The following is a 115,343-nucleotide window of genomic DNA, read 5'->3' as shown; positions in this document are numbered from 1 at the left end:
GTCACTTTTGGCGAGCTATCAAAAAATAAATTAGTTATCACTTCAGGGTTGAAACCTGGTGAGCAATTAGTGAGTAGCGATACGCAAAAATACACTAAGTACCCGCAACTTTTAATTATTCAATAATAACGAAGAAAAGCGAGTACGCAAATCGTCGCCATACAATAAAAAATTCAACTAAACATACGTGCATAAAAATAAAAACTAAGCACATTGCAACAGCTAAACACATTAAGGAAAACCTCATGAAAAATATAGTTACCATGTCAAACATCCACAAACGTTACGATGGTCAGCAAATAGAAACCCATGCACTACAAGGTGTTAGTTTAGAAATAAATCAAGGGGAGTTTGTTGCAATTACCGGCCCTTCTGGTTGTGGTAAATCGACATTGCTTTCTATTATGGGTTTAATGGACTCAGCTACAGAAGGAGCATATCAACTCGCCAATATTTCGACCGCGGGCCTAAAAGTAGATCAACGCACCCAAATTCGTAATGAGCATATTGGCTATGTTTTTCAATCATTCAACCTAATAGATAATTTGACTGTATTTGAAAACGTGGCACTGCCACTTGAGCACAGGGGCTGCTCTAAAAGCGAAATAAAAATGCGTGTTGAAATGGTATTAACGCAAGTTGATATGTTACATCGCCAGCATTATCGTCCAAACCAATTATCTGGTGGTCAGCAACAGCGTATTGCCATTGCACGTGCCCTTGTTGGTAAACCCGATCTGATTTTAGTTGATGAGCCAACGGGTAACTTGGACAGTAAGAATGGTGACCAAGTAATGTCACTATTAGAGCAACTCAATAAAGATGGATCGACCATCGTAATGGTAACCCATGACAGCCGCTATTCACGCTGTGCTAGTCGCCAAATTCAACTGCTCGATGGTCAGATTGTTTCAGAGATAAATACTGAACTAACGCCACAGCCAAGCTCAATTGAGACCAATGAAAAGCCATTGCAGGGGGTTGCATGAGTTTATTCAAAAAATCCTTATATCAAGGCATAACACGGGTGTTTTCACTGCCTCGCCTAAGCGTTCCGCTAATTTTAACACTTGGTTTAACGTTAGGTGCGGTATTAAGTGTTATTTCAATTTCATCGACCTTGTTGTATCAACCACTGCAAGGCATCAACAATGAGGATTCGTTACAAACCTTTGATTATCGTTTTAAAATGTCAGATACCTTAAGTGTTTCCTATTGGAACATGAATCGCTTAGTCGACTTTAGTGAGCAATTTAGCGATTTAGGTGAATGGGCTGGTGTTGCGCCTTCAGAACAAGATGTGGTGGTAAATAACACCACGTTTGCAACGACGCGTTATGATGCTTCAAGTAACATTCTTTCGGTGTTAGGCAGTCAGTTGTTACTAGGCGATGATGTCACTATTGAGTCAACAGAAAAGTATGTATGGATTTCTCAAAGCCTTTGGAAAAATGCTTTTGCCGGCGTTAAATCAGTGATTGGTAAACAAGTAACAATTACCAATCAAAATTATATTATTGCCGGTGTCATTGAAGACGTAATGGCGATAAAAAGTAACCGTGCAATTTTACCTCAGCAAGTCTGGTTTATCGCCAATTTAGCCAAGGTTAAGGCGCAAACGGATGCAGTGGGTAATATTAGTAACGATATTGATACCCTTATTCTCAAGTCAGCTAATGGCCAAGCAAAACTACCATCACAAGCGCAAGTCGATGCATGGTTAGAAGATTACGTCACCCGAAATGTCGATGGCGAGCAAGTACAAATGTTTTTGGATTTCATGGCTAATACCACGAAAGAAGCTAAGGGCAGCAGTTACCGTAGCAATATGTTAGGTGAAACTGAAAGTCTACTTATCGCATTATTTACTGCGGTTATCGGGCTACTATTAATGGCGACGCTAAATTTGCTAAATTTATTCATCGCTCATTATCAAGGAAGAACTAAAGAATTTGCCATTCAAATAAGCTTAGGTGCAAGCTTAACAAAAGTTAGATTATTGGTGTTACTTGAGAACCTACCGAGTTTTGTTTTAGCGGCAGTAACAGGCTTATTAGTTACTGGTTGGGCAATAAAAAGTTTACCGCTAATCGCTGGTGACAGTTTACCTATGATAGACGCCATTGCTATTGATAGCACTACCATACTTGCCTCAGTGGCCATTATATTAGCGCTAAGCGTACTGTTTAGTTCCCTCGCACTGGTTGATATTGACAAGCATGCACTAGGCAATAACTTAAATAGTAGTGGTAAAGGAATACAGGCACAAAGTAATCAATGGCTGAGCCGAGTTTTAATGGTATTGCAACTGTCAATTGCCTCAATATTACTGACCGCTTCAGTGATGATAGCGATGCAAAGCTATCAAGCTGTATACCAAGATACCGGCTATGACATTGGCAATAGCTATGAAATTGGCGTGACGGTTAGTGATGAAGAATATATTACTCAATTAAATACCTTTGACTCTTATGGGAAAAGCGAAGCTAAACAATTACTTGATGGTATATCAAACTTGATAGAGCAAGAAGTAAGCAATAGCCAAGTGGTTATACCTAACTATGGCCCTTTGTCTGATTCTTTACGAGTAAACGCCTTTCGTGATGAAGACTCAGGAGAGCGAGTTATTCACCAAATAAAGACCTTAGGATCAAGATATTTTTCAACCTTTAATATTCCTATGTTAGCTGGAGCGAATGTAAGCCAAGCACAAATTGATAATGATGAAGACAGAATTGTTATCGATGAAAATATGGCAAAAACCTTATTTTCAGACTTAAGCTACCAAGAAGTTATTGGTAAAACTATTCAAATGAGTCCTGATAGTTCCACACCACCGTCAATTGTTACAGGGATAGTTGCCAATACTTTAAGTCAAACAGGTATTGCCGACTCATTAGGTTTACCTTCAGTATATTCTCATCGCGTAAGACCCGGCTATACCATGCAATTTACTGTGATGTTACCAGTAGGAAAAACGATTACACCAGCGATGTTAGAAAGCGAACTTAAACGTCAATTCCCACGTTTAACTAACTTGACCATACAATCATTAGCAGATATTTGGCAGAGACAAACATTGAATCAACGCCTTAGTTTATGGATAGTACTGGCCATGACTGGCTTAACACTTTTTCTTGCTGCTATTGGTGTTGCTGGTTTAACACAAATGACCACAAACCATCGTAAATATGAACTTGCTGTGCGCATGGCAACAGGCGCCAAACAAGCTAAATTGGTTAACTTTATCCTAAAGGATGCTTTGTCGATGTTAGTGGTAGGTTTAGGTCTAGGCTTTATTATCTCTGTTTTTGGTTATCAACAAATATCACAAAATTTAGAAATGTTACCTGACTTTAACTGGTTAGCCATGGCTTCATTAGATGCCGCTTTAGCGATTATTGTTATCTTATCGGTAATTATGCCTGCATGGAGATTGATTAGTAATGATCCTATGCAAGCGTTACGGGAAGAGTAAATGTAGCAGTATGACTTTAACACTAGCCAAGTCACTAAAGTAATTGGCATACTAATACTCGTTACCAGTCAAAGTGCAGGATTTCAGTGGGAATTTAAATGACTTTAGCTAAGATAAATAGTTTACGCATAGTTGTTCTATGGTTTAATTATTTAACGCTGGATAATTTCATTTAAAACCCATCGCAGAAGTTTGTGAGCCATCCCATTTTGTTGTTGCAGCAATGAAATAGGGTATACCATTATTTAATTACTACGTCTAAAACTGAAATGGCTCACAAACTCTGAAACATACATATTGACTGGTATCGAGTATTTACCAACAGTATTATACCTACAAGAATAGTAACCACTGCAAGAGCAAAGGAAACGATTTACCTCGTTTCTTTTTCTTTACTTTACAGTGCTTTTGTTTATATTTTTTATTAGCCAAAAAACCGCTTAATTTATGGAAAACCCTATGTCAAACGCCACCATTTTAATTGCAGATGATGATGAAGATATTCGTTTAGCATTAAACTTATTACTCAGCGCACAGGGGTATCAGATTATTGAGGCGGCTAACGCTAAAGAAATCATCATACAAAGTAATCAACAACAGCCAGATTTAGTGTTGTTGGATATGAATTTTTCTCGAGATACCACTAGCGGTCAAGAAGGCTTAGCCATTTTAGAGCAGTTACAGCCATTAAATATCCCGGTGATTTTAATGACAGCGTGGGGCTCAATTGAGCTAGCGGTAGAAGGCTTACAAAAAGGCGCCAATGATTTTATAGAAAAGCCATGGAACAAGCTTAAGCTACTAAATAGTATTAAACAGCAATTAAGCTTTTCTCGGGTAAAAGAACAAAACCAAGGTTACCGACAATTGCTCGCCGGCGAAAATAAAAAAGCTTGGGTCTGTCAATCACCCAGTATGCAAGCCATTGAAACCTTGGTAGCACAAATAGCACCAACTGATGCCAATATATTAATATTAGGTGAAAATGGTACCGGTAAATCACTGCTTGCCGAACGAATTCATCAATTATCATCACGCCAGCAGGCACCACTAATCGCGGTGAACATGGCAGCAATTCCTGATAATTTGTTTGAGAGTGAACTCTTTGGCCATCAAAAAGGTGCCTTTACTGATGCTAAACAGAATCGAGTTGGTCGATTTCAACTCGCAGAGAAAGGGACTTTATTTTTTGATGAGATCGGATCTTTACCACTAACACTTCAGCCTAAATTATTGCGTGTGTTAGAAACAGGTCACTATGAGATTTTAGGTTCGAGCCAAACACAAGTTGCTGATGTTCGTTTGATTAGTGCAACCAATGCTAACCTCAATCAACTGATAAGTGAACAAGCGTTTCGCCAAGATTTATTGTACCGTTTAAATACTATTGTTATTACTATTCCACCATTGCGAGAAAGACTCGAAGATATTTCAGACTTGGCCAATTGCTTTATCACTAAATTCAGTGAAAAGTATCGTAAACAAGCATTAAGCATCAGCCCTTGTGCGCTCAGTAAATTAAAACAGCACAGTTGGCCGGGCAACATTCGTGAGTTTAGTCATGTGATTGAACGTGCTGTTTTACTAACCAGCGGAGATAAAATAACAGCACAGCAATTATTACTGGAAAATGCCGATAGCACCGATGATTCTGTAATGTTACAACCGCTTGAACAAGCAGAGAAACAGTTGATTGAAAAAGCGATGACAGTCACAGGTGGTCAAGTGATAGAAGCAGCAAAATTACTCGATATATCTCGTAATGCACTTTATCGACGTTTAGAAAAGTTTGCCATTCATCATGTCGAATAACACCAATAAACCTGCAAAACCGTTAAATATGAAATTCAGTCATGAACAGTGGCTGATCTTTGGCTTAGCAACGACATTAATGGTTATATTGGCCTTAATCATTGCGCTCACTTATACCCTTGCCTGGAGTAAATTGGCGACAGCCACGTTAGTGTTTTTTTTATCTTATCCGCTCATTTGGCTTGCTTGGCGTAGTTATAACTTTTGGAAACAAGCCATCATGCAACTTACTACGTATACGCAAGTTGTCCGTGAAGGTGAAACAAATTTACGGTTCAAAGAGCAACATCAAGACAATTTACTAGCTGAGTTACAGCAGGAAATATCAGCCCTAGCCATAGGTAACGCCCATAAGTTGCAACAAAACCAAACCCTGGAAAATGTACTGAGTCATATACTCGATTCTTGGCCAATCCCCGTGTGTTTATTTGATGAGAATAATCAATTAAGCTATCGTAATATCGCCATGAAAGAGAAAATTCAACAACCTATGCTTATTGGCACAGCCGCAAAAGATTTAGGCTTTGTCATCGACAATGGTAACTTAACCCACAGCCAGTTTAATCAACAATGGCAATGTCAGAGTATCAGCTACCTCTTTCAACAAAAAAAATGCCATATTTTTTCTGCTTTAGATATCTCTCAACCATTACACCAACAACAAAGTACTACTCAGCAAAACCTTATTAGGGTATTAGCTCATGAGCTACGTAATTCTTTAACACCCATGGCATCAATGGCTGATACGTTGTTATGTAATGACAGTTTTAATGAAGATCAAGTACGCTTAGTCTTAAGTCGGATCAGACAGCGAAGTAATCGCTTACTTAGTTTTATTGAACAGTACAGTCAGTTGAGTCAATTACCTACTCCAAAATCAACTTGGTTTGAATTTAATGATTTACTTGAAGAAGCTAAGTCCATGATCACAGAGCCTTGTATAATAAACTACCAAGGCAGTAACCAATGTTTTGCTGACGAGCAGCAAATGGCACAAATACTCATTAATATTTTCAAGAACGCCCAAGAAGCTTGTGATGAAGAGCGTTGCAAAATTGACGTTAGCTTGTACTACCGACAAGAAAATTCACAAGGTTACCAACAGACCAAGCAAGTAATTGATATTACAGATAATGGCCCTGGTTTTGCCAACCTTGATAATGCTTTGACACCTTTTTACACCACTAAGAGTCATGGCTCAGGTATTGGATTGTCACTGTGCGCTGAAATCACCCGTAACCATGGTGGTGAATTCACCTTAGAAAATACTGAGCATGGCGCAAGAATTAGGATGACCTGGCCGGTGGACAATAAAGCTCACTCGTAAGGTCAGGTTTAACAGAGGAGTGGAAAGAAGTAAGCCCTAACAAACATCGCGTAGGAGAATTCATTAATAAAGTAAATTATGGTGAGTTACTCATTGATTGGCAGCAAGTCGATCCTCAAATCACACTGAATTTAAAAGATGTTAATGGCAAGGTATTCAGTCAGCAAAAAATGCCGCTATCTTCGATTAGCCCATACGATAAAAAATAAGCTACAGCTAATATGAGTCTGAAATTATAATAAAGAGTTAAAATTAATATTGAGATAATGTGACTAACCGTCAATTAATTCTTGAATTTATAGGCTTGAAGATAAAAATTTGAAGTTAATGTTATTCTTTTGAAAGATTTTAGAAAACCGCTTGTTTTGTAAAATAAAAACAAGCGGTTTTACCAAAATAAGTGAGTTGACCGTTATAAGCCGGGTTTTGTAGCTCATTCACTAAAAGTAAACAAGATGACAATCATTCGTCTAGGCTATAAATCGCTCTATAGCTCAAGCAACCTACCCGGTTTCCACGCGAGCCACGCTTATATTATCGAAACTTGCGTTTTAATAATCATGAAACCCTATTTGGTCTTGCTCCAGGTGGAGTTTACCCTGCAATTACTGTTACCAGCAATCCGGTGCGCTCTTACCGCACCCTTTCAGCCTTACCTGTTCCGCAAGCGGTCATCGGCGGTCTTCTCTCTGCTGCACTTGTCGTCGGCTCACGCCGCCCAGGCGTTACCTGGCACCCTGCTCATTGGAGCCCGGACTTTCCTCCCCCCTATCTGTCTAGATCAAACCGAAATTTGAAATACAACGATAAAGCAGCGATTGTCTGGTCAACTCGGCGCGCATTTTACCTTATTCAGTGGAAATGTCTATAACCTTTACTAATACCAATTGAAATAAAACATTGCTCACTTATTTAATTCAATTGGTATAAATGACCTTACTTAAGTCCTAAAGCAACCTCATATAGCGCATTTTTCTTAACGCCATAAATTTCAGCAGCAATAGCACAGGCCTTTTTAGGCTTCATCTCTGCTAGTAGTAATTTTAGCGTATTAATGACCTCTGCTGATATTTCATTTTCAGTCGCTTTATAACCTTCGATGATTAACACCATTTCGCCCTTTAACTGATTAGCATCTTGTTCCAGCCAAGCAAGTAGGTTTTCAGCAGTGTCGCTGTGAATAGTTTCAAACGTTTTAGTCAACTCTCGAGCAATAACAATATAGCGTTCACCACCTAAAGTAGCGACAATATCTTGAACCGTGTCGATAGCCCTACGTGGTGCATCATAAAAAACCATGGTGCGTGATTCATCAGCTAAAGCTGTTAATGTTGCTTGTCTGGCACCTGATTTAGAAGGTAAAAAACCCTCAAAGGTAAACCTATCGGTAGGTAAGCCCGCAACCGATAGAGCGGAAATAGCGGCACAGGCACCTGGGATAGGTGAAACTTGTAAACCAAGGCTTCGACAATGGCGAACAAGATGAAAGCCAGGATCACTGATTAAGGGGGTTCCTGCATCAGAGACAAGCGCAATTGTTTTGCCTTCTTGTAACATGCTAGCCACTTGGTCCTGCCGTTGACGTTCATTATGGTCATGTAATGACATGGTTTTGTTTTTAATGGAAAATGCAGACAGCAGTTTTCCTGTATGACGAGTATCTTCACAAGCAATAACATCAACTTGCGTTAATATATCAATTGCCCTTTGGCTGATATCTCCTAAATTACCAATTGGGGTTGCGACAATATAAAGAGTAGCTGGGGTTAGGGTTGTTTCACTCATGTAAACTTACTTCACTTGATTAGGCATATACCCATGATACCTCAAAATACGTGTTTCAGGATACCTGAGCAATTCATGATCAAGGCGCCTCTTTTTATTAAGGGTTGTTCCCTTAAAAAGAGAGGCAACGATGAGCATGATTTCCTCAGGAATCCCCACAGGGCTGGTTTAGAAACGCTTTATGTTGCGTTATTAATTTCGACAATAGAATAACTATTCTCTTCAATCAATGCCTTACCTAAAGGCGTTTCTAATTCCAGCTGAACCCCGCATTCTGAAGTAACATGGGTATTTATTAGTTGTGACTCACTTCGTAGGCGTTTATTATAACCCCATACTGATAGCAATATGCACGGATTTATTTATTGTGTTAAAAACAGCATCTTTACGTGTAAGATTAAAGCCAACAAAGGTAGATTACTTTTCAATGCATTTTCAACATTTCAAATCTCAAATATTACCTATCCTGTTGCTTACTTTCCTTGCGAGTTGTAGTACTAAGCAAGTTCCTGATGCTAAAACACAGACTCAAGCACTCACTGAAATTGAAGAGGTTACTGACAATGCAGGAGCATTATCTGCTGAACAACATATTGAACTTGCTAAAACGTTAGATACCAATGCTGCTGTAGGTGAATTACTTATTGCGACCAAACTGTTTTATCAGCAAGAAGATTACTCCAAAGCGCTTTGGCTTGCAGATAAAACGTTGCCACTGATCGATAAAAATATAATTAATGATAATCATGAGAAAGTACAGCTGGTTCTAATTAAAGCGAGTAGTTTACAGCAACTTGGTTATTACGCAGAGAGTCATTTACAACTCAATCAACTTGAGCAGTATGCCGCAGAAAATAGAATACTACTTACCGCTACCTATTACCGATTATTAAGTGCTGCATTTCATGAAGAAAAACAACCTATCTCCGCTTTAAATGCCCAGTTGTTCGAATTTTCAGTCACTCCGGCTAACACACAAAGCCAGCAGCAAATAACCAATATTTGGAATAACTTGCAGACCCTATCTCAATGGCAACTGAACTTGCTTGCGTTGGATAAAGCACCTGACAGTAAAGGTTGGTTAATGTTAACTAACTTAGCGAATAAGTTTGGTGGCAATCAAGCGCAAATGAAATATCATCTGAGCATATGGCAAAAAAAATTCAAACTACACCCTGCTAATGTCATCGCAAAACAGCTTTCAACTCATGTTATCGCCCCAAAAAAAATTAAAAATATTGCGGTGATCCTGCCATTAAGTGGAAAACAACAGTCTGCTGGACGAGCAATTCAGCAAGGTGTTTTAGCCAGTTTTGCTAACGACGAAACTAAAAGTCTACACTTTGTCGATAGTAATACCGTCAACTGGTACGGATTAACTAATGATTTTACAACATTAAAAGTAGATTATGTGATTGGGCCATTACTTAAGTCCAATGTAGATAAATACATCAGCCACACAAGTGCACAAACACAATCGCAAAATGATGGCTTGCTAAATGCCAGTTCGGGTTTATTTGATATCAATAAAGCCGAGGACATTTTAAACACATCATCAATCAATCAAGGTAAATCAGCAGATTATATCACTGCCATCGACAGCGATTCTGCAATAAAGAGCTATTTACAACCAACGCAGAATAATAAAGCTATAGATACTTTGCTGTTAAATATTCCAGCAAAGGCTTCGTTAACACGTCATCATACCGTACTTTCTATGCGCCCTGAAGATGAAGCCAAGCAAGCAGCAACAACGCTGAGTCGCCAAAATTTTATGCACCCGGTTGTATTAAGCCAAAAGAACATTGTTAGTAAGCGAATTGCCCAAGCGTTTGTCAAACAGTGGCAGCGGATAACAGGTAACTCAATTGAGGTGGTGTATTATGATACGGGCGCTCAAATGCAAGAGAATATTAAAACCAGTTTATCGGTAGATAAGAGTAAGGCTCGTATTACTAAGCTCAAAAGCCGCTTGAACCAGAGTATCAAAACTAAAACCCGTAATCGACGCGATATTGATATGATTTATCTCGTTGGTACCCCTGAGCAAACGCGCTTAGTAAAGCCGTATATTGAAGTCAACATAAGTGAATTTGCTGAAATAATTCCTGTTTATGCTAGCTCCCGAAGCCACAGTACTCAAACAGATTACAGTAGTAATAGTGACTTACAAGGGTTAACGTTTACAGAAATCCCTTGGTTGCTAGCTAGCGAGCAAAACTCAGAGTTGGCGACTATGAGTCAAGAACTTTGGCCAAAGCGTAGTGATGGCTTATCTCGACTTTTCGCTATGGGATATGACATCTACCAACTCATCAATAAAATTCCGTTAATGCAACAAGCGCCTTATCTCCATCACTGGGGACAAACAGGAGTACTCAAGTTAAATGAAAATAGCATTTTGACACGAAGCTTACTTTGGGGTGTTTACAAGAAAAACAGGGTAATTTCTATTGCTATGGAATAACAAAGCCTCAGCTAAAGATACAAGCAGTACCGATAAAGGACAAGTTACGGAAAGCTATGCTGAACAGTATTTGTCTAAACAAGGGTTAAGACTTATTGAAAAAAATTTCCATTCTCGCCAAGGAGAAATTGATCTCATTATGCTTGAGGGTGATACTTATGTTTTTGTTGAAGTAAAATATCGTAAAAATAAAGGGTTTGGTGGTGCAATTGCCGCTATTTCAGCGAGTAAACAGAAAAAGGTTAAACATTGCATAACATTTTATCTACATCAAAGCGGCTTAAATGAATATAATACTTCCTGCCGTGTTGATGTGGTAGCGCTTGAAGGCGATATTAATCAGCCACAAGTTACTTGGTTAAAAAATGCCTTTTAGCTTTTCATAATTAACTCATTACTCATTTTAAATAGTCGCGGAGTCCGTTTTCCATGCTAGAACAGATCAAAAACAATTTTACCGAAAGCATTCAAACACAAATAGCTGCTAGCGAGTTGTTAGGACCATCTATTGAACATGCTGGTATGATGATGGTTCAATGCCTGCTAGGCGGCAATAAAATTATCTCTTGTGGCAATGGTGGCTCTGCTGGTCATGCTCAACATTTTTGTGCACAATTACTCAATAAATATGAAACTGAACGCCCTAGCCTGCCGGCAATATCTCTAAATAGTGATATTTCTACCATTACTTCAATCGCTAATGACTATCAATATGATGAAGTTTTTTCCAAACAGATAAGAGCCCTTGGTCATAATGGCGATGTATTGTTAGCTATTTCTACCAGTGGTAACTCGCGAAATGTAGTGAAAGCTATTGAGAGTGCAGTATCACGTGATATTCCAATTATTGCCTTAACGGGCTTCGATGGTGGTGATATTTCAGGATTATTAGGTGAAGGCGATGTTGAAATCCGCGTGCCTTCTGCAAGAACATCCAGAATTCAGGAAGTTCATTTAGTTGTTTTGCATAGTTTATGCGAGATTATTGATACTACCCTGTTCCCGGAAGGTGACTCATAAATGGTTGTTCTAAAAAGTGGCTTGTCTGCATTGGCTAAAAGAAAAATGGCACGAATTGCAGGGCTTCTCATGCTCGTTTCTGCCGTGCAAGGTTGTGCCGTAGCCACGGTAGTTGCCGTTACCGCGGGAGCTACTATGGTGGCAGATAGACGAACTTTTAGTAAACAAATTGATGATCAAAGTATTGAGTTTATCGCTCATAATGAATTGAACAAGCAAAAGGCACTATCTGATAATACTAACTTACATGTGATTAGTATGAACGGCACTGTTTTAGTTATTGGTCAGGCTCCTAATAGCTACCTGAGAGACCTCGCGATAAAAACCATCCAAGATGTTCCTGACATTGTCACCATACATAATCAAGTCCGTATTGGCTCTACAACAGCCATATCAACGCAGAGTAATGATATTTGGCTAACGTCTAAAGTCAAATCTGCTTTGCTTGCCAATGGCGATGTTAATGCGAAAGATATTAAAGTTGTCACTGAAAATTCTGAAGTATTTCTCTTGGGCTTAGTAACGAAGCAAGAAGCTAATATTGTGGTAGAAATCACGCGTAACATTAACGGTGTAAGCCGTGTATTTAAGGCCTTTGAGTATATCTAACGCTTATTTAGATTACTGAATATCAAGACAAAAAAAACCTGTAAATATCAACGATATTTACAGGTTTTTATATTAATGACACTAACAAGATTAAAATTATTTAATAATTTTCAGGCTAGCTTTACTTTTTCCTTTGGGTTTGTTCGACTTTTCTGTCTCACTACCCGTTGAAGCAACACTACTTAAAGTAGACTTTGGTTTTTCAGGGATCACATCAACCACCTCATCTTCATCCACAATAGGATGTTCGATTGGTAATGAAGTCCCAGCGCCGTTTTCTTTGGCATATATAGCACCTACAGCACCATAAGGTACAGTAATGTGCTCTAATTTACCGCCAAAACGGGCACTAAACTCAATAGCTTTATCACCCAATGCGATAGTACCAACAGCTGAACTGGCAACATTCAAAACAATCTGCCCATCAGCGACATAACTCATTGGTACTAATACACCATAAACATTGACGTCCACCATGATGTATGGCGTTAAGTCATTGTCTGAAATCCACTCATAGAAAGCTTTAACTAAGTAAGGCTTATTCGAGCTCATTGAGTTTGGTGTTGCGTCATCCATTAGGCTGGATGACCAAAGCGTAATTCACGTTCTTCTTCAGTCAATGAAGCTTGAAATGATTCACGTTCAAACACGCGTAACATATACGTTTTAAGTTCTTTTGAACCTTGACCAGTCAATTCAATACCAAATACAGGCAAACGCCATAATAATGGTGCTAAATAACAATCAACCAAACTATATTCTTCGCTCATAAAGTATGGCGCTTCATTCAAAATTGGTGCAATACTTAACAAGCTCTCTGTTAACTCTTGACGTGCTTTTGCTGCTTCTGCTGCAGTTCCAGACATAATCACTTTAGTAAGGCTATACCAATCTTGCTCCATGCGATGCATCAACAAGCGGCTACGACCACGCGCCACCGGATATACTGGCATCAATGGTGGATGAGGAAAACGTTCATCTAAATATTCAACAATGATTTTAGCTTCATATAGTGCTAATTCACGATCAATTAAAGTCGGTACTGTACCATATGGATTCAAGTCCAATAGGTCTTCAGGCAAGTTAGCTAAATCAACTAAGTTGATGTCTACACCAACACCTTTTTCTGCTAGAACAATGCGTGTCTGATGACTGTACATATCATCGGCATGAGAGAACAACGTCATCACAGAGCGTTTATTTGCTGCTACGGCCATAGAGCCTCCTAAAATCGTTTACTTTAAAAACTAACAAAGGGGAATTCGATATTTAACTATCGAATTCCCCTGAAATTTATTGCAATAATAACTTAGTGTACGTCTTTCCAATATTCTTTCTTAAGGAAATAAGAAATAATAAAGAAGAAGAATAAGAAAGCTAATACCCAATAACCAATCGCTTTACGCTCAAGTTTATTCGGTTCACCAACATATTCTAAGAAGTTTGTTAAGTCACGTACTACTACATCATACTCTTCAGCAGTTAAACTACCACCCATTGCTGGTGATAAGCTAGAGACTTCGTGCTCTTCGCCATGTTCGTCAAGCTCTTTATGTACAACTAAAGTACTTACACCTTGCAAACTTTGTAAAACGTGCGGCATACCTACATCTTTAAATACTGTATTGTTTACGCCAAATGGACGTGATTCATCAATATAAAAAGAACGTAAATAAGTATAGATCCAATCAGGACTACGTAAACGTGCTTCCAATGTTAAATCTGGTGGCGCACTACCAAACCATTTTGCCGCTTCATTTTCCGGCATGGTATTTAGAATATGACCACCAATTTTGTCACCTGTGGGCATGAAGTTAGCAACACCATCATCTTTATCAATACCTAAATCGTTAAAAGTACGATTGTAACGCTGGTATTGTAACTGATGACAGCCTAAACAATAGTTAAGATATGTTGTAAAACCTTTTTTCAAAGACTCTTTATCCGATAAATCATTATTAGCTTTATCTAGATGAATACTAGGGCCTGAGGCAACAGCGGTGAACGACAAAAGTGTCGTTACGCTGAAAAGTATGCCGAAAGTAGCGGCTATAATTAATTTTTTCATTAGTCTGCAATCCTCTCAGGTACTGGTTTAGTATTTTCATTTTTGCTGTAGAACCACAAAGCAATAAAGAAACCAAAATAACCAAAACTTGCAATCACACCAATTAAGTTAGCCGTTGGTGTTGCAGGCATAGTACCTAAAGCGCCAAGAACAACAAAACATATAGCGAATTGAATTAAGTTAACTAAGTGTAATTTTGAACGATAGCGAACAGATTTTACTACACCACGATCGAACCATGGTAAGGCAAATAACATCACGATAGCGCCAAACATAGCAACCGCGCCTAATAACTTATCAGGAACAACACGTAAAATTGTGTAGAACGGACCAAAATACCATACTGGTGCAATATGCTCAGGTGTTTTCAAACCATTCGCAGGAGTAAAGTTTGGTGCTTCCATAAAGTAACCACCGCCCTCTGGTGCAAAGAACATCACCCAACAGAATAAAAATAAGAAACCAGCAACGCCCATAATATCTTTAACAGAGTAATAAGGATGAAATGGAACAGCATCAACAATGTCGTATTTTTCACTATATTGTTTATGGAAAGTAAACTTACTTAGTTCTTCAGGTTTAACACTGCCTTTAGGCTTTTTAATGTCAACACCTTCAGGGTTATTTGAACCCACTTCATGCAAAGCAAGAATATGTAAGAACACTAGAACAACCAATACCAATGGCATAGCAATAACGTGTAAAGCGAAGAAGCGGTTTAATGTAGCACCCGAGATTACGTAATCACCACGTATCCAAAGCGTTAAATCATCACCAATAATTGGTACAGCGCCAAACAAAGAAATAATTACCTGTGCACCCCAATATGACATATTACCCCAAGGTAATAAGTAGCCCATAAAGGCTTCAGCCATTAACACTAAGAAGATCAACATGCCGAAGATCCATAGTAATTCACGAGGTTTTTGGTATGAACCGTACATAAGACCACGCATCATATGCATGTATACGACTACGAAAAAGGCAGACGCTCCAGTAGAATGCATATAACGCAATAACCAACCGAAATCGACATCACGCATAATATATTCAACAGAGGCAAATGCACCATCGCCAGATGGTTCATAGTTCATTGTTAACCAAATACCAGTAACAATTTGGTTAACTAGTACTAACATGGCTAAAGAGCCAAAAAAGTACCAAAAGTTAAAGTTTTTTGGTGCTGGATACTGAGCTAAATGTTTATTCCAAGCATCAGTCACAGGTAAACGTTTATCAATCCAGCCCATGAAGTCAGTCGCTAATTTCATTAACATTATACGTCTCCTTGACTAACACCGATCAACAACGTGTCATCATTGATATAAGAATGATCTGGAACCACTAAATTTAATGGTGCTGGAACGCCTTGAAATACACGACCAGCCATATCAAATTTACTACCATGACATGGACAGAAGAAGCCATTTGGAACGCCTTCAACAAACTGGTCGAAATCACCAGCATGGTGAGTAGGAGCACAACCTAAGTGAGTACAAACACCTAAGGCAACTAAGAATTCAGGTTTAATTGAACGATAGGCATTAGTTGCATAAACAGGTTGCTGGGCTTTTTCAGAATTAGGATCACGCAACTGGTCATCGTGTTTAGCTAAATTACTAACTGTTTTTTCCGTTCTACGTACTATATAAACGGGTTTACCACGCCATTCAGCGCGGATTAATTGACCAGGCTGTATTTTACCTATATTAACTTCAACTGGAGCACCCGCAGCTTTCGCGCGAGCACTTGGATTCCAGGAAGCAATAAAAGGTACAGCAGCCCCAGCCACACCAACACCACCAACAACTGCAGTAGCAGCGGTTAGGAAGCGTCTGCGGCCGTTATTTACAGGCACATTGCTCATTCATACTCTCCAACTAAGACACTAACAAAACAATTATTTTTATGACTAACTAAGCGATAAATTTATAACAACCAGCAAGCACAGCGTTTGTTTTTGTTAGATCAAATTCATACCAAGTGGTATATCGACAAAAAATTTTTACGATCATAAAGAAGTAGCGTGTTTTTTACAAGATAAAAAGGGGCTTAGGCACTGTAAAAACAGAAATAATTTGAAATACTTTGAAATAGAATAAATAAAGGATATTTATGTCAAGTTAATAGGAATTATTAACAAAAAGGATAGGTTTGTTTTGGGCATAAAAAAACCGACACAAGGTCGGTTCTTTAAATGCATATATTCTAAATATTCTGGATTTAGACAAAGCGGTCAAGTTGTGAGCCCCAACTTATTTTAGCTAACCATAGGTTAACTAAGTGACTGGGGCAAACAGCGCAGACAATGCTGTATAAATCCTGAATATGACGAATATTAACGTTTTGAGAATTGTGGCTTCTTACGTGCTTTATGAAGACCAACTTTCTTACGTTCAACTTTACGAGCATCACGAGTAACGAATCCAGCTTTACGTAGTTCACCACGTAGAGTTTCATCAAAAACCATTAATGCACGAGTAATACCGTGACGAATCGCGCCAGCTTGACCTGAAATACCACCACCTACTACAGAGATGTTGAAGTCAAACTTTTCTAACATTTCAACTAACTCTAATGGTTGACGAACAACCATACGAGCAGTTTCACGACCGAAGTACTCAGAAATGTCACGTTTGTTAATTGTGATTGCACCGTTACCAGCTTTCATAAACACACGAGCAGTTGAGCTCTTGCGACGACCAGTACCGTAATATTGATTATCAGCCATTGCTTAAAGCTCCAAAAGTTGTGGTTGTTGTGCTGTATGTGCATGCTCAGGGCCTGCATATACTTTTAATTTGCGGAACATTTCGCGACCTAAAGGACCTTTAGGTAGCATGCCTTTCACTGCAAATTCAAGAACGCGTGTTGGTGCTTTTTCAATTAACTTTTCAAAGCTAATTTGCTTAAGTCCACCAGGGAATTCAGTATGCGAGTAGTAAATTTTACCTTTCGCTTTGTTACCTGTTACACGTACTTTCTCAGCATTGATAACAACGATATAATCGCCAGTATCTACGTGAGGTGTATATTCTGCTTTATGCTTACCGCGTAAACGGGTTGCAATTTCAGTAGCGATACGACCTAAAGTTTTATCTTCGGCGTCCACTAAGAACCATTCGCGTTGTACGCTTGCTGGTTTTGCTACAAAAGTTTTCATTAAAAAACCCAATCTTAAAAATGTTACTTAAATGATAATCTAAAAATTTAAATTACCGGTTAAATGGACTACGCCATTGCCCCTTCGAGCATCGAGCCCAGCGCCACTATTTATAGGGACTTTACTTTAAAGTAAAACTTAAAAGTAAAAACAAACCACAAAACAATAGGCTTTTGTAACGTAGGGAGCGCGGATTATACAGAAAGAATTAGCTAAAATCACCTATATTTGTTGAATAAATAGTTAATTTTTTGAATTCAGTGCCATTTTACTATTTATTACCCATAATCTATTTATTTTTATCGTGGTATCCATAAGAGCTTAACTGATGTTAACCACACTTCGGTCTTATTAAAGGTGCAAGATATAATACAGTACAAAAGCAGCTATTTATTTAGCTATAAATCAACACCTTTTAACGGCCTTTAGTGCTTATTAAGTAGTGATGCTATTGCTGATAAACGAGGAGCTGGCATTGATATTAGAAAATCTTAGCGTGATTTGTGGTAACAGAGGCCAATACTTCAAAAAAAGTTAATATTCAGTTAACAATAGATTATAAAACAACCACCTAGTGGTTGACCAGAAATAAAAATAAAAAAAGTCGCAACAAAGTTTTACATTTATTAAATTTTGTCGCAGTATGAAGCCAGCCCCCGTAAAAACTAAATGGAAGTATAAATATGAAAAACTTACAAAATATGAAAAAAAGTGCACAGAAAGGTTTTACGTTAATTGAATTAATGATCGTGGTAGCGATTATCGGTATTTTGGCAGCAGTTGCGTTGCCTGCTTATCAGACCTATACAGAGAAAGCTAAATTTTCTGAAGTAGTGATTGCTACTTCTTCGGCTAAGTCAGCCGTGGTTATCTGTATCCAATCAGGTACTGGCTGTGCTGTATTAACTGATGTTAACTCAAGCATTGTAACTGGTTGGGCAAACGGTCGATATGTTGATAGTGTTATAGTAACATTAGAGACCGAAGATCTTGATAATGATGTCAATACCCCTGAAACAGTTGTACCTAACGGTGATGTTATCGTTACAGGTAAATCTTCTGCTGAATTTGCAGGAGCTCAAGCCCTAACCTACATCCTAACAGCTGAGCAAGCCGCCGGCGGCGCTGCAAAGTGGACCGTATCAGGTACATGTGTAGCTGAAGCTCTTTGTTAATAAATACTAAGACATAGGGTCAGAATATTTGCTAACACTCAATATTTGACCCACTAATATAAAGCTCCTTCGGGAGCTTTTTTATTGTCTAAACATTCTGTAAGCATGTTAACTGCTGCTTAGTTTTTAGCTAGAATAAAGCGATAATTGCTTTACATAAATTATTTTTTTACTTCAACCATACTTTTGTGAATGAAATTATTACTTTGCTTTAAATCTCTTTATGCAATTACACCGTTATAAGTTACACTGAAATTATTAAGCCTATTTTTTTCTCAAAAGGTAACCGCTAAAAGTATGAAAGGAAATCACCAGCAAGCTAGTCTGCTATCTGCACTATCAAAACAGAACCTTATTCCTTTAGAATCAATAGATGATATTTCGACTGACTTCGTCGGCCAAAATATACCTTTCATTCGTTTTTTGGTTGAAAGCAAAAGTATTGATGGTAATAGTATAGCGAAAGTACTTTCTAAAAGTTTTGGCTACCCTCAGATTCAGTTATCCAACTTTGATACTAGCCTAGTACCTGATGGTGTTCGTAATGAAAAGCTGATCATTAAACATAATGCCTTACCCCTTTATTTACGTGGCAAAGTACTTTTTGTTGCTATGTCAGATCCCACTAATTTAGATGCTTTAGAAGAAATACAGTTTAATACCGGTTACAGCACAGAGCTAGTATTGTGTGACGAAAAAAGCCTGCAAACTTGTATTGAAAAAGTACTTGAAGATGAAAGTAGTGCACTAGATATAAGTGATATCGATGCAGATGAGTTAGCAGGTATCGATGTTCAAGAGTCAAAAAAAGAAGAAGATAATGCTAACGGTGAAGATGATGCACCTATTGTTGTTTTCATCAATAAAATATTACTTGATGCTATAAAAAAAGGTGCTTCTGATTTACATTTTGAGCCTTATGAAAAGTCATTTCGTATTCGCTTTCGTATTGATGGCATTTTATCTGAAATAGCTAGGCCGCCGGTAAGCCTCTCTTCAAGAATGGCAGCCCGTTTTAAGGTGATGTCTAAATTGGATATTGCCGAACGTCGCGTGCCACAAGATGGTCGAATTAAATTGGCACTATCCAAGAAGAAGTCGATTGATTTTCGTGTCAGTACTTTACCCACAATGTGGGGTGAAAAAGTCGTAATGCGTATACTGGATTCTTCCAGTGCTATGCTCGGTATTGATATGCTCGGTTACGAGGCAGAGCAGAAAAAAATATATATGGAAGCATTAGAACAGCCGCAAGGTATGATTTTAGTTACCGGTCCGACCGGCTCAGGTAAAACAGTATCCTTGTATACTGGTTTAAACATTCTTAATACCCAAGAAAGAAATATATCTACTGCGGAAGACCCGGTCGAAATAAACCTTGAAGGCATTAACCAAGTACAAATTAATAATCGCGCAGGATTAACGTTTCCTAGTGCATTGCGTTCGTTCTTACGACAAGATCCCGATATAGTCATGGTAGGTGAAATTCGTGATTTAGAAACGGCTGAAATATCAATAAAAGCCGCGCAAACTGGCCATCTGGTGTTATCAACTCTACATACTAACTCAGCTGCAGAGACACTGACCCGTTTACTCAATATGGGTGTGCCTTCTTATAACGTCGCTAGCTCTGTTTCGATTATTATTGCACAGCGACTTGCCAGACGTTTATGTCCACAGTGTAAAGAAGAAGAGCCTTTATCAGAAATGCAATTAGCCGAGCAAGGTTTTCCTGCCGATAAATTAGCTGAAATTAAATTATTTAAACCAGTAGGCTGTACTCATTGCACAGGAGGGTATAAAGGTCGTGTTGGCATTTACGAAGTTATCAAAATTAGCCCTACTATTGCTTCTATTATCATGGAAGGTGGCAACTCTCTTGATATAGCAAAGCAATGTCAAAAGGAGGGGTATAACAACTTGCGTCAATCAGGTTTATTAAAAGCAATGAGCGGTATGACAAGTTTAAAAGAAATTAACCGAGTAACTAGCGCATAAAGTGACTTTCGGGTAACTTGTTTATACTTAAAGAAATAATTCACCTATTTAATAGATAATACTTTACCTGCTTCAATGTTAAGGCGAGAGTAAAGTGATTCATGGACCAAGGTTAACTATGGCTATCACAACAAAAAAGAAATCAGCTAAAGATAAATCTAAAATTAAAGAGCAAGATATCTTTGTTTGGCACGGAGTTAACCGTAAAGGAAAAAAAATTAATGGTGAACTCCCTGCTAATAATGTTATTGAACTAAAATCACAATTACGGAAGCAAGGTATAACACCAAGTCGAGTTAAGAAAAAACCTAAAGCTTTGTTTGGTTTAGGTGGCGACAAACCAATAACCCCTGCCGACATTGCTAATATTACTCGTCAAATTTCTACCATGTTAGGTGCAGGTGTTCCCTTAGTACAAACAATCCAAATGATTGGCTCTGGTCATGATAACGGTAAAATGCGTAAGCTTCTTGGAGATATTGGTAACAAACTTTCTTCAGGTATCCCTTTATCAGACTGCTTACGTGATCACCCGCTGTATTTTGACGATCTGTATTGCGATTTGGTGGCCTCCGGTGAACAGTCAGGTGCTTTAGAAACCATTTATGCCCGAATTGCTACCTACAAAGAAAAAGCAGAAGCATTAAAGAGTAAAATAAAAAAAGCGATGACCTACCCTATAGCAGTATTAGTTATTGCCTTTATCGTAACATCAATACTACTTATCTTTGTTGTACCTGTTTTCCAGGAGATATTTGCAAGTTTTGGCGCTGAACTCCCTGGATTTACTTTAATGGTAATTGCACTATCTGAGTTTATGCAGGCCTATTGGTATTTTGGTTTAGCTGGCATTTATTTGGCATTTTTCTTATTTAAAAGAGCCCATAGAAACAGTATTAAGTTTCGTGACAATGTAGATAAAAATATATTAAAGATACCTGTTATTGGTGATTTATTAGAAAAAGCAGCAGTTGCTCGCTACGCAAGAACATTATCTACAACTTTTGCCGCCGGTGTTCCGCTAATTGATGCTTTAGATTCTGCCGCAGGAGCCTCTGGTAATGCTGTATTTCGTGATGCTATATTAGAAGTAAAAGCTGAGGTATCTTCTGGTATGCAGATGAATTTAGCTATGCGTAACTGTAACATATTTCCTGATATGGTTATTCAAATGGTGGCTATTGGAGAGGAGTCTGGTGCTGTTGATGATATGTTATCGAAAGTGGCCAATGTCTATGAGCAACAAGTTGATGATGCGGTAGATGGTTTAACCGCTCTTTTAGAGCCTATGATTATGGCTGTATTAGGTGTTGTTATTGGTGGCCTTATCATCGCAATGTACTTACCAATATTTGAGATAGGGAAAATTGTATAAACCGATACATATTTGTATATACAAATGGAGCAGTACTATCTTTATGCTGCTCCATTTTAATGTTACTAAATTTATTCATCTATCTCTTCAGTTTTAAACATGGAAGCCACTTTGTTATATACTAATTTTGTATCTTTTTTCGACCACTTATCCCAGTTATTCATTCAATCCCCTACCTTCTTCTATATTGCGGTTGCCCTAATTTCATTGATCATAGGTAGCTTTCTTAATGTTGTCATTTATCGTACCCCTAAAATGATGGAATATGTCTGGTATCATGACTGTCGAGAGTTTCTAGCTGAAGAAGTTGCTAATGTTAAAGCAAAAAAACTTACTAAAATCACCTTATCTAAACCTGACTCTACCTGCCCCAACTGTGATCATAAAATTCGCTTTTATGAAAATGTCCCTGTATTAAGTTGGTTATTTCTAAAGGGAAAATGTAGTCAGTGTACTAATAAAATTTCGGCTCGTTATCCCATAATTGAACTTTCTACCATGTTACTAAGTCTTATTGTTGCTCAGCATTTTGGGGCAACAATATCTACACTGTGGGTTTTGTTACTCACTTGGTGTTTGATTACACTTACCATGATAGATTTTGATCACATGTTATTACCTGATCAAATTACACTGCCACTTTTATGGTTAGGTTTACTGATAAATATAAACGCGACTTTTGTCCCATTAACCGATGCTGTTATTGGCGCAGTTGTTGGTTATATGAGCCTATTTTCTGTCTTTTGGCTGTTTAAAGTAATAACAGGTAAAGAGGGCATGGGTTATGGCGACTTTAAATTGTTCGCTGTTTTTGGTGCCTGGATTGGTTGGCAATTACTACCTGTTCTTATTTTAATGGCATCAGTTGTTGGCGCAATTGTTGGTATTACTTTAATGCTATTCAAAAACCATCAAAGAGAACAAGGCATCCCTTTTGGCCCATATTTAGCGGTGGCTGGTTGGATCACTTTATTATGGGGTGATGGTATTTGGTCATGGTACTTACAGAAGCTTCTTTAATTCACAAGTTGAGTGAAAACTTACTCTCAATATCTCTGAGCTATTTTAATTATGTCTAAACTAGTTATTGGTCTTACTGGCGGAATAGGTAGTGGTAAAACCACAATTACCAATTACTTTCTAGCATTGGGTGTTGAAATTATTGATGCTGATATTATTGCTAGAGAAGTTGTTGCGGTTAACAGCCCTGCATTGAAAGCAATTGCCAAGCACTTCGGTGATGACTATATTCAAGCTGATGGTCACCTCAATAGAGCCTTATTACGAAGTCGAATTTTTAGCAATAAAGCTGATAAGCTTTGGTTGAATAAGTTATTACACCCCTTAATACGCATTAATATTGTGATGCAGACTAAGGAAGCTAAAAGCCCATATTGTATTTTAGTTGCCCCTTTACTCATTGAAAATGACCTACTTGAATTAGTTGATCGTGTATTAATCGTTGATGTGAGTGAAACAACTCAAATAACACGCACCCTAGTACGAGATAGCAGTTCAGCACAAGAAATCAAAGCAATAATAGCAAGTCAAACAAACCGTACTACCAGAGTAAACGCCGCCGATGATATTATTAACAATGATGATTCCCCTTTATCAGAAATCAAAGAAGCCGTTCTATCACTTGATAGAAAGTATTTAACCTTGACAAAAATGGTTTAAAAATCAACAATGAAATAGTTCTTTATTTACATTTTTGGTTAACTGGTTACAAAACTTTGTATGTCTACGGTCTTATATGAACATCCGCTCAATGAGCGAATACGAAACTACCTAAAACTTGAGCAATTCTTCGCTCAGGCATACTCATGCCTTAGTGGTGATATCAGTATACTCACTAGCCACCAAGTTTTTTTTAATGCGCTATTTTCCATATTAGATACCTTAGAGCGGAACGATACCCGTGGTGATTTAATTAAAGATTTAGAGAAACTAGAGCAGAACCTTGTTGTTTGGTCAAAAATTCCTGACGTAGACACCAGTGCACTTCAAAAGAATTTATCTGAAACGGTTAAATTAGTTAGTCACCTGAGAATACCACGACCCACTTGGTGGCTATTAAAAGAAGATAAATTACTTTCTTGTTTAAAACAACGTTTTGCCATTCAAGGTGGAAGTTCTAGTTTTGATTTACCACAGTTGCATTTTTGGCTTCATCAAGATCAAGTACAAATAAAACAAGAAGTTCAGCAATGGCTCAATCTATTAAGTGATATATCATCTGCTCTTGCAATAGTGCTTAAGTTTATTAGACTTCGTGCTGAGTTTGAATCTATAGAAGTGGATAGTGGCTTTTATCAAGACAACGGTGAAGGGCTTTTATTATTACGAATAAAGTTAGCTAAAGATGCTGCATATTATCCAACAGTCAGCGGCAACAAGTTCCGCTACTCCATCCGCTTTATGTTACCTTGTCAACATACTGGTCGCAGATACGCTAACCAAGCTACTGTCTTTCAATTAGCTCGCTGCTAGCTGATTACTTTTTACAGCTCTATATACCCAAACCACTTGAAGATGCGTGTTTCAGGACACTTGAGCGATTCATGATCAAGGCGCCTCCTTTTTATAAGGATTATTCCCTTAAAAAAGGAGGCAACGAAGAACATGGTTTGCTCAGGTGTCCCCGCAGGGCTGTTTTATAAACGCTTTATACTGCGTTATTGATTTCGACAATAGAATAACTATTCTCTTCAATCAATGCCTTGCCTAAAGGCATTTATAATTCCAGCTGAAACTTGCATCATCAGGTAGCTTGGGTATATACACTGCCAACCTACAAATGATTCCATGCAACTAGCTTTCGTGTATAATTAGCAATACTTTAAAATTTAAATAATATACAAACATGACCTTAAAAGTTCCTTGCCCACAATGTAAAAAAACTGTTGTATGGCAAGCAAGTAGCGAATTTAGACCTTTCTGTAGCAAACGCTGTCAGCTTATTGATCTCGGAGAATGGGCAGAAGAAAGTCATAAGATCAGCCAAAACATTCAAGTTGACACTGTTTTATCTGAAGAAATGCTGGATGCAATGGAAGATGAGTTTTTACTGAACAACAAATTTTTTGTTGAGCCAGAATAAACTATACCCACATTAGAAAGCCCTTCATTAGAGAGGCTTTTCTAAGAGCTTATCAATAATGGTTTTATTGGCTTTAGGAAAGTCTAACGTCTCAAGTTCATTCAAAGTATACCAGCCCTGCCCCTGTCCCTCTTGTGCACTTGGTTCACCGGTAAAGTTATCAACGATAAAAACGTCTAAACAAACACTCTTATCTCCTTTTCCGTCTCCCTCTTTACTTCGGTATGTATGCTCAATTTTAATGAATGGTTGACAAGATAACACCTCAATCGCCACCTCCTCTTTAAGCTCCCTAGCAAGTGCTTGAGCAACTGTTTCGTTGTTTTCCACCTTACCACCTGGAAACTCCCATTTTCCGCCTTGATGGGCCTTTTCTAGTCGTTTAGTTAAGAAATATCGACAACCTACATCATCACTTGGCCTAGTAATGACTCCTACCGCAACGTGCACAACTTTATTCATAACTTCACTTCTCTAAAATCTCTCTAAAATAAAAAAAGCCAGTCATTCGACTGGCTTTCTGTATTGACAACGAACCTAGTTACTAGGCAAGCTTGCCATGACATTGTTTATATTTTTTACCTGAACCACATGGACAAGGTTCATTGCGACCTACACGAGGAGTTTGCGCTTGCTCACTAGGATTTGATGCTGATTGGTGTTGGAAGTCCATTGGTAATTCTTCAGACTTTCTATGCTGCTCTTCTACCGCTTCCACATCAGACTCAGCACGAATTTGTACTTTAGATAAAATACCTACAACGTCATACTTTAAGTTATCTAACATTTCAGTAAATAACTCAAAAGATTCACGTTTGAATTCTTGTTTAGGATTCTTTTGCGCATGAGCACGCAACCCGATACCTTGACGTAGGTGATCCATGGCTGATAAATGTTCTTTCCAATGTGAATCTAAGCTTTGCAACATCACTGCTTTTTCAAACTGTCGTAAAACATCAACGCCAACAGCTTCTTCTTTATCTTTATAAGCTTGTTCAAATTCAGTAATGATCTTTTCGCGTAAACTTTCTTCATGAAGTTTACTATCGTCTTCAAGCCATTTAGCGATAGTTAACTCAGTTGAATACTCACCTTTCAATTGTTCTTCAAGGCCTTGTATATCCCACATTTCGTCTAATGATTGACGTGGAATGTGCTGTTCAATTACACCATTAATGACATCACTGCGAATTGCTTCAACGACTGAACCAATTTCTTCATTATCAAGTAATTCATTACGTTGTTCATAGATAACACCACGTTGATCATTGGCAACATCATCATATTCTAATAGTTGCTTACGCATATCAAAGTTACGACCTTCAACTTTACGCTGTGCATTTTCAATACTACGAGTAACCCAAGGGTGTTCAATAGCCTCACCCTTTTCCATACCTAACTTACGCATCATGTTTGAAATACGTTCTGAGGCAAATATACGCATCAATGAATCTTCCATTGATAGGTAAAAACGTGTTGAACCTTCATCACCTTGTCGACCTGAACGTCCACGAAGCTGATTATCAATTCTTCTAGACTCATGACGTTCTGTCGCGACTATATGTAAACCACCCAACTCAAGCACACGATCATGGTCAATTTTCCACTGTTCTTTAGCTTTAGCAATATCATCTTCACTAGGATCAGTTAACTTCGCGATGGTGGCATCTAAATTACCTCCTAAAACGATATCGGTACCACGACCAGCCATGTTAGTCGCTATTGTTACTGCATTTTCTTTACCTGCATCAGCGACAATTTCAGCTTCTTGCTGATGAAACTTAGCATTAAGTACTTTGTGCTTAATTTTTGCTTTTTTCAAGAAATCAGATAAGAATTCTGACGTTTCAATCGCAATAGTACCGACAAGCACCGGTTGTCCGCGTTTCACACAATCTTGTATATCAGCTAAAATTGCTTCAAATTTTTCGTCTGTCGTTAAGTAAATTAAATCAGACAAATCCTTACGAACCATTGGCTGGTTGGTAGGAATAATAACAGTCTCTAGACCATAGATATGATTGAATTCGAAAGCTTCAGTATCCGCAGTTCCGGTCATACCTGACAATTTTTCATAAATTCTGAAATAGTTTTGAAAGGTGATAGAAGCTAGCGTCTGATTTTCATTTTGAATATTAACGCCTTCTTTTGCTTCAACTGCCTGATGAAGACCTTCAGACCAACGACGACCTTCCATCGTTCGACCTGTATGCTCATCGACAATGACTATCTCGTCATCTTTTACGATATAATCGACATCTTTTTGAAACAGTTTATGAGCGCGAAGTGCTGCCATAACATGGTGTAATAACGTTATATTAGCTGCTGAAAATAAAGTGTCACCTGCAGTGAGTAACTCTTTTTCAACCATAATCTCTTCAATATGAATTTGGCCACGCTCTGTTAAATAAACTTGCTTGGCTTTTTCATCAATAGTGAAATCACCCGTGCTTTCTTCACCTTCTTTATCTTCTTCTTCTTGCTGTTCAAGCGTAGGTACTAAAGTATTAATTATCTTATAAAGTGCAGAGCTATCTTCAGCTTGACCTGAAATAATCAGTGGCGTTCTAGCTTCGTCAATTAGGATTGAATCAACTTCATCTATAATGGCAAAGTGTAGTGGCTTTTGAGAACGCTCTTGCGGTGAGAACACCATATTGTCACGTAAATAGTCAAAACCAAATTCGTTATTTGTGCCGTAAGTGATATCAGATTGATATGCAGCTTGTTTATCTTGAGTTGTCATTCCTGCAACATTACAGCCAACAGTTAATCCAAGAAATTCAAATAAAGGACGACTCCAATCTGCATCACGAGTAGCAAGGTAATCATTGACAGTAATAACGTGAACACCTTTATCAGTCAACGCATTAAGGTATGACGGCAAAGTTGCCGTTAATGTTTTACCTTCACCAGTACGCATTTCGGCAATTTTGCCTTCATTTAGTACCATGCCACCAATCATTTGCACATCAAAATGACGCATACCAAACACTCGTTTACTGGCTTCTCTTACTACAGCAAAAGCTTCAGCTAACAATTGTTCTACTGTTTCACCTTGAGAAAATCGCTCTTTAAACTCAGTGGTTTTGGCTTTTAATTCTTCATCACTTAACGCTTCTAATACGGGTTCAAGTGCATTTATTTTAGTTACTTCTTTGCTCATTTGTTTTAGTAATCTATCATTTCGACTACCAAACATTTTTGTTAACAAATTTCCAAACATCTTATTTAAACCATTTAGTGAGAATTATTGATGGCTACGTTCGCCACCTTTCGTGAATGTATTATGATAACCGCTTACTGCTTTTGTCGGTTATTTCCCTTTGCGATAAACAAATTTAATTGGATTAATTTGTTTATTATTTCGTAATATTTCATAGTGAACATGCGGCCCTGTTGAGCGGCCAGTACTGCCCATACGCGCAATATTTTGCCCTTTATTTACAACATCACCAACATTTACCAGTAAATCTTTATTATGACCATAGCGAGTCGTTAATCCCCCACCGTGGTTTATTTCAATGAGTTGCCCATAGCCGTAGCGTTTACTCGCCCAAGTAACAACTCCTGAAGCAGTAGCAATAATGGCGGTGTTTTCTTTTCCAGCAAAATCAACGCCTTTGTGCATTGTAGGCTTACCATTAAATGGGTCTTTACGAACACCATAATATGAAGATAACCAACCTTTGGTTATCGGCCTACCAGATAAGTAACCATTATTTTGTATATGGTGACCAAAGGTTAAAGATTCAAGCATTTGTAGCTGTTTTTCTTCATAATTTAACTCACTTTCAAAGCCCTCTATTTCAATAAAGAGTTGTTTCAGTGTTTTATCATTCACTAACAAAGTCTTCGATGCTGGCCCGCCACTCGCAGGGAGTTTGTTGAAGTTAAATTCTTTCTCAGGAATGTTAGCATCATCAGCCAAACGATCACCTAGGGCATTTAAACGTAATACCTGGCTTTGCAATTCAGCTAATTTAATTGTCAGTGCAGTAATTTGTTGATTTTTAACCTGAATCGGAGCTAGGTGATTTTGAGATAAAACTTGGTACTTATCGCCATTAGGTTGTGATTTATTACTGGCAATTAGATGAACAATTAACCCGGAAATTAGTGCAAAGGCACACACCGCTGATAACCAATGCAATTTAGTAAGGCGCATTGAAAATCTGACGTTCTTTCCTCGGTATAGTAGTGTTAAACTCATAGGCATCTATTTCGGTTAATTTATTCAGTAAGCATTATTACTGAGTTTTGCTAATTTTTGGTGACAACAATGGCTAGAAAATCAAAAGTCCCTATTAATATGTCAGCGCTATTGCAAACAACGACAGGCACTTTGGCACATATTCAGACAAAAACCAACTCTTTGACCATCTTGGCGGACATTGTACGGCAAATTTGCCCTGATTTGCCAGTAGATGCTTGGCATATTGCAAATTGCCGAAAAGATACTCTAATTATAGAAGTGAAGTCTCCTGTTTGGGGACAACGACTACAGTTTGAACGCAACACTATTTGTAATGCATTAATGAGTAGCACTGATGGTAACTTTCAAAAAATAGAAATTAAAGTCAACCCACAGGGTTTTCGCCAGCAACTACATGAAGTTACCGAAAAAACACGCGCTGATCTTTTGCAATCAGTACCCGTAAAGTCCACCCAAAGTAATTATGTTGTGAACGAGAAAACCGCCAAGCAGTTTTTGGAAATCGCAAAAAACGCACCGAAAGGCTTGAAAGAAAAACTAGAGAAATTAGCACTTGTTGCGGGAAGAAAGTAAGCTGTGCAACGAATTAAACTATGCGAACACTGACCTTAAATAGTTATAGAGTAATGTCCGCATTTTGAGAAGCGTGGATATACCCGTTACCAATCAAGATGCAGCTTTCAGAGTGCTTGAGCTATTTCAATTCAAGGCGCTTTGAAGAAATAATGGTTGTTCCATTATAATTCACAACAACGATGAAGTAATGTTGCTCAAGCGCTTCTTCGATGGGTTTAAAATGACTTTATACGGCGTTAAATAATCAAACCATAGAGTGACTATGCTTAAATAATTTCCCTTGCCTAAAGTCCATTTTAATTCCCACTGAAATCCTGCACTTTGAATAGTAATGGGTATAAACTAAAATGCAGTGGCGTTAATTTCCTGATATTCTATCGGTGAAGCTTTATCACCTTCATACGTTACCCATTCCCATGAATCAGTCCGTTTAAAGACTTCTCTAAGCAATAGGTTATTTAAACCATGTCCTGATTTAAAAGCGTTTAATTCACCTAAAATACTCGCACTGCCCATATAAAGGTCGCCAATAGCATCAAGTATTTTATGCTTTACAAATTCGTCATCATAACGTAATTCATTTTTATTAAGCATTCTATAATTATCAAGCACTATGGCATTTTCTAAACTGCCACCCAACGCCAAATTATGAGAGCGTAAGAACTCAATATCTTTCATAAAACCAAAGGTTCTAGCACGACTAATTTCTTTAATAAAAGAGCAACTAGAAAAGTCCATACTCATGGTTTGACAAGTTTTCTCAATAACGGGATGTTCAAATTCAATAGAAAAATTGACCCTAAAACCTTCATAAGGCAATAACTCTGCCCATTTATCGCCTTCTTCAACGCGAATAGGTTTCTTAATACGCAAAAAGCGTTTTGGCGCATTTAATGTCTCAATGCCTACTGATTGAATTAAGTAAACAAAAGGTAAAGCACTGCCATCCATAATAGGAATTTCAGCTGAATCAACATCAATAATTAAATTATCGATACCTAAGCCTGCAACAGCTGAGAGTAAATGTTCAACTGTTGAAACCTTAACTTGCTGCTCATTAACTAAACAGGTACATAACGTTGTTTCGCCCACAGCTTCTGGTGACGCTTTGATATCAACCACAGGGTCAAGATCAACTCGACGGAAAACAATACCGGTGTTTGCTGGCGCAGGACGGAGAGTAACCTGCACTTTTTCACCTTTATGTAAACCAACACCTACTGTTGAAACACTCGTTTTTAATGTACGTTGCTTAATCATATCAGCCTCGCTTACTTTGCTTTTTATTGGTTAATAAATGCAATTGCTTTTATAAATTTTTTACTTAGCACTGAGCCATATAAAAACATCTACATGCAGCATTTTACCCCATTATTAAAATGAACTACCTACCGACTCCCTATTAAATCTAAGCAAAGATTTAGGAGTAAAAGTAGCTAAGCTCTTTTCAGGGCGCATAATATATCAAAAAAAAGCGCTAAAATCAAAAATACCAATGACAGTTGAACTTAGTTAGATCTAATAACTAGATAGTTAATCCGCTTGCTTACGTAAAAAGGCAGGAATATCTAAATAGGTATCTAAGTCCGTTGCTGCTGCTTTTTGCGCATTGCTATCAGTCATAGCTATTGCTTCAGTCGCTAAATTTGCCTGTGGTGCAGCTGGTGTATAATCGCCACCTACAACTTTTGCTTCGGCCATTGGCATAGGGTTTACTAACGTAATATCAGGCTTACTTTCAGCGCCAATACCCGTAGCAACAACGGTTACACGAAGCTCATCTGTCATATCCATATCAATAACAGCACCAACAACAACAGTTGCATTTTCAGAAGCAAAAGCTTTGACGGCGTTACCGACAGTCTCAAACTCATCGATACTAATATCCATGCCTGCAGTAATATTAACTAAGATACCGCGTGCACCAGCTAAATCCACATCCTCTAGTAAAGGACTTGAAATAGCAGCATCTGCAGCTTCTTGTGCTCTATCATCGCCAGAAGCAGTACCAGAACCCATCATAGCAGTACCCATTTCAGACATAACAGTACGTACATCGGCAAAATCGACATTTATCAAACCAGGACGAGTAATTAATTCTGCAATACCTTGCACTGCGCCAAGTAACACGTTATTTGCTGCTTTAAAGGCATCTAATAAACTAGTTCCTGGACCAAGTACTTTCAGTAACTTTTCGTTAGGAATAGTAATAAGTGAATCAACGCTTTTAGATAAAAACTCAATGCCTTGGTCGGCATAGTTCATTCGCTTTTTACCTTCAAATGGGAACGGTTTTGTTACGACAGCAACCGTTAAAATCCCCATTTCTTTAGCAATTTCAGCAACTACAGGTGCCGCGCCAGTACCTGTACCACCACCCATACCAGCTGCGATAAATATCATATCGGCACCTTGCAAGGCTTGCTTAATAGTTTCTCTATCTTCTTCAGCTGCACAACGGCCAATTTCAGGGTTTGCGCCAGCGCCCAACCCTTTAGTGACATCAGCGCCAAGTTGTAAAGTGACATCTGCAGAAGAATTACGTAACGCTTGCGAGTCTGTGTTTGCTGTAACAAACTCGACACCTTCAATCGTTTGTGAAACCATGTGTTCAACGGCATTACCACCACCGCCACCAACGCCGATAACTTTAATTATCGCTTCTTCGCTATGGTCTTCCATTAATTCAAACATTTTTCTCTCTCCGTTTTACTTACAATAACTTAAAATATTTAATAAACTGTTGTTATTTGTTACTTAAATTAACAACAATTCGAGATAACTGTTATTTCCATCTAACAGCTCACAACACAAATTTTTAGAACTCGCCCTTAAACCAGGCATGTATTCTTGACCAAAAGTCACCAACACTTTCTCGTTTTTTCGCCGTACTATTCACTTCACTCGTCGCCTGCATACCATAATGTAGAAGGCCAACTACTGTGGAGTAAGTAGGATCGTTTACATACTCTTTTAATCCTTGCACTGATAATGGATTAGCAATACGAACCGGCATTTGGAAAATCTCTTCGGCAAACTCAAGTACACCTTCCATTTTCGCCGTACCACCTGTTAGTACATAACCGGCAGCAATTTGATCTTCTAAACCAGATTCTCTAATTTCGTCTTGTATTAACTCGAATAACTCTTGATATCTAGGTTCAACCACTTCAGATAATGTATGACGCGACATTGAACGAGCAGGACGACCACCAACACTTGGCACATCAATACTTTCTTCCATGCTAACCAATTGTTTTAAAGCACAGGCGTACTGCACCTTAATATCTTCAGCATGACTTAGTGGTGTTCTAAATATTTTAGAAATATCACTAGTGACCTGATTGCCTGCTACAGGGATTACCGCTGTATGTCGTAAAGTTCCACCAGTAAAGACTGAAATATCCATTGTGCCTGCGCCCATATCAACAACACACACACCTAATTCTTTTTCATCATCGGTTAACACCGCATAGCTTGAAGCTAATGCTGAAAAAATCAATTGATCTGCTGTCAAATCACAGCGTTCAACACATTTCACTAAGTTTTTAGCCATGTCGTTGGCGCAAGTAACGATATGAACTTTAGCTTCCATACGTACACCAGACATGCCTATTGGACTTTTAATACCGTCTTGACAATCAATGCTGTATTCCTGCGGAAGGACATGCAGCATACGGCGTTCTGCTGAAATAGGAACTGAACGCGCGGTATGAATTACATTATCGACATCTTCTTGAATAACTTCTTTGTCATTAATTGGCACCATGCCATTTTCATTTTGGCAACTAATATGCTTCCCTGAAATACCTAAATATATTGAGCTTATTTGACAGTCTGCCATCAATTCAGCTTCATTAATGGCGCGTTGAATCGCTTGAATAACTAAATTCAAGTCGTTAACTCCGCCTTTATCCATACCGCGAGCAGGTTGATTACCAACACCAATAATACTCAATTGGTTGTCTGGCGTAATCTCTCCTACTGCGACAGATATTTTGGAGGTGCCTATATCAAGGCCAACCACTAATTTTCTTTCTGCTGCTTTAGACATTTAACTTAAACTCTTAACTAATAGTGTTGATTTAAGGTGATTATTATTGCTATTTTTATGCAATTTAATTCGTGTAATTTTATCTACTGTTTTCCAACCAACAGCCAATCCCGTATCATACCGCAAATCGATGTAATCAACCGCCTGATTTTGCTGTTTTTCTGTAATTTTTTTCGCCTTTAGCTGTGCTTTAATTATTGGATAAACATCCATAAAACGTTGAATACGCTCAACTCGCTCTTCACGACCTAAATTTAAGGTCACGCCATCATCCAAGGTTAGCTGCCAAGAAAAACGTTCACTCAGTACTAACTCATCAATTTTTAGTGCTTTATAGTCAAGTAATGCATTGAGATCTCTATAGTTTTCTAACGCTAACAACTCACTTCCTTCAGGACCAAAAAAGTTAGGAAGGTAATGATTAATACGTTCAATATCAGCCTGAAAAACTTGACCAAGCTGATTGATCAAAAAATTGCCATTCCATAATGCTATCGGGTTTTGGTCAACTACATATATTTTCAATTCATTCGGCCACTGCTTTCTTACAGCTACTGAGTATACCCAAGGTAAAGTCAGTACATAACTTTGTACTTCATTAACATCGACTTGAAAGAAATTCCCCATATCAACCTGATCTATCGCATTGATAATATCGCTACGTTGGCTATAAGGCATTTCTCCGGAAACCACAATTGAGGTTACCGGTGCACTTTCTTGACCAATGAAATGCTGAGTAAGCCAATAACTGATCGTTATTAGGCTAAACAGCACGACAATAAAAAACACCAAACCCAAACCAAAAGACAACGTGCTGTCTTGGCCTAGTTGTGTTGCTGTTTTGCTATTGCCTTGCTGTTTTTTCGTCATAGTCGTTTATTACTCTTTGACACTAAGCTGTAAAATTTGAGTCACTAACTCACTAAAGTTCAAACCGAATACCTTTGCTGCTTTTGGTACGAGCGACGTTTCTGTCATCCCAGGTACAGTATTAACTTCTAATATCTGCCATTCGCCAGCCCTATTACGCATTATATCAACCCGTCCCCATCCTTGAGCACCTGTTGCATTAAACGCTTTAATAGACAAAGATTTCACTTCATCTTCATCACGTTCATTTAATCCACATGGGCAGTGATATTGTGTACTTGTCGATTGATACTTTGCCTCATAATCATAAAATTCACGTGGCGTTTCCATATGAATAGCAGGTAAAGCCTTATCACCTAAAATGGTGACGGTATATTCTGGGCCATCAATCCAAGCTTCGAGTAATACTTGGGTGTCAAAACCAAACGCTTCAATTAACGCGTTACGCAATTGCACAATGTTTTTCGCCTGTGCCATACCAATACTTGAACCTTCATTCGCTGGTTTCACCATCACTCGACCACCTAAGTCAGCGAGAATATTTTCTAATGATAATGTTGCAAAATCAGCTTTATTAACGACGGTAAAAGGTGCTGTTGGTATGTCGCACGCTTTAAAAATTTGTTTACTTCGTACTTTATCCATTGAAAGCGAGGAACCTAAAACATTCGAGCCTGTATAGGGAATATCTAAATACTCAAGTGCACCTTGCAAACAACCATCCTCACCACCTCTACCATGTAAGGCAATGAAAACCCGGTCTATTTTTTTACTCACTAAATCAGTTAACGGCACTATTTGAGTATCGATTAAAACAACATTAAAACCCGCGTCTTCCAGGCCTTTGGCAATCGCTTTCCCGGAATTCAGTGAGACATCACGTTCTGCTGAGTTACCACCATAAAGCACAGCAATCTTCTCTTGCTTGAGCAATGCTAGTGATTTATCCATTGAAGGTTCCAAAGTATTGCCCATTACTTGTCACCCTTAGCTGTAGAGTTAACATGCAACAAACTATGATCAGCTAAGTTACGAGCTACCGCGCCAATACTTCCGGCTCCCTGTGTAATAACCATATCGTTATCTTGTAACTGAGCCGCTAATAATTGGGGCAATTTATCTACATCACTGACGTAAACAGGTTCTATTTGACCACGTAGACGAATTGACCGTGCTAAGCTTTTGCTATCAGCAGACGAGATCGGTGTTTCTCCCGCAGCATAAACATCAAGCAAGAATAAACAGTCAACTTCTGACAACACTTCAACAAAGTCTTCATATAAATCGCGAGTTCGAGAATAACGATGCGGTTGAAAAACCATGACTAAACGTTTATCTGGCCAACCTTGGCGCATAGCTAAAATAGTGGCTTTTACTTCACTCGGATGATGACCGTAATCATCAACCAAAACCATATTACCCGCAGCTGTAGTAACATCAGCTAGTTTTTCAAAGCGTCTACCAATACCTTCAAACTCGGTTAATGCCTGACAAATCGCTTCATCATTAACTCCCTCGTCTTTCGCTACTGCTACACCAGCCAAAGCATTTAATACATTATGCTGACCAGGCAAGTTTACGCTCATATCTAACGGTTCCTGCCCTGCGACCTCAACGGTGAAATGACTAACGGCACCATTTTGCTGATAATTTACTGCTCTTACATCGGCGTCTTCGGAGAAACCATAAGTGATCACTTGACGGCTAATGCGTGGTAATAATTCACGCACTACTGGGTTATCAATACATACAACGGCTAAACCATAAAATGGCAAGTTATGTAAAAATTCTATGTAGGTATCTTTAAGTTTTTCAAAATCACCTTGGTAAGTTTCCATATGATCTTCATCGATATTAGTAATGACCGCGACCATAGGCTGTAAATGTAAAAAAGAGGCATCACTTTCATCAGCTTCCGCAACCAAGTAACGACTACTACCTAATCGGGCATTGGTACCTGCACTATTTAGTAAGCCACCAATAACAAACGTAGGATCTAATTTTCCTTGAGCAAAAATGCTGGCAATTAAACTCGTAGTGGTTGTTTTTCCGTGCGTACCTGCAATAGCAATCCCGTGTCTAAAACGCATTAATTCAGCTAGCATTTCTGCTCGTCTAACCACAGGAATACGTAATTCTTTTGCTTTAACTAGTTCAGGGTTTTCACTGTTTATCGCAGTAGATACTACTATTACGCTGGCTTGAACCACATTTTCTGCATTGTGACCAATGACAATGGTCGCACCTAGGGCTTTTAAGCGTTTAACCACTTGGTTTTCACCAATATCTGAACCTGAAATTTGATAACCTTCATTAAGCAACACCTCAGCAATACCGCCCATACCAGCGCCACCTATGCCAACAAAATGGATACGTTTTACCCGGCGCATTTCAGGTACCTGAGCTACAGTTGAGTTGGTACCTTTAATTGAATTAGTATTTGAGCTGCTACTATTACTTGGGTTAACTTGCTTAATCATATTTTCTCTTCATTATTTCTAAGTTCTGCGCCATTCGATTTTGAAAGCTGTTGGCACAATTTTGCTACTTTCTGACTTGCATCACTGTTTGCAGCACTCAAACAAGCTTTAGCCATATCAGCTAAAGTTCGAGGCTGATCAAATAGCTCGATTATTAACGACGTGATACTCTCATTATTCAATTTTTTCTGTGGCAATAACTTTCCTGCCTCACGCTTGACGAGATATAGCGCATTTTTTGTTTGATGATCATCTACGGCATGCGGTAGTGGTACAAAAATAGCTGGTGTTCCCGCCATGGCTAATTCTGACACGGTTAGCGCTCCTGCACGACAAATGACAATATCAGCCCACTGATACGCTTCAGCGATATCAGTAATGAATTCAGTAACTTTTACTCTGCCTGTCTCGATATTCTCTTGACTATAAGATGCAGTGACTTGTGCTTGGTTATTGTCGCCCGTTTGGTGCCATATACAATATTTCTCATCACTTTCTGATAGGATCTTAAAACTACTCGGCATCACGTTATTTAAGACTTGAGCGCCTAAACTACCACCCACCACGAGAATATTTTTACTACCTCGATTACTTTGCTTTGCATTTTCAACAACCTCTGCTTGTTGACCAATGGATGCTCGTAGTGGGTTACCAACTACTTCAACATCAATTTCGCTAACAAAAGCATTAGGAAAAGCGCAGCATACTTTATCGGCAATACGGGCTAACAAACGATTACTTAATCCAGCAGCAGCATTTTGTTCATGAATAATTAGCGGTATTTTACTAAGCCATGCTGCTAAACCACCCGGTGCACTAGCATAGCCACCCATGCCTAAAACAACATCAGGTTTCACTGTTTTAATCACACGTCTTGCTTGTATCAAGGATCGTAACAATTTAAAAGGCATAACAAGCGTTGCTAATAGATTTTTACCACGCAGACCACTTATATTGATAAACGATATATCATAACCATGCTCAGGAACAATTTTAGCTTCCATACGATCGGCAGTTCCTAGCCAATGGATTTTCCACCCTTGCGCTTTAAGTTCATCGGCAACCGCAATGCCGGGGAATATATGTCCGCCGGTGCCACCAGCCATGACTAACAAAGTTTTTGTTAAACCTTTATTACCTTGGCCATGATTAGCGCTCATTATTTATCACCATTTTGCTTAATTTTACTCTTAGACTCTTTCTTAGTCGTTCTTTTCGAGCTAGTCGCCTGAATACTTTGTAGACGAATTTCATGGTCGATGCGTATTAAAAGAACTAACGCTAGAGTCATAATTATCATCGAGCTACCACCGTAACTAATCAGTGGCATTGTTAATCCTTTCGTAGGTACAATTCCTGCACTTGCACCAATGTTTACCGCTGCTTGAAAACACATCCAAATACCGATCGAATACGCTAAAAAACCTTCAAAATATTTTTCTTTAGCCAGTGCATAACGTCCTAAAATAAGTGCTTTGTAAACCAAGGTCATACTCAGTAGTAGCACCACACTTATCCCGACAAAGCCGAATTCTTCAGCCAAAACAGCCATAACAAAATCGGTATGCGCTTCTGGCAAATACTCTAATTTTTGTATGCTATTACCTAACCCCTGACCTAATACTTCACCACGACCATAAGCCATTAATGATTGGGTTAGCTGATAACCACTGCCAAATGGGTCTTGCCACGGGTCTAAAAAGCTAGTCACTCGTCGCCAGCGATAGGGTTCAAAATAAGCAAGCATTCCCAATGACGTGGCTCCAACTAATGCCATGGCGATAAATTGCCATAACTTAGCGCCAGCTAAAAATAACAAACCGAACGTGGTAACAAACATCACAATAACAGTACCTAAATCAGGCTGTAATAATAACAATGCAGCCATAACGCCAAAAACAATCAACGGCTTGATAAAACCTTTTAGGTTTTCCATTACTTGTTCACGACGACGTACTAGGTAGGCAGATAAATAACAAAAGAAGAACAACTTGGCTGGCTCTGCTGCTTGCACCGTAATCGGGCCAAGCACAATCCAACGAGTCGAGCCATTTACTGAGCGACCTATTAGCAACACAGTTACAAGTAATACAATGGCAAAGCCTAATAAGTAACTACTGTTTTTATGCCACCAAGACATAGGGATTTGTAAAGCAACACCGGCTACAGCAAGGCTTAATCCAATATAAATACCGTGGCGAATTACAAAATGAAATGGATTGTTGAATAGGCGTTCTGCTACCGGTATAGATGAAGATGCGACCATGACGAGCCCGACCATATACATAGTAAGTCCCAACACGATAAAGCTTCGGTCGAAAGCATTTGCGCCATATTGATTTGAACCCGCCATAAGGCGATTAATCCACTCAGGTAATGGCGGTACTGGCACTTGTGATAACGTCTTTGATATTGCTTGAGTCGTTTCTAAAGACATTGTTCTGGCTAAGGTCATGGTTTTTTCTAACGACATGAGTCCTCCTTAGCTTGTACTGCAGCAATAAATTGCTCACCGCGTACTTGATAATTTTTGAACATATCAATACTAGCGCAAGCTGGTGATAGTAAGACCATGTCACCTGGTTTAGCTATTTTCTTAGCTTGTTCTACGGCTTCACTAAGCGTATTTACTTGAATAGCATCACTCACTAAATTAGCAATTTCAGCGCCATCCTTACCTAAAGTAATCAGCTGATTTACATCGCAATTTACTATAGTGGTCAGCGGTGAAAAATCAGCCCCTTTGCCATCACCGCCAGCAATAAGAATTAACTTGTTTTTACCGGTAATCGTCGGGGCTAAACCAGTAATAGCGGCGAGTGTTGCACCAACATTTGTCGCCTTAGAATCATTAATCCATTGAATATAATCTTCACTCGCCACACGTTGACAACGATGAGCTAAGCCCATAAATCCTGCGAGGTTCTCTGTCATGGCTGATAACGGCCAACCAGCGCTATAACCGAGCGCTAAAGCGGCCATATAATTGAGTGCATTATGCATACCGGCAAGTGGTAATTCATCAATTGAAATTAATGCTTGTTCACCAAACATCAATACCTGCTTATTATCGATGACTTGCAGACCAAAACAGTCTTGCTCTGGTTTATTTAAACCAAAGGAAATTGTTTCTTGAATTTCAATTAAAGTATTGGTTGCTTGGTCTTCTCTACTAACTACGGCAATTTTTGCTTGTGGATAAATGCTTTGTTTAATGGCCTGATAATTCGCTAAGGTCTTATGTCTATCTAGGTGATCATCACTTAAATTAAGCACACTCGCGGCAATAGCATGCATGCTAGATAACGTTTCTAGTTGGAAACTCGAAAGCTCGACAACGACAATGTCTGGTTGATTAGCACGCCGAGAGTCGCCCAGATGTTCTCGTTGAAGCAGATCAAGTATTGGCTCTCCGATGTTACCTGCCAATGCAGCATTAACCCCGATAGCTTTTGCTAGATAAGTTAACAGTGACACTACGGTAGATTTACCATTTGAGCCAGTGACTGCCAACATTTCCATGGGGCAGGTGCGGCTATTGTTAACTAAGCAAAATAATTCAACATCTCCTATAACCTGACAGTTTTCTGAAATAAGTGCAGTAAGACCTTCACTGACTAAATCAATACCTGGACTGGCAATAATTATATCAGCATTGGAAATTAAACTTTGTTGCCATTGACCGAGCACAAATTTAGCATTTGGATAATTATGCTCGTATTGAGTTTGTTCTTCAGTATTTATAAAAGGCATAGATCGTGAATCATTAACAGCAAATGACAAATCTTGTGCGTGCAAAAAACGTAGGCATGACAAACCTGTCATTCCTGCTCCTAGCACGACAATATTTTTATCTTTAAACGCTGTTAACCAAGTCATAACTTATTTAAATTTACCTTATTTTGTTTAACTATCTTTTTTTAAACATTATATATTTAACGGTTTTATTTAGCGTAACTTCAAGGTCGCTAAACCTATCAATACTAATATCAATGAAATAATCCAGAAACGAACAATGACTCGCGGCTCTGGCCAGCCTTTTAATTCGTAGTGGTGATGAATTGGCGCCATACGGAAAATACGCTGACCGCGCATTTTATATGAACCAACCTGTAAAATAACTGAGACGGTCTCCATAACGAAAACACCGCCCATAATAAATAAAACTAATTCTTGGCGAACAAGTATCGCAATAACACCAAGTGCTGCGCCTAACGAAAGAGAACCGACATCACCCATAAAGACTTGTGCTGGATAAGTGTTAAACCATAAGAAGCCTAACCCTGCACCTACAATTGCGGTACAAACGACGACTAATTCACTTGTTAAAGCTATATGTGGAATATTTAAGTAACTTGAAAAATTTACATTACCCGTGACATAAGCAAATAATGCAAAAGCCCCTGCGACCATAATGGTAGGCACAATAGCTAGACCATCAAGACCATCAGTTAAGTTAACCGCATTTGATGTACCGACAATAACGAAATAGCTCATCACTACATAAAAGATGCCTAACTGCGGTAATAACTCTTTCACAAAAGGTATTAATAACGCTGTTTCATTCGGGCTTTGTGCAATAAAATATAAAAATAGCGCGGTGCTTAAACCGATGACAGTTTGCCAAAAGTATTTCCAACGAGCTATTAGACCATTCGCGTCTTTACGAATGACCTTACGATAATCATCCACAAAACCAACAATGCCAAAGCTCACTATTACGAATAACACCACCCAAACATAAATATTGCTTAAATCAGCCCAGAGTAAAACACTGACCACAATGGAAGCGAGTATTAACAGGCCGCCCATAGTGGGTGTACCTGATTTAGATAAATGACTTTCAGGACCATCATCTCTTACCGTTTGACCAATTTGCATTTTTTGCAAATAACGAATAAGTTTAGGACCAAAATACAATGATATAAATAACGCGGTTAGCGTACTGATAATGGCGCGAAATGTTAAATAGGAGAAAACATTAAACGCTGAATAAAATTGAGTTAAATACTCACCTAACCACAATAACATTAAGCCATACCTTCTTTACTTTGATTATCACTAGCAACATTTTCTGGGCTAGTACTTTGTTCTTGATTTATAGCTTGCTGGGTATTCATTTGTTCAAACCAATCAATAATTTTTGTCACTACATGCTCCATATGTGCACTTCGAGAGCCTTTAACTAAAATAGCAATATCTTGCTGACCAACAGACAATTGTTGACTCAACATGGTAAATAAATGGGTCATCAAATCAGCTCTTTGATTGAAATGCTGACTTTGATCATTTTTGTGATTGTCTTTGGCAAAAGCATCACTGGCACTTTGACTTAACACACCTAACGACAATAGAGTATTTAACTGTAAGTGCTTAGCAAACTCGCCAACCTCTTGATGATAACTTCGTGCTTCACTACCTAGCTCGCCCATGTCACCTAGAATAAGTAATTGCTTACCTGGATAGCTTGATAATAATTGCGCGGCCGCTTTTGCTGATTCAAGGTTAGCGTTATAGCTATCATCAATCAGTTTTATGTTGCAGCCCGTTTTTTTATTTTCTAATTGGTGTAAATTTAATCGACCTTTGACTGGCTGCATTTGAGCTAAACCTAACTGAATGTCTTCAAGGCTGGCACCAAATTCTAACGCAATAGAAGCCGCAGCAACCGCATTACAAACATTATGCTGGCCAGGTATAGTTAACGTGACAACACAAGAGCCCTGCTCGCTTTGCAAGGTAAAACTGGCGCAACCATTGTTGTCTAAACTGACCTTTTCGCTATAACAATTGGCTTTATTAACACAAGAAAAGGTACGAACCGTTTTATCCGTTAAACGCCATTGCCATTTACTGGTGTACTTGGTGTCTTGGTTATATAGGGCAACACCATTTTCGCCAAGACCTGAAAATATTTCACCTTTTGCCCGAGCTACGCCACATAAATCGCCAAAACCTTCTAGGTGCGCTGCGGCAATATTATTAATCACGGCAACATCTGGCTGAGTTAACCCTGTGGTATAGGCAATTTCACCCATATGATTAGCCCCCATTTCAATAACAGCAAAATCATGGCTGTTATCTAAGCGAAGTAACGTTAATGGCACGCCAATATCATTATTAAAATTACCATCAGTTGCTAAGACTTTACCTAAACGAGATAAGATAGCCGCAACCATTTCTTTAACGGTTGTTTTTCCACTACTACCAGTAATACCGACAGTTTTTGGGGCTACTTCTTTTTTAACAAACGCGGCAATTTTACCTAAGGCAATACGCGTATCGCTAACGATTAATTGCGCGGTATCAGTCACTGAGTTCAAATGATGATCAACGATGAGTAATTGACACCCTTGTTTGATGACTTGCTCTGCAAAACGGTGACCATCAAAACTAGGACCTTTGAGCGCTAAAAAAGCAATGTCTTTATCAGAATTTTCATCAATGGCGCGGCTATCAATGACTAAATCGTTTATAGCTAAATCATCGAAACTTAGCGCAGCCTGTTTTTCTGGAACAATGAGTTCGCCATCAGTAACTTTAGCTAAAGTAGTCAGTGAAATTGTAATCATAAGTTTGCCTCATTAGATAATGTGGCTAAGCCTGCATGCTTTTGATAAAAGTTTTTCACTACTAAGCGTTCGTTATAAGCTAATTTCTGGGTGCCAATGATTGCACCATGTTCATCATGCTTAGCAACAATGACGTAATCTTCGTGACCTTTACCTGCCAACAGTACAATATCGCCAGGCTTTGCTTTATTCAGGGTTTTCAATACCGCGTGTTCTCTTTCTAAAATAATCGTTATTTGCTTTGCATCTGGATTGGTAAAACCGGCAACAATATCATTTGCTATCAATTGGGCATCTTCACTACGCGGGTTATCATTGGTAACGACCAAATGATCAGCATACTTTTCTGCCGCTTGTGCCATTAAAGGCCTTTTGCCTTTATCTCTATCACCGCCACAACCAAACACAACATAAAGCTCACCTGCACAATGTTGACGACAAGCTTGCAACGCTTTTTCTAACGCATCAGGCGTGTGAGCATAATCGACTACGGCGGTTGCTAAATATTTAGCACTGGTTGCTTCCATTCGACCAGCTATTGCATTCACTTGAGTAACTAAATAGGGAAGTTCGCTTAATGGTATGCCTTGGATAAGCAGCACACTGATGGCCGCCAATAAATTATCAATGTTGAAATCGCCCAATAATGGACTGGTAATATCGATATCACCTAAATGGCTCGTTAAGGTAAATGAGACACCATGACTATGGTGATTAATACCTTTAGCTGTTACAAAGTGCTTATGGGTGTTTATAGTTTTTTCACGGCCATATAACCAAAGCGTTTGTTGTTCAGGCCAGTTTTTTAGCCACTTTTTCGCTTGTTTATCATCAAAGTTCACGACCGCAACTTGGTTACTATCCGCACTAAATATCTGCTTTTTCGCCTCACCATAACTTGCCATTGAACCATGGTAATCAAGATGATCTCGGCTTAAATTGGTAAAAATGGCTATATCAAATAAGTCTGCTTGCACGCGTTTTTGTGATAAAGCATGAGAAGACACTTCCATCGCTACATAGCTAAACTTGCCATGGACAGAGTGATCATCATTAAAACGCTTGAATATGTGGTGTAATTCACAAGCACCAGGGGTAGTATTTTCTATAGGCTGTAAATTCTCTAAAGGTCCAGCACCATTTGTACCAATAACGGCACAAGGTTTATCATAGGCACTAAGCATCTGAGCTAACAATTGACTGGTGGTGGTTTTACCATTGGTACCGGTAATACCCACTAGGGTCATATTATCTTGGGGCGCTTGATAGTAATTTTTTGCCAGGGTAAATAAATGCTGGTTAAGTTGATAGAACTTAACAATCGCTACCTTGTTTTGGCTTGACGCAAAAGTAACATCACCATGTTCGGTAATATTCTCACACTCAGCAAGCACTAACTTAGCACCCTGTTTTATTGCTTGCTCAATGTATTGGCGACCATCTTGATCATGACCAATAATAGCGCAAAAAATGTCACCCTCAACAATAGCTCGACTATCGTTGTGAAGATCACCACAAAAGCCCATTAAATTAATTGAGCTTGGTAGTTCAATGGAAAATCCCGTCAAACAAGTCACTATATTTTGGCTAGCAGGTTTAGGCATGATGTTCTCCTGCTACTTGTTTTTGTGCTGGATGCGTAAACTTAATATGCTCACTGGCTGTTCGTGATTTTTGTGCATCTGGAGCAACATTAAGAACACGTAAAGCACCTTTCATCACTCGTGAAAATACCGGTGCGGCAACTTCGCCACCATGATAAAGGTCTCCACTAGGTTCGTTAATGACCACAACAACAACGATCTCAGGATTGGAAATTGGTGCAACACCGGCAAATAAAGCCACATAATCATTACCATAACCACCAGCGACGGCTTTAATTGAAGTACCTGTTTTCCCCCCGACACGATAGCCATCAATTTTTGCTTTTGGTACATGTTCATCTACCACGGCTTCAAGCATATGAGTGATAGCGAGACTATTCTTGGCAGAAAAAATTCTTTCCTGATCTTCTGGGTCAGTCGTTTCACCATTGTTTTTTACGATGGTTAATCTACGTTTTATTCCGCCATTAGCGAGAGCCATATAAAAACGTGTCAATTGCGCAGGAGTGATCGCAAGTCCTGCGCCCCAAGAGAGGGTTGCTAATTCGAATTTAGACCAACGACTTCTATCATGCATCATACCAGCGCTCTCACCAACTAGGTTGGTGCCCGTGTCATCAGCAAAACCTGCATCAAAAAATTTGGTTAATAGATAATCCTTTGGCACAGAGAGTGCTAATTTAGTAGTGCCCATATTTGATGAGGAGACCAAGATTTCTTCAATTGATAACTTACCACGATTAATAGGGTCACTGACTCGACGTCCGCCTAAACGCATCCAACCAGGGCTGGTGTTTATAATAGAATTAGCCTTAGCTGAACCAAATTCTAACGCAGTTAACGCAGTGAGTGGTTTCATGGTAGATCCAGGCTCATAAATATCAGTAATAGCACGATTTCTAAAGCGATGAATTGCCGTGTTACGACGGTTATTTGGGTTATACGATGGACTATTGGTCATTGCCAATATCTCACCGGTATGGATATTTGCTACCACTACCGATCCTGAAGTCGCTTTAAATGCCTGCACCGCACCTTTGAGTTCTTTATAAGCTATTGCTTGAATACGTTGATCGATACTTAAGGTAATATCTTTAGCTTGTTCTGGTTCTTCAACAGAAATAATTTCAATTTTTCGGCCTTTGGCATCTTTTCTAAAACGTTTAGCGCCGCCTGTACCCGTGAGTAATTCATCGTACATACGCTCGATGCCTTCAATGCCTTTATCATCAACATTGGTGAAACCAATAAGGTGAGCACTAATTTCACCCGTAGGATAAAAGCGCTTCGACTCTTTACGTAAGTGTATTCCTGGGATTTTTAATTCTTTGATGTAATTTGCCATCGCTGGCGAAATTTTACGCTCTAAATAAATGAAACGTTTGCGTGGATTTTTAACCACACGAGCAATAAGTTTGTTTATATCTTGATCAAGTACGTCTGCAAGGGCTTGCCAATGCTTGGTCATAGCGAGGGCATTGTTGTCCATAATAATCTTAGGATCTGCCCAAACCGTTTCAACGGGTACACTGATGGCAAGCTCGGCGCCATTTCGATCAACAATTGAACCGCGTTGAACAGTATTAGCAGCAACGCGCAAAGAGCGTAAATCGCCTTGTTTTTTCAGCATTTCAGGTTCAATTATCTGGATATAGGCGGTTCGCGCCATCAAACTGATATAAATAAGAGCAACAACAGCCAGCACTAAATAATAACGCCATGGGGCGGTATTTAGTGGGTTATTGTTTTTGGCTGCTTTTTTATTCACACCGCTCCATATATATTATTACTTTTGCTATTGCCTAACTTAGGCTCGGCTTATATCTGACTTAAACCCGACTAAATTTTTCTATATTTTTAACTACGCACTTGTACTCTCAAGTAACTTACACCTATGTTCTGTTTTTATTCCAAGGTGACAATCACTTCCGAATTTCCATTAGGACGTTTCATATCCAATAGATTTTTTGCTTTACTCTCAATTGCGCTGTGCTCAGCCAAACTACTTTGTTCTAATAATAAATTGCGCCATTCAATATTTAAGTCATCTTTTTGTGACAATAAGATTTCAAGTTCACTGGTTGTCTGTCGATTGACATGACTGTAATAAATCACAGAAAACGAAGACATCACTACAAACAACAACAAAATATAAGTAACGCTATAACGGACAATATCTTGCCAAATATCAAAAACTAAGGCACGCGCAGCCATAACTAATCAGTGTTTCTTTCTAAACGCTCTGCAACACGTAATACTGAACTACGAGAGCGAACATTTTCTTCAACTTCCGTTGGACTTGGCTTTAATCTGCGACCAATTAACGCGAATTTTTTGCCCTTATTTAATTCTTCTTCACTAATTGGCAAACCACGAGGTACTTTTTTACCTTGTGAATGTTTTTTCATAAACTGTTTAACTAAGCGATCTTCCAGTGAGTGAAAACTAATAACAACAAGACGTCCGCCTTCTGATAGCACGTCAAGAGAAGCAACAAGGGCTTTTTCAATTTGGTCCAATTCACTATTGATATACATACGAATAGCTTGAAAGCTTCGTGTTGCTGGATGTTTTTTTATTTCTCTTTGGGGAGCTGTGGTTTTGATGAGTTTTGCTAATTGACTTGTTCGGGTTAACGGTGATTCTTCTCGAGTATCTACAATCGCATTGGCAATTCGCCAAGCATGCTTTTCCTCACCAAAAGTACGTAATACCCATGTGATGTCTTCAACATCCGCAACCGCTAGCCATTCTGCTGCTGTTTGGCCCTTACTGGTGTCCATACGCATATCAAGTGGACCATCTTTCATAAAGCTAAAACCACGTTCAGCTTCATCGAGCTGGGGAGAAGAGACTCCAAGATCAAGTAATATGCCATCAACTTTACCAGTTAACTGGTGCTTTTCTGCAATTTCAGCTAAAGCGGCAAAACCTTCATGCTCAATCAAAAAACGAGAGTCATCTTTGAATTTTTCAGCCGCAACAATTGCTGTTGGATCACGATCAATGGCAATTAAGCGTCCATTGGCAGATAACTTAGAAAGAATTAATGACGAGTGCCCGCCTCGACCGAAAGTACAATCGATAAAGCAACCGTCACCGGTTATTGCTAAGCCATCAACGGCTTCGTTGAGCAGCACTGAGATATGAGAGGTGTCTAATTCCATGTTATTATTTTTATAACCTTTGTTCGCGAAAGTGTTAGCGCATTTATTTTTAAAAAGTGACTTTGGTAAAACTAAAGTGATAAATCTAGTAGGCGTTCAGTCAATTCAATTTCACCCGATTGTATTTTGCTAATGCCCTGAAGCATTTGCGATTGCCATGCTGTGTCATGCCAAATTTCAAATTTTTTCAATTGACCAACAAGCATGACATTTTTTTCTAAACTTGCATGTTGTCTTAAAGGACCGTTTATTAATAACCTGCCGTTTTTATCCATCTCGCAGTCACTAGCATTACCTAAAATAACTTGCTGCAATAAACGCTCTTGCGGGTTCATGCTTGATAAATTACACAGTTTTAGTTCAATTTCTTCCCATTCGGGTAGAGGGTAAAGTAATAAACACGGATGTTGAATATCAACCGTACAGACCATTTTTCCTTGGCAATCAGCAAATAGCTCTTCACGATACTTAGTAGGTATCGTGATCCTATTTTTGCTGTCAAGCGTAATTGCGCTAGTGCCTCTAAACATATCTGTTGTCACTTCACTTTTTTGAACAATAAATAAACAAGTGATTGATAATGTGATATCTAATACAAGGTAAGATCCACATTTCTCCACTTTTTTCCACATTGCTACAGTTTAGTGAAAAAAGCAACGATCTGTCAAGTGAGGAAAACGAAAAATGAATATGGATACACTGGCTATAACACCAGTAAAATTAAGGCTTGTGAGGAAGTAGATGAAATTGTGGGCTTTTGTGGCAAGTAATCCCAGAAAAGGACAAAAAAATAATTTTTTTACTTAAATGGTGTCTATTTTTTGCTGGTTTTAGTGTCAAAGGTGGATGCCCAGAAGCGTGAAACTGCTACCTGAACAGAATCTTACTTCAAAAACGTTGAATAAATACGAGCATATTAACTTGGACTGTGAGTATATTGCGAATAAAACTATCATGATAGCGCAGCAGATAGAGTATCGTATAATTAATATAAGCTTTGGGGGAATGGTTATAAAATAGTCGAATCAGAATGACTTGTTCAAGGTGATATTATTATATGTATCTCCTAAAGTTTCCATGCTCTACGATATAGGGCCTTTCGGGTATGTTAAATGGTTTTCCATTTATTGAAGATCTAAACTACTTATAAATTTCTTACATGAGGAGTGATCAATATTCGTATCATTAAATTTAATATTTATTGTTCTTGTTGATTTTTTCTTATGAACGAAAAGGATCATTCGATATACAAGTTCAAAAAATGAATGTAAATCAACTCTACCTTTCTTTGAACCACCTAATTCCTCAACATAATCATAGTCATTAAGTTTTATTTTACCATCAGTATTAATAAGAAAGTTTCCTACTATATCCAAATGAACTAAATCGTTTTGATGAAACTTATCAATAATCTCAGCCATATCCTTAATAACATTAATCAATAAAGATTTCGTTATAATGCAATCTGAATGGAGCCACTCTTTTAAAGTCATTGATTCAAAATACTCATATTCAACATACTGGTTATTTATTTTGTTATTTATACTCAAAATAGAAATCATTAGTTCTGAACGTATATTTTTTAATAGGTTATATTTATGTTCAGAAAAAAAATCACAATACTCTTTTTTAAAAACCTTGATAATTGATGTATTTCCATCGTTATTATGGACTTTATAAAACTTTGCAAATTTAGTTTGAAAATCACAATCAACATCTGAAAAGTCAAACTCACAATTATCACTCATAATTAATTCAGCACTTATCATTATGTAATTCAGTTAAATAGTAATTAAATTCATTACTATATTTATTTCCTAAACAAGCAGGACAATTTTTAATTTGTAAGGACTTTTCAAACGATTTTTTCATGTCATTTGTAAAATGTTTCATATTATTAATAAGAAAGTCAGTCATACCAGTCCACTGAATAAAATCGCTTTTAGCTGATTTCCGTCCATTTTTTTTCAAGAACTTATGGCTAGGTAAACCGTAATGAAAAATACTAAGTTCTAAGCTTGTGAATTGGTCAAAAGGTTTGTTAAAGTTGAATAATTTTTGTTCCTTAAAAGTTAAGAATATTAATTTTAACTTTTTTAGTAATTTTTCTTGTACTACTTTAGCAAATAATTCGTGATAGAAGGCAACATCTAAAACATTTTCTTTAGAGCTTCTTATAAGCAGATCTGAAAAATTAATATTTCCCTTTCCATTACAAGTTGAACATTTGTTATAATATAAATTAAAGCTTTGCTTGGTTATCTTCCTTACACCAACTACTTTATTCTCAATAGATAATAAAGAAGTTGTTAAGTGCAATAAATTTAATGGTGTTTTTAAAATTATCCAACCATTCCCCAACTCAAACGCTTGTTCAAAAGTATGTGACTTAACTATTACATTCCAACAATTTGTATTATCTACATGAAATTGAGCCTTATCTACTTCTATATTTAAACCATCGACCTCGACATGTGTTATCCCAAACTTTTTTAGCTGATAAAAAACATTCTGTATATCATCATATGATACAAGTGAAGATTTTTGAAACTGAAAACAAAAAGGGTTAAAAAACAAATCGTTATTGGGGTGATTACCTTTATAGTAATTATAAGAATCAACTTTAAAATCAAAATTAAGTACATTAACATCAGGACTTATAACTTTGAATTTAGAATAATACTCATCTAATTGTGTAAAGTATGATGTGTCAACAGTGTTATTTAACACCGCAGAAGCATATAACTCGTCCGAATCAATGACTTCATCTAGGCTTTCATCTAGGCTTTCATCTGGATTTTCATTTTGTTGAAAAAAGTCATTCGTTGATCCACAGAAGCTTACAACCCCACCAAGATTTCCAGCTTTAGGTCCTAGTTCTATGATGTAATCAGAATTTTTTATTAATACATCATTGTGCTCTATTATTAAAACTGTATTGTTCGAACTTAATATATTATCTATTATTTTAAAAACATTAAACGAATCTTCAGGATTTAACCCTTGACTCGGCTCATCTAAAATAAATAAATTATGCTGTTCATCATTCAAAATAGAATGACTATTTCCCAATAGGTACTTTGCCAATTTTATTCTTTGAGCTTCACCACCACTAATATTTGGTATTCCAGTCCCAAAAGTTAAATGACTTAACCCCAAGTCATTAAGAATTTGAATGGATTGGCAAATTTTCACACTCGAAAAAACTGTAGGTGCAAACTCTTTTAATTCATTAATCGGTATATTATTTAACTCATAAATATTTAAACCATCAAGCAGAATTGATAAAATGTAAGGATTTAATTTTTTCCCATCGCACCCAGAACAAACAACGTCATTGAGCTTTCCATCACCATTACAAACTTCACATGCCCCTAATGCACTGTTTGGAGTAAATTCACTTTTAGATAAGTCTAAAAGCTTTGCTTTGGTAGTGAGCGCATAAAGCTCCCTCAATTCATCCGATAGCCCAATATAGGTGGCTATTGTGGATCTCTTATTTTTACTAACTCCAAATTGGTTCAATGTTATTACTTCATTGAAACTTTCATTACCTTTTTTGCTAATGTATGAAGCTAAAGATGACTTCCCACTCCCCGAAACACCAACTAAACATGTAAGCCTATTTAGAGGTAAAGTAATGCTCTGTTCAATAATATTATTATAATTTATATTATCAAAAGATATGGTGTTCTCATTATCTTTATTCCTACACAAATCAATTTTTTCCAAAAGATCATTATTATTATCACCACTTACAATATATCCACCTTTAGCACCAGAACTGGGGCCAATTTCAATAATATTATCAGATTGACTTATAACATAGGGGCTATGATCAATTATTAACAAAGTGTTTTGTTCTTTTACAATGCCTTTAAATACCTTCAGAAGACTCTGTAAATCATCCCTATGCAGCCCAATAGAGGGTTCATCTATAATCAACAAATACGAATCAGCTTCTCTCGCTAATACATCAACTAACTTTAATCTTTGTAATTCACCACCACTTAAAGTAGTCGTTTTTCGATCTAAACTTAAATGACCTAAAGAAAGCTTATGTAATGCTTTTATTGTTAAATCAATACCATAATTATTAAAAAAAGATAATGCTTCTATTATTGTTAGCTTGAGAAGCTGGGAAATATTGGTATTTCTATAGAATACTGATGTAGCTTTTCTATTAAATCCACTACCATTACATTTTTTACATTCGTTCTCTATAACAAATTCTTGAACTTTTGGATGGTCAATATACTTTATTAATTTTTCACTTAAAAAATCTAAAAATTGAATTTTATTATTCTCAGATAAAAATTCAAATTCAACTTCGTTATCAATAGAATTAGCAACAATGAATTTTTTAATATATGTATTTTGTAAATTTATATATTTATATGATTTACCGTTATGAGGTATATTTAAAAAACTAAAATCAACAACTGATACACGTTTATTGATTAATGTTTCCAAGTTGAATGATTTCCCCACTCCTTTCCCTGCACAATAGAGACAACACCCCGACAATTTACTTAAGTTCTTACGTGTAAATAAGGAAATAGATTTAGTTTGGTACTCTAGGTAACAAGCACTACAAAAGGTCTGATATGAAAAGTTAAGGACACAAGATGCAGAGTTATAAACTTCTATAGTATTTATAGGGAACTTATAGAGGTTTAGCATTGATAGGTTCGTTTTATCAACAGAACCAATATAAGCTTTGACTGTGAAATTTTTGAATTTGTCTAACTTACCAAGAGATTTTAAATCTATTTTTTTATTTTTTCCATCTACTTGGAAATACTCTACATTATGTAAAATGGCAAATTTTTTAATTTTATCAATTTCAATTTTTTTATTTTTGATAATTAAAGAGTAAAAATCATAAACCCTGTCATCTAATAATTTATAAACTATCGACTCGACTTGATTACTTGAAACGGTGTTATCAACTTCTTCACCACAAGCACAAATGATATGACCTTTATCAACGAAAAGTTTTCTAAAATAATTATTTAAACCAGAGTAAGTAGCTACATTAGAACTTTCAGTTCTAATGACACATTCTTGTTTGACCGAAATACAATTGGGTAAATTATGAATATCTTTAAAACTTGGTCTCACTAAAAGATCATACTCGGAAGCAATGCCACTAGTTATTTTTTTTAATCGAGTAGCTTCCCTAGAAATAATTCCATCAACTAAAGAGGATTTACCTGAACCACTTTTCCCTGTAATACAAGTTATTTTATTTAATGGAATTCGAACATTTATATTTTTTAAATTATTTTCTGTTGCTCCCAATATAATAATGTCGTTATCTTTATTAGCCATAATATCTCTATTTATATTTTGGTTTTAACATTACAAATAAAGTTTTTTGTTCTTCGCATGAATTTAGCATATCAACTATATTATCGAATTCACCATTATCATTTGGAACATATTTTATTGGCACATGAAGAGGTAATCTTTTAATAGTCACTCTAAAACCTACATTAAAAAAAGCATCTGCAATATCTTTTAATGAATAATCAAAAGCGAAATATTTTTCACTCGCCCTTATCTTATCTCTTCTTTTCGGCCAAGTTGGATTGTCTATATGGCACCCTATAGTGAAAATATAATATCCTCCGTCATTCAACACGTTGAATATTTCTTTAGCATGCATATTAATTGATTTTTGCGTATAAACAACTTCTTGAGAAAAGACGACATCTATTTTTTTTATTAATGTCATCTCATTATAATGTATGAAATTAATAGTTGAAATTTGGTTATTCTGGTTACAAAATTCTACCAAACTAGGGTCTATTTCCACCCCATAGATATTCAAATGGGGATATTTACAATTAACTAATTGACTAAACATTCCATTCCCACAACCAAAATCCATAACAGACTTCACTTTACTGATGTCTAATACTTCATCTGCTTCTTTTAGTATGGAAAACCAAAATGGAAAATTACTTTCATTTTGTATTTGTCTATCAACATCATATACTTTCATAATTACCTAGCAAAACATGCCCTGATTTCCCGTGTGTTAAAACTTCCATCAAAATTAATTTCGATAGAACACTCACTACGGTCATGTAAAGTAGTTAAATTATCATGAATCAGAATATCACCACACTCTAGATGAAACTCATGTTTTATACTATGAGACACTTTGATAAATTTCTCTATCATGTCAAGTTCATTAGAGCTTTGAGCTAATTTATTTTTGTAATAAAAATGTCCAATTCGACTATCATCAAATCGAACGTGGTATTCATTATTTTTTTTATATAGAACAGGCTCGTTAATTACAATTTCGTCATTATTCTTATCAACATAATTAACGCCATATGAAAGCATTGGGACTGGGTTATTAAGAAGCGACTTTAACAAGTCTGGATTTTCATACTTAAGTTTGTTTACTAATTCACTGATTATAACAATTCCGTTCATTACATGGAGGACAGGATCGGGATTGGTTACTTGTATAAAACCAAACTTTGGTTGGTTCTTAATATCAATGGCATCATCATTATGCAAGCCAAGGGCTTTTCGATTACAGCCAGTGTAATCACAGTCAATTTTAATTCCTGTTTTTTCTACAGCCCCATAAAAAAGTCCAAACTCTTCAACAAAGACCTCAAAAAATTTATCTGAATCACTTACTAACCCTCTTACAATAATATATTTATCTTCTTTCAATATAGTCTTGATAGAGCTAATTAGATTTGTAAAACTTTTATTGTTTTTAATATAATCTCTATATTCATCTTTCGTGTCTAATTGCTTCAAGTTAATTTGTTGATTATCTTGAAACAATTTTGATAATTTTAAAATTGTCATTAACGACAACTACCGCCATTGCCTGAACGACAGCCACATGAAGCAGACATTTCACCTTTAAAACCAAGTTCGCAATGCCCAAAATGATATAAATAAAGCTTTTTAGTTAATTGAAAGCCTGATTCAAGAACAGTTTCATTCTCTTGATCTGTTAAACCAAAATAGGGGTAATGATGGATGAATTCACCTTTTATTGAATTACAATCATTCATATATTTGCGAGTATCCAAAATATGAATATGCCAAAACTCATCAACTAACTCACTAGGAGCAAATGATAGATCTTCGTACAGCACTTGAAGAACTAACCACTCTTTATACAAATTAATTGTATAATTTATCTTACTTTCACTCCAATTATGTTCTTTTTGTAACTTATAACCGTGTGGAACAAAATCCAGTGTATCCACCCTTTTCATAATAGTATCAATAGCTGATTGCTCAACAAAACTTGAATCAGTAATACTCACATTAATTTCTTCACGAGAATCGGACTTAAACTTCATTACACACTTTTGACTATAAACAAGACTCATATATATTCCTTTAAATAAAGTTTAAATGGTATTTAACCAGTTGATTATAAAAATCCTTCCATACAAACATAATAGATTGCTAAAGCGGAATTTTATCAATAGCAAGTGGCTATATTCTTAGATATTATATGTTAATTAAATACATTTCATCTGATAGTTTAAATTTTAAAAAATTTATTACTTTGGCTAAGTTCTAGAATCATAAATGGTTTGTATTTTTTATATTGTTCAGCAGATAGTTTATCTGCTAATACCGACACTATTTGCTGACCTGATAGGCTTTGAGATATTTCAAACATTTTCACGATTAGCTCATTGTCTATATCATCTATAGAGTCGTGAACAACAAAGGAAGGTCTATTTGCTTCCATATCACTAATAGTTTTAATGTAAGCCAAATCAAAAGAAATGATTTCTAAACGTTTTAACCCCCCTTCATTGTTTGATTCCGTTTCGTCTACGCTAGGATCACATTCACCTTTTTCATCATCTAAATTGAGACTGAAATTGTACTCCACACCATAAAATTCATTTGTGTATATCTTAAAGTTCTCAATAAATTTTGACTCAAAATCATTTACACATTTTAATTGGCTAGCTAGTTTGACTAACAGTTCTATTAATAAATCAGTAGTCTGTCCAAGGTTTAAATCAGTAGCTTCTTGTTTATCAATTATCGCTGTATTATTGATAAGTTCTTTAGTCAAAACACCAATTTCTTTAACTGTTGCAGATAGTTCATTTATATTTTGTTTTGAGCTAATTTGTGAGTAGAGAGAACTTTTATTACTTCGCAATTGTTGCACTTCTAGTTCAGTTTCCCTCTTTATCTTCTCTAAAGCTGGTAATCCCGAAGATAGAAATTCTTTTTTTGTTTCGATTAATTGCTTATGAAATTCTAATGAATCATCATAATCACGTATTACTGAATCAATACTGACGGAGGCGTATTCATATATACGTTGTAATTCAGACACGAGATAAGTTCTATCATCATTGTTTAAAATTTTATTTGTACGCTGCACATTTTTGATTTTAACATCAAGGTTTATGAGTGAATCAATATGCTTATTCTCTTTATCATCAATTTCATTAATTTCAGACACAAGTACAAGTTTATCAACGCCTTTATCTGTCGATAAGACTTCTTTTTCAAGTATTGCTATCTTTCTTTTAATTTCAGTAATTGCACCTTTAATTTTATCATCTTTTATTATTGAACCAAGCACTTGCGTTTGTTTCTCGTACTTTTTTATTTTTAGATTCAACTCATGCTTTTCTGTTAATAATGAGGTTTTTTCAAAACCAAATAGATACAACATAACTATACTAAAATCACTTTTACTACTTTTACTATATTCATCAAGTAGTTTAGTGTTATGCAACATACGATACTGGTTTGTCCTAAAAAATTTAGGAGCTACTTTGCGAATAGTAGGTTTATTTGAAACAATATTAAAAATGGTCTTCATTATATGTGAAATGTATTCTTTCGATGATTTTGGTACTCCATTGATAAAGTAATTTTTGGAGTTTTTTTCAATGCTTAACTGTCTTTTAATCGTACTAGGTAAACCATCTAAACCACTATAAGTTAGTGAAGCGTACACCTTCTGTTTATTAAATAGGTTTTCAATTTCCTTATTCGTTGAATCATTATCTCGATCAACATATATATCTTTGATTGAACCATTAAAAAGGTAATCTAGTACACGACCAAGAGTGGATTTCCCAACACTATTTCCTGACATAGATAAATTTTTATCATTAATTATGATATTAAGGTTATCTTCAAATTTAATATCACGAATTGTTTTACCATCAATTTCAAGTAAAAAATTATTTAACTTCATTAAGTGTAATCTCATTCTTTTTATAGTTAATAGCTGAAATAACGTATAACCAGTCAAGAGCAAGTATCAAATGATCGGTTGATACTTTTAACTCATTACTTCCCTTTTTGAATAATAACTCGATATTGATACTTTGCTGTTGTTCAAGCGTTTTTAATATGTAGCCTCCAATGAACAACACATTAATTTCGGGATGACAGCCATTATAGGGTAGCATTCGGATTCTCCAAGATTCGACACTCAACAAATGCGTGTGCGACAATCACATTAACACCAATTTCAACAGATTCTTTATCGCTCGGTGTATTAGAAGACTTGTAGCAGAAGTCTTTAAGTCCTTTTATTATCTTTACTATTATATTATCAGCATGTTCACGTATAAGCTCAATGTCCACATCACCAAAAACAGGATCAAGCCCTATATCAGATAACGCTTTGAAATATAGATCATCTAACATCATAAAAACTTTTGCTTTCCCATTTATAATGTTTTTATCAATACTTTCGTAAGAGGTTTCAATGGAGGCTGAATATGCTTGATATTGACTTAAAATAAAGCGTTGAGACTGTAAATTATTATAATCGACCTTAATAACAACATCTGCTGGCACACTTCTTTTTCTAAAATCAATTTTAATGGGAGTTAATGAAATTTCTGTAAGCAAAGAATTCACTACCGAATCAACTTTCTGTTCTGCTGATTCAGTAAGAATAATATCCCTTCCAACTGTCCCAACATTTACTAGATTTTTAATCATACATTTGCTCAAGATAACTCAAGGTTAAAATCACCACTAATATTTCCATTATTAATGTTATTTTTACCGTGTTGGTTAACTGACTGTTCATTTTGGCTTAAATCACCCTTTTCTAAATTATTTACTGTTGCAGTTAATCTAGAGTTAATAAGTTTTAACTCATTATTAGAATCGGAAGTCGATGTAATATCTTGAGTGAGTTTAATATTTTTAGCTTCTAATATTGTAATAATATTATTTTTAGAGTCGATTTTATTTGATATTTTTATGACTTTAGATTTTTGTAAAAATCCAAAAATCAAACTGGCAATAGTAACGAGACTACAAAGTGCAACTCCTTCAGGAGTTGAGAAAAAAACAATAACGCTATCCATGAAAATTCCTTTTAAATAATTTATAGCAATGTTTTTATTGAAGAAAAACAAGGTTAAATAAAAATCACTATATCAGAAAATACAACAAATAATGATTAATACGTATTATATTGGACTATTCATTAAAAATGGGCAGCTTTATATTTAGAAGCAGCCCTTAATTTTCAGCTAATACAGTTCACCTCATATTTATGAGATGAACTAAATATCTGATTAAATGATTTTAATCAAAACTAGCATTATATTCATCCTCTTCTTTGTCTAAAATAGTCCTTAAATCAAAGATGATTTCTAAACATAACAACAGCTCATTTTTGTTGTTTTTTTCCATTATACCAACGTCAATTCGCTTAACTAATTCAAAATATAATACGGATGGCATTTTAGATAAAGCGGATCTCATAGCATGTTTTTGTTCACACAATTCTTGGAGGTAGTAATATTTATTGCTAAGTTTTCTCCTTTAATTAATTCCAATAATATTGATATGAACATCAGAGCATAAAAATTCCAATGTATATTCAATGAGTAAGGGGGATTAACCCATGCTGGCTCTGATAAATACTCATGCCATCCTTCACTTTCAGTTAACGCTATAATCCTCTTTAAAATCACCTATAAATAAGAATTCTACTTTAATAGTTACCTTTTCGTATTTCCTCTATAACTTTCAATGTCATAGCAGGAGAGCCATGACATTTTTTGTATTTTTTCTCACTTCCACACTCACACTTTTCATTTGGCTTTATCTTTTTACTTCTAACAGGGACTTGTTTTTGTGGTATGTGTGACTCAAGAGAAGAGATTATTTCCTCTCCAAAGCGTTTTAGACCTGATGCCATTTTTTCAGCCAAGTTGTTGAAATTAAATTCATAAAAAAGATAAGCTTGCTTATGCCCCTGCTCAATTGCTTTTAATAAATAAATTTTAGATTTTTCGAAATCTTGCTCTATATGATCAGAATCGAAATAAGCTCTCCCAAGATCCCATGATGCCTGTGGGCACCCTGTTTTAATAGCCTTGTCTATGTGCATTAGAGCAAGTTTAATGTTTGTCTTAATCGCTTTCCCTTCAGAAAAATAATGAAATAATAAACGATTACCTTCTATAACATCCTGTTTTACCGCTTCCTCAGCATACTTTTTTGCTAATAGGTAATCATCACCTTTATCATAAATATAACAAGCTAGGTCTGCTTGTGCTCTGCCAAAACCTCTTTTAGCTGCGATGGTGAGCAACTCAATACCTATTGAAATTTTATCCTCACCTAAATATCCAGAATAAACAATTGAACCATACTCATACAAATAGTTCAGATCACAGTATTTGAAATATAAAGCTTCTTTCTCTATGGCTGAGGATAAATTAAATCCTATATTTATACTTAATTTATATGCTGCTTTAAAGTGAGCCATCGCACACTCATAAAGCAGTATTAATTTAGTTTCAGAATCATCATCAGCCATTAATGGCAGAGTCCGGTCATATTCTTCAGCCAGAGATTTATACACTATTCCAGCTAAGTACTTTGCTTGATAATCAGTCGATATTGCTCCTTCTAATAAAAGCTCTTTATAACTTTCAGATTTATTTTCAATTTGAATTATTTTAGGTAAAGATCCTTTTTTTAACCAAAACACATATAAGTCAGATAACACATCAATAATTAAGCTTCTTGCCTCATTGGATTCTTGTATTTGGTTTTCTCTTGATAGTTTAATAAATGATTTCTCGTCCTTCGCAGAAATAAGATCGTGTTTATGAGCAGATGAATTACCAAGTTTTCTGATTTGGTGTAAATTTCTCCTCGCAGACGATGTTATTAGCTGACTGTCGAATAATAGATCTATTTTCTCCTCTAGAGTCCAATGTTGAAAATCTTCATTTGCTTTATCTAAGATATGGTTACAAAGTAAAGTTGCTAAACTTCTGAATTCAACAAGTGAATGATCAGGATTTAACTCTATAAACTTAACCGCAGTCCCATATGTTTTCGATACCAAGTTACCAAAATTTAAAACCAGCTCTAAATCTGTCATTCCTTTATTCATTTTACTTCTCCATTGGTTACTGTAATGACACAGCTATTAATCCGACATAAATTTAATGAAACTGATTTTCTAACCGTAATGGTTTTCATGAAGCTACCACTTTATTTTCCAATATTGCTATTGATTCAATCGGAAAATAACGAGCTATGAAAACTGCATGGTTAAAGTTAATTTGTTTTAATGCTACTTCGGCCCCTATATCATTTATACATTCACTATATTTATAACCAGGGCCACTTGATGAGTTCTGATAAAAGCGCCCTTTAGGGTCAATCATTAAGTAAGACTCCGTCATGGCAGAATTAGATTCAGCAAAAATAGGTAATCCTGCGTTACTATGCATATTCACGAAGTAGTTAAATTGTTCCTTGGAAATAAGAAGCTCATCTTCTCCATATGGCATGACATGTAATATTTTCCATTTATAAGGCTTTATTTCTGAAATTAAACTAGAGAAATTCTCCTGCCAGTTAAGCTTATTAACAACAGTGTTAATCTTAGTTTTTATGCCTTTTTGTGTACTTGATAACTTTTTTAATGCAAATTTCAAATCATCAGAGCTTAATGAGTTCCCTTTTCTATCTACTCTTCCTATCTCACACCTAACATCATAACGTTGACTATCAAAACTAATCCCAACCATATCCAATACATTATTAGGAAGGTCGAATTTACTATTTAGCAGATAGTGGCCGTTAGTGATAATTGACGTTTTAAAACCTTTTTGTTTCGCTAACATCAAAACAATTGAAAAAGTACTGCCCAACATCATTGGCTCACCGCCAGCAATATTAAGACGAACATTTTCATAGCCAAGCTTTTGCTTCAGTGATGAGTTTCCTTTAATGAAGTAGTCCGCTAAGTTATCTAATAGCTTTTCAATGGCCTCTAATGAACGATGTAATTCATTAGGTTTTCCCCACTTAGCAAAACAGTAAGTACAGTTATAATTACAGGCTTCGGTTATATGCCAGTTAATGACTAACTCACTAGGCGTATAGGTCTCATTAATTGTTCTTTCTATATTTTTCATCGTTTCTTTCCTTATTTTTATTTCATAAATTGATAATCAGATAAATAATTAATAGATTCGATGAAAGTACTTTTCGTAATCTTCCCTGGTAAATAAGAAAAATTCATGATGACAATTTCTGCGAAGTAAAATAGACGATGATTTCGGCCCAAACGAAAGCGAATAAGTAAGCTATTGCATTTAACCTTTATATCTCCAAGGCACAAATATGGCTTACCCTCGGCAATATGTTTTACTAAACTTTTGACTGTTTTTTGATAATATTTAGGTAGGCTCAACCATGTTGACGGCTGAAATTTACATAAGGTAGGTTTTAGCTTGATCGAATTATGAGGGGTATAATTCGAAGGTGATTTGTTATTTTTACTGAACATTTAGAAATACCTTTTTGTTATTGGTACTCCTATACGCAGCTCAGCTTATTTTTTTTCGCTTTTTTATTTAGGTAATAAAACTATTGTCGAAATAGACTTAGCATTTTGGGTTATAGAATAATATTCCTCATGTTCATTTCGAATCCCATCGATAAATGTTAACAGCACAGCTCCTTCCGAAGGATGAAAATCCCATGAGTCGTCTGTCGTGATCCACCCGGTATGTTCACCATACGAGTAATGAATGGACATACACGTATCAACAGAAAATTTGATTGATTTCACTTCTTCTAGTTCAATTATTTGTTGTTCACCCCAATGGATATCAAGCGATAACATATCAGAATCCATTGTAGAGGACTCAGTGTTACCTAAAGCAACTTGGAACGGTTCACTAGGATGAGTAACTTCAAATAATTTTATCTCAGGTGAATCATTACTCTTTCTGATGGATGAATGAATTTTTTTATATGTTCTAGCCAAATTTGGCCATTGACCAGCAAAAAGACAAAATAGGTTGAGTTGCTCACGCTTTTTAACAGCTTCATCCCAAACTTCTTCTCTATCACTATCTTTAAGTAGTAACTGCCAAGTATCAGAATCACTCTCATGCCCTTGAACTAATTCATCCAAAGTCAGTTTATTTATTATCATAACGCCTCCTCTTTAAGAAAAGATGGATGCTTATTAAAGCTCTTTAGCTTCCGGCTATACTCTTCAATAACATTTTTATCAGGGTTATTCGAGTTAACCTCATAAACATCAAGAACAGCTTTCTTAGCAATAACTTTCAATAATGAGAGTGTTAAAATATCTGAATCGTCACTCGTTTTATGAATTTGAGAAAAGCTATCAATAATTTTTTTTATGGTTAATCGTACTAGATGCTTATTTTTATGAGTTTCTCGATCCATTGAAACATATTGCGGCTTATTATTGCCTTTAGTCAGGTATTTTTTTTCATAAAATATTGCTATATCCTTTTGTTTATCCACTCCTAAATAAAGAAATAAGAATCTAAATGCTGCATCTACTTTATAACGGGTCTCTTGCGTATTAGAGACGCTATTTTCTATTTCAGAAAACACAGACATCCAATCAATTGCTTCCTTTGATGCTAATTCATTTAATAACTTTTTATTAGCTTTTAACCAGTAAGTAATAACATCCGCAGCAACACGCTGATTAAATTTAGGGAGTACATTTGACATTTTCTCAAGACATAACAAGTCTGTATTCATCACTTTTTCTTGATTATGCTTACAAGCTTCACTGCTTACTATTTTAGAGGAAGTTGTAACATTCCCTGCTGTTTTAAAGTTCACCCAGAATTTTAATTGTGTGAAGAGTTTTAAGTCTTTATACATTACTTTCTCTAATGAGAACCTTGATGAAACGAACAGTTCTATTATTTTAACAACTGCTTTCTCCTGACTTCCAAAAGCATCTGTAATAACATCTTCTTTAAAATATTCCAAAGATTGAGCAAGCGTAAGCTCTACGCTTATTCTGTTCTTTTTAATATACTTTTCACGTCCTTCTTGTGACCAATCTTCTATTGGAAGGTTTTTTACATTCATACAATAAAGCCTGATTCTAAATTCATTTCATTAATTAGCTGATTCAATTTTATTTTTTCAGTTTCATTAAGCTCTATCTTATCTTTTTCTATAAAAGTACTTTTAACAGTGCTTACTCCACAAAAACGTATTCCTGCCCATGATAAAGGATGCTTAAAAGTTGCAGCTAGCTCCACTAGCTCATCAGACTTCAATTCGGCTTTAGAAGACAACACAGGTCCCATTATAGTATCAGCGAATTCATGATTTAATCCGCTATAACCAATAGAGTTTAGATAGCGAATCTTTCCATTAACCTTAATAGCATTAATTACTTCATCAGCCCCTTGGTTAACCCACCAGCGCTGAGAGCTAAGCAAAGCTACTGAAGCAGAGATACCATTACTCAACAATGTTTGATAATATTTTTTAATATGTGCAGTAACCATTTCAGGAACGGCCCATAATGTACCGATAGCTGTTTTAGCACCCCACTCAAGCATTCTCATATCCATACCAAACGCTTCGTTAACATTACTTGCTAAAACATGAAGTGGTATGTTGCTACCGCTTTGGCATGCCCATAACTCAATTCGATTTGCACCTCTTACAGCAGTTCTCAATTCTACATCTTTAATAGCATTGTCTTGGAGTAATAGGGTTGGTCTATCAGGATAACGATGTTCGCAATGACCATAATAACTAAACACATTAGCATTATTGATTAGATTAACGATCTCATTTTTATTGAGTAGATTGATATTAGTTTGATGCTCTATATCAGCTAAATCATCAAATAAAGTCCCCCCTCCCATTACATTAAAATCATCACCTTTAGATTGAAAGTACTTAGTTTCCATATTGAGGTACATAATTGAAGGTAACCAGTTTACCTCTTCTACTAGGTCAACTAATCGACTACCTGAAACACCTGTAGCTACCCAAGGAATATGAGAGGCAAAAAATGAAGGTAATAAACCAACTTTATGACAACATTTAGGAAGTACTTTTCGCCAATCAATAAAATCTAATGGCCATTGCTCAATAGTTTTGCTTCCATTAGTTACAATGTCAGCTATGTTATTAACAAGTTGGTCTGGAAGCTCTATTAATACTGAGTTAACGATTACTTTATTATTCTCAATATATGCTACTAATATGAGAACGTTATTATAATAGTCTTCAATATCAATTTTAACTAAGGTCAAACCTGGATGACTTCTTAGAGCAACTTCAATATCACTTTCTTTAATAAAAGATGTTTTAAGCCGTTGTTGATAATAAATGGGGTCTAACTGATCGATATAAGAACCAATCTTTATAAAATCTTTCAAACATAACTCTGCAACTTTATTCAAAAAATCTATTGGTTTATTACTTTTACTTGAATCATCTATAATTCTGGCATATTTTTCATCGTCAAATACAAGATTAATAGCTTTAAAGTCATTGAATTCTATTTGATTTTTTAATGAAATAGCGGATTCTTTAAGATGTTTTTTAATTTTATCCAACTTCCCGCCATTAAAAATTAATGCCAGTTCATTTAAGCCATAATAAGATGATCCTACTTGGCCCTGAGTTTCTTTTAAAGCATTAACAACTTTGCTTTCAGGTAAAAACCAGTGGTTATTAGAACTTTCACAAAACCTCATTGCACTTACATTTTCTAGCTCCGAAAATGCCCTTAACCCCTCATGGTTACTTGAGAGTATCCTTGATAATCCAGAACACACTTGCTGTATGAGCACTCCAACTCTATCAGCTTCTTGATCTGTACTTGTTGAACGCCTCAATTCCATTAATTCAGACAATTTTTTCATCAATACCCTTGCACTTTCAAGAGAGTTTTTACTTGATGCTTGATTAACTAGATGGCGTATTTCGACAAGTGGGTTACTAATATCCGCTATTGGATTAGTATTCAACAGTATATGTGGAGAAACTCCAAAACTGGGCGATATTTCCATAATGTATTCACATAGCTTTTTATGCTCTGGTTTATTTGAAAAATGCTTAAGCTTAGCGAAAGTAATAGGGAATATTTGTACTGGCTTTAGTCTCATTTTCGAAACAAAAATCTGATCTGGCGCAGCATTAATTGCAGCAAGATAGTATTCAAAAGCTTGAAATTGAGCATTACACGCATCAACTATCCGCCCTACATCAAATAGTACATTGGCCAAATTAAAATGAATAATTGCCGATTGGTTTAAACGTATAAAATTAGGTAATGATGCAGACAACAAACCTAACGCTTCTTTATGCAATTTTTCAGCTATCTCTAAACATTCTTTTGGAGATTGGTGCCACAAAGGCTCTTGTGCAGCTCTGCGGTAAGTGGCCGCTAATTGAGATAAACTCGATGCGTAACTATCACGGAATTTTTTACGTTCGTTACTATTAATAGCTCGATTAAAAAAAGTTTCCGCCAACCTTAGATTTTTTTTAGGTCCACCAGGCAAACGAGAAAAATGAGTAAAATAAAAAACCCCTAACTCATGATGAGCAGATGCTTTCATATAGAGGTTTTTATCCGTTAATTGTAATGCTTTTTTGAAGCACTTCTCAGCTTCAGCAAGTTGTTTTGCATTTTTAGCTTTACCTGTTAATTCAATTGCTTTGTTATTGAATTCAACATAACGAGGATTTATTCTTCTTGTTTCGGCAACAAATTTTTTATCTAGATACTCAATAAGTTTTCTATCTTTCATAATCTTTAAAGATTCCTTTCTTACAACAATATTTGCATGACTTCGGCTTTGGTTAATCTAAAAATTTCTATTTATCACTTTCATAAATTCAGAAGTAGCAGATTTACCCGTTACTATTTTTACCATCTCTTTCTTTTTTATTACAGTAGCCATCGGCATGCCTTTGAAAGGAGCATTATCAAATAGATACAAAAAGTTATCACCTTGAACCACATTACAATTCACACAAGTATTCGCCCAGTAAGAGCCACCATATTGCTTCGAATTACGATATTTGACGCTAGATGGTCGAGGATACGGAGGCTCTGATTGACAAAAAGGAACCCCTTTCCACCAAAAAACAGGGACTTCTTCTTTGCATTTAAAGCAAGTTTCAGTATCAGCAACATACATGCTCAAATCAGATTTCTTAATGACAGAATATAAGATCCGATCTATATCCCAGCTATCACACAAAGTATTAATATGCTTAAAACGGTCTTTACAACTTCGGCAAAATGACGCTTTCAGATGTTTTTGAACAGGTGCCCATTCATTAGGGTTGATTAACACATCCTCAGCTTTCAGCTCCACCCAATAAACATTGAGATTTTCAGCCTTCTTTTGATCGACTTTATGTGTATTAAGTATCTCTATAGCAATAGCGATCTCATCACCTCTGAATCCAACAACATCACAAATATATTCAGAAACTCTTACTTCTTGCCTGGAACCTGTAAAGGTTTTCATGGGTATGTTTAGATTAAATTCTTTACAGCAATTATCACACGTACTTTTCAAAGCAATTGATGACTTACCTAATGCATTTGCATTTATTGTATCCTCAATCAGTTTTTTAGCTGTAATATGTAATATAGACTCCGTTCCACAGTTTGAAGACGTTGGATGAGAAAAATGCTTAGTCCTTATTTCACCTGAGCGTAAAACAAGCTCAGCATTACATGAAGGGCATTTATATATATCACTTTTCAAAGCGTTATCAGCAACAACCAATTTACCTTGATGGTCTAACCCATAAGGTACTTTTAAGCTTTCCATTCATTAATATTCCCTGTACTGATTTATCTTACCTAAACGTACTCAAGTTACTGACTAATACTATCATTCCATATGAGAGACAAGAGTCCTCTAGCTCTACTCATCGCTACATAATGTAGTGTTTTACTATCATTATCTTTTAAATCTTCTGGTTTCATAAGATCCACAACAATAATAACTTCGTTTTCTAAGCCTTTGAAGTTTTTAATTTCAGCAAAGCTGATTCCTTTAGGAGGAAAAGTTCTCACAGAATAATCATCTAATTTAATTATTGAATTTTGTAACTTTTTCGTTAAAGATGAAATTGACGACCGTTCGTATGAAAGCGGAGATAAGATCGTTATAGACTCAGGCGTTACTCCTTTACTTAGTAATTCAGAGATTTTATTTTCTAAAGCTAATGATAATTCAGAATGATGTACAGTACACTCTTCAACTTCTGGCCCTATTCCTGTACCTTTAATTCCCATATTGGCCTGAAGTTTTATTTGAATTGATGACAATATGTTCAGTGTATTTCGGCAATTAGTTGTTAGAGGAACTTTCGCAGGCTTAAAGCTCTCTAAGTATGCTAATACTTCGTATTTAGTTGGGCTGAACAAACCTGATTGATTATTTATATCATGAAAAATATACCACTCACCATGCTCAAAGCCGCCTTCGAATACATCTTCAAGTAACTCTATATCTTCAGAATTTAAAAAATCCTGTCCCTCATCAAGTATTAGAATATCGAAAGAATCTATACCTGCTCTTTTTTTATCTACTTTAATGCTTTCAATAGTGGAGATAACCACATTTTCATCTTCAATTCTGGTCTCTAAATATCTTCGCAGCCAGTTAGATTTACAAACAATTGCAACCGACCTATTTTCATTACTAAATCTACGAGCAAGCTCTGCTGCTAAAAAAGTTTTTCCTGTACCAGCTCCACCTGAACACAAGACTTGTTTATTAGCGCTAACAATATCAAGATACTTATATTGATCTTCTGTTAGCTTAACCACTGACCTTTCAGATCGTTCAAGTCTTGAATATAGTGATTCAACTAATTCAAAGTTAGGTCTCAAAAATTGTTTTAATTTAGAAATATCGTCTGTTGAGAGCAAAGTATTATTTCTAGGTCTACCCTGCCAGTAATGAAAGAAGTTTTTAAGCCAGTTTTCAAGATTACGAAAATTTCTACCGTCACAAATAATCTTCCGTTCCCATTCAGAGCCTTTATGTGTCCATTCAGTATCAGGAAAAATAACACCGTACCCAATGGGCAAGCTTTTATTTAAAGAGAGTGGGAATTGATTAGAGTTTACAATAGCGTCCTTAATGGCGTGCATCGCTGTTTCAGCTTGTCTAAATGGATCTTGAATAACATGACTTCCTTGATTATTTCTAGTTGACCACCGACCATCAACATATTCAATCCCCCCTCCTTTGACTTCTAAGACAAAAACACCAAATTTAGAAATAATAACAAAATCTGCTTCACCAAATTTTTTGAATTGATGGTTTGTTATATTGAGTGAATGAAGGGCTGCATATGAAAAATCATTTACATATGCTTCTTTGAGCTTTTTGAAGACACGTAGCTCTGCTTTACTGTTAGTTTCATAAGGGGAGTTAGGGATTATTTCCATCTGATTACTTACCCTTATATTCCTTACATATCCGGCTGTAATCCTTATCGTCTAACACAACAGACGACATAGTTTTAAAAAACGGAATATTTACAATCTGACATTCAGGAACAACAATTCCTTCGTATGTACTCTTCCCTTTATCACACTGAAACACCTTGTTAGGCATTACTGTTTTAAAGCAATTGTTCGCATCAAAATTCTTACCAAACCACGCTATAAATCCAAGTTTTTTAGGCGAAAGCATTTCTGTTAGCAATAATGGCTTAGGTGGTTCTTTAAAATGCAATCCTGTATTGGCTTGTTTATGAGCATAATTCGCCATAAGTGTTGAAATATAAATATGTAAATTCTCATATTCAACTAACCATTTTGGCAAGCCTATAAAGCTATTATTCATGCCAAATAACATACCTAATAAAACATAGTCTTCTTCTCTAAACCCAACATGTGTATATTTTATAAGCTTTTCAATACTGTCTTTGTAAAACAACATGAATAAGAAAAACCGAATTTTGAATACCTTTGGCTCTTTCTTATATTGTTCTATGTATTCATCAATAATTTGAGTATCAGACTTTTCTATTTTTGAACGATGGTAGTCAGTTAAAAACTCAGCAATAGGTTGAGTGTCTGCTGTTGAATTTAAAAACTCTATAATTTTATTTTTATACTCAATGTCACTTCTTTTTTTATAATCATTCAAAATTTCAAGAATGGCATTCCATTTTTCAAGCTTGCTTTTTTCGTTTGAAAAAAAGTACTCGTAAATCCATTTGTACTCTAAAGACTGACTTTCATCTTCTGTAAATTTGCTAATAGAATTAAATAAATTAGCCGACTCTTCTCCATTTTTTGAAAAATAAAATGAAAGTGAAGCTAACCCACCAAACGAATAAGCCTTGTTATACTCAATTGGATTGTGCCCAAGGTTAGAGAAACTATCATGAAATAAATGACTACCTGCTGTGGTGTTTTGGAACGCTTTCTTATCAACCTTACACTTCAATATTTTAGTTGAAACGTTACCGACATTTGAAGACGAGTCTTTGAATTCATCTAAATCAGCTTTGCACGAAAAAATTACTTCTTCTATACAAGTTAATGGTAATGGAGCCTGAATTAATATACTTTCATAATCCAACTCATCTGTTTTTTTACCTTGAAGTGAAGGAATTGGAACATTATTTGATTCTTTGGGACTTACATTTTCACTGTTAAAACTATCGTCAATATCACACCTAGTATGGATACAATCACCAAGGGTTATATCTTTTAAATTTATCTTAATAATACAGCTAATCAAACCATCATCTTCACTCTTAGATAATTTAAGGGCCGAGCCAGGAACCTCACTCTTAAACAGTGAAATATATCCAGGGCATTCATTGAGAACGTCTTTGTAGTAACTACCCAAAAATCCACTAGCATCGGTAATTAAACCTTGAGCAAGCACCATCTGTAAGTTTTCAGTATTAGTCGGGAGTAACCAGGTTGCTTTAGCTGTAATCGCCATATTAAATTTTATCTCTTATCATTAAGTTTTCGTCTATTGGCAATAACCCTTCAACTTCATTAGGCATTACAGCACTTCTGAATAAAAATAATTTTTCTTTAGCTCTAGAAGACATTACATACAAGCGTTTCTTAATTGCGTCCGCATCATTATTAATAATTTTCAAATCATCAAGAACAATAAAAACAGTATCAAATTCAATTCCTTTAACGGATTTGTCGCACAACACGACAACTCCCCCCATTGAAAAATCAATATTTACATTTTGTTTGGATTCATTCGAATACGAAGAAACATTTATATTTTCATTAGTCACAGCTTTAGTTAAAATTTTTGTATAAGTATCCCTTTTAGCTTCTGTAGCAACAATAACACCAATTAATCTTTCAGTATCTCTAATAGCTTCACGGTGAATCATTGATATACAACTATTAAGCATTTCATAAACATAAAGAGTAGGTGTATCTAATGATGGTCGATCAGGTAAATTAGGCGCAGGAGATGCTTTATCTGTATAAAAATGGTTCGCAAATTTTGCAATAGTTGAGCTATTTCGGTAGTTTTCATTAAGCTCAACAACCTCATCATTTTCTAGAGCCAAAACATCGGTTAATTCTTGTCTAGATGAGTTTTCCTCTGTTATTTGTTGATTTTGATCAGCTACAATAAAGAAGTTTTCAAAACCTAATGACTGCAATGACTCATAAAAACCAATAGGTAAATCTTGTCCTTCATCAATAATAAAGTGAGTATCATTTGCAGGTAAGTTAGAATTTTTCTGATTTACATAACTATCAAATCTTTCTATTACTTTATCGTAATTAGGCGAATGTTGAATTTCCATACCGTTTGAGTCTGTTCTATGTGGCATTTTTTTTAACTCAAAATCATTCCCTGGAGCCAAATTAAATTGAAGTGAATAGAACCAACTTTGTGCTGTATCTGATTTTAATTCTATACCACAGACTTGCTTCGTTGAAGAGTTTAAAACATGATTAAAGGTTAAGAACAAATAATTATCTTTTTGATGAAACTTCCTAGCTCGTAATAATGCTACAACTGATTTCCCTGTTCCGGGGCCTCCAATCACTAAATGTTGTCCCGATTCTTTAAGGCGAAGAACTGCTTTTTGATCTTTATTGAGTTCATCTATACCAGGGAGGTCAAATTTCCTTTTACTCATCAGACACCTCATTAATAAAACTTATAATATTGGGAATATCAAGAACATCATTTCCTTTGATAAAGACCCTATCCAAAAATACATTACCAAATTCACAGCTTGTTTCAGGCAATAACGCGCAGGCATGACATGCAGCTCTATTAAGCCAACTAGGTCCTTGCCCTAAATGTTCGGTACAAACTGGATCGTGTGAACACCACTGTGCATGCTTAAAAGTACCTGACAACAATTTCAAAAACTCTCTAGGTTCTCCATTTTCTACAATGCCGCCTAAAGTTCCTGCTATATCAGGAACGGCTGTATAAATTAAAATACCAGCCATTTTATTGTCTTTACTGTGGTAAATCCTTTCTTTAAGAGAAGCAGCAGGATAACCAGCAACAGACTCTAATTCTCTAATTAATAGATGAGAAATCGTATGTAATAACAAAAACCTTGGTGTTACTGTTAAATCAAAGTTAAAAATTATGTCTGCGTTTTCATACCTATGTTCAATTTCATTTGCTCGCTTTCTTACACTCGGTATACTTTCCCACTTCGAAAGTAAGTTTTCATTTAACGTAAAAAACAGCCCTTCTCCAAATAATTCAATTGCAGGTAACCAATCACTTTCCCCAACTATATCTGGTGCTGTTAGAACTTGTTCATCCGTTTCATTTTCAGAACCATTTGCAGCCTTGGCATTTTCTCTTTGATTAGGTAGTCGAGAAAATCCTTTAAACACTTGAATTTCTCGTAACCTTTTAACAATGATCAAATTATCAATGAGGCTATTTATCGCTAACAATTCACCTGTTAATGTTTCACCTAAGACTTTCCAATCCTTGGTTTTATGTTCGGTGACAAAATCTTCTTCATCACTAACATCATCCATAACAGTTAAGAAAGCATCATATTCATCTTTATAAAGATCACCTGATTCAATATGAGTTAAAAACGGATACCCATCTTCTATTTGACTCATCGCTGCACTTATATCTTCAACAGAACACCTATATTTCGTGGACGCTTGCTTTAATACCCGTTTCTTTTTCAAACTAGTTCGAGCGTTATCAAAAGCATGACGAAATTTTGAGTTATTAAAAAGTCGATTAATCACCGTAGATTTGTCCACTCTTGACTCTGGAGGAATAACTAAGGCGTTCATGGATGATGGAGAATAAATCCTAGGATCATTCACTTCCAAAATACTGATATCTTGTGGGGTAAGCTGCTCACCCTGTTCATAAATCCAAGGTTGAACAGTATTTAATCTCGACAGTTTACTCTTGCGAACATCACTATTTGTGCTTAAACAGCGAGTGCATTCTATCTGCAATTTTCCGTTTGCAACATTTGTTAATTTTAAGTAACTATTTGAATAATCAACTTCACATTTAAAGTTACTTTCTTGATGACAAATATAATGCCAAGGCACTTCGGCCAGTTCACCTTTGGTGCTACTTGCACACCAAGACAACTGCTCTAGTCTTGAATTACAATGTTCACACTTTACATTTTCTACAGACTTTTGATCGGTCTTATTCCAAAGGTTTTGATGTAACATTCGACATTTTTTACATCTGAAAAATGAAGGAAAGAGAACCGTTGGAATATACGTTCCTTCTATTTTTCCATTCTCTAATTCTTTAGCCTCTGGAGGTTTTCTCAAGTCCTGACTAAGCCCCAAAGCTAACTTTACTCTTTCCACATAGGGAATATTCTCTGCCGCAATACATCCATGTTCATCTGTCCAATAGCGCGTATCCACTACTGTAACTAAAAAATCATCTTTATCTCGTGCTATAGAGCCAACACCTGAATAGGACATTAAATGAGAAAATCTAACAGGGGTACATTTTTGCTTATGCATTTTTTTGCTTAACCCCTTTAATCAATTTAGTTAGAGCAATGTTCTCGACATTCCTCATCGATTGTAATGTTCCCCAAGGTATCGTATTCCCACCTTCTTCTCCAAAATTACAAATCAAGTTATTTGTGCCTCTATCCTTGGAGTTATAAACTAAAGTGCTATTTTCATTAAATTTAATTTCGTTATACCAAGAGTCAATCAAGCTATCAATATGTCCATTTACCTGATTAATTTTATTTACCTCCTCTGTAGTCGCTTTATTTTTTTGTTGTATAGCTCTTTTAATCCGGCCCTTAAATATTGAAATTATTTTTTTAATATCACGTGCGTCAGGATCTAGTTCACCTGCTTTATTATTTTCCAATAACCCTACGTCAGAATATCTCAGGGCTATTATTAGCGCAGCATGCAGCGCTCGACTACAAACCTGATAAGTGAATGGTGTTAAGCTAGAAGGCTCAACAAATCGGTAAAACGAGTCATGATAAGCTCTAAAATTTTCGTAGTGGGACAGACTTCTCGCTTGGGTTTTATAATAATTAACAAAAACTATCCCCGGAATTTCACTTCTTCCTACTCGACTACTTGCCTGAATATATTCTGCTGTAGTTAATGGTTGGCCATTTATAATCATTAATGCCAAACGTGAAACATCAAGCCCAACAGAAATCATGTTTGTTGCAAGTGCTACATCTAAATGCTCTTCGTCACTTTTACTTTTTGATAATGCTTCAAATATTTGTGCTGTTTCATCTGCTGTTCGTTTACTTGTTAAAGACCCCAATGTTATTTCTCTAATAGGAAGATATTTTCTAAATATTTCCTGTAGCTCAGGGGGAACTTGGTTTTGCATCAAAACGTTGTCTATCTCTGCCTTATTTTTCACCAACAAATTATCAAAGCGAATGGCAGGTGCTACGTGGTTAGAGTTTTTGTACCAGTTTGGAGATTCCTCTTCTAATTCACGGATAAGACATTCTTTTGTTAAACTAATTAGATGTGCCTTGGCTCCTCCTTGAAAGACAGTATGGCTATTATTGACCCCTTTTAATGAGCCATGATAAATAATTTGAGTCCACCATGAGTCCAGATACTGTTCAAAGCTATCATCATTAAATAATGTGGTAGGAGCTGCTAACAGTGTTCCTGCTAATGGCTCCATACAACTATTTTTTGAAAGTTTAGGTGCTAGATAACCTATATATAATCGTCCTGATTTTTCTTTAACAGAAACAGTTTTAGCAAAATAAGAATCATCAAAACGTAGCCCTGATGGCGGAAACAACTGCATATCTCTCGCGAATAAGTTTTTGACTTGCTTAGCAGCACTTTTGATAGTTGCTGTTGAAGCAATATATTTAGCATGAACTCCCTTTGCTATGAATAGTGCATCAATTCCAGCTTCATACATACCAACAACAGAGCCTAAAGCACTAGAGATGAGATGTAGTTCATCTTGAATTATTAACTCAGGGGGTCTATTTCCATTCTTACCGAAAAAACTCGCTGTTCTTTCTTCCCAAGCTAGCCTTGCAAACTTATCAACAGTAGCTATTAGCAAGCTTGGAGGATTGTTATAGAGTGATTCATCAACAACGTTATAGGGTAATACGTTATTATCTGTCTTACCTAAATCACATTTTTTATTAGTACATGTGAAGTGAAAGTCCTCAGCTACTATTTTGTAATTTTCATGAGAAAATTTATCGCCACACCAAGGGCAACTTGATAAAACAAACTTACTATAATCTTGCTTTTCTATGCACTCTTTAGCTTGATAAATAGTATTTGGAGAGCTTGCTCCTCCTAACCAAAGCCCTACACTTATGGGAGAGTTCCCCAGTTTATCTTTGTTTTTTTGTCTAATAATCTCTAATGCTGAAATGACCTTACATGCTCGAAGAAATTGCTGTGTCGTTAGTAGCCTTAGCGTATAACGCATAATGGCTACTGTACCGCCATAGCTAGCCGGGTATATTAATCTACGATATATAAACAAAAATGCCATAACACCTAAATAAGCTTCGGTTTTACCACCACCTGTTGGAAACCAAATTAGATCAACTTCCTCTCTATACTCACTGTTTTCATCTATAGACGACTCCAATACCATAAGGACAAAAGCAATTTGAAAAGGTCTCCATTGATAAACCTTATCCTCATTAAACTTTCCACTATTTTTATCATTGGAAATCATCTGTAGGAGCATGGCTTGATTCATAATTGAAAATGCTGCTTTTGCATTCTCGTCTTGCTCAAGAAGTTTTATGCTTTTTTTCATCCTTTCTTTGGCAATACACATTTTATTTACTATATTTTGAGCCGTTGCTTGATCATCCTTTTCTTCTAACAAAACCTTTGTTTGTTGTTCAATGATCCAGTTCTCATAATTATCAATAAAATCATTCAATTCAGAAATGACCGAAGAGTCTATTTCACATCGACTTAGGAATTCAAACTCTAGAACTTTGGAGTCACCACTTGCTGTATCAGCAGTGACTTGTGGTACTTCAACACTTGGTAAAAAATCAGACCAAAGCTCCATTTTATCTTGACTATTTACTCCCCAATCAACTGAGACACCATGACCAACACCATAAATAAGTGAATCTTTGTACCTTAGCTCTAATTCTTTTTCTTCTTCGTTAAGTAATATTCTATCTTGTGAAGGATAACGCTCAATATTTCCTTTCTGAATAATACACCTAAACTTTACTTGAAATAACGAAAGTGCATTTTCCTCATCTAATTTGTCTCTCGCTGATTGCTCTTTTGAAGACGTTAATGATTGAGTATTTGTTAAAGTAATCGTAACGATAAATCCATTTTTATACTTTCGCCATAAGGCATCAATTTTTGCTAAACCATCAAATGTTGTTTTACTATCCAAGTACGTATCACTAATTTCAGTAGGTGAATAGAAGGCTATTTCTTGCCCATCATCATCGAATAAAGTTCTACACAGCCATTTGTGATCTTTTTCCTTTGTAAACTTTTGGTTTTGTTTATCCTTTTTATTCTGGAGGGAAAAATTGACAGCATTGTGGTGAATTCTTAAATGAATGCTATCCCCAGTAATAAAAAAAGAAAATCCAGCAGAAGAAGGAGGAAGGTAACGTTTTTTTTCTTTAACTTGTTGGGTATTTGTATTTTCTTCATCTCCATCATAATCATCAGAAGATTCAGTTTCCACAATTTCTCCACCAATTGGGAACAAAAAACCAGTAAAAAATCGATCTAAAGGTTTTTCCCCAAATAGAGATTCTCCATCGTGTATGTGGGTGCCTACAAGTTGTTCTTTGGTCCAATCTATAAGTTTCTTTCTTTGAACTCTTAGTAACTCTTCACTCATCCGTGATTATACCTTTTATGAAAAACCACCAAGCTTTTAACTTTTGAATAAAGTTAACTTATTTAGCATGGATCCATTAGTCCCTATTTGAAATCATATACATGAATATTGAAACAGGATAATTCCCAACAGTTTTATACAGACAAGATAATTAAAATAAAATGGATGTACAATGACTTAGTGACAAATAAAGGATATAAATCAAACTAATTGCAACTTAAGAGTTAACGATATCAAATAACGAAAATGTAATATGAAATAAATTGTAAATGTAGACCTATTTTTCATGTAATAACAAGGTAAGTTAGAGCATCTGTTTAATTTTATTTTTTAAAGTAGGGATTTTAAAAATATAAAAACTCTCTATTTAAAACTAGAAAAGACAAACGTACTTATAGCTTCTACTTGATTTGTAGTACGTTCATTACATGAGTCTATGTTCCAATTTTTGAAGTCACCATTTAATCTTTTTTCTAACAAATCTATTTTAATGACAGACAACTGACTTTTCTCATAATAATCAACTTTCTTATTAGCATGATTATTGATGCCTCGGTTTAAATTTCGCTCCAATAGAACAATATTGCCAAGCTTATTGATATGTTGCTTCCATTCATCATCTCTTTTAGGCTCATTTTCTTCTTCTGTTTGAGACAATATGTGCTCGATATCAAAGCTGTTGTCCACATTAAAGATAAAGTTAGTAACTTCATGTAATCCATCCTCTTCATGCTCAGCAGCAAAAACTGCTGACATTCTACAAAGCAAGTTTTTCGATGTTGTAATAGAGAACACATCAGCTTTTAGAGCGTTATTAAACAGTTCAAAATTTTCATCGGTGTACTCGTATTTTTTACTACCATTTAGCTTGTCATTGATTAAAGAAATGATAGTACTTTCATCTTTTGAGCAACTTAGAATTGTTCTTAGCAGTTTATGATTAAACTTAAACCGAACATTGTTTATCACTCTTTGATAGTTAACACTGTAAACAATATATAGTTTTGTTAAGGCGTTTATAAACTTTTGCAGTTTTTGATATTTATCAGGATCATCTTTAAATTGAAATAGAAAAATATAAATAAACTTCCTGTACCTCGCATAACGAGTCCAACTCCATAAGATATATGTTGAAAAATCGATTACTGAAGAATATTTTTTTTCAACCTTCCAATGAACATGCCAGTCCAAGCGCTCTGTAACAATCCCCTTTAGTTCATGCAGGCATAGTTTAATTTCCTGGCCCTTCTCTTTTTTAAAATGGGGCCATTCACTAATATTAAAAAGCGTTTCGAATAATCGATCATAAAATGTATCAACGCCAAGTGAATATAATATCGTTGGTAAGTTGTATTTTGCAATTAAGAACACTTGATATATACCAAGTATCTCTTGCATGGTCACGCCTGAATTATGCGCTTTGTTAAAATGATCTATGTCTTCATATAGACTGCTTATTTTTGAAAATATGTCATCACTATGTTCAAATTCATTCGATGCAACCTTCTGTAAATATTCATACATGCGGATCTTAAAAAGATCGTTTGTATCTAAAGGAAGTCCCGCAGTATTAATTGTGTCAAAAATTTTAAGGGTTTTGGAAAGTCCTGCCTGTGTTTCAATCACAACGAAGTAAATTTTACGGTTGATATAGTCATGTAAATCATTAAATGGAAAATTATCTAGCGAAAACAACTCTGATTTATCCAGCCACAATTTAATCGCACGAAAAATAAGTGCGCTATTATTACAGTAAATATTGTTGCTTTCATCAGTTGAATCTATAGAGAAGTCTTCTCTAAATTCTTCAAGCAAAATCTGCTGCTCACCATTATTAACTTTTGTTTTTAATCTCAAAAATGCTGACGAATCAAAACATGATGAGCTTGGGAATAGCTGTTCAAGGACTTTAAATAGAAGAAAAAAAGTAGTAAACCTTTGTTGACCATCAATAATTTCTTGTTGACCATTTTTGGCTTTTGCTAGTTGCATAGTACCTATAAACATAGGCTCTTTATCTTCAACATTACTTTGTTCAGAAAAAGCACTGAAAATATCATTAATGAATTGAGTTATTTGCTTTTCGGTCCAAGCATAAGGGCGTTGGTATATAGGAATTATGTAATCAATTTTATTATTCAAAAGGTATGGTATTTTGTCTGAGTTAGGACCCAACACATATCTACTCGCATCAATATCGAAACTAGCCATTTATTATCCTTAAATTTAATAAACCAATCATTTAATAAACCATAAAATATATAATTATCAGTATGTTGACTTGTTAACACTGACAATATCACAAGTTTTTGTGAAATACTAATTAGTCATTGCTTCATCAGTTCCTATTCCCTTAAAATCTTATGTAAATCAAAGTATAAGACCTATGCTTTAGTGATAATTCATAGCGGACTTCATAACATGCATATTTCACTGATACACCTCATCCCAAGTGCGCTTAGACAAGAAATCGACAGTCAGTTTTCTTATGTTATTCAATACCACTCGAAACTAAGGTTCACGCTTTGGCCTCGACTCAACAAAGGGATCCACTTCCACTTACGCGATGATCCTCAAAAAGATCTGATTCTACAGGCATGTTATCAATATCTGTCGCATCACCAGTGCATCATATCAACCGCACTATGTGGTTATTCTTTCAGTGATCTGCATAGTAATAGCAGTCCAGTGATAAGTAATAGCGCTGCCTACTTTTACCTAGTGGGTTCCATGTCTCAGATCAAACATAACCAGGATATAGGAGAAGTTGACTGGTTACTTAAAACGAATGCTGAGCTTTGGAGTGATATTTGCGGTGTGTTTCTAATTTACGAATATCGATACCAAGAAAGCAAACCTGACGTGGTGAGCTTTGCTAAACAATTTGCACCAATCAAAAAAGTTAATAATTATATGGAGTCTCATCATGCTTAAAACATACATGAAAAACACATCAATATTACATATCAAAGATTTTGATGAAGGTAGAAATGAGTTACTTGCAGATGTTTTATTAGGAGAAGTGATCACTGATGAAACAAAACGCTACATTCAAGGGGAATCAGTAATAACTTCTCCCATAGCGTGTTCAAATAGTAATGAATTCAAGACAGTGTCAGGAAGTTTCTATATCACTGAAGGACATACGTTTAATTTAACAATTTCTACAAAGGGGGTGGGCTGTAATAAAAGAAAATGCGCAATACCTTCACGGTCATATATTGCAAACCAATCAATACAACTAATTTCATAAACTTTAACCGGAGTACAATATGACAAACACAAATGAACAGACATTTTGCAATTGTTTTGGCTGTGATCGAGGAATTCTCGTAGGAGAAAAGGTTCACAGTTTAACTTATACATACGAGGAAATTTCAACACCAAGCATGGTTAGCCCAATTTATGCAGAGGGACTTGGAACATGGTGTGATAGCTGTTTTTCAAAACTAAAAAAGGATAAAAATTACCAAGTACCTTGTGAGCATATTCCAGACCAAACTGAATAATAAGAGTTAGGCTTAGCGAATGACAGCTTCATGATGCTGTCATTCGCTAAAAAACTAGAATATTGCCTATCCTTTATTTACCTGTCACAACTTGACAAAATTATGACTACCAACAATATCATCTGCCTCGAAGTAAACGAACTCTATACCGATAAGCAATTTCATCAATATAAAACTACTTTACCGAGTTTCTGCTTTTTTGAGTTAACACAAGAGCTACAAGCAACAATAGATGAGGCAAAGGAGTTGCTACTTGAAAAAGGGTTTCATGAGTTATCTTTTCAATTGAATTCCATTAACTGGTTTTTTAAGCTCACAAATAGATACCATCATGACATCAAAAGCTTTATTCATATTGGTGAAAAGAGCATTCATTTTTCAGGCCAAATGAGACCATTCGATGACGTTCACTTTTGCACGCCAAAAATATCTATCAACCAAGCTAAGTTTAATCAAATTCCGATAAAGCCCATCCAAATTAGTCAGCTAAAAGAGCCACTCGCAAAAGGTTTAATTACCAGAATAGAGCAACTAACTAGGCAATACAACGAAGCAGAAGACTTATATTATGGAATCGAGCCACTCTTAAGTGAACTGCAAAAATTAGATGATAAATCAGCCATGGACTTACACCTACATCTAGACTCCCAACTAGACTTACTCCATAGACAAGGTAATGAGCTACTGAAAAAAATGAAAAATTTGGAAGAAGAGATGTTGTCACTATCTCGTGCGATACTTCACAAAGTCTTTGGCATCAGCAAAGGCGACTGGATAAGTTACTTAGCAGTAAACTCAACTTCGCTTGTACAGCTTCAATATGAACATTGTGATATACACGAGCGTATATTAACTATACGAGGGGTAGGCATCAAAAAAAAAGGGGAATTAGGCAAACGAGAACAAATGATATCAATTGAGTTGATGAGCAAAGAATGAATATTCAAAAACTCATATCTCAAGTTCGTGCTGCGAAAAAACGGAGACTAATAAACAATTTTCATTGTTCGCCTAAAGGTGGTGTTGATGTTAGTGATGAAGATTTCCAATCGCTACTGCTGTTACTTAAAGATATGTTTAAGTCCTTCAAAGCACATAAGTGCAGTATAAAAGTATCATTTTACGGTGAAATCTATATCACCCTAATAGAACTGGGCCACTCTTTCGAATTATCTATCGCAAATAGACCTCTCTGCGCTGATATAAAATATGCTGACACTCACTTAGAAGGTAACCAATTCTTAAAATTGAACAGTTCAAATTTCGATAACTCACTAACGGTTTCATTTAAAACCTTAAGAAAAACATCAGAATGGAAACATTATAATCTTTCAGATGTTGAGTTACATGGCAGGGAGCTAGCTGAACTGATTACCAAAGAGATGCATCAAAGGGCTAAGTATTATTCAAGTAATGATGAAGTCTTAATATTAGACCAGACGACAAAGGAAGATATGTTCGCTGCAATTCATCTAGGCGGTGCAATATTAGGAAAGTCATCGATGTTGTATCACTTGTCAAAATATATCAGAAGTAAAATATACATTAGTAAAATATCGATTTCTGAGAACGATATAATTATGAGTGATACTTTTGATAGAGAGTGCAATACTCATTTTTTTGGCGATAGAGAAGCCAAATTTTTTAGTCAATATCTTATAAATTACTAAGTAAATCATTTAAGTCTACAACCTAATCAGCTTTAAAGTTTCTAGCTTTATTTACAGCTTTAATCAAAAGATCACATGATTTCGTAATGAATTCGTTTTAACGCAGTCATGATATTCTATAATTAAGTCAATTAAAGTTAATTGGATTATCGACATGGCACAAGAATCAATATCTATTAATAAAAGCTTACTAAAACACCTTCGAAAGCAAAAAGCTGAAAAACAAGAAGTAACAGCAATTTCCTGCCATATAGGTCATCGACAATATCAAAATATTGAAAGTTCTGGAAGGACAACTACCAAGGTCATCCAATCGATTGCACAACATTTCGATATATCTACTGACGAATTAATCAATGATAAAAAAGTAGATGATTCACTTTGGTATGTTACTAACCCTTATTTTTTAACAGGAAATATTGAACAAGGACATTATAAGGCGATTGGTGACATTACCAAAAGAGCAAACTGTTTTCATAGCGAAATGAACGTGCGTTTATCAATTAAAAATAAAAAGCAGTCTAAAGAAATAACTCTATTCATTAACGATGATGAGTTTTGCTGGAATTTACGCCCTGTTAGATTAGATGAAAAAATAGGATTGCTGTGGGATGAACTAACAGAATGGCAACAATATATATGGAATGATTCATTAGATGAATTGTTATATGCCTGCGTTTATGAAGTTGATATTGACGGGGAGCCTTTAATCCCCAAAAACATTAAGCCTCAATTTATGGTCGAATTTAATGAAGTTGGTGACAACAAAGTTAACTATAAAGGATACCGAATATTTAATTCAGATGCTGAGTTTAGAGTATCACTGAGTGAGTGGTTGGATAGTCTCACCTATACCAATCCGCCTACCCGTTCACAAAAAGGTAGCCTCAACATGATTTACGATTTTGCAAAAGAAAAAACAAAATCCATAACCATATCTCGCATGTGGCTCGATAACTCAGGAAAAACTCGCAGAGCGCCATGGCCTAGTGCCAACATAGATAGAGTAATCAAAGCTATCACCGATTTAAAAGATGGACGAAGAAGATGGGCACTCCCCATCGGCATTGGTGAAGCATGGGAAGGACAAAATATTCCATCGATGACACCTGAAATAGTTTGCAACGAAATAACTGAATTACCAGTAATTAATTTAACGTTCGAAAACGAATAACCAAGCTAAAGCATTTAAAAATAAGGAGATGAACATGGCTAAATCTAATAAACCTACACCAATTAATGGCCCAAGTAAAACAGGTGAAAAATCAGGAGGCGGACGAGGCAATAACTCGCCACGAGGAAAATAAATGTCTTGTGAAAAGAGTGAGGGCTATGACGCATACTGGAAAGGAAAGCCTAAAGGCTCAAATCCCTATAATTGGTCTAATGAAACTTGGTGGATGGTAGAAGATTGGGACAAAGGCTGGGAAGAGGGTCAAGATGAAGATTATGACGATGATGATTGACTTACCTACATACTAATAGATTGCCTCATATTTGAAGGGAGTACTTCCTTTCTAATATGAGTTTCATTTATTTGAATATAATGAGGCGATTTTTTTAATCGGCTACTAACTACGTTCTATTTCTCTCATAGGCAGGGATGTCGATATAATCATCATCTCCTCTAACTAAAGCCTCTTTTAAATTGGCTTTCGAGATTTTCTCGAATCAATAGTTTCATCAAAAATTTTATAATGAGCTTCTTCCATTAAAGTAAGAGCTTCTTCACTGGAAAAAACACCAAGGGTTTTACCTGCATGGATATATCCTTCTAATCTATGCTTTTTCTTTTCATCTTTCTTATGGTTGTTTGCGTCTTCAAATATTTCGACTAATTGCATAAAGCAAGAATCTATAAATGTTTGTTTATTCATAATTTCCTCAACCAATAAACTTGTTCACTAGCTTATCTATATTATGTTGCGTTGATCCCAATTCATCCAAAAGGTTTAGTCTTTGCGACTTGAGTTCTTCAATACCAGCATCTTCGAGCCAATATAAGTCTTTATAAGCCACTGGATGTAGAGAAGAGTTATTATTTATAATAATATTTAAAGGTACATGAAAACTCCGACCTTTTACTTCTTCCTTTGTATCAATTAGGTTTTTTAGCTCATCTAAACGAGCTAATACGTGTTTTTTATCAGATACAGTGTAGAAATCTACCGCATCTATAAACCGTACAGTATGACTATTTCGTTGCAATATTATTAGAACAAGTTCATACGTTTGCTGACTGAAAAGCTTCTGTGGCAATGTGATCACAGCACTTACACATCCACTTTTCACCAGTCGCGTTCGACTTTCAGTATCACTCTGCCTACTTAAAGCATTCTGAACTAGAAAAATATAGCCTGTGCCCTTTTTAGTTAAAGCAGAAGTCAAAACATTAGCTACATCAAATTCTGGATATCGAGGTAATTTATTTTCATCTTTATTAAGTTCGGGTTCTTTATTCTTATCTTTATTATTTCCAGTGTTTAGTGCCGAATCTTTATCTTTAATTTCACCTTTATTAATTACTTTTGGTAGTTTTGTCAGTTTCACTGCGAGGTTGGTCGAGTTGGGATGCAAATTATAACCTGGTTTCAGGCAATGGGAATTTAAGACATCAACATCAGCGCTATGAAGTAGTGCTAACAACCTCAATATATGCAATGGGGACTGATCAACCGATTCAACATCGACTGCTTGCTTTGGGTCTGAATCTAAAATCGAAATACTTGCTTCGGTATCAACGTCAAAAGGGAGATACATACGTTTTTTAGTAATACCACTTTTCATGACGTTTAGAAGTTTGAAATAAACAGGGCTTAAGCGAAGTGGTTCAACTTCAATATCATGGATGTTTTCAACATTCATCTGTTGTAGGGGCAGCAAGACTTCTCGATATCGCTCTATAGCTTCTACTTTAGTTAGTTTTTCTTGTTGATTTGCCAGGCCGCTAAGCTCGATTACCAGTCTATTTATATCTTCCACTAAATCAATTGAGTTGATACCACGTATCTGCTCCTCGATTAGTTCAATACATTGAGACACAGCGCTATTAGTTGAGTTATTGTTTTTAACAGATAACAGAATATGATTAAAATTATCTATCGTTTGAAAAGGCTCACCTAGTTCAAATTTCACCGTTGGCTCTGTTGAGTCATATAGATAGCAAAAAACAATAAAGAGAAAGAAATCTCTTTGTGAATTTGCGTTATTACTATCAATTAAAGAAGGTAAATAACAATGTTTGTAACTCTCGATAATGGAGCTTTTAAAATCATTCACTACCTTGCCCCTCAGTTTTTAATTCAATCAACTTCTGTAATTGCCTTTCCCGATTAGAAATCAGTTTTTCTAATATCACTTTTTCTTTACTGATCTCATTAGCCAATGTCATTAACTCCGTTTGCTCTTCTTTAGACAAAATCGGAATTTTAAGCTTTTCTAGTGCTGCTTTTCCCAAACTAGCTTGCTTACCCCCTCCTGACAGAGAGCTTAAAAATAACTGTGTTGAAGGTAGGTTAATGAAAAAAACTAAGAACTCAGATGGCAGTTTTTCTTCATCTGAAGTGCTGATAATTAGAAAGTTTTGACCAACCAATGTTGCTTCAGGAGCGTTGTTCACCATATATGCGTTATGGTCATCTCCTTTTTTCAAAATCAAGATATCTCCATCTTTCACATAGAAGTTAGAGTTATCAGTTGGTGAATTAATTTTCTCTAAATTTAAAACATCTACCTTTTTACCTAAACCGTCTTTAATTATATTTTTAATTTGGATCAAATAATGACTGCCATTCAGATCAAATTGAATAGTCTCTCGAAACGTATACCCTGAGCGGATCATGATGTCTTTATTATTGGTCATTTTAGATTTCTACATATTATTTATGCCCCTAATAATGGCACAGTTTAAATTTATATTGTATAAAAACTTGCGTTTATGCATAAAAAGGATCTACACTATTAATAACTTCACAGTACAGTATAAATTTATACCGTACTTCAGGTCTAATTAGTAGACTTGTTAGCTGACTGAATATAAGGAGGGTAGCTGTGTGCAAGTTAATAAAAATATATGTAATGATGAGAAATCATTTAGAAATTGTTCTTTTAGAATAAATAAATCACTGTTAGCCGTTAACGAGCTAGCTGGAGTCTATACATTTGATTATCCTTTAATAAAGCAGGTAGTCATCCAACCTTATTGTAGTAACCCCAAGTACTTGCTCTCTCTCTTGTGCAGTATTAGCTACCTACCATGCTCCAAATCAGTACATGCCTTACTGGTTCATCCACTTGAATCAAGCAACCAACGTTTTCGGCATGATGACATCCTATTTGAACAAAACTCCGAGCCACCGACAATTCTCTCGTAATACCTAAAATTTATTCGCTAATGTCTCGTTGTCTATGGCTTTCGCCATACACCTTTTGACTCGCGCCTAAATAATCTCTTAATCGTTTTAACAACGCTAAATGTGGATACACATTCTGTACGGGCTATTACTGCCTAAATAAACCAAAACACAATAATAGGAAATATTATGAACACTGAATTTAACGCATTTGTGAGTGAGATAAGCTCACCGAAAGTTATCAATATTGAACCGTTTGAGCTTAAACGAAAACTTGATAAAACCAGCAGAGTAAAACCATCAATTCTACATTACTCCCATCTGAACTTATTGATGGCGTATGCGGAAAGTCATACAGAAGCAAAATTCATACTCACTTTGGAATTTGACAAAAGCATTAAATATTTTTTAACCCAGCCAGCAACATTCACGATCGAAGTTGATGGGAAAATGGTTCCTCATACTCCTGATGTTGTTGTTATTTACCATGATGGAACTGTCGAATTCATACAAATAAAAACTGAGAAAAAAGCTAAGGATAAAGAATATTTAAGACGCTTTAATCAAATTGTAAGATTCTTCAAAAAAGAACTAGGTGTGGCTTACACGCTAAGAACTGAAGCATCTTTTGACGAAGGAAAGTACATCGAAAATCTTCAACAGTTGTATTTATACCTAGACATAAAACTCACTTCCCACATAACTAACAAAATAATAACCGAATTGCCATCAAACCTGACCATCTCAGCACTAGAGCAGCTATGTATTAAACACAACGAAACAGATATTTACGCTTGGGCGTTAATTGCCCAAGATTATTTCAGCTATGACTGCAAAAAAATATTAACCAAGCAAAGCAACATCACCCCAAACCATTAGGAGAAAAATGAAGACTTCAGAAATGAAACATTGGATAAAACCACTAAGTGAAAAGTTAGCAAAAAGAATGCAAATACAATACATAGCCCAAAAAGTAGAGACAAATAACGTAAATCAAAAATCAACTAAAAAGGATACAAAAAATGTCTAATCAACAATTTATTTTACAAGCAGGAATGAAAATCAACTTACGTGGAGAAGTAGCAACAGTTAAAGCAATCGGTGAAAACTTTTGCGTAATTGAATATTCGAATGGAGAGATGGCGTATCCACTACCAAGTGAGCTTATGTTGGCTTATCGAAGCGGGCTTCTCATCATTAAAAAGAAAGAAAATGCTCTTCTTATCAATAAGCAGTTAACCAACCAGGAAGATAAAGAAAAAGCAATTCGCGTTGAACATTACCTTGTTGAATTGCACCAACATGCTAATCCACACTCACTAAAAACGCGAAAAAAAGCAAAGGACATAGTCAAAAAACGACACGGTTATACGGGTAAAGATGTCCCTAGTGAATCTACTCTTCGTCGTTGGTATGTTTCGTGGATACAGAACGAAATGGAAATATATTCTGTTATAAAACGCGCTAAAAAAACACGTGCATCTCGTCATTCTGAAGCTGTAGTTGAATTAGCTGAATCAATTATTGATGAGTATTACTTAATCCCTCAAGGGCTTAATAAACGTCAAACTTATTTCAAGTTCAAAGAACATTATGACGAATTAATAGCTGCAAATGAGATCGAAGGGAGATCTATTAGTGAATCTAGATTTTACGAGTTACTTAATGAACTAAATCAACTCGATGTTGTTTACGCTCGTTATGGAAAAGATGAAGCTAGAAAATTCGCTAGATGTAGTGAAGGGATGTATGTGCTTGATTTTCCATTACAAAGAGTGGAGATCGATGCTGTTCACCTAAAGATTGGTCTACTCGATGATGAAACTGGGGAGTTTTTAGGCACTGCGATTGTTTATTTAGCCATTGATACATACACACGTTGCATTGTTGGCTACAGCGTGTCTGTAGGTAATAAACCCAGTGAAATATCTGATGCTGTTATCGAGCTTATAAAACATTGCGTGACCCCTAAAATCAAATCTGTCTTTGCACAGAACAATTGGCCCCTGACTGGCATACCATTCGCCTTTGTTGGTGATGCTGGGAAAGCATTCAAATGCCGCGTAGTTACAAATTTAATGGCTCAACTCAAATGTACTCACATAACCACGGAAACTAAGTCTCCTTGGCGCAAGGGTATGATAGAAGCCTATAATCGCGGATTCCGTAGTATGTACGCATCTAACCTCCCAGGATACACGCGTAACAACGATGAAGATAAGACAGATAAGACTATAGAGGAGATTGCCACGCTTACCCTTGGTGAATTTATTAGCACGTTAGAAATCTACATTTTGGACCACTATCATCAAAATCCACACAAAGGATTGTTCTTAGATACGCCTGCAAATGTATGTGAAGAAGCACTTAAGGAATGCAGCCCTAGAATAGTGGCTGATTTGAAAAAGTTAGAAGTGTTCTCAGGAGTTGAACTTGAAGGTGTGATCCAAGGGTGCCAGGGCATTCAGCGAAATACCTTGTATTACAATTCTCGTCAGTTAAATGACCTTCGCCTTGCTATTACGTTACATGGCGACAAAAAGAATCCAAAAGTGCCTTTTTTATACGACAAAAACGATGTTTCCAAAATATCAGTCATTGATGAAACCACAGGGGTATTGTTTGAAGTCCCTTGTTGCGACCCTCGTGTTTTGCCAGGAATGAGCTTAGCTGAATTTAACCGCCAATACCGATCTGGCTCTAGAACAAATACCACAAACGTATTCACCAAATCTAACTGGGTCGTATCTGAAGCAATTAAGCGCAAACAGGAAGAAATCATGCTTAAGAAAAAGGAAAAAGCGGCATTGGCTAAGAAAATGCGTGAAGAAAAGAAAGAACAAAAGAACAAACAAGCTAAAAACAAAGCTTCTCAACCAAGTGACATAACCGAGAGAGCGACCGAACACGTCCAGCAAGAAGCCAATCGACATGCTAGAAATCATACCGATAAAACGGTGCAGAAAAATGATGGTCGTCCTACAAATCGCCCAGTAACTCGCCCAGTAACTAAATAACTATAGGAAATTAAATTATGAATAACACTCAACCAAACGAAATCGCAACATTCGAGAAACGCATTTGCTGGCATGATGATTTTCAAGATACTCAAGACGCCATTAAAAAGCTATTAAGCTACACAGGGAGAAAGCCGAAGGCTAGACTACTAAAAGGCAAACCAGGCACCGGAAAAACGTTGTCAGCACTTACAGCTATGGACACTTTACATCAAGAGAGTAGTACTGACGCATTAACGATGAAACCAACTGTCTACATCAATGTGTCATTGTTTAACTCTCCAGGTCAATTGCTATCAGCAATCCTTGAGCAATTAGGAGACATTAACCCTTATAAAGGGGTAATGCCGCAAAAAGTAAAAACAATTATCCGCTTATTTAAAGAACAAGGCGTGAAATTAGTCATTATTGACGAATTTCAAGATATTTTACCAAAGAGCCGCATTCAACCGACATCCAAAATTTATCGTTTTTTGAAAGGTTTTTTAGATGAATGCGGTGTGCCATTTCTATTACTAGGTACTGAACATTCTGAACGTTTTCTTGAAGTAGACGAGCAAATTAGAACGCGTTTTTTGCCCACTCAAGAGTTGTTTGCTTTCAGTTGCTTGTCAGATGCAGAAAAACTTCGATTTGCGTTAATTATTGAAAGCGTACTTTTAAAGTTTCCTAGAAAGACAGAAGGGTTAGATTTTACAGAAAGTTACTTTGATGATAATGGAAAAGAAGTCATTACATTGAAGTCTAATCACAACATGTTATATCGCTTAAATCTTGCTACTAAAGGCTTGATGAGAGTTATTGTAAATCTGTTCACTGAATGTATTGAGCTTACAAATTCCGAAGACATTGTTGATAACGATATATTACAGGTAGCTTACGACAATGTAGTCAATGGAAGTCACACAATAAATCCTTTTGATATGTCAAATACACTAAGCAGAGTCAAAGTTAGATTAGCCAAGGAGGGCCTTTATAATGCTAAATAATACAGTTGAGAAATTAGAGTTTGCAGTACGCCCTCGCCCAAATCATGCCGAATCTGCGCAAGGCTTTCTTTTAAGATTAGCTGTATCAAATGGCCGATATGAGCTATCTAAATTGGCTGAGGCAATTGATTATAAATATAAACCTTCTAGCTTCGTCCTAGGTGGTGCTGATGTTGAGTCATTTCTACTGGCGCTATCAGGAGCATTACGCTTATCAGGTCATGATTTAGTTTCTAGCTTCTCAATGTCTATAGACATTGAAGATAATAGGAGAGCAGTTAATGAAATCAGATTACCAACGCCTAAAGTTTGCCCTAGTTGCATGATTCATGATGATAGCCGTTATATCAAAGAACCTTGGGAATATGCTCACCACACTCATTGTGAAGAACATAACGTTGTATTAGTAGACCGATGCCCACGTTGTACAGAGCCTTTATCTTGGAACGGTGATATATTTCAGGGTTGCTCATGTTGTGGTTACAGGTGGGAAAGCTATCAAACTGTTACACAGTCATTGCCGATATATCAAACAATATGCAATGAATTAACAGATTTAGAACTGAAGGAATACTTAGCTGCCCTCTATCAAAACTTAATTTTTGTATCACGGCCTTTCGACTTAAGTTTTGATAAATTTAAACAACTACCAAAAGATCTAATCAATATCCCTTACTTGTTTGAACTTGCCTTTCAGCTAACGATAAGTGATGAAGCTAAAGCTGATTGGGAGGAAATGAGATTAAGCCATTTCAAAGCTGACACCAATTTGAACAGTTTAGATGATCATTCATTACAAGTCTTAGCACAGCTTCCTAGTTCAAATGTTTCAACAGGATTTCTAAAAGATAAAGCACAGTCTAAACCTGAACAGTGCATGCTTCCTATAAGACAACGAGTGATGGTTTCTAGCTTAAGAATTCGAAATAGTGATTCAGTACGAGATTATCAATATCAGATCAGCCTCGGTAGAGCGGCAAAGTTACTAGGTGTAGATAAAAAAACTATTAATGCCTTGGTAGAGCTTGATTTAGTCTCGGCATATTCAGGATCAGTAGCATCAAGGGCAAGAATTGTTTCAGGAAGTAGTGTTGCTAAACTTATATCAATGATAATTGAGCATTCTCTTAATATCGATAATCAGGAAGATAAGTTGATTTCTCTTAAAGAGTTAATGAAAGGACTGCCCTATTTTAATTGTGACTTGTCTAGTTTAGTGATGCTTATTGTCACTAATAAATGTCAAACTTATCTTGATAAAAAGAATACTTTCTCTATTCCTTATTTATTTGTTAACCGTGAAGAAATAGCTTTTCATTTAGAGCAATATTTTGTTGAAAGTATTAGATACGATCTGTCTAGAAATAAACTTCAACAGTTATGTATCCTAAAACCTCATCAATTTATTGAGTTAAAGAATACTTTTAATTTACAAGAAACAGGACCTGTAGCTTCTTTAGCAAAGTTAAATCCGGTTCAAATATCTTCATTTTTTGAGCAACATATATTGATAAATCGCTGGGCAAAAATTGCAGGAGTTAAATTGAGATCAGTTATTCAATTTTTGAAATGCGAACCTGATATTACATCAAACTCAATTTTGGAGCATCAAGACATTTATATCTATGAAAAGTCTGATGAGTTATTCGATTCGCTAACAAGATACTTAATTTATCATAAAGGCGAGGTTCACTTTCTCGCCAACATCTGCATTTAATCCCATCTCAAACTTCCTGCCTTAAAATATTTTAAATCACTTACTCTCCATCAGAAAACTTGCTACTATTTCCCCATAAGAATACAAATAAAACATAATACAAACAACCTATTGCACACTAAGGACTATTCGGTTAATTTCAAAGTTAACTGGAAATTTAAGGTCTCAAAAGTCGCTTAGCAGGGCATTTAGAATCCGCTTAACTGGGCACTTTTACCAAAAACCTCATTTTTAAAGGGCTTCAGCCTTAGCTAGAGTTTCATCCCCAACCGAGACCAGCATTTTAGCGACAGGGGTGATGAAGGTGATGTGTTAGGGGACTTTTTTCCCAAAAAGAAAAAGCGCCCCCTAACAGAGGCAATTATCGGTGTTTAGAATAGTTCATCATCGATAGCAAACAAACATTCACTGCCTGATTTTGCTGATGCAATTAATGAAAGTCGACGTGGCAATAATCGAGTAAAGAAGTATCGAGCAGTATGCACTTTACTTTGATAAAAATCTTCACCGCTCTCACCATTGTTCTGTTGCTGTGACAAAGAAACCTGTGCCATTTTCGCCCAAACAAATGCCATCGCTGTATAACCAAATACATGCAAATAGTCATTTGCCGATGCGCCTAACTCATTTATATCATCTTGTGACTTAGATAATAAATCAGTCGTTAATTCAGTTAAATCAGTTACCGCTGCAGCTAGAGGCGTAATAAATTCACTCATGGCTTGATCATGGCTATTACTTTCAATGAAAGTATTCACTTCATCAGTAAACACTTTTAACATAGCACCTTTTGAACCGGCTACTTTGCGCATCAATAAATCCATAGCTTGAATACCGTTGGTGCCTTCATATATTTGGGTAATTCGAGCATCACGTACTAATTGTTCTTGACCCCATTCACGAATGTAACCATGGCCACCAAAAACTTGTTGACCCGTAACCGTATTTTCGAAGCCTAAATCAGTAAAGAATGCTTTGGCAATAGGCGTCATCAATGCTGCTAACGTCTCACCTTTAGCTTGCTCTTCGCCTTCACCATAAGTAGCATAATCGAGTTGCATAGAAATATAACTTGAAAGCGCACGTGATCCTTCATTCAGCGCTTTCATATTTAAAAGCATACGACGAACATCACCATGAACCATGATAGAGTCAGCTTCTTGATTAGGGTTTTTAACACCATTCGTTTTACTATCAAGTGCTCGACCTTGTAATCTGTCTTTCGCGTACTCTAGCGCATTTTGATAAGAACGTACCGCAGCGCTCAAACCTTGGATACCTACACCAATACGTTCAAAGTTCATCATAGTGAACATACAGGCTAGGCCTTTATTTAACTCACCAATTAAGAAACCTTTTGAATCATCAAAATTCATTACACAAGTTGCCGAGGCATGAATACCCATTTTATGCTCTATAGAGCCACAACTAACATTGTTATATTCACCAAGTGTTTCATCATCATTAACATTGAACTTAGGCACTAAAAACAGAGAAATACCACGAGGACCTGCTGGCGCATCTGGTAATTTAGCTAATACTAAATGAACAATGTTTTCAGTAAGATCATGTTCGCCACCGGTGATAAATATTTTATTACCGGTAATGCTATAACTACCATCATCTTGTGGAATAGCTTTTGTACGAATAATACCCAAATCAGAGCCTGAATGTGATTCAGTTAGACACATAGATGCAGACCAATCACCAGCATACATACGCGTTAAGTAGCGCTCTTTTAATTCTTCACTACCATGCTTTGCTAATGATAGCGCTGCACCTGCGGTAAGTACTGGATAAAGCGCAAAAGATATATCGGCGCTACACAACATTTCTTCATGCATCGCAGTTAACATTTTTGGCATACCCATGCCGCCATAGTTAACATCACCGCCAAGTGCAGTCCAGCCTCCCTCAGCATAAGTATTAAACGCTTCTTTATAACCAGGAGCGGTGGTAACTACACCATCTTTAAAACTCACACCAATTTCATCACCTTGACGAGCAATAGGATCAAGTTCTTGTTCAGCAATTTTGGCACATTCTTGTAAAATAGCTTGAGCAGTTTCTTTATCAACTTGCTCCGCTAATTTAGGTAGTTTTTGCCACATATCATCCGCTTTAAATACTTCATAAAGCAAAAAACTCATCTCTTTTAACGGAACTTTATACTCAGCCATGATGACTTCCCTTAATAAATTTTGATTTCTGTGCGGTAAACACACAATTAAAACACTTGTTTGAATAATAATATAAATCATGAAAATGTAAAGCTATATCGAACAATACCTCAGTATTTTTTACTTAATGGAAAGGTTATTAAGATAAATAATGGCATTTTCTAGTTAGAACTTTGATCGCTATTTGTTATTATCTTTAAAACTAAGTTAATGTGTTATTTAGGCTTTATATCCGTTATCAATTGAGATGCATGTTTCAGAGTGCTTGAGCGATTCCAATGGCAGGGGTAAATATGCAAATTAATGATAGTGATAATAACTTTACGAACATCTGTACTAGCGAGTAAAAATTACGTGACCATCGATTTACCCTATTCATTTTTTAAGAAGTGTCATCTTCCGCTGACGATAATAACCTTGCTATTACTTTTTATTACTAAAGCACAAGCACAGCAATTGAGCTTTAGTAAAACTCAAGTCGACCAAGGTTATAACTTTCAATATCAATGGCTCGATCACACCAAGACCAAACAGGCAATAAGCTTTACCTTAAATCAAGAAGGGTTATTTGAGCGTTTTAGGAGTTTTAGAACTTACCAAGATAGTTATGCACAAAAGACAATTCTCAAGCGTATTAAGAAAAAAATGCAACAAAATCCTATTCAGGGCGTACAAATATTTTATCGACAACAACAAAATAGGTTTGTCATTGAAGCCAAGGGCTCAGATAGAGATAAGGTAACAAAAGCTTATCAAACATTAGCTAGACTTGAGCAAGAGGTAACGCAACAGTACCTTGAGGATACTTATTATCAAACGTATACCAATCATGAACAGATAAATGGTATTAAAGTAGATCATGTGAGTATTGCTAATAATTCGGTCCTTGATTTAAAACCATTAAAACCACTCATTTTAGATCATGTATCAATTAAGAATATTCGAAAGGTCACCAACTACGTATTAGGTTTTGTACAGAGCATTCCTTATAACACCTTAGAGTCTCGCCTAACTTCTTCCGGTGCGGGTTTTAGTCCACCATTACAATTACTGTGGGAAAATCAGGGCGATTGCGATAGTAAAATGACGTTAACTGCGGCGTTATTAAGAGCTTTGATGCCGCGTATTGAGATGGCTTTAATTTATATTGATGGCCATGCTTTTATTGGAATCAATATAGAGGGCGAAGCAGGAGAAGTAACTATTACCCATAATAAAGTAAAGTATTTATTAGCTGAACCTACAGGACCAGCGTTACTGCCTTTAGGCACAATAGCTCCAGAGTCCGAGTTAGCAATTAATCAAGGGCACTATATTGCCCAAGATTATCATGAAGTTTTAGCTGAGTAGAAAACTGAACTTAAAGCTGAGTAAGTAGACTAGGCTACTTGTTCGTAGCAGCAACCTTAAGGAATTAGGATTTAGTCACTATCTGCAACATGAGCAAGAAAGGTTAAACTCGGCGCAAAAAAAGCACTGCCCGTTTCGGCTTGGGTATATTTAAGTAAGTGGTCCGAGTTACCATGCCCATCACCATGAATCATGCTTTTAAGCATAATCTCAAAGGGCTTAGGTGACTGACAATACGAAACAAAAAATAAGCCTTTACGCTTCATGTCACCATAAGGCATGCTTTGCCTTACAATTTCAAGACTATTCCCTTGTTCATCTTTAAGACTGGTACGTTTAGTATGGGCAGTTAGTGCCTTATCTTCGTTATCATATTCAACGTTGTCTAGTTTGGTTCGACCATAAACATCTTCTTGTTCATGTTCAGCGAGAGATCCCCACAGTGTCAAATTATGTTGATACCGTTGAGTGTGCAAATAACTACCGCCAGCAAAGTTAATATCATCTTCACCTTTAACCAGCGCTACTTCTCGACGATGTAAACCTTGAGGATTTTCAGTACCATCAACAAAACCTGTTAAATCTCTACCATCTAAAAATCTAAAAGCTTGTACTTGTTCAATTAATTCAACACTATCACCAAGTAACTGACACACCTTAGTACTGACAATATGATTAACATCGGCACGATCACTGCGAATTTCAATATAAATATCATAGCTATTTGTCGGTGCAACTCTGTCATCACTATGCATTGCAGGAAATGGCGTTAACATTGCTGGACGTGCTTGTGGATAAAACTCATCCCAATAAGCGTCACCAATAGCCACAACGCCAATAAGATTTGCTTCCGAAAATTGATCAGAGTAATTATCAAAAAGCTTGGGTAAACGAGAAATTGCCGCACGAATAAAAGCATTTTTATCATCGAGTGCGTTAAATAATAGATAATTTCCATGAAGGTTTGGTTCAGCGCAAATACCAAATTGTTCTCTAGCCATTTTCCATTCCTATTAGCATATTTTATATGACAAACTTATATTGTTTGTATTGTACACAATAAATATTATTTTATACTACTTTCATTAAGTTTATGATCTTGTTTTACGTAAAGAAAATAAATTGGAGTGATACGTAGACTTGGTAATTTTAACCAGCATAAGCGCACATTAATTTAATAAAATTACTCTTAGCATGCTACAAACGTTAACCGCTTAGATCACCTTCCATAGTCCTTTATCATTTATGCACATTAACTCTTTGAGTGTTTCTTTATCGTCGCCAAAGTGATTATTAAAAGTAAGATTAATGCATTGTTGTTTATTACGAGTAGTCTTTTTTCCCTTAATGATCGTACCACGATTACCACTCTTAACATTTTGCCAAACCGACTTTGTTTGGTTACTATCATTGAGCAATGTAACAACTTTTTCTTGCATCAGTGCAATATCTTGAGCGGTTAAGTACTTAGCAGAGCGAGAGTCTGCATCCACAATACCTGTTAAACCAGACACCACTTCAAATGGCAGGTTAATTACGCCTTTAAAAAAACCAGACACTAAACCGCTAGTAGCTTCTGAGCCAACAGTCTTAGCATCAACAATAGTATTTTCAATACGTGATAAGTACTCTGGAATATAACCTCTGGAGAGTTCTATTTCTTCAAGGTAACGAGTGGAATGCGGTCGCCAACGAGCGACCTCTTCAGTGGTATTATTGGTAGTTTTAACAACAGCATCAACACGCTTAAGTATCGCTGGCATAGACGCTTGTAATTTTGCTACTTGCTGCTCAATACTCGCGATTTGACTTAGTAGTGTTGGTAATTGTCTTGAATAATGTTCGCTTTCAACAATGACTTGTTGTACTACAGGAAGAGAAGCCTCAACTTGCGATAAGATAGCGGGTGTTTGTTGAGAAACTAATGCCCTCACTTTACCCACTTCTATTCTAACTAAGGCAACTTCATTAACAATATCATCAACTTTAGGGCTAACTAAATCGACTGTTTGTGTGGTCTTTTCAATAACACTGATAATAGCAGGCACATGCATTGTGAACTTGAATAAAGACAAGGCTAAAAAAGCAATAGCTAAAGCTAGCAATGCCTGAGAATAAGAAAATTGTTTCACCATACGAATACTACTGTTGCTCAATTAAATTAATTTCATCAATTAAACAATGAGTCAATTCACCAATTAATAAGTGTTCTGGCTTATCAGTCATTGATTCTCTCTTAATTATAGTCTCTAACTCTTTTGCTGCCTGATTAAGTTCCACAAAGCCAAACATTTGTGCCGCACCAGCTAAGCGGTGTGCCAGATAAGCAATTTTCTTTATATCATCATTATCGCTATAGAGAATAAGGTCTCGCTTATCGTTACTGAGGTTGGCTTTAAATTCAGCGACTAAATCGCTTAAATCAACTTGGGATAAACTTTTATCCACTTTATTAACAAGTTCGTTGCTATGTAAAACTTGGTCAGTGAGTGATCTTCCATCAGCATCAGTAGTTAAATACTTAGCAATGGTGGCAATAAAGTGTTTTCTTTCAATAGGTTTTTTTAAATGCCCGGTAAAACCTAGCCCTAGGTACTGGCTAACTTCATGAGACATAGCATTCGCTGTTAAGGCATAAATAGGTTGATTACAACCTAAAGCTCGTAAGGCTTTAAAAGCTTCAACTCCATCCATTTCAGGCATTTGAATATCCAAGAGCACTAAATCGGGTTGATGCTCAACGCAAAGTTTCACTGCTTCCTTACCATTACTGGCGACAATGACTTCCAACCCTAAACTTGTTAGTAATCGGGCGATCAACCGTCGGTTATCATCATGATCCTCAGCCAATAAAATTTTTCCGCTAAAAAATATTTCACTAGTCTCTATAGGCGGCGAATCAACTAAGGGTTTTATACTGTCATCACTATAATACTGATAAGGGAGTGTTAAACAAAAGCAACTCCCTTTCCCTAACTCACTGGTTACTTTGATATTTCCTGACATTAATTTTGCGAGTTGGTTTGATAAAGTCAGTCCAAGTCCTGAGCCGCCAAAACGCCTGCTGATACTATTATCCGCTTGAGTAAAGATTTCAAAGACTTGAGCTAAATGCTCTTCACTTAACCCTATGCCGGTATCAGTAACAGTGAAAACGAGTACTTCTTTTTGCCGAGTAATACTTAGCATTACCTGACCGCTTTCAGTGAATTTTATCGCGTTAGCACATAAGTTAAGTAAAATTTGTTTTAACCGTAAACTGTCAATATGAATAATAAAGGGTGTGGGTAATTGATGTTCAATAGTAAAAACCAACTGTTTTTGTTGGGCTTGAGAGGTAAAGGTATTTGATAAATCTTGAATCAATTCAACTACATCAAGTGGTTGAATTTCTAATTCAAATTTATTTGCTTCAATACGGCTTAGATCCAAAATATCATTAATTAGCTCAAGCAAATGTAAACTATTGCCATGGATTACTTAAATATCTTCTTGTACTTTATCTTTATCAATATCGTCATGAATAATCGCTTCCGCATGACCGACAATGGCGGTTAGCGGTGTACGAATCTCATGACTCATATTCGCTAAAAATTGACTTTTTACTTGATTCGCTTTCTCTAATTCTATGGTCAAATCTTCAAGTTCATGAGTACGCTGTTTTACCCGTAACTCCAACTCTTCTGTTAAGCGCTTTTCAAGGTAACGGCGATAGATGAAAAAGGCCACCACGAGCACTAATACAAGAGTTAAAATAATAATATTACGTTGATGTTCTATTTTGGCGGATTGTAATATCTGCAGTTTTCTGCGCTGTTCTAAATCGACTATTTTTTGACTAAGCTGCTCTGATTCGAATTTTGCCAACTTATCGTTCAGCATATTGTTCGAGGTAACGAGATAGCTTTTTTCATAACGTTGGTGTTCAGAAAGTGCCTTAATGAATTGTTGTTGACTAGCACTAATCAGAGACGAAATTGCCAAATTTTCAGTAAGTAATGTTTCATAATTAATTTTCTGACCAACAGCAATTGAACGTTCAATGTAATCTTCTGCTTGTACTAAATCTCCTGAATAAAAATAAGCTTTAGCAAGACTCTGTAAACTTCCTGCATAGGCTTTTTGATGACCTACTTCTTTACTAACAATTATCGCCTGCTGGGCATATAAAATGGCTTGTTTAACATCAAAGGTATCATTGTATATTTCTGACATATTATGTAATTGCGAAGCGATGTCATGTTTATAGTCATGTTTTTTAAAGTACGTTAAAGCCGCAAATATATTTTCCTTACCTAACTTGAATTGTCCTGAATGTTTATAAGCAATACCAATATCAGCTCTTGCTGAAGCAATGCCATAACTATCATTCAATTGCTTACGCTTATCAATAATCACTTTCAACATATCAATTGCGCTATCGAAACGTCTTAAGCTGATGAGAAGTGAAGCTATGTTGTATCTCACATCTATTTTGTCAGCTTCATCGCCATATTTTGTATAGAGTGATTCCGCAAATTGATAATTTACTAAAGCTAAATTGGATTCACCTAAATAAGTATAAACAAGGGCGACATTGTTAAATAAATTTGCTCGTTCAATAGCAAAATTATTTATATCTTCAGCTTGATTCTTCTGATAATAGACTAATGATGCTTGATAAGCTTGTAATGCAAGCTTCAATTCTCCTTGATAATAAAAGAGTATGCCAAGCATCTTATGGGCTTGCGCTTTTAAGCTGAAATGATTAGATTTTTGGGCCAATTCGATGGCGTTATTAACTGCATCAATACCTTGATCGTATTGATGTAAGCTAAACAGTACCTTTCCTTGATTAAGTAATACTTCTGCCTTCTCACCAGTATCGAGTTCTGGTGATTTATAGAGATTTAATAACGCTTCCAACACGGCCTTTTTGTCGGCTTTCTGGTTAATCTCGGTAAGCTTTTTATTTAATTGGCTATCCTGTGCCCAAGTTTTATCAACCATTGCTAGACTTGCAACAGTTAGTAAACAAAATAGCAGTATTATTTGTGTTAGGCGTTCGATCATCAGGTATTTAAAGCTCAACTTTCGCTATCATGGGATACTGAATCTAATGAGCAGTATTAAGGGATATTATTTATAGCATTAATTGCTATTAAAAAACATCATATCAATAACTCGTCTTTGTAAAACTCATCATTTCACTATAAAAATCAAATCGAAAATGAAGATACAATCCATTGGTTTTATATAACTTAAAGCGGTGGGTTGCGTTTTGACATAAGGATTTGCATTACCTACAATCCAAATCTACACCGACACAATATTATTTACTTCAGTTTTCTCATTTAAGGATAGCTCTATGATTAAAACATCTGTCGCATTGATACTTGTACTCACGAGTATGACCAGCCTACTTACCTTTGCATATAACGAAAAAAGTCAATTTGTCGAAGTCGAAATTCGCTCTTTAGATGGCTTAATGTCCTTATTTAAAAAACATCATTACACCAGTAACGATTGGAAAAATGGCGATAGAGAAGTGCCAAGGTTAACGTTTGAAGGCGTTAGTGAACAATGGAAAGAAACATCAAGTAAAATTCCCGTCAAACAAAAGAAACAGGTGTTTTTTCGCTTAATGGCACCTTTAGTTTTAATGTCTAATGAAAATATTCTCGCAGAACGAGATATTGTAAAGTCAGCACCGCTGTCATCGGAAGCATTGCTTAAAATAGCTAAGAAATATCGTTTACTTAACAATGAAGCCTTAAGTATAACTAATAAACAACGCCAACAATTGTTGCAACAAGTCGATATTATGCCGCCGTCACTTGCATTAGCACAAGCTGCAGAAGAAAGTGGTTGGGCTACCTCACGCTTTACCGAAGAAGGTAATGCTTTTTTTGGTCAGTGGGATTTTTCTGGCGCAGGTATGACACCTAAACAGCAACGCAAAGAGTTAGGTAATTATGGTTTAGCCCGTTTTGATAGTCCATTAGGTTCTGTTGAGGGTTATATGCTTAACATTAATATCACTGGTGCTTATAAAAAACTACGTGTCTTAAGGGCTAAGTTGCGCCAAGAAAATAAGGCTATTACGGGGTTAGAATTAGCAGGAACGTTGGATAAGTACTCTGAACGTGGACAAGCTTATATTGATGGCCTGCGATCGATGATCCGTTATAACAAATTAGAAGATGTAGATGAGGCATATTTGTCTGATACTATTTTGATTAAACTTATAGCACCCAAATAAAGCCAATTGGTTATTATACCGATTGCACTAACTAAGTGATCATTTTCAAATAGCCTTAATATCCAATAACATCGTTGCTTTCAATCGTAATAGCCAGCTATTGCTCAATCAAGCGTCTTGTTCTTGAACATTTATTCACATTGAATTCTGTAACCTTAATTAATGCAATTGGTATTACTAAGCAGTAAATACCGAATCAATTTAAACCACAATAAAAAAGGCAATGCTTAGTAACATTGCCTCTTTTATTATTCTAACGTTAGTGCTTAACACTATCGGTTAATTTGAAGCTAACTCTTTCACGGTTACAGCCCCTTCAACAAGTTTTTTATTTTTGTTACGCGAAAATACCTTTTTTATGTCTTCGATAATTAAATACAAACTTGGTATCAATACTAAAGTTACCACTGTGGCAAATAGCACGCCAAAGGATAACGATACCGCCATAGGAATCACTATTTGTGCCTGCGCACTGGTTTCAAAGAAGATGATGGGTACTAGGCCAATAAAAGTAGTGATTGAGGTTAACATGATGGCGCGAAAACGCTTTGTTCCAGCATGTATTACCGCATCTTTTAAACCCTCACCGCGCTTTCTTGCCTTGTTCACAAAATCAACCATTACTAAGGAGTCGTTGACCACAACGCCCGATGCAGCCGCAATACCAAACATGGATAAAACACTTAAATCTAAGCCTAAAATCATGTGACCAAATACAGCACCAATGACACCAAAAGGGATTACGGTTAAGATCATAAGTGCTTGTGAGTATGACTTTAGCGGTATAGCCAAGAGTGAAAATATAATCATAATCGAAATCATTAGATCACGGAGCTGTTTAGCTGCGCCATCCATTTCTTCCTGAATCCGACCAGACACTTCACTTTTCACCAACGGATACTTTCTAAGTAATTCCGGCATAAAATTATCACGAACATCTTTAGCTACTTCAAAAGGTTCAACCTGCTCAGCATCAACAGATGCCCACACATTAATAGTACGATTACCATTTTCACGACGAATACGAGTAATACCATCGGTCAAATTAATTTCAGCTAACTCAGATAAAGGTAATTCTGCACCATTAGGCGCTTGGATCATAACATCATCAACATGACCAATACTGCTGCGTTGCTCAAGCGGATAACGCACCATAACCTTAACCTCTTCGCTATCACGTAAAATACGCTGCGCTTCTAAGCCATAAAAGCTATAACTAACTTGCGAAGCAATATCTTCCAAAGTTAAACCTAAGCTATAGGCTAAAGGTTTTAATGAGAACTGCACTTCTTTAGCACTGGTTTGGCGAGAATCATTAACATCACCGACACCTTTAAGGGAATTAAGTTTAAGTTTCAGCTCTTGTGATGCCGCCATTAACTGAGCATCATCCTGACTTTCCAGTCTGAAGGCTATATCACCATCATCACGACCACCACCGCCAAAGAGATTATCACTAATGGTTAGCGACTTAACACCTGGGTAATTAGGAATAGCATTACGCCATAAATCGGCAAGTTCAAAAGTGTTGATAGCTCTTTCTTTTGGAATAACTAACTTGACCATTACTTGACCATTAGTTCTGCTACGTAAATCGACTTGCATATCTTCGATCATTGAACTGCCATACTGCTTTTCAATATCCTGATCTATTTTATGAATTACACTTTCAATATTTAGTAAGGCATTTAGTGTGGATTTTTCCGAAGCATCTACGTTCATTTCCACACTGATGCGAGGAAAATCATGAGGGATTTTAGGTTGACCAACATATCGTACTAAACCACCACCAAATAAACCGGCACTCAACAACATCAAGCTAATAAAAAACATCAGCACTGCATATCGATATTCGATAAACATAATTAAAGATGGACGATACACATTCTCGATAAAGTTTTTTAACTTAGTATCAATCCATGCACGAAGTCTATCCAAAGGGTTTTTTGGATTAAATTTTTTCACCTTCATTTTAACCAAATGCGCTGGTAAAATAAGTTTAGATTCGATTAGTGAGAATATTAGACATAAAACCACTACCCCACCAATGGCTTTCCCGAAGGCAGATGATGGACCTTCACCAAAAAGGAAGGGTAAAAACACAGCAATCGTGGTTAATACACCAAAAGTGGCTGGCATAGCAACACGCTTAACACCACGAATAACATTGTCAGTAGTATGACCGTGCTCTTCTATTTCATCATGGGCGCTTTCCCCCATAACGATGGCATCATCAACGACAATACCCAAGACCAATATAAAGGCAAATAAGCTAATAACATTGATGGTGACACCAATAAACTCCATTGGCATAAATAATAAAGTGCCTAAGAAACATACTGGTAAGCCCATCATTACCCAGAAAGCTAAACGCACCCGTAAAAATAGAGCCAACATCAAAAAAACTAATATCGCACCACTTTTCATGTTGTCTAGCATCATATTCAAACGGCCATTGAGGTAATAGGTCATATCAACCCAGGTTTCCAACTGCACGCCTTGAGGTAAAACCAACGATTTATCATCAACATATTTATTCATAATATCAGCGATCTTAGTAATACTTTGATTCTCTGAAGCGCCGATAAAAATAGTGATAGAATTTTCGCCATTAAACTTAGAGTACTGCAGTCCCTCCTGGAAACCATCATTGATGGTAGCAACATCACCTAACATGACTTTGGTGCCATCCTCTAAAGTAACAACAGGGAGTTGTTCAAACTCATGGCCACGGTAGGCTTGGTTTTCTACCCGTAAGTTAATATACCCATTGGCAGCACGTATCTGTCCCGCTGACATATTGCGAGAAAAACTACGTACTGAGTTAGCGACATCTCTGAAACTTAAGCCGTATTCACGTAATTTGTCTTTACTCACTTCCACTGATATTTCATAAGCTAAGCCGCTATATAACTCAGAAATACTGATCCCAGGTAGTTGCTGTATTTCATTATGGATTTTACGGCCGAGTTCTTTCAATTCACCATTAGTTAAATCACCATAAAGTGAAATATACATTACCTCTTGACGAAACTTCTCTCGTTCAACTTTAATGCGTTCCATGCCTTCTGGAAAACTTGGAATCGCGTCAATGGCTGACTTTACTTCCTCCAGTACAACTTGGGGATCATAATCAAGCTCAACTTCAAACCAGCCGTTGGAATAATTTCGATTAGAATAGGTTATTACCCGTTTAAGACCTTGCACTGATTTAAGTGCCTCTTCGATCTTAATAGTAATACCTTCTTCAACCTCTTGTGGTGCGGCCCCCGGATATGGTGCGGCATATGAAATCCAGTTAAACTCTAGCTGGGGAAACATTTGTTTATTAATTGTTAGTGCCGTTAAACCACCACCAATTAAGATAAAAACCATAAGTAAGTTGGCAGCGATAGTATTACGGGCAAACCAAGCAATAATGCCCTTATTTGTATCGATATCATCATGAGGTCGATTTAAGTTATCACTGTCATTTTTTTCATTAGTTATCAGGTTATTAGAACTCATTATTACTCTCCTGACTTTTTATTACTTGCCATTTGAGAGTCACCTTGCTCAGTTTCTACATCTTTTTCTTCCAGCTTGCTTTCATCATTTGCTAAGGCTAATTTCATGCCATCTACAGGATAATCGAGTGCGGAGACAATGAGTTGGTCACCATCTTGCAAACCGTTAGCGACAACAACATTGCTGCCTTGCTGGCGAACAATGTCAATGACAGCATAATGTAATTTTGATTCACTATCTAAGATAGCGACTTTATTTTTTACCACTAAATAGCGAGGCACTAAGGTTGCTTGACTGATGTCATAACCCATAATTTTAGCATTGACATAACTACCAAAACGTAGCGGTACATCGCTGCTATCACTTGAACTATTTAATAGGTACGGGTCATTAATTTCAGCGACTAAGTAACTCATTCGGCTTTTACTATCAATAACACCTTCACTGCGCGTTATAATTGCTTGCCATTCGATATCTTGTCCTGCATAAGTACCAATGAGTTTAACTGGTGCATTAACGCCTTGTTTAGTGGACTCCGTTTTAACTAAAAATGCTAATTGATTATCTGCAACTGGTAAACGAATTTCTGCCGTTGCTGTACCCAATACATGACCAATTTTAGTGCCTACACCAACATAAGATCCTAAACCAATATTACGACTATTGATCATGGCATCATAAGGCGCTCTAATTTCAGTGCGCTCTAAGTTACGTTCAGCACGCAACACTGAGGCTTGAGCCGCTTTAACACGCGCAAGTTCCTGAGCAAGTTGTGGCTTACGTAAACTCAGCTCCGTTGGAGACGTATCTGTTATTTGCTTCCATTCACGCTCTGCAACTTTACCTTGAGCAACTTCCTTTTCAAGTGCAGCTCTGGCTGTTGCCATAGAAGCTTGTGCATCAATTAAAGCCGCTTGATAATCGTTCGGGTCAATACGAGCTAACAACTGATTCTTTTTAACAAAACCACCACGAAGGAAAGTATCACTCAGCTCAACGATTTCACCGTTAACTTGAGCAATCAATTCAGTTTCATATTTTGGTTTAGCAATACCGTATGAACTCACCTCTAATGTCATTGGTGCGACCGTAATTTCGCTCACAGCAACGATCGGTGTATTGTCAACTTCCGCTTTCTCTTCTGGCGGTTTTTTCATACTAGAAAAAACAGCCATGGCAGCTATGCCTGCAGCTAAGATGACGATAGGTATAATAATTTGTTTTTTAGTGGCCACTTTTAATCCCTTATTTCTTTAAAAGTTTTATATTTTATATTTGCTTTATTGATCGCAAACTTATCTTTATTTTAATAGCGCTAGAATAACCAATTCTTGATTACATGTATTAACAAAGATGTAACTCAGTATTACAAGATGCACGCCAAAAAAAAGTAAAAAGATATTCCAGTACTATTAAAAACATAAAAACTATATTTTACAATTAGTTGAAAGTTAATTTTTGTTGCTTCATTTTTATAAACAAGCGATTGGTGACAATTATAATTTTTATTATTAGTCTTTTTAACTACTTCTTGAGCTGTTTCTCATTAACATTGTTAAAATCGCCACATATTAGTAAGTGATATCGAATTGAAATCAGTGGGTATAACTTTTTGAATACGTTATAATGAGAAAAATTTCTCCACGGCTTTTTCCATGACAGATTCTCAAAATACAACACCAGCAACCCTTGGTAAATTCAACCTGCTCAACATTGTTGCCATGTTGGACAAAGGCGCATACCTAGATGGTGGGGACTTAGGTGAGATTCTATTACCTAAACGCGACCTGCCAGAGGCTTGTCAAGTTGGTGAAAAAATCAAGGTATTCCTTTACCTTGATTCTGCTGAAAGGCTTATAGCTACAACAACTACGCCTTTAGCCCAAGTAGGTGAATTTGTCTCTTTAAAAGTTGTACAGGTAAATAAAATTGGTGCCTTCCTTGATTGGGGATTACCTAAAGATTTATTAGTACCTTTCACTCAACAGCACTCCGAAATGGAAGTGGGTAAGTACTATCTAGTTAGAGTTTTTCTTGATCAACTTACTAATCGTATTGCCGCTTCAAGTAAGATAGATAAATTTCTTGATATCTGGCCCGCAGAATACCAACAAGGCGATAAGGTAAACTTAATTATTGGTGGAAAAACTGATTTGGGTTACAAGGCTATTGTTAATGACCTGCATTGGGGCTTACTTTATGACAATGAGATTTTTCAACATCTTAGAGTTGGCAAAAAAATTCCTGGCTATATTAAACAAGTGCGTGAAGATGGTCGTTTAGATCTTCTTTTAACACGTGGTAGTAAAAATAAAGTTAATGATTTTTCTGAAAAGTTATTAGCACATATTGCCGATAGAGGTGGTATAACGCCATTAAATGATAAAAGTGCCCCCGAATTAATTCAAAGGACTTTAGGAGTGAGTAAAAAAACTTTTAAAGCGACGGTGGGGAATTTACTAAAAAATGGAAAAATCGCCATTGTTAAAGAAGGTATTAAGTTAGTTTAAATAAACTAACTTAATACCGTTCAGATAAAAAAAGGCTATAACATTGTTATAACCTTTTTTTTTACACTAACTTTGGCCAATAAATATCAATTAATTATTTAAAAACTTCCTCGAATACCAATGCTGAAATTACGTCCAGGCAATGGCGCAACTTCTTTTAGAAATGATGAATGCACTCGAGCATGTTCATCTGTTAAGTTTTGTCCTTTTAAATACACGGTTAAATCATCACCGACACCATCAATGTAATAATTAAAGTTTGCATCAACCATGGTATAACTATCGGTGTTTGTCTCTAGCTCCGCTACATCATCCTGTTCGAAGTAATGGCTCACGCTTAATTCACTATCAAACTTATCGGCTTGATAGTTGAAAATAGCGCCAATCCGCATAGGTGGGATCCGCGGTAAATTATCATTTTCATCTTCATTGACTAAGCGTGCTCGAATATAATCAGCGATTAAGCTTGTTTTAAATGACGATGATACTTGATAAATAAACTCAGCTTCAGCACCGTACATTTCAACATCATCTTGTTGGTACACTAAAATTGGTAGACCTGATTCATCTTCATGCTCACCAGCATGGGCATGATTCTCTACAAAAAATAGGCCTGTATCTTGTTGATAATAATAATCATCAATTCGATTATAAAAAGCACTAATGACGTAACCAAAGTCTCCGTTAAATTTCCGTAACGTTACGTCAAAATTAAGTGATGTTTCAACACTAGGTGCTTGCTCAGCTAGCTCTACATGCAGTTCGTCACCTTCTTGATGAACATCAAACATAGCGCCTACTTCAAAAGTATTTGTACCTATATGTGGGCCGAAAGAAAACAACTCCCCAGAAGAGGCTGCACGTTGTGATAATGCCGTTGAGAATCCTAAATTATAACCTGGTTGGTAATTCCACACTAAGCCTACTGAAGCACTGATTGGCGTAAATGACTGCTGATCGAATGAGACTAATGTTTCATGATGTTCATTGTGTGATTCATGCTGATCTTGGTGAGAATCTTCAAAACCAATTAGGCTATCATCTGCGTCTATATTAACTTGCTCTACCCTAGCACCTAATTGCAATAACACCGGACCAAAATGTTTCTCTTCTAGCCAAGCAACAGCAAACATTTCTGATTTAGCTGGTGGAGAAAAAGCTTCTTCACCCAATGCTTTAAAATCCGATGATTTATAATGAACTGTCCATGCACCTTGCCATCCAGCGGTATTCTGGTGAAATAGATCAATACGAGCTTCAGTACTTTTATTAGTAAAAGTTGTACCAACTAAGCCTGACTCAATCTCTTGGTGTTGATAATCACTATAAGCAAATTTTGTCGCTACCTTGCTAATAAATTGTTGCTCAAAATTATACTCCCCGAGAACCTGCCACCTATCTTGCTTCATTTTCGCATAAACACCTTCTTCTTCATCATGCTCCTCAGCTGAATGTTCATCGGCATGTTCTTCTTCATGGCTATGTCCAGGAATACCGTATTCCCTGTCCATAAAGCCATAAGAAAAACCAATAAAGCCATCTTCAAACAAGTAACTTGAACCCAGTGTTGCGCCACTGGCAGTACTCGAGCTATTTACTAGGCGAGTTTCCCCATGATCTTCGTGTTCTTCTTCATGTATGTCGGCTTCACCTGCCAGTTTGTAGTCTTTAGAGTCTCGCCAAAAGGCATCTACATGAAAAGCAATATTATCGGTACCCGTTTGGATATTAACTGAGGCCTGCTGCTCATTAGATACATCGTTATACTGTAACAAGTAATCGACTTGATCATCACTACTTGTTGGCACACGTTCATCGACCACGTTAACTACACCGCCAATAGCGCCACTGCCATAAAAAAGTGTTGCTGGACCCCGTAAAACTTCTATTTGGGTTGCTGTACTCGTTTCTGTAGCGACAACATGATCAGGCCCGACACGTGATGCATCACCAACGTCTAAGCCGTTTTGTGTAATAAGTACTCTAGGGCCATCCAACCCCCTAATTATTGGAGTGCTGGCAACCGGACCATAATAACTAGAATGAACCCCAACTTCATTTTTTAAGGTTTCACCTAACGTTGCTGCTTGTTTCATTTTCAGCTCATCTTCACTGAGCACATTAATAGGCAATGCGGACTCGATTGACGAAGTATGTAGTGGCGTTGCATGTACATCAATGACCTCCATTACCGATCTAGGCAATACTACACTTAAGTCAGTAATATCTTCTTCTTTCATTGTAACGTGTTGATTACTATGACCGTAGTTTTTAGCACTGATGTGAAGTTCAAAAACCCCTTTATGAACATCTGTAAAATTGAATAGTCCCTGAGAGTTAGTACGTACTTGCTGTGAATCTCCATTTAATCCTACAGTAGCATTATTAATAGGTTGGCCTTGTTTGTTAAGTACAACACCAGATAACTGCTGGGCGAAGGTGTTAGGGGCAAAACATAACATTGTACCAAGTGTCGACAGTACCGTAGCACTAACAATTTTTTTCAAAGGTGATTTTACTTGAGCATTAATACTCTTTTGAGTCGCAGAGAATGACATAAACTGGTTTCCGATAATTTTAGGAGATGTATACCGCACTGCAAATTGATATTCGCAGACAGGCAACTAAGTGAAGTACTTATGTTGACTAAGCACTCACTATAAAAAATAAATAATAATAAAATTACAGAAAGCTTGGTGGTGCTCTTAATGGAGGGTATACGTAAGCTGTAGAAGTAAGCGCAAGGTTGATAATACGAATTTTGTTAAAATTAGTAATACCTGAAGATATCGGATATAGCCTTATAGGGCTTGATGCTGAGTCGATACCTTGTTGACATAAGTTACAGTCATGCTGTTCAAAATTGGCAAAGGCGTCAAATTCAACTTGTGCATAATGCTCACTATGGACAAACAAAGTGGCACAAAAAAGCAAGAGCGTTAAAACACTCTGGCGAATTTGTCGTTCATTCATCTGTAGTTGAGATAATGTAAAGTTCATACTTGTTATAGTATAACACTTAAAAAACAAACTCAATAATTGCTTCTCTCACTGTAAGAGATTTTTTTTACCTTCAACAAAAAAAACAGCAGTGCTGCGCTATACTTTATGCAAGTTCCCCTGTCCTACCGTCGCATCGAGTAGTTATTGATTGAATAGTTATGTTGTCTCATTAATACAAGGATATCTTTATGGCACCTTTGACCCGCTCCTCATTAAATAAATCTAGTGCTAGAGTCCTAAAACGAGCATTATTTTTACTGCCCATAATGTTTGTAGCATTTCCGATTTATAGTGAAAGCTTTACCGCTAAGCGAACAGGACAAGGTTTTACCGGCTTAACACAAGACTTTACTTCATCGTTGAGCAACCCCGCCTTACTGACTAAGTTCCGTAATGATAATGACGTCTTCTTTTCTTTAAACATAGGCATCATGGCATCTGATAAATATAATGTTATTGATACCGCGGAGGACATTAGTGACAATCTTGATACATTGGCCGACGACATTAACGGCACGCAACTTCAAAATATTCAATCACCAGATCAAGTAAAAAACTATAGCGATGATTTGAATCAGCAGGTCGACAATATAATTACTGATTTTGAAAAAATAGATGGGCAAGTTGTAAAAGTGCGTAATGGCTTGAACTTACAAATTATCATCCCTAATCAATTTTTGAGTTTTGGTCTTTTTACCAACCAATATAGTCGTATTGGTGGGGTAATGGATTACAACGAAAACGATGAAGAAATATTAAATGATGCCATTTTATCAGGTGACCTAGATTTAAAGGATCTAGAATCAGCAACTACAGCCGTCGGTTACTCCATTGCTGAGGCAGGTTTTATGGCTGGTTATCCTGCCATTACACACACTAACTATGATCTAAGCGTCGGTGCCAAGTTAAAATATCAACGTATTGATCTTTATTATAACCGCGTACAAATTAGTGACTTCGATGATGACGACTTCGAGATTACCAATGATGAAAATATCACAAAAAAAAGTGGCACTAATATTGACTTAGGATTATATATAAACTGGGGCTCAGAGCGTCAATGGCACGCGGCATTGGTCACAAATAATTTAATAAAACAAACCGTGCATCATGTTGAGAAAAATCTTATTTTTACTTTAGAAAACAGTACTAGCTTTGGTTTAAGCTATCAAAACAGTTGGGTAAGTTTAGCAACCGATATCGATTTAACCGATCGGGAACAATTCGCTTCTATAGAGCCATCCAGATACGCTGGCGTGGGGGCTGAGTTTCGTTTCTATGAGCATATTCAATTTCGTTTAGGTTATCGCACTGACTTAAATAATGTTGATGATGATATTTATACTGCTGGTATTGGTATTTCACCTTGGGATGTTTTCGCCGTTGATATTGCTGCCTTTACCGGAGATAGCGACACTATAGGGGCTGCATTGCAACTCAGTTTAAAAATATAGTCATCCTTTCTGCTAAGTTACGGTACTTCTCTATATTCTTTGCATAACAGATAATAAAAAAGCAGTTATTGATAATATCAATAACTGCTTTTTTAATGTTATATGGTTAGTAATAATTTAAAGTTTAAAGTAATTACAAAAAACCTTATATAACTCAGTCCCCTGATTAACACTCGCAGAAGCGAAGTGCAAAATAGGAATAACCTCTTGCTCAAGTGACACATAATGCAACGCCTCACCATCACCGTAATTATCCATACGAAGGATTCGAGCTAACGGCTCTCCGGCTGCTAAAGGCTTACCGAATTCCCCAAGGTAATCAACCATGCCACCCATAGGTGAATATAAGGCTTTATAATCCTTCAGGTAACAAGCGTATCTGGTCATTTTTTGTGGCTGATACTGTTTATTATCGATAACACCCTGATATTGTAAATAAGATAAAATACCCAGTGCATCTTGCTTAGCTACATCTAGGTCAATTTGCTCTTGAGAGCCAAGTTCAACCGTAAAGCTTTCTTTTTTAAAAGCGCCTTTACCCATAGTAAAGTTTCGCCCTAAATTTTGATAGGCTTCTTGTAAGCTCCACCATGGACAAAAGGTTGCTTCGTCCATTGCGCCATCAAAGCCATTCTGAATAAAGATGGTATGCTCAATATCAAAATACTCAGCACTGGCTTTTGCATACTCAGGACAATATAAGTGCTTGCTTGAAATAGGACCTGTGTGTAAGTCCAAAACGATATCAGCTTGATGAGCTAGTCGTTGTAACTGGTAGGCAATACGTTGTCCCGTAGTGATCCCCCAAATATTGTGCTCTAATCGTTGGTCTATCTCAGTGATCAAAAGTTGCTGGAACTTATCTTTTATTTCATCTTCACTCGCATCAAGGTATTGCTGAGCAAAAGGGGCAATAACACTTTGGTCAAAGTGATACATTCGATTCCAGTTTTCCCCTGTGATGGGGTCAAAACGGCCTAAAGTATACTCGCCATTCTTATGATTACAGGCTACCGGGTTAGCATAAGGCACTAAGGTAATATTGCCTTGTAAATTACAATGCTGTAGCAATTCAAGCAGCTGAAAAATAACTGCGTTACCTTGTACTTCAGCGCCATGCATATTGGCCTGAATATAAACACTGGGAGAAGAGTTATTTTCAGCTTTAAAAACATATACCGGCACAGTTAGCTTAGCGCCACTTGCCATTTCGCCAACTGACATAACTTCTTTGGTAAAATTATTCATCGTAACTCCTCTACTATGCCAAATAAGATGAGGCAGGCTGAGCTGCTCTGACTTGAGTTAGCGTACCATTTTGGTAAACATATTCAGCCGCTAATTCATGACATAAGAAAAACGGCATGCTTTCAGTAAATCCATAAGCGCCACAATAACCAAACACGAGTTGTTCACCAACAGCAGTGTCTTTAGGTAACTTTAAATGCCCTAACTTATCCATGCTAGTACATAAAGGACCATGAAGGTCAAAAGCTTGCATAGAGTCTTCTTCAGCTATAAACCCTTCTCGTAGTATTTGTACCGGAAAAGGTTGATCTGTTATCGCAGGGCGCAATAAATGATTTATTCCCGCCGCCAACACCAACTGCTCTTGGTTGTAATTCATTTTTCTATCAACAACAGGTACGACATAATAACCATACTCTGCAACCGCAAAACGTCCTAACTCAAGCCATAATTCTTTGACACCAGATTTTTCTTTGATTATAGCCAAGTCTTCGATAACTTGAGACCAAGACAAAGCTTGTCCTTCACCTAAGTAATCAATACCTAAACCACCGCCTAAATCGAGTACATCAAGTGTCATACCAATGCTTTTAGCTAAATCGGTCAAGGGGGTTATCATTTGAGACCATAATGAAAACATTTTTTCATTACTTAGCATGTTGCCCCATTGAAAAATATGCAAACCACAAAGATCCAACGCTGGATAGCCATCTACGTGGATATTCTGCCACTCAGACACTGATAAACCAAAAGGCGTTAAGCTATTTCCACCCAGTGGGTTTTTCTCGCCTTCATGCCATTGCAGCTGAACTCTCAAAAGCACTTTCGGTCTTGCATTGCTACAGGTAGATTGCTCCTGCTCAATAACAGCTTCATTTAACCAGTTCAGTTGATTTAGACTCTCAACCACAAAAGTATTAACACCCTGCTTAACAAATGCAGTCAGTTGTTTTTTTGATTTAGCGGGTCCGGTATTTAATACTCGGCTAGGGTCTATTCCTTGCGCT

95 protein-coding genes, 1 other RNA gene and 1 pseudogene (2 of these 97 cut by a window edge) are annotated in these 115,343 nt (G+C 36.4%); 34 read left to right on the top strand and 63 right to left on the bottom strand.

The window, feature by feature from the left end:
- The 6 genes and pseudogenes from ESZ36_RS08875 to ESZ36_RS22870 all read left to right on the top strand — a co-directional run.
- Window positions 1-126, top strand: partial view of an efflux RND transporter periplasmic adaptor subunit gene (locus ESZ36_RS08875; RefSeq protein WP_146786518.1) — the end only. 1,113 nt of this gene lie to the left of the window's left edge; only the last 126 of its 1,239 coding nucleotides appear in the window; its start codon lies beyond the left edge, outside the window; the stop codon is at window positions 124-126.
- A 119-nt stretch (window positions 127-245) separates the two neighbouring features.
- On the top strand, window positions 246-989 hold the full coding sequence (locus ESZ36_RS08870) for an ABC transporter ATP-binding protein (RefSeq protein ID WP_146786515.1): 744 nt from the start codon (window positions 246-248) through the stop codon (window positions 987-989).
- Entirely contained in the window at window positions 986-3,478 is a 2,493-nt protein-coding gene (locus ESZ36_RS08865; RefSeq protein WP_146786512.1) for an ABC transporter permease, read from the top strand. The genes ESZ36_RS08870 and ESZ36_RS08865 overlap by 4 nt, the downstream gene beginning before the upstream one ends.
- 459 nt (window positions 3,479-3,937) lie before the next feature.
- Window positions 3,938-5,290 (top strand): sigma-54-dependent transcriptional regulator, encoded by a 1,353-nt coding sequence (locus tag ESZ36_RS08860; RefSeq protein ID WP_146786509.1) that lies wholly within the window; start codon window positions 3,938-3,940, stop codon window positions 5,288-5,290.
- On the top strand, window positions 5,280-6,617 hold the full coding sequence (locus ESZ36_RS08855) for a sensor histidine kinase (protein WP_246129035.1): 1,338 nt from the start codon (window positions 5,280-5,282) through the stop codon (window positions 6,615-6,617). Before ESZ36_RS08860 ends, ESZ36_RS08855 begins: the two co-directional genes overlap by 11 nt.
- Window positions 6,611-6,826 (top strand): annotated as a pseudogene (locus tag ESZ36_RS22870) (alkaline phosphatase D family protein); the annotation flags it as partial. The gene ESZ36_RS08855 and the pseudogene ESZ36_RS22870, both read left to right, overlap by 7 nt.
- Before the next feature lie 188 nt (window positions 6,827-7,014).
- Here the strand turns inward: ESZ36_RS22870 and rnpB are convergent.
- Together rnpB and rsmI are read right to left on the bottom strand one after the other, a co-directional pair.
- Window positions 7,015-7,451: RNase P RNA component class A (rnpB, locus tag ESZ36_RS08845), an RNA gene on the bottom strand.
- A gap of 102 nt (window positions 7,452-7,553) precedes the next feature.
- Complete coding sequence (rsmI, locus tag ESZ36_RS08840; RefSeq protein ID WP_146786506.1) at window positions 7,554-8,402, bottom strand: 16S rRNA (cytidine(1402)-2'-O)-methyltransferase; 849 nt, start codon at window positions 8,400-8,402, stop codon at window positions 7,554-7,556.
- Between the two features lie 367 nt (window positions 8,403-8,769).
- On the opposite strand from rsmI, the gene ESZ36_RS08830 reads away from it, so the two are divergent.
- From ESZ36_RS08830 to ESZ36_RS08815, 4 genes are read left to right on the top strand one after another with little or no spacing between them, the layout of a single operon-like run.
- Window positions 8,770-10,869, top strand: coding sequence for a penicillin-binding protein activator (locus ESZ36_RS08830; protein ID WP_246129034.1), 2,100 nt, complete (start codon window positions 8,770-8,772; stop codon window positions 10,867-10,869).
- Window positions 10,856-11,245 carry a YraN family protein gene (locus ESZ36_RS08825; protein WP_146786501.1) on the top strand — a complete coding sequence of 130 codons (390 nt, stop codon included), beginning with the start codon at window positions 10,856-10,858 and terminating at the stop codon, window positions 11,243-11,245. The genes ESZ36_RS08830 and ESZ36_RS08825 overlap by 14 nt, the downstream gene beginning before the upstream one ends.
- Before the next feature lie 53 nt (window positions 11,246-11,298).
- Window positions 11,299-11,889 carry a phosphoheptose isomerase gene (locus ESZ36_RS08820; protein ID WP_146786497.1) on the top strand — a complete coding sequence of 197 codons (591 nt, stop codon included), beginning with the start codon at window positions 11,299-11,301 and terminating at the stop codon, window positions 11,887-11,889.
- Entirely contained in the window at window positions 11,890-12,498 is a 609-nt protein-coding gene (locus ESZ36_RS08815; protein WP_146786494.1) for a BON domain-containing protein, read from the top strand.
- Window positions 12,499-12,594: 96 nt separating this feature from the next.
- Here the strand turns inward: ESZ36_RS08815 and ESZ36_RS08810 are convergent, their stop codons facing one another.
- The 7 genes from ESZ36_RS08810 to rplM form a co-directional block, all read right to left on the bottom strand.
- Window positions 12,595-13,074 carry a ClpXP protease specificity-enhancing factor gene (locus ESZ36_RS08810; RefSeq protein ID WP_146786491.1) on the bottom strand — a complete coding sequence of 160 codons (480 nt, stop codon included), beginning with the start codon at window positions 13,072-13,074 and terminating at the stop codon, window positions 12,595-12,597.
- Window positions 13,074-13,715 (bottom strand): stringent starvation protein SspA, encoded by a 642-nt coding sequence (gene sspA / locus ESZ36_RS08805; RefSeq protein WP_146786488.1) that lies wholly within the window; start codon window positions 13,713-13,715, stop codon window positions 13,074-13,076. Before sspA ends, ESZ36_RS08810 begins: the two co-directional genes overlap by 1 nt.
- A 92-nt stretch (window positions 13,716-13,807) precedes the next feature.
- On the bottom strand, window positions 13,808-14,566 hold the full coding sequence (locus tag ESZ36_RS08800; protein WP_146786485.1) for a cytochrome c1: 759 nt from the start codon (window positions 14,564-14,566) through the stop codon (window positions 13,808-13,810).
- On the bottom strand, window positions 14,566-15,843 hold the full coding sequence (locus tag ESZ36_RS08795) for a cytochrome b (protein WP_198560109.1): 1,278 nt from the start codon (window positions 15,841-15,843) through the stop codon (window positions 14,566-14,568). Before ESZ36_RS08795 ends, ESZ36_RS08800 begins: the two co-directional genes overlap by 1 nt.
- Window positions 15,843-16,433: a ubiquinol-cytochrome c reductase iron-sulfur subunit gene (gene petA, locus ESZ36_RS08790; protein WP_146786483.1), complete on the bottom strand. Its 591-nt coding sequence runs from the start codon at window positions 16,431-16,433 to the stop codon at window positions 15,843-15,845. The genes ESZ36_RS08795 and petA overlap by 1 nt, the downstream gene beginning before the upstream one ends.
- 471 nt (window positions 16,434-16,904) lie before the next feature.
- On the bottom strand, window positions 16,905-17,297 hold the full coding sequence (gene rpsI / locus ESZ36_RS08785) for a 30S ribosomal protein S9 (RefSeq protein ID WP_011045171.1): 393 nt from the start codon (window positions 17,295-17,297) through the stop codon (window positions 16,905-16,907).
- Window positions 17,298-17,300: 3 nt separating this feature from the next.
- Window positions 17,301-17,729 carry a 50S ribosomal protein L13 gene (rplM, locus tag ESZ36_RS08780; protein ID WP_011045172.1) on the bottom strand — a complete coding sequence of 143 codons (429 nt, stop codon included), beginning with the start codon at window positions 17,727-17,729 and terminating at the stop codon, window positions 17,301-17,303.
- A 701-nt stretch (window positions 17,730-18,430) separates the two neighbouring features.
- On the opposite strand from rplM, the gene ESZ36_RS08775 reads away from it, so the two are divergent.
- From ESZ36_RS08775 to yacG, 7 genes are all read left to right on the top strand, one after another.
- Window positions 18,431-18,904: a pilin gene (locus ESZ36_RS08775; protein WP_170235818.1), complete on the top strand. Its 474-nt coding sequence runs from the start codon at window positions 18,431-18,433 to the stop codon at window positions 18,902-18,904.
- Between the two features lie 297 nt (window positions 18,905-19,201).
- Entirely contained in the window at window positions 19,202-20,902 is a 1,701-nt protein-coding gene (gene pilB, locus ESZ36_RS08770; protein ID WP_146786477.1) for a type IV-A pilus assembly ATPase PilB, read from the top strand.
- Window positions 20,903-21,020: 118 nt separating this feature from the next.
- Window positions 21,021-22,277 carry a type II secretion system F family protein gene (locus ESZ36_RS08765; RefSeq protein WP_146786474.1) on the top strand — a complete coding sequence of 419 codons (1,257 nt, stop codon included), beginning with the start codon at window positions 21,021-21,023 and terminating at the stop codon, window positions 22,275-22,277.
- A 111-nt stretch (window positions 22,278-22,388) separates the two neighbouring features.
- A complete protein-coding gene (locus tag ESZ36_RS08760; protein WP_281285037.1) occupies window positions 22,389-23,297 on the top strand; it encodes a prepilin peptidase in 909 nt (302 codons plus the stop codon).
- Window positions 23,298-23,348: 51 nt separating this feature from the next.
- Window positions 23,349-23,957, top strand: coding sequence for a dephospho-CoA kinase (gene coaE / locus ESZ36_RS08755; protein WP_146786471.1), 609 nt, complete (start codon window positions 23,349-23,351; stop codon window positions 23,955-23,957).
- 60 nt (window positions 23,958-24,017) lie between these two features.
- On the top strand, window positions 24,018-24,770 hold the full coding sequence (gene zapD, locus ESZ36_RS08750) for a cell division protein ZapD (protein ID WP_146786469.1): 753 nt from the start codon (window positions 24,018-24,020) through the stop codon (window positions 24,768-24,770).
- 373 nt (window positions 24,771-25,143) lie between these two features.
- Window positions 25,144-25,380 carry a DNA gyrase inhibitor YacG gene (yacG, locus tag ESZ36_RS08745; protein ID WP_146786466.1) on the top strand — a complete coding sequence of 79 codons (237 nt, stop codon included), beginning with the start codon at window positions 25,144-25,146 and terminating at the stop codon, window positions 25,378-25,380.
- 27 nt (window positions 25,381-25,407) lie between these two features.
- On the opposite strand, the gene mutT is transcribed toward yacG, so the two are convergent.
- The 3 genes from mutT to ESZ36_RS08730 all read right to left on the bottom strand — a co-directional run bounded on the left by mutT (window position 25,408) and on the right by ESZ36_RS08730 (window position 29,548).
- Window positions 25,408-25,842 carry an 8-oxo-dGTP diphosphatase MutT gene (mutT, locus tag ESZ36_RS08740; RefSeq protein WP_146786463.1) on the bottom strand — a complete coding sequence of 145 codons (435 nt, stop codon included), beginning with the start codon at window positions 25,840-25,842 and terminating at the stop codon, window positions 25,408-25,410.
- Between the two features lie 82 nt (window positions 25,843-25,924).
- Window positions 25,925-28,606: a preprotein translocase subunit SecA gene (gene secA / locus ESZ36_RS08735; protein ID WP_146786460.1), complete on the bottom strand. Its 2,682-nt coding sequence runs from the start codon at window positions 28,604-28,606 to the stop codon at window positions 25,925-25,927.
- A gap of 90 nt (window positions 28,607-28,696) precedes the next feature.
- Entirely contained in the window at window positions 28,697-29,548 is an 852-nt protein-coding gene (locus ESZ36_RS08730) for a peptidoglycan DD-metalloendopeptidase family protein (RefSeq protein ID WP_425457378.1), read from the bottom strand.
- A gap of 114 nt (window positions 29,549-29,662) precedes the next feature.
- On the opposite strand from ESZ36_RS08730, the gene ESZ36_RS08725 reads away from it, so the two are divergent.
- Window positions 29,663-30,169 carry a DUF721 domain-containing protein gene (locus tag ESZ36_RS08725; protein WP_146786454.1) on the top strand — a complete coding sequence of 169 codons (507 nt, stop codon included), beginning with the start codon at window positions 29,663-29,665 and terminating at the stop codon, window positions 30,167-30,169.
- Window positions 30,170-30,514: 345 nt separating this feature from the next.
- Here the strand turns inward: ESZ36_RS08725 and lpxC are convergent, their stop codons facing one another.
- The 37 genes from lpxC to ESZ36_RS08540 all read right to left on the bottom strand — a co-directional run bounded on the left by lpxC (window position 30,515) and on the right by ESZ36_RS08540 (window position 79,800).
- Window positions 30,515-31,432, bottom strand: a complete 918-nt coding sequence (lpxC, locus tag ESZ36_RS08720) for a UDP-3-O-acyl-N-acetylglucosamine deacetylase (protein ID WP_146786451.1) — start codon at window positions 31,430-31,432, stop codon at window positions 30,515-30,517.
- A gap of 273 nt (window positions 31,433-31,705) precedes the next feature.
- A complete protein-coding gene (ftsZ, locus tag ESZ36_RS08715) occupies window positions 31,706-32,866 on the bottom strand; it encodes a cell division protein FtsZ (protein ID WP_011045188.1) in 1,161 nt (386 codons plus the stop codon).
- Between the two features lie 124 nt (window positions 32,867-32,990).
- A complete protein-coding gene (gene ftsA, locus ESZ36_RS08710; protein WP_146786448.1) occupies window positions 32,991-34,226 on the bottom strand; it encodes a cell division protein FtsA in 1,236 nt (411 codons plus the stop codon).
- The gene (locus tag ESZ36_RS08705; RefSeq protein ID WP_146786443.1) at window positions 34,227-35,096 is read right to left on the bottom strand and encodes a cell division protein FtsQ/DivIB; all 870 of its coding nucleotides are present in this window, start codon (window positions 35,094-35,096) and stop codon (window positions 34,227-34,229) included.
- A 9-nt stretch (window positions 35,097-35,105) separates the two neighbouring features.
- On the bottom strand, window positions 35,106-36,047 hold the full coding sequence (locus tag ESZ36_RS08700; RefSeq protein ID WP_170235810.1) for a D-alanine--D-alanine ligase: 942 nt from the start codon (window positions 36,045-36,047) through the stop codon (window positions 35,106-35,108).
- A 23-nt stretch (window positions 36,048-36,070) separates the two neighbouring features.
- Entirely contained in the window at window positions 36,071-37,486 is a 1,416-nt protein-coding gene (murC, locus tag ESZ36_RS08695; RefSeq protein WP_246129059.1) for a UDP-N-acetylmuramate--L-alanine ligase, read from the bottom strand.
- Window positions 37,487-37,572: 86 nt separating this feature from the next.
- The gene (gene murG, locus ESZ36_RS08690) at window positions 37,573-38,736 is read right to left on the bottom strand and encodes an undecaprenyldiphospho-muramoylpentapeptide beta-N-acetylglucosaminyltransferase (protein ID WP_146786434.1); all 1,164 of its coding nucleotides are present in this window, start codon (window positions 38,734-38,736) and stop codon (window positions 37,573-37,575) included.
- Complete coding sequence (gene ftsW / locus ESZ36_RS08685) at window positions 38,736-40,049, bottom strand: cell division protein FtsW (protein WP_146786431.1); 1,314 nt, start codon at window positions 40,047-40,049, stop codon at window positions 38,736-38,738. The genes murG and ftsW overlap by 1 nt, the downstream gene beginning before the upstream one ends.
- On the bottom strand, window positions 40,040-41,455 hold the full coding sequence (murD, locus tag ESZ36_RS08680; RefSeq protein ID WP_146786428.1) for a UDP-N-acetylmuramoyl-L-alanine--D-glutamate ligase: 1,416 nt from the start codon (window positions 41,453-41,455) through the stop codon (window positions 40,040-40,042). The genes ftsW and murD overlap by 10 nt, the downstream gene beginning before the upstream one ends.
- 69 nt (window positions 41,456-41,524) lie before the next feature.
- Window positions 41,525-42,607, bottom strand: coding sequence for a phospho-N-acetylmuramoyl-pentapeptide-transferase (gene mraY / locus ESZ36_RS08675; protein WP_146786425.1), 1,083 nt, complete (start codon window positions 42,605-42,607; stop codon window positions 41,525-41,527).
- The gene (locus ESZ36_RS08670; protein WP_146786422.1) at window positions 42,607-44,148 is read right to left on the bottom strand and encodes a UDP-N-acetylmuramoyl-tripeptide--D-alanyl-D-alanine ligase; all 1,542 of its coding nucleotides are present in this window, start codon (window positions 44,146-44,148) and stop codon (window positions 42,607-42,609) included. The genes mraY and ESZ36_RS08670 overlap by 1 nt, the downstream gene beginning before the upstream one ends.
- Window positions 44,145-45,752 (bottom strand): UDP-N-acetylmuramoyl-L-alanyl-D-glutamate--2,6-diaminopimelate ligase, encoded by a 1,608-nt coding sequence (locus ESZ36_RS08665; protein ID WP_146786420.1) that lies wholly within the window; start codon window positions 45,750-45,752, stop codon window positions 44,145-44,147. The genes ESZ36_RS08670 and ESZ36_RS08665 overlap by 4 nt, the downstream gene beginning before the upstream one ends.
- Window positions 45,745-47,520 carry a peptidoglycan D,D-transpeptidase FtsI family protein gene (locus ESZ36_RS08660; protein ID WP_146786417.1) on the bottom strand — a complete coding sequence of 592 codons (1,776 nt, stop codon included), beginning with the start codon at window positions 47,518-47,520 and terminating at the stop codon, window positions 45,745-45,747. Before ESZ36_RS08660 ends, ESZ36_RS08665 begins: the two co-directional genes overlap by 8 nt.
- 137 nt (window positions 47,521-47,657) lie before the next feature.
- On the bottom strand, window positions 47,658-47,966 hold the full coding sequence (ftsL, locus tag ESZ36_RS08655; protein ID WP_146786414.1) for a cell division protein FtsL: 309 nt from the start codon (window positions 47,964-47,966) through the stop codon (window positions 47,658-47,660).
- 2 nt (window positions 47,967-47,968) lie between these two features.
- Window positions 47,969-48,919 (bottom strand): 16S rRNA (cytosine(1402)-N(4))-methyltransferase RsmH, encoded by a 951-nt coding sequence (gene rsmH, locus ESZ36_RS08650; RefSeq protein ID WP_146786411.1) that lies wholly within the window; start codon window positions 48,917-48,919, stop codon window positions 47,969-47,971.
- A gap of 71 nt (window positions 48,920-48,990) precedes the next feature.
- Window positions 48,991-49,449, bottom strand: a complete 459-nt coding sequence (mraZ, locus tag ESZ36_RS08645; RefSeq protein WP_011045203.1) for a division/cell wall cluster transcriptional repressor MraZ — start codon at window positions 49,447-49,449, stop codon at window positions 48,991-48,993.
- Window positions 49,450-50,043: 594 nt separating this feature from the next.
- Window positions 50,044-50,667, bottom strand: coding sequence for a protein kinase domain-containing protein (locus ESZ36_RS08640; protein ID WP_170235809.1), 624 nt, complete (start codon window positions 50,665-50,667; stop codon window positions 50,044-50,046).
- 7 nt (window positions 50,668-50,674) lie between these two features.
- Window positions 50,675-54,253, bottom strand: coding sequence for an ATP-binding cassette domain-containing protein (locus ESZ36_RS08635; protein ID WP_146786405.1), 3,579 nt, complete (start codon window positions 54,251-54,253; stop codon window positions 50,675-50,677).
- 7 nt (window positions 54,254-54,260) lie between these two features.
- Entirely contained in the window at window positions 54,261-54,929 is a 669-nt protein-coding gene (locus tag ESZ36_RS08630; protein WP_146786402.1) for a class I SAM-dependent methyltransferase, read from the bottom strand.
- Between the two features lie 2 nt (window positions 54,930-54,931).
- On the bottom strand, window positions 54,932-55,762 hold the full coding sequence (locus tag ESZ36_RS08625; protein WP_146786400.1) for a TauD/TfdA family dioxygenase: 831 nt from the start codon (window positions 55,760-55,762) through the stop codon (window positions 54,932-54,934).
- Window positions 55,762-56,298 (bottom strand): glycine-rich domain-containing protein, encoded by a 537-nt coding sequence (locus tag ESZ36_RS08620; RefSeq protein ID WP_146786397.1) that lies wholly within the window; start codon window positions 56,296-56,298, stop codon window positions 55,762-55,764. Before ESZ36_RS08620 ends, ESZ36_RS08625 begins: the two co-directional genes overlap by 1 nt.
- A 158-nt stretch (window positions 56,299-56,456) precedes the next feature.
- Window positions 56,457-58,151 carry a DUF2326 domain-containing protein gene (locus tag ESZ36_RS08615; protein WP_146786393.1) on the bottom strand — a complete coding sequence of 565 codons (1,695 nt, stop codon included), beginning with the start codon at window positions 58,149-58,151 and terminating at the stop codon, window positions 56,457-56,459.
- Entirely contained in the window at window positions 58,138-58,368 is a 231-nt protein-coding gene (locus tag ESZ36_RS08610) for an ABC-three component system middle component 6 (protein ID WP_146786390.1), read from the bottom strand. Before ESZ36_RS08610 ends, ESZ36_RS08615 begins: the two co-directional genes overlap by 14 nt.
- A complete protein-coding gene (locus ESZ36_RS08605) occupies window positions 58,355-58,909 on the bottom strand; it encodes a hypothetical protein (RefSeq protein WP_146786387.1) in 555 nt (184 codons plus the stop codon). Before ESZ36_RS08605 ends, ESZ36_RS08610 begins: the two co-directional genes overlap by 14 nt.
- Window positions 58,910-58,917: 8 nt before the next feature.
- Window positions 58,918-59,283: a hypothetical protein gene (locus ESZ36_RS08600; protein ID WP_146786384.1), complete on the bottom strand. Its 366-nt coding sequence runs from the start codon at window positions 59,281-59,283 to the stop codon at window positions 58,918-58,920.
- A 635-nt stretch (window positions 59,284-59,918) separates the two neighbouring features.
- A complete protein-coding gene (locus ESZ36_RS08595) occupies window positions 59,919-61,334 on the bottom strand; it encodes a DUF4145 domain-containing protein (protein WP_146786381.1) in 1,416 nt (471 codons plus the stop codon).
- An 85-nt stretch (window positions 61,335-61,419) separates the two neighbouring features.
- Window positions 61,420-62,367: a viperin family antiviral radical SAM protein gene (locus tag ESZ36_RS08590; RefSeq protein WP_146786378.1), complete on the bottom strand. Its 948-nt coding sequence runs from the start codon at window positions 62,365-62,367 to the stop codon at window positions 61,420-61,422.
- A gap of 437 nt (window positions 62,368-62,804) precedes the next feature.
- Complete coding sequence (locus ESZ36_RS08585; protein WP_146786375.1) at window positions 62,805-63,395, bottom strand: hypothetical protein; 591 nt, start codon at window positions 63,393-63,395, stop codon at window positions 62,805-62,807.
- The gene (locus tag ESZ36_RS08580; protein ID WP_146786372.1) at window positions 63,392-64,321 is read right to left on the bottom strand and encodes a hypothetical protein; all 930 of its coding nucleotides are present in this window, start codon (window positions 64,319-64,321) and stop codon (window positions 63,392-63,394) included. Before ESZ36_RS08580 ends, ESZ36_RS08585 begins: the two co-directional genes overlap by 4 nt.
- On the bottom strand, window positions 64,318-67,014 hold the full coding sequence (locus ESZ36_RS08575) for a CHAT domain-containing protein (protein ID WP_146786369.1): 2,697 nt from the start codon (window positions 67,012-67,014) through the stop codon (window positions 64,318-64,320). The genes ESZ36_RS08580 and ESZ36_RS08575 overlap by 4 nt, the downstream gene beginning before the upstream one ends.
- A gap of 57 nt (window positions 67,015-67,071) precedes the next feature.
- Window positions 67,072-68,052 carry a competence protein CoiA family protein gene (locus tag ESZ36_RS08570; RefSeq protein WP_146786366.1) on the bottom strand — a complete coding sequence of 327 codons (981 nt, stop codon included), beginning with the start codon at window positions 68,050-68,052 and terminating at the stop codon, window positions 67,072-67,074.
- A gap of 47 nt (window positions 68,053-68,099) precedes the next feature.
- A complete protein-coding gene (locus tag ESZ36_RS08565; protein ID WP_146786363.1) occupies window positions 68,100-69,686 on the bottom strand; it encodes a nuclease-related domain-containing DEAD/DEAH box helicase in 1,587 nt (528 codons plus the stop codon).
- A 4-nt stretch (window positions 69,687-69,690) separates the two neighbouring features.
- The gene (locus ESZ36_RS08560) at window positions 69,691-71,202 is read right to left on the bottom strand and encodes a hypothetical protein (RefSeq protein ID WP_146786360.1); all 1,512 of its coding nucleotides are present in this window, start codon (window positions 71,200-71,202) and stop codon (window positions 69,691-69,693) included.
- Between the two features lies 1 nt (window position 71,203).
- Complete coding sequence (locus ESZ36_RS08555; RefSeq protein ID WP_170235808.1) at window positions 71,204-72,385, bottom strand: DNA/RNA helicase domain-containing protein; 1,182 nt, start codon at window positions 72,383-72,385, stop codon at window positions 71,204-71,206.
- Complete coding sequence (drmB, locus tag ESZ36_RS08550) at window positions 72,378-74,237, bottom strand: DUF1998 domain-containing protein (protein WP_146786354.1); 1,860 nt, start codon at window positions 74,235-74,237, stop codon at window positions 72,378-72,380. Before drmB ends, ESZ36_RS08555 begins: the two co-directional genes overlap by 8 nt.
- Window positions 74,230-77,589 carry a helicase-related protein gene (locus ESZ36_RS08545; protein ID WP_146786351.1) on the bottom strand — a complete coding sequence of 1,120 codons (3,360 nt, stop codon included), beginning with the start codon at window positions 77,587-77,589 and terminating at the stop codon, window positions 74,230-74,232. Before ESZ36_RS08545 ends, drmB begins: the two co-directional genes overlap by 8 nt.
- 363 nt (window positions 77,590-77,952) lie before the next feature.
- The gene (locus ESZ36_RS08540; RefSeq protein WP_146786347.1) at window positions 77,953-79,800 is read right to left on the bottom strand and encodes a DUF262 domain-containing protein; all 1,848 of its coding nucleotides are present in this window, start codon (window positions 79,798-79,800) and stop codon (window positions 77,953-77,955) included.
- 519 nt (window positions 79,801-80,319) lie between these two features.
- Between ESZ36_RS08540 and ESZ36_RS08535 the strand changes: the two genes are divergently transcribed.
- From ESZ36_RS08535 to ESZ36_RS22505, 7 genes are all read left to right on the top strand, one after another.
- Window positions 80,320-80,523: a hypothetical protein gene (locus ESZ36_RS08535; protein ID WP_146786344.1), complete on the top strand. Its 204-nt coding sequence runs from the start codon at window positions 80,320-80,322 to the stop codon at window positions 80,521-80,523.
- Window positions 80,516-80,842, top strand: a complete 327-nt coding sequence (locus tag ESZ36_RS08530; RefSeq protein WP_146786341.1) for a hypothetical protein — start codon at window positions 80,516-80,518, stop codon at window positions 80,840-80,842. Before ESZ36_RS08535 ends, ESZ36_RS08530 begins: the two co-directional genes overlap by 8 nt.
- A gap of 19 nt (window positions 80,843-80,861) precedes the next feature.
- Window positions 80,862-81,098, top strand: a complete 237-nt coding sequence (locus tag ESZ36_RS08525) for a hypothetical protein (protein WP_146786338.1) — start codon at window positions 80,862-80,864, stop codon at window positions 81,096-81,098.
- Between the two features lie 102 nt (window positions 81,099-81,200).
- Window positions 81,201-82,037 (top strand): hypothetical protein, encoded by an 837-nt coding sequence (locus ESZ36_RS08520; RefSeq protein WP_146786335.1) that lies wholly within the window; start codon window positions 81,201-81,203, stop codon window positions 82,035-82,037.
- Complete coding sequence (locus ESZ36_RS08515; protein WP_146786332.1) at window positions 82,034-82,768, top strand: hypothetical protein; 735 nt, start codon at window positions 82,034-82,036, stop codon at window positions 82,766-82,768. The genes ESZ36_RS08520 and ESZ36_RS08515 overlap by 4 nt, the downstream gene beginning before the upstream one ends.
- Window positions 82,769-82,922: 154 nt before the next feature.
- Window positions 82,923-83,942, top strand: a complete 1,020-nt coding sequence (locus ESZ36_RS08510) for a helix-turn-helix domain-containing protein (RefSeq protein WP_146786329.1) — start codon at window positions 82,923-82,925, stop codon at window positions 83,940-83,942.
- Between the two features lie 133 nt (window positions 83,943-84,075).
- Entirely contained in the window at window positions 84,076-84,234 is a 159-nt protein-coding gene (locus ESZ36_RS22505) for a hypothetical protein (protein ID WP_170235807.1), read from the top strand.
- A gap of 177 nt (window positions 84,235-84,411) precedes the next feature.
- On the opposite strand, the gene ESZ36_RS08505 is transcribed toward ESZ36_RS22505, so the two are convergent.
- From ESZ36_RS08505 to ESZ36_RS08495, 3 genes are read right to left on the bottom strand one after another with little or no spacing between them, the layout of a single operon-like run.
- The gene (locus ESZ36_RS08505) at window positions 84,412-84,645 is read right to left on the bottom strand and encodes a hypothetical protein (protein ID WP_146786326.1); all 234 of its coding nucleotides are present in this window, start codon (window positions 84,643-84,645) and stop codon (window positions 84,412-84,414) included.
- A gap of 7 nt (window positions 84,646-84,652) precedes the next feature.
- Complete coding sequence (locus ESZ36_RS08500; RefSeq protein WP_146786323.1) at window positions 84,653-86,047, bottom strand: N-6 DNA methylase; 1,395 nt, start codon at window positions 86,045-86,047, stop codon at window positions 84,653-84,655.
- Window positions 86,040-86,630: a restriction endonuclease subunit S gene (locus ESZ36_RS08495; RefSeq protein WP_146786321.1), complete on the bottom strand. Its 591-nt coding sequence runs from the start codon at window positions 86,628-86,630 to the stop codon at window positions 86,040-86,042. The genes ESZ36_RS08500 and ESZ36_RS08495 overlap by 8 nt, the downstream gene beginning before the upstream one ends.
- Before the next feature lie 679 nt (window positions 86,631-87,309).
- Between ESZ36_RS08495 and ESZ36_RS08490 the strand changes: the two genes are divergently transcribed.
- From ESZ36_RS08490 to ESZ36_RS08475, 5 genes are read left to right on the top strand one after another with little or no spacing between them, the layout of a single operon-like run.
- Window positions 87,310-87,999, top strand: coding sequence for a TnsA endonuclease N-terminal domain-containing protein (locus ESZ36_RS08490; RefSeq protein ID WP_146786318.1), 690 nt, complete (start codon window positions 87,310-87,312; stop codon window positions 87,997-87,999).
- A gap of 7 nt (window positions 88,000-88,006) precedes the next feature.
- Complete coding sequence (locus ESZ36_RS22500) at window positions 88,007-88,150, top strand: hypothetical protein (RefSeq protein ID WP_170235806.1); 144 nt, start codon at window positions 88,007-88,009, stop codon at window positions 88,148-88,150.
- Window positions 88,143-90,137: a DDE-type integrase/transposase/recombinase gene (locus ESZ36_RS08485; RefSeq protein ID WP_146786315.1), complete on the top strand. Its 1,995-nt coding sequence runs from the start codon at window positions 88,143-88,145 to the stop codon at window positions 90,135-90,137. The genes ESZ36_RS22500 and ESZ36_RS08485 overlap by 8 nt, the downstream gene beginning before the upstream one ends.
- Window positions 90,138-90,154: 17 nt before the next feature.
- Window positions 90,155-91,126: a TniB family NTP-binding protein gene (locus ESZ36_RS08480; protein WP_146786312.1), complete on the top strand. Its 972-nt coding sequence runs from the start codon at window positions 90,155-90,157 to the stop codon at window positions 91,124-91,126.
- Entirely contained in the window at window positions 91,116-92,843 is a 1,728-nt protein-coding gene (locus tag ESZ36_RS08475) for a TniQ family protein (protein ID WP_146786310.1), read from the top strand. The genes ESZ36_RS08480 and ESZ36_RS08475 overlap by 11 nt, the downstream gene beginning before the upstream one ends.
- 371 nt (window positions 92,844-93,214) lie before the next feature.
- On the opposite strand, the gene ESZ36_RS08470 is transcribed toward ESZ36_RS08475, so the two are convergent.
- Entirely contained in the window at window positions 93,215-95,023 is a 1,809-nt protein-coding gene (locus ESZ36_RS08470; RefSeq protein ID WP_146786307.1) for an acyl-CoA dehydrogenase C-terminal domain-containing protein, read from the bottom strand.
- Window positions 95,024-95,326: 303 nt separating this feature from the next.
- Here ESZ36_RS08470 and ESZ36_RS08465 point away from each other — a divergent pair, with 303 nt between their 5' ends.
- Window positions 95,327-96,373: a hypothetical protein gene (locus tag ESZ36_RS08465; RefSeq protein WP_146786304.1), complete on the top strand. Its 1,047-nt coding sequence runs from the start codon at window positions 95,327-95,329 to the stop codon at window positions 96,371-96,373.
- A gap of 71 nt (window positions 96,374-96,444) precedes the next feature.
- Here the strand turns inward: ESZ36_RS08465 and ESZ36_RS08460 are convergent, their stop codons facing one another.
- From ESZ36_RS08460 to ESZ36_RS22860, 4 genes are all read right to left on the bottom strand, one after another.
- Window positions 96,445-97,374, bottom strand: coding sequence for a Dyp-type peroxidase (locus ESZ36_RS08460; RefSeq protein WP_146786301.1), 930 nt, complete (start codon window positions 97,372-97,374; stop codon window positions 96,445-96,447).
- 213 nt (window positions 97,375-97,587) lie between these two features.
- Entirely contained in the window at window positions 97,588-98,508 is a 921-nt protein-coding gene (locus tag ESZ36_RS08455; protein ID WP_146786298.1) for a hypothetical protein, read from the bottom strand.
- Between the two features lie 7 nt (window positions 98,509-98,515).
- Window positions 98,516-99,829 carry an ATP-binding protein gene (locus tag ESZ36_RS22865; protein WP_246129033.1) on the bottom strand — a complete coding sequence of 438 codons (1,314 nt, stop codon included), beginning with the start codon at window positions 99,827-99,829 and terminating at the stop codon, window positions 98,516-98,518.
- 24 nt (window positions 99,830-99,853) lie between these two features.
- The gene (locus ESZ36_RS22860) at window positions 99,854-101,362 is read right to left on the bottom strand and encodes a tetratricopeptide repeat protein (protein ID WP_246129032.1); all 1,509 of its coding nucleotides are present in this window, start codon (window positions 101,360-101,362) and stop codon (window positions 99,854-99,856) included.
- A 358-nt stretch (window positions 101,363-101,720) separates the two neighbouring features.
- Here ESZ36_RS22860 and ESZ36_RS08445 point away from each other — a divergent pair, with 358 nt between their 5' ends.
- Entirely contained in the window at window positions 101,721-102,614 is an 894-nt protein-coding gene (locus ESZ36_RS08445; protein WP_146786295.1) for a glucosaminidase domain-containing protein, read from the top strand.
- 279 nt (window positions 102,615-102,893) lie between these two features.
- On the opposite strand, the gene ESZ36_RS08440 is transcribed toward ESZ36_RS08445, so the two are convergent.
- Window positions 102,894-106,121 (bottom strand): efflux RND transporter permease subunit, encoded by a 3,228-nt coding sequence (locus ESZ36_RS08440; RefSeq protein ID WP_146786292.1) that lies wholly within the window; start codon window positions 106,119-106,121, stop codon window positions 102,894-102,896.
- Between the two features lie 2 nt (window positions 106,122-106,123).
- Window positions 106,124-107,356 carry an efflux RND transporter periplasmic adaptor subunit gene (locus tag ESZ36_RS08435; RefSeq protein ID WP_146786289.1) on the bottom strand — a complete coding sequence of 411 codons (1,233 nt, stop codon included), beginning with the start codon at window positions 107,354-107,356 and terminating at the stop codon, window positions 106,124-106,126.
- A 420-nt stretch (window positions 107,357-107,776) separates the two neighbouring features.
- Between ESZ36_RS08435 and ESZ36_RS08430 the strand changes: the two genes are divergently transcribed.
- A complete protein-coding gene (locus ESZ36_RS08430) occupies window positions 107,777-108,631 on the top strand; it encodes a CvfB family protein (RefSeq protein ID WP_011045216.1) in 855 nt (284 codons plus the stop codon).
- 98 nt (window positions 108,632-108,729) lie between these two features.
- Here ESZ36_RS08430 and ESZ36_RS08425 read toward each other — a convergent pair whose 3' ends face one another.
- Together ESZ36_RS08425 and ESZ36_RS08420 are read right to left on the bottom strand one after the other, a co-directional pair.
- The gene (locus tag ESZ36_RS08425) at window positions 108,730-111,189 is read right to left on the bottom strand and encodes a TonB-dependent receptor (protein WP_146786286.1); all 2,460 of its coding nucleotides are present in this window, start codon (window positions 111,187-111,189) and stop codon (window positions 108,730-108,732) included.
- Window positions 111,190-111,313: 124 nt separating this feature from the next.
- Window positions 111,314-111,631, bottom strand: coding sequence for a hypothetical protein (locus ESZ36_RS08420; protein WP_246129031.1), 318 nt, complete (start codon window positions 111,629-111,631; stop codon window positions 111,314-111,316).
- A 191-nt stretch (window positions 111,632-111,822) separates the two neighbouring features.
- On the opposite strand from ESZ36_RS08420, the gene traF reads away from it, so the two are divergent.
- Entirely contained in the window at window positions 111,823-113,088 is a 1,266-nt protein-coding gene (gene traF / locus ESZ36_RS08415; RefSeq protein ID WP_146786280.1) for a conjugal transfer protein TraF, read from the top strand.
- 117 nt (window positions 113,089-113,205) lie between these two features.
- Here traF and ESZ36_RS08410 read toward each other — a convergent pair whose 3' ends face one another.
- Entirely contained in the window at window positions 113,206-114,336 is a 1,131-nt protein-coding gene (locus tag ESZ36_RS08410; protein ID WP_146786277.1) for a succinylglutamate desuccinylase/aspartoacylase family protein, read from the bottom strand.
- Window positions 114,337-114,349: 13 nt separating this feature from the next.
- Window positions 114,350-115,343, bottom strand: partial view of a PLP-dependent decarboxylase gene (locus ESZ36_RS08405; protein WP_146787325.1) — the 3' portion only. It continues 254 nt past the right edge of the window; only the last 994 of its 1,248 coding nucleotides appear in the window; its start codon lies off the right edge, out of view; its stop codon occupies window positions 114,350-114,352.

This window comes from Colwellia demingiae (assembly GCF_007954275.1).
In the GTDB taxonomy this organism is placed as follows: domain Bacteria; phylum Pseudomonadota; class Gammaproteobacteria; order Enterobacterales; family Alteromonadaceae; genus Colwellia; species Colwellia demingiae.
The sequence above is the reverse complement of the archived record's forward strand: the minus strand, read 5'-3'. Positions and strand labels throughout refer to the sequence as shown.

Bases quoted from the DNA above. Each gene is read 5' to 3' on its own strand.
- ESZ36_RS08870 (WP_146786515.1), top strand. From the start codon at position 246: ATGAAAAATATAGTTACCATGTCAAACATCCACAAACGTTACGATGGT.
- ESZ36_RS08865 (WP_146786512.1), top strand. From the start codon at position 986: ATGAGTTTATTCAAAAAATCCTTATATCAAGGCATAACACGGGTGTTT.
- ESZ36_RS08860 (WP_146786509.1), top strand. From the start codon at position 3,938: ATGTCAAACGCCACCATTTTAATTGCAGATGATGATGAAGATATTCGT.
- ESZ36_RS08855 (WP_246129035.1), top strand. From the start codon at position 5,280: ATGTCGAATAACACCAATAAACCTGCAAAACCGTTAAATATGAAATTC.
- rsmI (WP_146786506.1), bottom strand. From the start codon at position 8,402: ATGAGTGAAACAACCCTAACCCCAGCTACTCTTTATATTGTCGCAACC.
- ESZ36_RS08820 (WP_146786497.1), top strand. From the start codon at position 11,299: ATGCTAGAACAGATCAAAAACAATTTTACCGAAAGCATTCAAACACAA.
- ESZ36_RS08815 (WP_146786494.1), top strand. From the start codon at position 11,890: ATGGTTGTTCTAAAAAGTGGCTTGTCTGCATTGGCTAAAAGAAAAATG.
- ESZ36_RS08810 (WP_146786491.1), bottom strand. From the start codon at position 13,074: ATGGATGACGCAACACCAAACTCAATGAGCTCGAATAAGCCTTACTTA.
- sspA (WP_146786488.1), bottom strand. From the start codon at position 13,715: ATGGCCGTAGCAGCAAATAAACGCTCTGTGATGACGTTGTTCTCTCAT.
- ESZ36_RS08800 (WP_146786485.1), bottom strand. From the start codon at position 14,566: ATGAAAAAATTAATTATAGCCGCTACTTTCGGCATACTTTTCAGCGTA.
- ESZ36_RS08795 (WP_198560109.1), bottom strand. From the start codon at position 15,843: ATGTTAATGAAATTAGCGACTGACTTCATGGGCTGGATTGATAAACGT.
- petA (WP_146786483.1), bottom strand. From the start codon at position 16,433: ATGAGCAATGTGCCTGTAAATAACGGCCGCAGACGCTTCCTAACCGCT.
- rpsI (WP_011045171.1), bottom strand. From the start codon at position 17,297: ATGGCTGATAATCAATATTACGGTACTGGTCGTCGCAAGAGCTCAACT.
- rplM (WP_011045172.1), bottom strand. From the start codon at position 17,729: ATGAAAACTTTTGTAGCAAAACCAGCAAGCGTACAACGCGAATGGTTC.
- ESZ36_RS08775 (WP_170235818.1), top strand. From the start codon at position 18,431: ATGAAAAAAAGTGCACAGAAAGGTTTTACGTTAATTGAATTAATGATC.
- pilB (WP_146786477.1), top strand. From the start codon at position 19,202: ATGAAAGGAAATCACCAGCAAGCTAGTCTGCTATCTGCACTATCAAAA.
- ESZ36_RS08765 (WP_146786474.1), top strand. From the start codon at position 21,021: ATGGCTATCACAACAAAAAAGAAATCAGCTAAAGATAAATCTAAAATT.
- coaE (WP_146786471.1), top strand. From the start codon at position 23,349: ATGTCTAAACTAGTTATTGGTCTTACTGGCGGAATAGGTAGTGGTAAA.
- zapD (WP_146786469.1), top strand. From the start codon at position 24,018: ATGTCTACGGTCTTATATGAACATCCGCTCAATGAGCGAATACGAAAC.
- yacG (WP_146786466.1), top strand. From the start codon at position 25,144: ATGACCTTAAAAGTTCCTTGCCCACAATGTAAAAAAACTGTTGTATGG.
- mutT (WP_146786463.1), bottom strand. From the start codon at position 25,842: ATGAATAAAGTTGTGCACGTTGCGGTAGGAGTCATTACTAGGCCAAGT.
- secA (WP_146786460.1), bottom strand. From the start codon at position 28,606: ATGTTTGGAAATTTGTTAACAAAAATGTTTGGTAGTCGAAATGATAGA.
- ESZ36_RS08730 (WP_425457378.1), bottom strand. From the start codon at position 29,548: ATGCGCCTTACTAAATTGCATTGGTTATCAGCGGTGTGTGCCTTTGCA.
- ESZ36_RS08725 (WP_146786454.1), top strand. From the start codon at position 29,663: ATGGCTAGAAAATCAAAAGTCCCTATTAATATGTCAGCGCTATTGCAA.
- lpxC (WP_146786451.1), bottom strand. From the start codon at position 31,432: ATGATTAAGCAACGTACATTAAAAACGAGTGTTTCAACAGTAGGTGTT.
- ftsZ (WP_011045188.1), bottom strand. From the start codon at position 32,866: ATGTTTGAATTAATGGAAGACCATAGCGAAGAAGCGATAATTAAAGTT.
- ftsA (WP_146786448.1), bottom strand. From the start codon at position 34,226: ATGTCTAAAGCAGCAGAAAGAAAATTAGTGGTTGGCCTTGATATAGGC.
- ESZ36_RS08705 (WP_146786443.1), bottom strand. From the start codon at position 35,096: ATGACGAAAAAACAGCAAGGCAATAGCAAAACAGCAACACAACTAGGC.
- ESZ36_RS08700 (WP_170235810.1), bottom strand. From the start codon at position 36,047: ATGGATAAATCACTAGCATTGCTCAAGCAAGAGAAGATTGCTGTGCTT.
- murC (WP_246129059.1), bottom strand. From the start codon at position 37,486: ATGCGCCGGGTAAAACGTATCCATTTTGTTGGCATAGGTGGCGCTGGT.
- murG (WP_146786434.1), bottom strand. From the start codon at position 38,736: ATGAGCGCTAATCATGGCCAAGGTAATAAAGGTTTAACAAAAACTTTG.
- ftsW (WP_146786431.1), bottom strand. From the start codon at position 40,049: ATGTCGTTAGAAAAAACCATGACCTTAGCCAGAACAATGTCTTTAGAA.
- murD (WP_146786428.1), bottom strand. From the start codon at position 41,455: ATGACTTGGTTAACAGCGTTTAAAGATAAAAATATTGTCGTGCTAGGA.
- mraY (WP_146786425.1), bottom strand. From the start codon at position 42,607: ATGTTATTGTGGTTAGGTGAGTATTTAACTCAATTTTATTCAGCGTTT.
- ESZ36_RS08670 (WP_146786422.1), bottom strand. From the start codon at position 44,148: ATGATTACAATTTCACTGACTACTTTAGCTAAAGTTACTGATGGCGAA.
- ESZ36_RS08665 (WP_146786420.1), bottom strand. From the start codon at position 45,752: ATGCCTAAACCTGCTAGCCAAAATATAGTGACTTGTTTGACGGGATTT.
- ftsL (WP_146786414.1), bottom strand. From the start codon at position 47,966: ATGGCTGCGCGTGCCTTAGTTTTTGATATTTGGCAAGATATTGTCCGT.
- rsmH (WP_146786411.1), bottom strand. From the start codon at position 48,919: ATGGAATTAGACACCTCTCATATCTCAGTGCTGCTCAACGAAGCCGTT.
- mraZ (WP_011045203.1), bottom strand. From the start codon at position 49,449: ATGTTTAGAGGCACTAGCGCAATTACGCTTGACAGCAAAAATAGGATC.
- ESZ36_RS08640 (WP_170235809.1), bottom strand. From the start codon at position 50,667: ATGAGTGATAATTGTGAGTTTGACTTTTCAGATGTTGATTGTGATTTT.
- ESZ36_RS08635 (WP_146786405.1), bottom strand. From the start codon at position 54,253: ATGGCTAATAAAGATAACGACATTATTATATTGGGAGCAACAGAAAAT.
- ESZ36_RS08630 (WP_146786402.1), bottom strand. From the start codon at position 54,929: ATGAAAGTATATGATGTTGATAGACAAATACAAAATGAAAGTAATTTT.
- ESZ36_RS08625 (WP_146786400.1), bottom strand. From the start codon at position 55,762: ATGACAATTTTAAAATTATCAAAATTGTTTCAAGATAATCAACAAATT.
- ESZ36_RS08620 (WP_146786397.1), bottom strand. From the start codon at position 56,298: ATGAGTCTTGTTTATAGTCAAAAGTGTGTAATGAAGTTTAAGTCCGAT.
- ESZ36_RS08615 (WP_146786393.1), bottom strand. From the start codon at position 58,151: ATGAAGTTAAATAATTTTTTACTTGAAATTGATGGTAAAACAATTCGT.
- ESZ36_RS08610 (WP_146786390.1), bottom strand. From the start codon at position 58,368: ATGCTACCCTATAATGGCTGTCATCCCGAAATTAATGTGTTGTTCATT.
- ESZ36_RS08605 (WP_146786387.1), bottom strand. From the start codon at position 58,909: ATGATTAAAAATCTAGTAAATGTTGGGACAGTTGGAAGGGATATTATT.
- ESZ36_RS08600 (WP_146786384.1), bottom strand. From the start codon at position 59,283: ATGGATAGCGTTATTGTTTTTTTCTCAACTCCTGAAGGAGTTGCACTT.
- ESZ36_RS08595 (WP_146786381.1), bottom strand. From the start codon at position 61,334: ATGAATAAAGGAATGACAGATTTAGAGCTGGTTTTAAATTTTGGTAAC.
- ESZ36_RS08590 (WP_146786378.1), bottom strand. From the start codon at position 62,367: ATGAAAAATATAGAAAGAACAATTAATGAGACCTATACGCCTAGTGAG.
- ESZ36_RS08585 (WP_146786375.1), bottom strand. From the start codon at position 63,395: ATGATAATAAATAAACTGACTTTGGATGAATTAGTTCAAGGGCATGAG.
- ESZ36_RS08580 (WP_146786372.1), bottom strand. From the start codon at position 64,321: ATGAATGTAAAAAACCTTCCAATAGAAGATTGGTCACAAGAAGGACGT.
- ESZ36_RS08575 (WP_146786369.1), bottom strand. From the start codon at position 67,014: ATGAAAGATAGAAAACTTATTGAGTATCTAGATAAAAAATTTGTTGCC.
- ESZ36_RS08570 (WP_146786366.1), bottom strand. From the start codon at position 68,052: ATGGAAAGCTTAAAAGTACCTTATGGGTTAGACCATCAAGGTAAATTG.
- ESZ36_RS08565 (WP_146786363.1), bottom strand. From the start codon at position 69,686: ATGGAAATAATCCCTAACTCCCCTTATGAAACTAACAGTAAAGCAGAG.
- ESZ36_RS08560 (WP_146786360.1), bottom strand. From the start codon at position 71,202: ATGGCGATTACAGCTAAAGCAACCTGGTTACTCCCGACTAATACTGAA.
- ESZ36_RS08555 (WP_170235808.1), bottom strand. From the start codon at position 72,385: ATGAGTAAAAGGAAATTTGACCTCCCTGGTATAGATGAACTCAATAAA.
- drmB (WP_146786354.1), bottom strand. From the start codon at position 74,237: ATGCATAAGCAAAAATGTACCCCTGTTAGATTTTCTCATTTAATGTCC.
- ESZ36_RS08545 (WP_146786351.1), bottom strand. From the start codon at position 77,589: ATGAGTGAAGAGTTACTAAGAGTTCAAAGAAAGAAACTTATAGATTGG.
- ESZ36_RS08540 (WP_146786347.1), bottom strand. From the start codon at position 79,800: ATGGCTAGTTTCGATATTGATGCGAGTAGATATGTGTTGGGTCCTAAC.
- ESZ36_RS08535 (WP_146786344.1), top strand. From the start codon at position 80,320: ATGTCTCAGATCAAACATAACCAGGATATAGGAGAAGTTGACTGGTTA.
- ESZ36_RS08530 (WP_146786341.1), top strand. From the start codon at position 80,516: ATGCTTAAAACATACATGAAAAACACATCAATATTACATATCAAAGAT.
- ESZ36_RS08525 (WP_146786338.1), top strand. From the start codon at position 80,862: ATGACAAACACAAATGAACAGACATTTTGCAATTGTTTTGGCTGTGAT.
- ESZ36_RS08520 (WP_146786335.1), top strand. From the start codon at position 81,201: ATGACTACCAACAATATCATCTGCCTCGAAGTAAACGAACTCTATACC.
- ESZ36_RS08515 (WP_146786332.1), top strand. From the start codon at position 82,034: ATGAATATTCAAAAACTCATATCTCAAGTTCGTGCTGCGAAAAAACGG.
- ESZ36_RS08510 (WP_146786329.1), top strand. From the start codon at position 82,923: ATGGCACAAGAATCAATATCTATTAATAAAAGCTTACTAAAACACCTT.
- ESZ36_RS22505 (WP_170235807.1), top strand. From the start codon at position 84,076: ATGTCTTGTGAAAAGAGTGAGGGCTATGACGCATACTGGAAAGGAAAG.
- ESZ36_RS08505 (WP_146786326.1), bottom strand. From the start codon at position 84,645: ATGAATAAACAAACATTTATAGATTCTTGCTTTATGCAATTAGTCGAA.
- ESZ36_RS08495 (WP_146786321.1), bottom strand. From the start codon at position 86,630: ATGACCAATAATAAAGACATCATGATCCGCTCAGGGTATACGTTTCGA.
- ESZ36_RS08490 (WP_146786318.1), top strand. From the start codon at position 87,310: ATGAACACTGAATTTAACGCATTTGTGAGTGAGATAAGCTCACCGAAA.
- ESZ36_RS22500 (WP_170235806.1), top strand. From the start codon at position 88,007: ATGAAGACTTCAGAAATGAAACATTGGATAAAACCACTAAGTGAAAAG.
- ESZ36_RS08485 (WP_146786315.1), top strand. From the start codon at position 88,143: ATGTCTAATCAACAATTTATTTTACAAGCAGGAATGAAAATCAACTTA.
- ESZ36_RS08480 (WP_146786312.1), top strand. From the start codon at position 90,155: ATGAATAACACTCAACCAAACGAAATCGCAACATTCGAGAAACGCATT.
- ESZ36_RS08475 (WP_146786310.1), top strand. From the start codon at position 91,116: ATGCTAAATAATACAGTTGAGAAATTAGAGTTTGCAGTACGCCCTCGC.
- ESZ36_RS08470 (WP_146786307.1), bottom strand. From the start codon at position 95,023: ATGGCTGAGTATAAAGTTCCGTTAAAAGAGATGAGTTTTTTGCTTTAT.
- ESZ36_RS08465 (WP_146786304.1), top strand. From the start codon at position 95,327: ATGATAGTGATAATAACTTTACGAACATCTGTACTAGCGAGTAAAAAT.
- ESZ36_RS08460 (WP_146786301.1), bottom strand. From the start codon at position 97,374: ATGGCTAGAGAACAATTTGGTATTTGCGCTGAACCAAACCTTCATGGA.
- ESZ36_RS08455 (WP_146786298.1), bottom strand. From the start codon at position 98,508: ATGGTGAAACAATTTTCTTATTCTCAGGCATTGCTAGCTTTAGCTATT.
- ESZ36_RS22860 (WP_246129032.1), bottom strand. From the start codon at position 101,362: ATGGTTGATAAAACTTGGGCACAGGATAGCCAATTAAATAAAAAGCTT.
- ESZ36_RS08445 (WP_146786295.1), top strand. From the start codon at position 101,721: ATGATTAAAACATCTGTCGCATTGATACTTGTACTCACGAGTATGACC.
- ESZ36_RS08440 (WP_146786292.1), bottom strand. From the start codon at position 106,121: ATGAGTTCTAATAACCTGATAACTAATGAAAAAAATGACAGTGATAAC.
- ESZ36_RS08430 (WP_011045216.1), top strand. From the start codon at position 107,777: ATGACAGATTCTCAAAATACAACACCAGCAACCCTTGGTAAATTCAAC.
- ESZ36_RS08425 (WP_146786286.1), bottom strand. From the start codon at position 111,189: ATGTCATTCTCTGCGACTCAAAAGAGTATTAATGCTCAAGTAAAATCA.
- ESZ36_RS08420 (WP_246129031.1), bottom strand. From the start codon at position 111,631: ATGAACTTTACATTATCTCAACTACAGATGAATGAACGACAAATTCGC.
- traF (WP_146786280.1), top strand. From the start codon at position 111,823: ATGGCACCTTTGACCCGCTCCTCATTAAATAAATCTAGTGCTAGAGTC.
- ESZ36_RS08410 (WP_146786277.1), bottom strand. From the start codon at position 114,336: ATGAATAATTTTACCAAAGAAGTTATGTCAGTTGGCGAAATGGCAAGT.